Source organism: Streptomyces sp. NPDC057877 (genome assembly GCF_042796855.1).
Taxonomy (GTDB): Bacteria; Actinomycetota; Actinomycetes; order Streptomycetales; family Streptomycetaceae; genus Streptomyces.
The window spans coordinates 733,474-842,212 of the sequence record NZ_JBHVMS010000002.1; the positions used below are offsets into that span (position 1 = coordinate 733,474).

General features: G+C 71.6%; 87 protein-coding genes, 1 tRNA gene and 1 pseudogene (1 of these 89 cut by a window edge). 64 read left to right on the forward strand and 25 right to left on the reverse strand.

Annotated features, from left to right (window positions below; all coding sequences use genetic code 11):
* The 6 genes from ACFVQG_RS07175 to ACFVQG_RS07200 form a co-directional block, all read left to right on the forward strand.
* Positions 1-394: the 3' portion of a GntR family transcriptional regulator gene (locus tag ACFVQG_RS07175; RefSeq protein ID WP_383377745.1), read on the forward strand. Its footprint begins 260 nt before the window's first position; only the last 394 of its 654 coding nucleotides appear in the window; its start codon lies beyond the left edge, outside the window; the stop codon is at positions 392-394.
* A 61-nt stretch (positions 395-455) separates the two neighbouring features.
* Complete coding sequence (locus tag ACFVQG_RS07180; RefSeq protein ID WP_383377747.1) at positions 456-1,208, forward strand: PIG-L deacetylase family protein; 753 nt, start codon at positions 456-458, stop codon at positions 1,206-1,208.
* On the forward strand, positions 1,205-1,912 hold the full coding sequence (locus ACFVQG_RS07185; protein ID WP_383377749.1) for a 4-carboxy-4-hydroxy-2-oxoadipate aldolase/oxaloacetate decarboxylase: 708 nt from the start codon (positions 1,205-1,207) through the stop codon (positions 1,910-1,912). Before ACFVQG_RS07180 ends, ACFVQG_RS07185 begins: the two co-directional genes overlap by 4 nt.
* Positions 1,909-3,021 (forward strand): 4-oxalomesaconate tautomerase, encoded by a 1,113-nt coding sequence (locus ACFVQG_RS07190; protein WP_383377751.1) that lies wholly within the window; start codon positions 1,909-1,911, stop codon positions 3,019-3,021. The genes ACFVQG_RS07185 and ACFVQG_RS07190 overlap by 4 nt, the downstream gene beginning before the upstream one ends.
* Positions 3,018-3,968 (forward strand): VOC family protein, encoded by a 951-nt coding sequence (locus ACFVQG_RS07195; RefSeq protein WP_383377753.1) that lies wholly within the window; start codon positions 3,018-3,020, stop codon positions 3,966-3,968. The genes ACFVQG_RS07190 and ACFVQG_RS07195 overlap by 4 nt, the downstream gene beginning before the upstream one ends.
* Before the next feature lie 163 nt (positions 3,969-4,131).
* Positions 4,132-5,457 carry an MFS transporter gene (locus ACFVQG_RS07200; RefSeq protein WP_383377755.1) on the forward strand — a complete coding sequence of 442 codons (1,326 nt, stop codon included), beginning with the start codon at positions 4,132-4,134 and terminating at the stop codon, positions 5,455-5,457.
* 72 nt (positions 5,458-5,529) lie between these two features.
* Here the strand turns inward: ACFVQG_RS07200 and ACFVQG_RS07205 are convergent, their stop codons facing one another.
* Positions 5,530-5,934 carry a cupin domain-containing protein gene (locus ACFVQG_RS07205; RefSeq protein WP_383377757.1) on the reverse strand — a complete coding sequence of 135 codons (405 nt, stop codon included), beginning with the start codon at positions 5,932-5,934 and terminating at the stop codon, positions 5,530-5,532.
* Between the two features lie 228 nt (positions 5,935-6,162).
* Between ACFVQG_RS07205 and ACFVQG_RS07210 the strand changes: the two genes are divergently transcribed.
* The 12 genes from ACFVQG_RS07210 to ACFVQG_RS07265 all read left to right on the forward strand — a co-directional run bounded on the left by ACFVQG_RS07210 (position 6,163) and on the right by ACFVQG_RS07265 (position 17,343).
* The gene (locus tag ACFVQG_RS07210; RefSeq protein WP_383377759.1) at positions 6,163-6,711 is read left to right on the forward strand and encodes a carboxymuconolactone decarboxylase family protein; all 549 of its coding nucleotides are present in this window, start codon (positions 6,163-6,165) and stop codon (positions 6,709-6,711) included.
* Positions 6,708-8,246 (forward strand): sugar ABC transporter ATP-binding protein, encoded by a 1,539-nt coding sequence (locus tag ACFVQG_RS07215; protein WP_383377761.1) that lies wholly within the window; start codon positions 6,708-6,710, stop codon positions 8,244-8,246. Before ACFVQG_RS07210 ends, ACFVQG_RS07215 begins: the two co-directional genes overlap by 4 nt.
* A complete protein-coding gene (locus tag ACFVQG_RS07220) occupies positions 8,243-9,271 on the forward strand; it encodes an ABC transporter permease (protein WP_383377763.1) in 1,029 nt (342 codons plus the stop codon). The genes ACFVQG_RS07215 and ACFVQG_RS07220 overlap by 4 nt, the downstream gene beginning before the upstream one ends.
* A 108-nt stretch (positions 9,272-9,379) precedes the next feature.
* A complete protein-coding gene (locus ACFVQG_RS07225) occupies positions 9,380-10,345 on the forward strand; it encodes a sugar ABC transporter substrate-binding protein (protein ID WP_383377765.1) in 966 nt (321 codons plus the stop codon).
* Between the two features lie 158 nt (positions 10,346-10,503).
* Positions 10,504-11,415, forward strand: a complete 912-nt coding sequence (locus ACFVQG_RS07230) for a LysR family transcriptional regulator (protein ID WP_383377767.1) — start codon at positions 10,504-10,506, stop codon at positions 11,413-11,415.
* 113 nt (positions 11,416-11,528) lie between these two features.
* Positions 11,529-12,446: a VOC family protein gene (locus ACFVQG_RS07235; RefSeq protein WP_383377768.1), complete on the forward strand. Its 918-nt coding sequence runs from the start codon at positions 11,529-11,531 to the stop codon at positions 12,444-12,446.
* A 23-nt stretch (positions 12,447-12,469) separates the two neighbouring features.
* Positions 12,470-13,918: an NAD-dependent succinate-semialdehyde dehydrogenase gene (locus ACFVQG_RS07240; protein ID WP_383377770.1), complete on the forward strand. Its 1,449-nt coding sequence runs from the start codon at positions 12,470-12,472 to the stop codon at positions 13,916-13,918.
* Complete coding sequence (locus ACFVQG_RS07245; protein WP_383377772.1) at positions 13,918-14,691, forward strand: fumarylacetoacetate hydrolase family protein; 774 nt, start codon at positions 13,918-13,920, stop codon at positions 14,689-14,691. The genes ACFVQG_RS07240 and ACFVQG_RS07245 overlap by 1 nt, the downstream gene beginning before the upstream one ends.
* Positions 14,688-15,059 carry a VOC family protein gene (locus tag ACFVQG_RS07250; protein ID WP_383377774.1) on the forward strand — a complete coding sequence of 124 codons (372 nt, stop codon included), beginning with the start codon at positions 14,688-14,690 and terminating at the stop codon, positions 15,057-15,059. The genes ACFVQG_RS07245 and ACFVQG_RS07250 overlap by 4 nt, the downstream gene beginning before the upstream one ends.
* 26 nt (positions 15,060-15,085) lie before the next feature.
* On the forward strand, positions 15,086-15,874 hold the full coding sequence (locus ACFVQG_RS07255; RefSeq protein ID WP_383377776.1) for an alpha/beta fold hydrolase: 789 nt from the start codon (positions 15,086-15,088) through the stop codon (positions 15,872-15,874).
* The gene (locus ACFVQG_RS07260) at positions 15,871-16,350 is read left to right on the forward strand and encodes a heme-binding protein (protein WP_383377777.1); all 480 of its coding nucleotides are present in this window, start codon (positions 15,871-15,873) and stop codon (positions 16,348-16,350) included. Before ACFVQG_RS07255 ends, ACFVQG_RS07260 begins: the two co-directional genes overlap by 4 nt.
* Before the next feature lie 3 nt (positions 16,351-16,353).
* Positions 16,354-17,343 (forward strand): methionine synthase II (cobalamin-independent)-like protein, encoded by a 990-nt coding sequence (locus ACFVQG_RS07265; protein WP_383377779.1) that lies wholly within the window; start codon positions 16,354-16,356, stop codon positions 17,341-17,343.
* Between the two features lie 85 nt (positions 17,344-17,428).
* On the opposite strand, the gene ACFVQG_RS07270 is transcribed toward ACFVQG_RS07265, so the two are convergent.
* Complete coding sequence (locus ACFVQG_RS07270; protein WP_383377781.1) at positions 17,429-17,716, reverse strand: putative quinol monooxygenase; 288 nt, start codon at positions 17,714-17,716, stop codon at positions 17,429-17,431.
* A 158-nt stretch (positions 17,717-17,874) separates the two neighbouring features.
* On the opposite strand from ACFVQG_RS07270, the gene ACFVQG_RS07275 reads away from it, so the two are divergent.
* The 5 genes from ACFVQG_RS07275 to ACFVQG_RS07295 all read left to right on the forward strand — a co-directional run bounded on the left by ACFVQG_RS07275 (position 17,875) and on the right by ACFVQG_RS07295 (position 24,396).
* The gene (locus tag ACFVQG_RS07275) at positions 17,875-19,323 is read left to right on the forward strand and encodes an aldehyde dehydrogenase family protein (RefSeq protein ID WP_383377783.1); all 1,449 of its coding nucleotides are present in this window, start codon (positions 17,875-17,877) and stop codon (positions 19,321-19,323) included.
* Between the two features lie 26 nt (positions 19,324-19,349).
* Positions 19,350-20,549, forward strand: a complete 1,200-nt coding sequence (gene lhgO / locus ACFVQG_RS07280; protein WP_383377785.1) for an L-2-hydroxyglutarate oxidase — start codon at positions 19,350-19,352, stop codon at positions 20,547-20,549.
* A gap of 145 nt (positions 20,550-20,694) precedes the next feature.
* Positions 20,695-21,555 carry an amidohydrolase family protein gene (locus ACFVQG_RS07285; RefSeq protein ID WP_383377787.1) on the forward strand — a complete coding sequence of 287 codons (861 nt, stop codon included), beginning with the start codon at positions 20,695-20,697 and terminating at the stop codon, positions 21,553-21,555.
* Between the two features lie 13 nt (positions 21,556-21,568).
* A complete protein-coding gene (locus tag ACFVQG_RS07290) occupies positions 21,569-23,293 on the forward strand; it encodes a thiamine pyrophosphate-dependent enzyme (RefSeq protein ID WP_383377789.1) in 1,725 nt (574 codons plus the stop codon).
* A 20-nt stretch (positions 23,294-23,313) separates the two neighbouring features.
* On the forward strand, positions 23,314-24,396 hold the full coding sequence (locus tag ACFVQG_RS07295; protein ID WP_383377791.1) for an Ldh family oxidoreductase: 1,083 nt from the start codon (positions 23,314-23,316) through the stop codon (positions 24,394-24,396).
* Between the two features lie 45 nt (positions 24,397-24,441).
* Here ACFVQG_RS07295 and ACFVQG_RS07300 read toward each other — a convergent pair whose 3' ends face one another.
* Entirely contained in the window at positions 24,442-25,023 is a 582-nt protein-coding gene (locus ACFVQG_RS07300; RefSeq protein WP_383377793.1) for a DM13 domain-containing protein, read from the reverse strand.
* 143 nt (positions 25,024-25,166) lie between these two features.
* Between ACFVQG_RS07300 and ACFVQG_RS07305 the strand changes: the two genes are divergently transcribed.
* From ACFVQG_RS07305 to ACFVQG_RS07315, 3 genes are all read left to right on the forward strand, one after another.
* The gene (locus ACFVQG_RS07305; protein WP_383377795.1) at positions 25,167-25,532 is read left to right on the forward strand and encodes an ArsR/SmtB family transcription factor; all 366 of its coding nucleotides are present in this window, start codon (positions 25,167-25,169) and stop codon (positions 25,530-25,532) included.
* Positions 25,529-26,179: an SRPBCC family protein gene (locus ACFVQG_RS07310; RefSeq protein WP_383377797.1), complete on the forward strand. Its 651-nt coding sequence runs from the start codon at positions 25,529-25,531 to the stop codon at positions 26,177-26,179. Before ACFVQG_RS07305 ends, ACFVQG_RS07310 begins: the two co-directional genes overlap by 4 nt.
* Before the next feature lie 91 nt (positions 26,180-26,270).
* A tRNA-Pro gene (locus ACFVQG_RS07315) sits at positions 26,271-26,344 on the forward strand.
* A 228-nt stretch (positions 26,345-26,572) separates the two neighbouring features.
* On the opposite strand, the gene ACFVQG_RS07320 is transcribed toward ACFVQG_RS07315, so the two are convergent.
* Positions 26,573-27,085: a hypothetical protein gene (locus ACFVQG_RS07320; protein WP_383377799.1), complete on the reverse strand. Its 513-nt coding sequence runs from the start codon at positions 27,083-27,085 to the stop codon at positions 26,573-26,575.
* Between ACFVQG_RS07320 and ACFVQG_RS07325 the strand changes: the two are divergent.
* The 5 genes and pseudogenes from ACFVQG_RS07325 (at position 27,073) to ACFVQG_RS07345 (ending at position 34,747) form a co-directional block, all read left to right on the forward strand.
* Positions 27,073-27,993, forward strand: a pseudogene (locus ACFVQG_RS07325) (transposase). The gene ACFVQG_RS07320 and the pseudogene ACFVQG_RS07325 sit on opposite strands and share 13 nt — an antisense overlap.
* 186 nt (positions 27,994-28,179) lie before the next feature.
* On the forward strand, positions 28,180-28,593 hold the full coding sequence (locus ACFVQG_RS07330) for an SseB family protein (protein WP_383377801.1): 414 nt from the start codon (positions 28,180-28,182) through the stop codon (positions 28,591-28,593).
* Entirely contained in the window at positions 28,586-29,224 is a 639-nt protein-coding gene (locus ACFVQG_RS07335) for a hypothetical protein (RefSeq protein ID WP_383377803.1), read from the forward strand. Before ACFVQG_RS07330 ends, ACFVQG_RS07335 begins: the two co-directional genes overlap by 8 nt.
* A gap of 2 nt (positions 29,225-29,226) precedes the next feature.
* Positions 29,227-33,981: a putative T7SS-secreted protein gene (locus ACFVQG_RS07340; RefSeq protein WP_383377805.1), complete on the forward strand. Its 4,755-nt coding sequence runs from the start codon at positions 29,227-29,229 to the stop codon at positions 33,979-33,981.
* Between the two features lie 13 nt (positions 33,982-33,994).
* Positions 33,995-34,747, forward strand: a complete 753-nt coding sequence (locus ACFVQG_RS07345; RefSeq protein ID WP_383377807.1) for a hypothetical protein — start codon at positions 33,995-33,997, stop codon at positions 34,745-34,747.
* A gap of 717 nt (positions 34,748-35,464) precedes the next feature.
* Here the strand turns inward: ACFVQG_RS07345 and ACFVQG_RS07350 are convergent.
* From ACFVQG_RS07350 to ACFVQG_RS07365, 4 genes are all read right to left on the reverse strand, one after another.
* Positions 35,465-35,851: a hypothetical protein gene (locus ACFVQG_RS07350; RefSeq protein ID WP_383377809.1), complete on the reverse strand. Its 387-nt coding sequence runs from the start codon at positions 35,849-35,851 to the stop codon at positions 35,465-35,467.
* 205 nt (positions 35,852-36,056) lie between these two features.
* On the reverse strand, positions 36,057-36,377 hold the full coding sequence (locus tag ACFVQG_RS07355; RefSeq protein ID WP_383377811.1) for a hypothetical protein: 321 nt from the start codon (positions 36,375-36,377) through the stop codon (positions 36,057-36,059).
* A 241-nt stretch (positions 36,378-36,618) separates the two neighbouring features.
* A complete protein-coding gene (locus ACFVQG_RS07360; protein ID WP_383377813.1) occupies positions 36,619-37,404 on the reverse strand; it encodes an SGNH/GDSL hydrolase family protein in 786 nt (261 codons plus the stop codon).
* Positions 37,401-38,822 (reverse strand): DHA2 family efflux MFS transporter permease subunit, encoded by a 1,422-nt coding sequence (locus tag ACFVQG_RS07365; RefSeq protein WP_383377815.1) that lies wholly within the window; start codon positions 38,820-38,822, stop codon positions 37,401-37,403. Before ACFVQG_RS07365 ends, ACFVQG_RS07360 begins: the two co-directional genes overlap by 4 nt.
* A gap of 67 nt (positions 38,823-38,889) precedes the next feature.
* On the opposite strand from ACFVQG_RS07365, the gene ACFVQG_RS07370 reads away from it, so the two are divergent.
* The 6 genes from ACFVQG_RS07370 to katG all read left to right on the forward strand — a co-directional run bounded on the left by ACFVQG_RS07370 (position 38,890) and on the right by katG (position 44,880).
* Entirely contained in the window at positions 38,890-39,501 is a 612-nt protein-coding gene (locus ACFVQG_RS07370; protein ID WP_383377817.1) for a TetR/AcrR family transcriptional regulator, read from the forward strand.
* A gap of 496 nt (positions 39,502-39,997) precedes the next feature.
* Positions 39,998-40,882, forward strand: coding sequence for a lysozyme (locus ACFVQG_RS07375; protein WP_383377819.1), 885 nt, complete (start codon positions 39,998-40,000; stop codon positions 40,880-40,882).
* Between the two features lie 65 nt (positions 40,883-40,947).
* Complete coding sequence (locus ACFVQG_RS07380) at positions 40,948-41,613, forward strand: peptidoglycan recognition family protein (RefSeq protein ID WP_383377821.1); 666 nt, start codon at positions 40,948-40,950, stop codon at positions 41,611-41,613.
* A 217-nt stretch (positions 41,614-41,830) separates the two neighbouring features.
* Entirely contained in the window at positions 41,831-42,109 is a 279-nt protein-coding gene (locus ACFVQG_RS07385; protein WP_383377991.1) for an AraC family transcriptional regulator, read from the forward strand.
* Between the two features lie 78 nt (positions 42,110-42,187).
* Positions 42,188-42,625 carry a Fur family transcriptional regulator gene (locus ACFVQG_RS07390; RefSeq protein ID WP_383377822.1) on the forward strand — a complete coding sequence of 146 codons (438 nt, stop codon included), beginning with the start codon at positions 42,188-42,190 and terminating at the stop codon, positions 42,623-42,625.
* Between the two features lie 38 nt (positions 42,626-42,663).
* Positions 42,664-44,880: a catalase/peroxidase HPI gene (gene katG / locus ACFVQG_RS07395; protein ID WP_383377824.1), complete on the forward strand. Its 2,217-nt coding sequence runs from the start codon at positions 42,664-42,666 to the stop codon at positions 44,878-44,880.
* Positions 44,881-44,997: 117 nt separating this feature from the next.
* Here the strand turns inward: katG and ACFVQG_RS07400 are convergent, their stop codons facing one another.
* Positions 44,998-46,083 carry a M12 family metallopeptidase gene (locus ACFVQG_RS07400; RefSeq protein WP_383377826.1) on the reverse strand — a complete coding sequence of 362 codons (1,086 nt, stop codon included), beginning with the start codon at positions 46,081-46,083 and terminating at the stop codon, positions 44,998-45,000.
* A gap of 98 nt (positions 46,084-46,181) precedes the next feature.
* On the opposite strand from ACFVQG_RS07400, the gene ACFVQG_RS07405 reads away from it, so the two are divergent.
* Positions 46,182-48,053: a LuxR C-terminal-related transcriptional regulator gene (locus ACFVQG_RS07405; RefSeq protein ID WP_383377828.1), complete on the forward strand. Its 1,872-nt coding sequence runs from the start codon at positions 46,182-46,184 to the stop codon at positions 48,051-48,053.
* Between the two features lie 344 nt (positions 48,054-48,397).
* Here ACFVQG_RS07405 and ACFVQG_RS07410 read toward each other — a convergent pair whose 3' ends face one another.
* The gene (locus ACFVQG_RS07410; protein WP_383377830.1) at positions 48,398-51,001 is read right to left on the reverse strand and encodes a CHAT domain-containing protein; all 2,604 of its coding nucleotides are present in this window, start codon (positions 50,999-51,001) and stop codon (positions 48,398-48,400) included.
* Between the two features lie 108 nt (positions 51,002-51,109).
* On the opposite strand from ACFVQG_RS07410, the gene ACFVQG_RS07415 reads away from it, so the two are divergent.
* From ACFVQG_RS07415 to ACFVQG_RS07425, 3 genes are read left to right on the forward strand one after another with little or no spacing between them, the layout of a single operon-like run.
* A complete protein-coding gene (locus ACFVQG_RS07415; protein ID WP_383377832.1) occupies positions 51,110-52,546 on the forward strand; it encodes a S8/S53 family peptidase in 1,437 nt (478 codons plus the stop codon).
* A gap of 7 nt (positions 52,547-52,553) precedes the next feature.
* A complete protein-coding gene (locus ACFVQG_RS07420) occupies positions 52,554-53,192 on the forward strand; it encodes an RNA polymerase sigma factor (RefSeq protein ID WP_383377834.1) in 639 nt (212 codons plus the stop codon).
* Entirely contained in the window at positions 53,189-53,665 is a 477-nt protein-coding gene (locus ACFVQG_RS07425) for a hypothetical protein (RefSeq protein WP_383377835.1), read from the forward strand. The genes ACFVQG_RS07420 and ACFVQG_RS07425 overlap by 4 nt, the downstream gene beginning before the upstream one ends.
* Before the next feature lie 53 nt (positions 53,666-53,718).
* On the opposite strand, the gene ACFVQG_RS07430 is transcribed toward ACFVQG_RS07425, so the two are convergent.
* Positions 53,719-54,945: a cytochrome P450 gene (locus ACFVQG_RS07430; protein ID WP_383377837.1), complete on the reverse strand. Its 1,227-nt coding sequence runs from the start codon at positions 54,943-54,945 to the stop codon at positions 53,719-53,721.
* A gap of 56 nt (positions 54,946-55,001) precedes the next feature.
* The gene (locus ACFVQG_RS07435) at positions 55,002-55,799 is read right to left on the reverse strand and encodes an N-formylglutamate amidohydrolase (RefSeq protein WP_383377839.1); all 798 of its coding nucleotides are present in this window, start codon (positions 55,797-55,799) and stop codon (positions 55,002-55,004) included.
* A gap of 86 nt (positions 55,800-55,885) precedes the next feature.
* Between ACFVQG_RS07435 and ACFVQG_RS07440 the strand changes: the two genes are divergently transcribed.
* A complete protein-coding gene (locus ACFVQG_RS07440; RefSeq protein WP_383377841.1) occupies positions 55,886-56,227 on the forward strand; it encodes a DUF5713 family protein in 342 nt (113 codons plus the stop codon).
* Between the two features lie 79 nt (positions 56,228-56,306).
* On the opposite strand, the gene ACFVQG_RS07445 is transcribed toward ACFVQG_RS07440, so the two are convergent.
* Entirely contained in the window at positions 56,307-58,526 is a 2,220-nt protein-coding gene (locus ACFVQG_RS07445) for an NADP-dependent isocitrate dehydrogenase (protein ID WP_383377843.1), read from the reverse strand.
* A 346-nt stretch (positions 58,527-58,872) separates the two neighbouring features.
* Positions 58,873-59,979, reverse strand: coding sequence for a mechanosensitive ion channel family protein (locus tag ACFVQG_RS07450; protein ID WP_383377845.1), 1,107 nt, complete (start codon positions 59,977-59,979; stop codon positions 58,873-58,875).
* A 342-nt stretch (positions 59,980-60,321) separates the two neighbouring features.
* Between ACFVQG_RS07450 and ACFVQG_RS07455 the strand changes: the two genes are divergently transcribed.
* Positions 60,322-61,044 carry an SDR family oxidoreductase gene (locus ACFVQG_RS07455; RefSeq protein WP_383377847.1) on the forward strand — a complete coding sequence of 241 codons (723 nt, stop codon included), beginning with the start codon at positions 60,322-60,324 and terminating at the stop codon, positions 61,042-61,044.
* Positions 61,045-61,056: 12 nt separating this feature from the next.
* On the opposite strand, the gene ACFVQG_RS07460 is transcribed toward ACFVQG_RS07455, so the two are convergent.
* Complete coding sequence (locus tag ACFVQG_RS07460; RefSeq protein WP_383377848.1) at positions 61,057-62,037, reverse strand: YbhN family protein; 981 nt, start codon at positions 62,035-62,037, stop codon at positions 61,057-61,059.
* A 145-nt stretch (positions 62,038-62,182) separates the two neighbouring features.
* Between ACFVQG_RS07460 and ACFVQG_RS07465 the strand changes: the two genes are divergently transcribed.
* The 17 genes from ACFVQG_RS07465 to ACFVQG_RS07545 all read left to right on the forward strand — a co-directional run bounded on the left by ACFVQG_RS07465 (position 62,183) and on the right by ACFVQG_RS07545 (position 85,636).
* Positions 62,183-64,069, forward strand: a complete 1,887-nt coding sequence (locus ACFVQG_RS07465) for an ABC transporter ATP-binding protein (protein WP_383377993.1) — start codon at positions 62,183-62,185, stop codon at positions 64,067-64,069.
* A 137-nt stretch (positions 64,070-64,206) separates the two neighbouring features.
* The gene (locus ACFVQG_RS07470; RefSeq protein ID WP_383377850.1) at positions 64,207-65,031 is read left to right on the forward strand and encodes an SAM-dependent methyltransferase; all 825 of its coding nucleotides are present in this window, start codon (positions 64,207-64,209) and stop codon (positions 65,029-65,031) included.
* 99 nt (positions 65,032-65,130) lie between these two features.
* On the forward strand, positions 65,131-65,376 hold the full coding sequence (locus tag ACFVQG_RS07475; protein WP_383377852.1) for a hypothetical protein: 246 nt from the start codon (positions 65,131-65,133) through the stop codon (positions 65,374-65,376).
* Between the two features lie 93 nt (positions 65,377-65,469).
* Positions 65,470-66,606 (forward strand): hypothetical protein, encoded by a 1,137-nt coding sequence (locus ACFVQG_RS07480; protein ID WP_383377853.1) that lies wholly within the window; start codon positions 65,470-65,472, stop codon positions 66,604-66,606.
* Between the two features lie 128 nt (positions 66,607-66,734).
* Positions 66,735-68,249 carry a Y4yA family PLP-dependent enzyme gene (locus tag ACFVQG_RS07485; RefSeq protein ID WP_383377855.1) on the forward strand — a complete coding sequence of 505 codons (1,515 nt, stop codon included), beginning with the start codon at positions 66,735-66,737 and terminating at the stop codon, positions 68,247-68,249.
* Positions 68,246-69,577, forward strand: coding sequence for a pyridoxal-phosphate dependent enzyme (locus ACFVQG_RS07490; RefSeq protein WP_383377857.1), 1,332 nt, complete (start codon positions 68,246-68,248; stop codon positions 69,575-69,577). Before ACFVQG_RS07485 ends, ACFVQG_RS07490 begins: the two co-directional genes overlap by 4 nt.
* Positions 69,578-69,597: 20 nt before the next feature.
* A complete protein-coding gene (locus ACFVQG_RS07495; RefSeq protein ID WP_383377859.1) occupies positions 69,598-70,791 on the forward strand; it encodes an aminotransferase class V-fold PLP-dependent enzyme in 1,194 nt (397 codons plus the stop codon).
* 94 nt (positions 70,792-70,885) lie between these two features.
* A complete protein-coding gene (locus ACFVQG_RS07500) occupies positions 70,886-71,656 on the forward strand; it encodes a class I SAM-dependent methyltransferase (protein WP_383377861.1) in 771 nt (256 codons plus the stop codon).
* 520 nt (positions 71,657-72,176) lie between these two features.
* A complete protein-coding gene (locus ACFVQG_RS07505) occupies positions 72,177-74,549 on the forward strand; it encodes an esterase/lipase family protein (protein ID WP_383377863.1) in 2,373 nt (790 codons plus the stop codon).
* Positions 74,550-74,559: 10 nt separating this feature from the next.
* On the forward strand, positions 74,560-75,354 hold the full coding sequence (locus ACFVQG_RS07510; protein WP_383377865.1) for a class I SAM-dependent methyltransferase: 795 nt from the start codon (positions 74,560-74,562) through the stop codon (positions 75,352-75,354).
* Between the two features lie 774 nt (positions 75,355-76,128).
* Complete coding sequence (locus ACFVQG_RS07515; protein ID WP_383377866.1) at positions 76,129-77,199, forward strand: glycoside hydrolase family 43 protein; 1,071 nt, start codon at positions 76,129-76,131, stop codon at positions 77,197-77,199.
* A 113-nt stretch (positions 77,200-77,312) separates the two neighbouring features.
* A complete protein-coding gene (locus tag ACFVQG_RS07520; RefSeq protein WP_383377868.1) occupies positions 77,313-78,326 on the forward strand; it encodes a LacI family DNA-binding transcriptional regulator in 1,014 nt (337 codons plus the stop codon).
* 220 nt (positions 78,327-78,546) lie between these two features.
* Entirely contained in the window at positions 78,547-79,647 is a 1,101-nt protein-coding gene (locus ACFVQG_RS07525) for an ABC transporter substrate-binding protein (protein WP_383377870.1), read from the forward strand.
* 39 nt (positions 79,648-79,686) lie between these two features.
* Entirely contained in the window at positions 79,687-81,243 is a 1,557-nt protein-coding gene (locus tag ACFVQG_RS07530) for a sugar ABC transporter ATP-binding protein (RefSeq protein WP_383377872.1), read from the forward strand.
* Positions 81,236-82,198, forward strand: coding sequence for an ABC transporter permease (locus tag ACFVQG_RS07535; protein ID WP_383377874.1), 963 nt, complete (start codon positions 81,236-81,238; stop codon positions 82,196-82,198). The genes ACFVQG_RS07530 and ACFVQG_RS07535 overlap by 8 nt, the downstream gene beginning before the upstream one ends.
* Positions 82,195-83,226, forward strand: a complete 1,032-nt coding sequence (locus ACFVQG_RS07540; protein WP_383377876.1) for an ABC transporter permease — start codon at positions 82,195-82,197, stop codon at positions 83,224-83,226. Before ACFVQG_RS07535 ends, ACFVQG_RS07540 begins: the two co-directional genes overlap by 4 nt.
* 52 nt (positions 83,227-83,278) lie before the next feature.
* Positions 83,279-85,636 carry an AbfB domain-containing protein gene (locus ACFVQG_RS07545; protein WP_383377878.1) on the forward strand — a complete coding sequence of 786 codons (2,358 nt, stop codon included), beginning with the start codon at positions 83,279-83,281 and terminating at the stop codon, positions 85,634-85,636.
* Positions 85,637-85,694: 58 nt separating this feature from the next.
* On the opposite strand, the gene ACFVQG_RS07550 is transcribed toward ACFVQG_RS07545, so the two are convergent.
* The gene (locus tag ACFVQG_RS07550) at positions 85,695-88,997 is read right to left on the reverse strand and encodes a LamG-like jellyroll fold domain-containing protein (protein WP_383377880.1); all 3,303 of its coding nucleotides are present in this window, start codon (positions 88,995-88,997) and stop codon (positions 85,695-85,697) included.
* 185 nt (positions 88,998-89,182) lie between these two features.
* On the opposite strand from ACFVQG_RS07550, the gene ACFVQG_RS07555 reads away from it, so the two are divergent.
* A complete protein-coding gene (locus ACFVQG_RS07555) occupies positions 89,183-90,727 on the forward strand; it encodes an NAD(P)-binding domain-containing protein (RefSeq protein ID WP_383377882.1) in 1,545 nt (514 codons plus the stop codon).
* Positions 90,720-92,177: a class I adenylate-forming enzyme family protein gene (locus ACFVQG_RS07560; protein WP_383377884.1), complete on the forward strand. Its 1,458-nt coding sequence runs from the start codon at positions 90,720-90,722 to the stop codon at positions 92,175-92,177. Before ACFVQG_RS07555 ends, ACFVQG_RS07560 begins: the two co-directional genes overlap by 8 nt.
* On the opposite strand, the gene ACFVQG_RS07565 is transcribed toward ACFVQG_RS07560, so the two are convergent.
* From ACFVQG_RS07565 to ACFVQG_RS07580, 4 genes are read right to left on the reverse strand one after another with little or no spacing between them, the layout of a single operon-like run.
* Positions 92,174-93,451 (reverse strand): cation:proton antiporter, encoded by a 1,278-nt coding sequence (locus ACFVQG_RS07565; RefSeq protein WP_383377885.1) that lies wholly within the window; start codon positions 93,449-93,451, stop codon positions 92,174-92,176. The two genes, ACFVQG_RS07560 and ACFVQG_RS07565, sit on opposite strands and share 4 nt — an antisense overlap.
* Positions 93,448-94,815 (reverse strand): cytochrome P450, encoded by a 1,368-nt coding sequence (locus ACFVQG_RS07570; protein ID WP_383377887.1) that lies wholly within the window; start codon positions 94,813-94,815, stop codon positions 93,448-93,450. Before ACFVQG_RS07570 ends, ACFVQG_RS07565 begins: the two co-directional genes overlap by 4 nt.
* Positions 94,809-95,879 carry an alpha-hydroxy acid oxidase gene (locus ACFVQG_RS07575; protein ID WP_383377889.1) on the reverse strand — a complete coding sequence of 357 codons (1,071 nt, stop codon included), beginning with the start codon at positions 95,877-95,879 and terminating at the stop codon, positions 94,809-94,811. The genes ACFVQG_RS07570 and ACFVQG_RS07575 overlap by 7 nt, the downstream gene beginning before the upstream one ends.
* Positions 95,876-97,450, reverse strand: a complete 1,575-nt coding sequence (locus ACFVQG_RS07580) for an NAD(P)-binding domain-containing protein (protein WP_383377891.1) — start codon at positions 97,448-97,450, stop codon at positions 95,876-95,878. Before ACFVQG_RS07580 ends, ACFVQG_RS07575 begins: the two co-directional genes overlap by 4 nt.
* Positions 97,451-97,512: 62 nt before the next feature.
* On the opposite strand from ACFVQG_RS07580, the gene hutH reads away from it, so the two are divergent.
* Positions 97,513-99,033, forward strand: coding sequence for a histidine ammonia-lyase (gene hutH, locus ACFVQG_RS07585; RefSeq protein ID WP_383377894.1), 1,521 nt, complete (start codon positions 97,513-97,515; stop codon positions 99,031-99,033).
* Here hutH and ACFVQG_RS07590 read toward each other — a convergent pair.
* Positions 98,939-100,264: a sensor histidine kinase gene (locus tag ACFVQG_RS07590; protein ID WP_383377896.1), complete on the reverse strand. Its 1,326-nt coding sequence runs from the start codon at positions 100,262-100,264 to the stop codon at positions 98,939-98,941. The genes hutH and ACFVQG_RS07590 overlap by 95 nt on opposite strands.
* 137 nt (positions 100,265-100,401) lie before the next feature.
* Positions 100,402-101,079 (reverse strand): response regulator transcription factor, encoded by a 678-nt coding sequence (locus ACFVQG_RS07595; RefSeq protein ID WP_383377898.1) that lies wholly within the window; start codon positions 101,077-101,079, stop codon positions 100,402-100,404.
* Between the two features lie 306 nt (positions 101,080-101,385).
* On the opposite strand from ACFVQG_RS07595, the gene ACFVQG_RS07600 reads away from it, so the two are divergent.
* The gene (locus ACFVQG_RS07600) at positions 101,386-104,370 is read left to right on the forward strand and encodes a carbohydrate binding domain-containing protein (RefSeq protein ID WP_383377900.1); all 2,985 of its coding nucleotides are present in this window, start codon (positions 101,386-101,388) and stop codon (positions 104,368-104,370) included.
* 19 nt (positions 104,371-104,389) lie between these two features.
* Here ACFVQG_RS07600 and ACFVQG_RS07605 read toward each other — a convergent pair whose 3' ends face one another.
* The 3 genes from ACFVQG_RS07605 to ACFVQG_RS07615 all read right to left on the reverse strand — a co-directional run.
* Entirely contained in the window at positions 104,390-105,241 is an 852-nt protein-coding gene (locus ACFVQG_RS07605) for a PRD domain-containing protein (RefSeq protein ID WP_383377902.1), read from the reverse strand.
* Positions 105,242-105,343: 102 nt separating this feature from the next.
* Complete coding sequence (locus ACFVQG_RS07610; protein ID WP_383377905.1) at positions 105,344-107,473, reverse strand: glucose PTS transporter subunit IIA; 2,130 nt, start codon at positions 107,471-107,473, stop codon at positions 105,344-105,346.
* Between the two features lie 786 nt (positions 107,474-108,259).
* Positions 108,260-108,739: transposase (locus ACFVQG_RS07615; protein WP_383377907.1), on the reverse strand; the 480-nt coding region annotated here is incomplete at its 5' end.

The following is a 108,739-nucleotide window of genomic DNA, read 5'->3' on the forward strand; positions in this document are numbered from 1 at the left end:
CACCGAGTGCCGGATGGCCCTGGAAGGGCTGTGCGCCGCGAAGGCCGCCGTCGCCGCCAGCGACGGGCAACTGGCCGAACTCACCGAGCTGGGCACGGCGATGAGCAAGGCGGTGGCCGACGGTGAACCGTTGACCTACTCCGACCTCAACCACCGGCTGCACACCCGGATCCGGGAGATCTCCGGCCAGCACACGGCCCTGGAACTCCTGGAGCGGCTCAACGCCCAACTGGTGCGCCACCGCTTCCAGCTGGCGCTGCGGCCGGGACGCCCCCAGCAATCCCTGAACGAGCACCTGACCATGATCGAGACGATCCGGGCCAGGGACCCGCAGGCGGCCGAGGCGGCCGTCCGCGCCCATCTCACCAGCGTGATCGAGGCGCTGCGCGACTGACACCGGTCCGCGGCGGCCTGGGTGAGGCGGGCGGCACCCCTGTCCACCAAGGAGACTGAGCATGACGCACGGCAATCCGCCCGCCACCCCACCCCGGTCCACCCTGGTCGTCACCGCGCACGCGGGCGACTTCGTGTGGCGGGCGGGCGGCGCGATCGCCCTGGCCGCCGCCCGCGGGGAGAAGGTCACCATCGCCTGCCTGACCTTCGGCGAGCGCGGCGAGTCCGCGAAGGCGTGGCGCGAAGGGAGGAAGCTCGACGAGATCAAGGCGATCCGCCGCGACGAGGCCGAGCGCGCCGCCGCCACCCTCGGCGCCGAGGTCCGCTTCTTCGACGCCGGTGACTACCCGCTGCTCGCCACCCCCGAGCTGACGGACAGGCTCGTCGAGGTCTACCGCGACACCCAGCCGGACGTCGTCCTCACCCACCCCGCCGAGGACCCCTACAACGGCGACCACCCGGCCGCCCACCGCATGGCGCTGGAGGCCCGGGTGCTCGCCCAGGCCATCGGCTACCCGGGCCCCGGCGAGATCATCGGCGCCCCGCCCGTCTTCTACTTCGAACCGCACCAGCCCGAGATGAGCGGCTTCCGGCCCGAGGTGCTGCTCGACATCACCGAGGTCTGGGAGACCAAGCGCACGGCCATGGAGTGCCTGGGTGCCCAGCGGCACCTGTGGGACTACTACACCGACCTCGCCGTCCGCCGCGGCGTCCAGCTCAAGCGCAACGCGGGCCCGAACCTCGGACTGCCGCACAGGACCCTGGCCGAGGCCTACATGCGCCCCTACCCGCAGATCGCGAAGGAGCTGGCATGAGCGGCGTGATCGTCACCAACCCGCCCAAGGCGGCGGCCGAGGACGTCGAGGCGCTGGCCGCCTTCGGGGTCGCCACGGTCAGCGAGGCGATGGGGCGCACCGGACTGCTCGGCCCCGGCGTCCGCCCCGTCCAGCAGGGCGTACGGATCGCGGGCACCGCCGTCACCGTGCTCAGCTGGCCCGGCGACAACCTCATGATCCACGCCGCCGTCGAGCAGTGCGGTGAGGGGGACGTCCTGGTCGTCACCACCACCTCCCCGTCCACCGACGGCATGTTCGGTGAACTGTTCGCCACCGCCCTGAAGCGGCGCGGCGTGCGCGGTCTGGTGATCAACGCCGGGATCCGCGACACCCAGGAGCTGCGCGAGATGGGCTTCCCGGCGTGGTCCCGTGCCGTGTCCGCGCAGGGCACGGTGAAGGCGACCGGTGGCTCGGTCAATGTGCCGGTCGCCGTCGACGGACAGGTGATCAGGCCCGGCGACGTCATCCTCGCCGACGACGACGGCGTGGTGGTCGTACCGCGCGAACGCGCCCGGGAGACGGCCGAGCGGTCCGAGGCCCGGGAGGCCAAGGAGGCCGGGGCGCGGGCCGCCTTCCTGGACGGCGAACTGGGCCTGGACCGCTACGGCCTGCGCGGCACGCTCAAGCGGCTCGGCGTCGAGTACCGCACGTACGACGAGTACAGCGCGGGGGAGCGGCCGTGAACGGGCAGCCCGGAGGTGTGCCCTGTCTGCTGATGCGCGGCGGCACCTCCAAGGGGGCCTACTTCCTCGCGGGCGACCTGCCCGCCGACCCGGCCGCCCGGGACGAGCTGCTGCTGCGGATCATGGGCAGCCCGGACGCCCGGCAGATCGACGGCCTCGGCGGCGCGCACCCGCTCACCAGCAAGGTGGCCGTGGTGTCACCGTCCACCGATCCGCGCGCCGACGTCGACTACCTGTTCCTCCAGGTCGCCGTCGACCGGGCCGAGGTGACAGACCGTCAGAACTGCGGCAACCTCCTCGCGGGCGTCGGCCCCTTCGCGGTGGAGCGCGGACTCGTCCCCGCGGACGACGAGCTGACCTCCGTACGCGTCCGGATGGTCAACTCCGGTGACCTGGCCACCGCGACCTTCCCCACCCCCGGCGGCCGGGTCGACTACACCGGGGACGCCGAGATCTCCGGGGTGCCGGGCACGGCGGCGCCCGTGGTGATCGAGTTCCCGCCCGGCACCGGACCCCTGCTGCCCACCGGCAACGCCCGCGACGACCTGCACGGCACCCCCGTGACCTGCGTCGACAACGGCATGCCCACCGTGCTGATCGCCGCGTCCGACCTCGCGGTCACCGGCTACGAGACGCCACGGGACCTGGAGGAGGACCGCTCCCTCGCCGCACGGCTGCGGGAGATACGGCTGCTGGCCGGACGCCGGATGGGCCTGGGCGACGTGACGGACACGACCGTCCCCAAGCTCACCCTCCTCGCCCCGCCCCGCGACGGCGGCGCGGTCACCACCCGCACCTTCATCCCGGTCCGCTGCCACACCTCCATCGGCGTGCTCGGCGCCGCGAGCGTGGCCGCGGGGCTGCGGATCGACGGCGGTGTGGGCGCGGGGATCGCCCGGGTCACCCCCGGCGACGACCGCGTCCGCATCGAACATCCCACGGGATTCCTGGACATCGTCAGCGGCGTCGGCACCGGCGCCGACGGCCTCCCGTCCGCCCGCCGTACCGCCGTGGTCCGTACGGCCCGCAAGATCTTCGACGGCACCGTCTTCCCCCGGTCCGCCGAGACGGCACCCCCGCCCGCACCCTCCCCCGGAGGTCACCGATGACCCCTCCGCTCGGCGACATCGCCCACCTCGGGCACGCCCAGCTGTTCACCCCGGACCTGGACGCCAGCGTCGCCTTCTGCACCGACTACCTGGGCCTCACCGTCAACGGCCAGGACGGCGACACCGTCTACCTGCGCACCTTCGACGACTACGAGCACCACAGCCTGGTCCTCACCGCCCGCGACACCCCCGGCCTCGGCCGCCTCGCCCTGCGCACCTCCAGCGAGGAGGCCCTCCGGCGCCGTGTCAAGGCGATCGAGGCGGCGGGCGGCACCGGCCACTGGACGGAGGACGAACCGGGCCTCGGCAGGCTGTACGTCACCACCGACCCCGACGGCCACGAGCACGCCCTGTACTGGGAGAGCGAACACTACGAGGCCCCCGAGGAGTTGCGGCCCGCGCTGAAGAACCAGCCCCAGGCCAAGCCCAACCGGGGCGTCGGCGTCCGGCGCCTCGACCACGTCAACTTCCTCGCCTCCGACGTCGTCGCCAACGCCGAGTTCCAGCAACGGGTGCTGGGCGCCCGGCCCACCGAGCAGATCCGGCTCGACACCGGCCGGATCGCGGCCCGCTGGCTGACCTTCACCGACAAGTCGTACGACGTCGTCTACACCTCGGACTGGACCGGCGCCTCCGGCAGGCTGCACCACATCGCCTTCGCCACCGACACCCGCGAGGACATCCTGCGCGCCGCCGACCTCGCCATCGACACCGGCGTGTTCATCGAGACGGGCCCGCACAAGCACGCCATCCAGCAGACGTTCTTCCTCTACGTCTACGAACCGGGCGGCAACCGCGTCGAGCTGTGCAACCCGCTCACCCGGCTGGTGCTGGCCCCGGACTGGCCGCTGATCACCTGGACCGAGGCCGAGCGGGCCAAGGGCCAGGCGTGGGGGCTGAAGACCATCGAGTCCTTCCACACGCACGGGACGCCACCGGTGGCCTGACCAGGGGAGTCGCTCCCGGATGAGATTGTTGACAAAAACGTTGACACTCAGCCGGGTGCTCCTTAGCGTCGTGCGCACCACCGGGCCAGGCCGCGCGAGCCGCGCGGGGCCCGCATCTCACGTCCCCTCCAGGTGACTCCTCCTGGACGAGAGGAAAACGACGATGTCCTCCTCCCCCTCCCTGTCCGCACGCGGCGGCAGACTCGGTCTGCTCGTCGTGGGCCTGTGCTGGCTCGCCGTGCTCTTCGACGGCCTCGACATGTTCATCTACGGCTCGGTGCTGCCCCACATGCTGGCCGAGAAGGCCCTCGGCATCACCCCGGACCAGGCCGGTGACCTCGGCAGCTACGCCACCTTCGGCATGCTGGTCGGTGCCCTCACCGCGGGCACCGTCGCCGACCGCGTAGGCCGCAAGAAGCTGATGGTCGCCTGCGTGGCGCTGTTCTCGCTCGCCTCCGCGCTGTGCGCGGTCGCCGGGAGCGTCGAGGTGTTCGGAACGGGCCGCACCCTCGCCGGTGTCGGTCTCGGCGGACTGCTGCCGACCGCGATCAGCATGGTCTCCGACTACGCCCCGCGCGGCCGGGGCGCCCTCACCATCGGCATGCTGATGACCGCCCACCACGCGGGCGGCATCCTCTCCGCCTACATCGCCCTGTGGGTCGTGGAACCGCTCGGCTGGCGCGCCGCCTTCTGGATCTGCGTGCTGCCGCTGCTGTTCGCGGGCGTCCTGCTGAAGTTCCTGCCCGAGTCGCTGAGCTTCCTCGCCGCCCAGGGCCGCACCACCGAAGCCGCCGAACTCGCCAGCCGCTACGGCGTCCAGGCGCCCCCCGCCCCCACCGGCAAGCCCGCCACCGACCGCTGGGCCGCCCTCGCCAGCCTCTTCCGCGGCGGCCAGTGGACGCAGACCCTGCTCTACTGGATCGCCTCCTTCGGCGGCCTGCTCCTCGTCTACGGCGTCGCCACCTGGCTGCCCACCCTGATGCGCGGCGAGGGCTACGAACTGGGCTCCGCGCTCACCTTCGTGGTGCTGTTCAACCTCGGCGGCATCGTCGGCATGCTGGTCGCCGGACGCGCCTCCGACCGCTTCGGCGCCCCGCGCGTCTCCTCGCTCTGGTTCGCGCTGACCGCCGCCGGGGTCTTCCTGCTCAGCGTCCACATGCCGCTGGCACTGACCTTCGTGGTCGTCTTCCTCACCGGCGTCTTCCTCAACAGCGCCCAGACCATGATCTACGCGACCGTCTCCATCGCCACGCCGCCCGCCAACCGGGCCACCGCGGTCGGCTGGACCTCCGGCATGGGACGCTTCGGCGCCGTCTTCGGGCCCTGGCTGGGCGGCCAGTTGCTCGCCGCGGACAAGGGCGACTGGGGCTTCACGGCCTTCGCCCTCGCCGGTGTGGTCTCCATGGTCTTCATCGGCATCGCCGCACTGCGCGCCTCCCGGCAGCAGGCCCGTCAGGACGCGGGCCGGGAACTGGTCGACGCCCACTGAGGTGTCGTACCTGACACGACTCGGGCCACCGCGGGGACGCGGTGGCCCGAGTCGTGTCGCGACCGGGGGCGTTCAGCCCATCTGGTCCTGCGCCGACAGGTGTTCCACCGTCTTCCCGGTCGCGGTGAAGGTGCGGGTGACATGGCCCGACGAGTACACCCACAGGATCCGCAGCGGAGTGTCGCCGACGTTGCGGAACAGGTGCGGGACCGGCGACGGGATGTAGGTGGTGTCGTAGCGCTCCAGCTTCGTCACCTCCCCGTCGACCCAGACCTCCGCCTCGCCGTCCAGGACCGTGACGTGCTCGTCGCAGTTGTGCGAGTGCAGCGGGGCACCGGAGCCCACCGGATACACGCTCATGCCGCTGGTGACCAGGTTCTCCCCGCCCGCCGACGGCGTGGTGATCAGCGGCGTGGTCACGACGGCGCCGCCACGGTCGAGCAGCGGCACCGACGCGGCCTTGATGATCGTGGTCATCCGGGACTTCCTCTCCTGGGGTTGCGTCGAACGACGGTAGGTCGGTGCCGGGGGAACGGGTGCCCTCCGGCATGCAGGTTTACCTTGCGCTCCGGGAGGGGTGAGCATCCTTCCGGCCGGTTGTACCGTCACCTGGCATCGCACGGCGTCTGTTCCGTGACTGAGATGCGCCGGAAAGAAAAGGCAGGTATCGGCCAGATGAGGCTCCCCGTTCTCCACGATGAGGAAATGGATCCACGGCAGCAGGAGCTGGCCGCTCGGATCGCCGGTCGCCGCGGTGCCGTCCGCGGGCCGTTCCGGGTCTGGCTGCACAGCCCGGAGATGTGCGAACGCGCCGAGTCCCTCGGTGCCTTCGCCCGCTTCGACTGCAGCCTCCCCAGGCACCTGCGCGAACTGACGCTGCTGATGGCCGCCCGGAACTGGGACGCGCAGTACTCCTGGAACGCACACGTGCGCCAGGCGATCGAGGCGGGCATCCCGGAGGCGGCCGTGCGGGCCATCGCCGAGAAGCGCGAGGCCGTCTTCGACGAGGAGGCGGACCAGGTCTTCTACCAGTTCTGCCGGGAGGTCCTGGAGGAGCACTTCGTCACCGACGAGACCTTCGCCCGCGCCCACGCCCACTTCGGCGCCAAGGGCCTGGTCGACACCATCGGCGCGCTCGGCAACTTCACCATGCTCGGCATGTGCCTGAACACCTTCCAGGTGGACCTCCAGGCCGACAAGGAGCCGCCCTTTCCCGACATCCGCGGCTACGGGCGCGTGGGGGAGCGGGCGTGACCGCGCTCACCGACAGCGGCGTCGGCGAGGAGGACCGCGCCGGGGCCGCCGAGCCCGTGGTCCGGCTGCGCGGTGTCGCCAAGAGCTTCGGCGGGGCCGCCGCCCTCAAGGGCGTCGACCTCGATCTGCGCCCCGGCGAGATCCACGCGCTGATGGGCATGAACGGCGCCGGGAAGTCGACCCTCGTCCATGTCCTCGCCGGGGTCCACCAGCCCGACCGCGGCACCCTCGGCATCGACGGCCACGCCCACTCCTCGCTGACCATGCGACAGGCCCGCAGGCTCGGCATCTCCTTCGTGCCGCAGCGCCGCGAACTGGTCATGGGCCTCACCGTCGCCGAGAACATCCTGCTCGGTGACCTGCCCGTCAGAGGCGGCCGGGTCAGCTGGCAGCGGATGCGGGACGAGGCCCGCCGCGCCCTCGACGACCTGGGCATATCCCTCGACGTGGCGCAGCGGGCCGGGACGCTCACCGTGGCCGAGCAGACCATGGTCGAGGTGGCCCGCGAGGTGCGGCGCGGCGGCCGGGTCCTCATCCTCGACGAGCCCACCGCCTGCCTCGGCGCGGAGGCCGCACGGCAGGTGAAGACCCTGGTGCGCAGGCTGTGCGAGGAGGGCATCGCCATCGTCTACATCTCGCACTACATCGACGAGGTGCTGGAGGTCGCCGACCGGGTCACCGTGATGCGCGACGGCCGGGTCACCCACAGCGCCCCCGCCGCGGAGCTGACCGGCGCCACCCTGGTCCGGCACATGGTCGGCCGGGACGTGGTCTCCCGGCGGCCCGCCCGGCCCGCGCCCAAGGACGAGGTCGGCCTCAAGGTCGGCGGGCTCAGCCGCGGCCGGTTCATCCGGGACTTCCAGGTCGAGGTCCGCAAGGGCGAGGTCGTCGGCGTGCTCGGCGCCGCGGGCGACGCGCAGTCCTTCCTGTTCGACCTGCTCTCCGGCCGGGTCCGCCCGGACGCCGGGGAACTCCACGTCGAGGGCAGGCCGGTGCCGCTCGGCAAGGTGCGCCACTCGCTGCGCAGCGGGCTGCGCTGTGTCACCGGCGACCGCCGCAACCTCGGCGTCATCCCCGGCCTCACGGTCGACGAGAACCTGATGCTGGCCAGCGACCGCTTCACCGGTCGCCGACTGCACCGCGAGGGCGAACTGGCCCGCCGCGCCGCCCCCCGCCGGGACGCCTACGGCGTGATCACCCTGTCCCGCAACCCGGCGATCAGCACCCTGTCCGGCGGCAACCAGCAGAAGGTGCTGCTCGCCAAGTGGCTGGAGACCGCGCCGACGGCGGTGTTCCTCGAGGACCCCACCAACGGCGTCGACATCGCCGCGATCGCCGACATCCACACCATCATCGACGAGCTGGCGAGCCGGGGCGTGGCGGTGCTGCTCGCCTCCTCCTCCGCCGAGGAGGTCATGCGCCTCGCCGACCGCGCGGTGGTCGTCCGCTCCGGCCGGGTGGTCGCCGAACACGACATCGCCCGCATCACCCGTGACGAACTGGTCGCCACCGCCCTGGGAGGGAACCACTCATGAGCCTCAAGACCGCCCCCGAGGCGGCCGTCCCCACCGGCGACAAGCCGTCGCCGCGGCCGGAGCACCGGCAGGGCGGCCCGCTGGCGATCCTGCACCGCGTCCCGCACCTGGGCCTGCTCGTCGTACTGGTGGCCGTGGCCGTCGTCGCCGGAACGCAGAGCGACGCGTTCTTCACCGACGCCAACCTGCTGAACGTACTGCGCCAGGTCAGCGTGACCGCCGTGATCGCCGCCGCGCTGACGCTGGTGATGACGGCGGGCGGCATGGACTTCTCCATGGGCAGCAACGTCTACGTCATCACCGCCTTCGCCGCCCAGCTCATCCACGCGGGCACCTCGGTCACCGTCACCGTCCTCGCCTCGATCGCCCTCGCCATGGGCATGGGCCTGGTCAACGGACTCGTCGTCACCTACACCGCGGTGGCGCCGTTCGTGGTGACCCTGGCGACCGCCACCATCCTGGACGGCGTCTCGCTGATCATCCTCGACGGCAAGACCGTCTCCATCGGCGACTCGCTGTCCGGCCTCGGCACCGGGGAGACCGCCGGACTGCCCAACCTCACCCTGGTCGCGCTGGTCGTGCTGGTGCTGACCGCGCTGCTGATGAAGTACACGACCTTCGGCCGCGACCTGTTCGCGATCGGCGGCAACGAGCACGTGGCGCGGCTCAGCGGCATCAGCGTCAACCGCGACAAGCTGGTCCTGTACGCCGCCGCGGGCGCCCTGTCCGGCCTCGCCGGGATCATGCTGCTGTCCCGGCTCGCCTCCTCCAGCCCCACACCGGGCGCCGGTCTGATGCTCCAGCTCAGCGCCGTGGCCGCGGTCGTGATCGGCGGCACCTCGCTGGCGGGCGGCCACGGCACCGTCGTGGGCACCGTCCTCGGTGTGGTGTTGCTCGGTGTCGTCGCCAACTCCCTGAACCTGCTCCAGATCTCCTCCTTCTACCAGCCGGTCTCGGTCGGCACGGTGCTGGTCCTGGCGGCGATCGCCAACCAGATGCAGAAGTCCCGGCACGGGGCCCACTGACGCCCGTACGTCCGTGGTGACGCCACCACCTGTGCCGCACGTCCTCACCCTGTTACCGCCAGTAAGCGCTGTGTGCTTCCGCGCGCCCCACCCGAAAGGCACCGCACCATGAGACTCGGCCCCCGCACACCCCGCACCGCCCTGCTCGCCGCCGCCCTTTCCACCGGGCTGGTCCTCACCGGCTGCGGCGACGGCGACGGCGCCTCGACCGCCGCGGGCGGCGACGCCACGTACACGATCGGCTTCGTCAACGGCAACAACACCGAGTTCCACACCTGCCTCCAGGGCGCCATCGAGCGGGAGGCCGAGAAGCTCGACGTCGAACTCCTCACCGCCAACTCCACCCAGGACGCGGGCAAGGAGCTGAACAACATCGAGGACATGATCTCGCGCGGCGTGGACGCGGTCATCGTGCAGACGGTGAACGTCGACGCCCTGGAAGCCGATGTCGCCAAGGCCAAGGCGGCGGGCGTGCCGATCTTCCTCACCTCCGTCCTCCTGGAGGACATGGACGACGTCCTCGGCGCCTCCGTGGTGCCGCTCGCCGAGGTCGGCAAGATGGACGCCGAACTCGTCGCGAGGGACGCGGGCGGCGAGGACGTGCAGGTCGGTGTGATCGCGGGGGCACCCGGCGCCGCCTCCGACGTCATGGTGGGGGGCTTCACCGACAACCTCCCCGAGAACGCCGAGGTCGTCGCCAACCAGCCGGGCATGTTCAACCCCGCCAAGGCCCAGGAGGTCGCGGAGAACATGATCCAGTCCCACCCCGGCCTCGACTACGTCTTCGTCGCCAACGAGGAGATGGCCTTCGGCGCCCTCAACGCCTTCCAGGCCGCCAAGGCGGACGTCAAGATCGTCACCAGCAACGGCACCGAACGCGGCGTCGAGGCCGTCGGGGACGGCACCTTCCTCGGCACCGTCTCCAACCCGGCCGCCCTCACCGGCGCCAACGCCCTCGCCACCACCGTGAAGCTGCTCGACGGCGACGAGAGCGCCGAGAAGATCGCCCGCACCCCGCTGGCCATGGTCACCAGGGAGACCGCGGCCGACGCACCGGAGTACTGCCACGAGTAGGGATTGTTGACGAAATTGAAAACCGGCAGGTCGGAGACCTTTTGCCAGCCGCATCCCTGACCTAGGCTGCGGCACACCACCCCCGGCCGGGCGGGACCATCCGTGCGACTCGTACCACCGGCGTCGGCACGCCCTGCCGCCGCGGCCCTGGAGGATCTGTGGACCGTCTTCTCCTCATGCACAGCTTCGTCACCGTCGCCCAGGTGGGCAGTTTCAGCGGTGCCGCCAAGAAGCTGGGCTCGTCGGGCTCCCTGGTGTCCCGGCACGTCGCGGAACTCGAACGGCAGGTGGGCGTCCGCCTGGTGAACCGTACGGCCCGGTCGGTGAGCCTCACCGAACCGGGCCAGCGGTACGCCGACTTCGCCGCCCGCATCCTGGACGAGATCGAGGCCGAGGACGCCTCCATCTCCCAGTTGCACGACCGCGCCGAGGGCACCCTCAGCATCATCTGCCCGAAATGGATAGGCAGCCTGGACCTCGGCGACGCCATCGCCGCCTTTTCCGCCGAACACCCCAAAATCCAGGTCAGGTTCGAACTCGGCGGTATGTCGGACCGTACCTACGACTTCCTCGACAGTGGTTTCGACATCGCCTTCCACACCCGCGACCTCCGCGATTCCAGCGTCCGGCTGAAGAAGATCGCCTCCCTGCCGTTCGTGCTGTGCGCCGCCGAGGAGTACATCGAACGCCGCGGCGGCGTCGACCACCCCAACGACATCGCCGCCCACGACTGCCTGGTCCACGTCAACGACCCGGTCTGGCGCATCGGTCACGGACACGCCAGCACCCTGCACAAGATCCGCAACATCGCCTTCTCGTCGAACTCCTACATCGCCCTCCAGAAGGCCGCCGTACACGGCCGTGGCCTGGCCCTGCTGCCGCAACGCCCCGCCTACGACGACCTGGTGTCCGGCGCCCTGAAGGTGCTGCTGCCCGAACTCGCCGTCCCTGACCGGCCGCTGTTCGCGATCTACGGCCCCGGCCAGGACACCCCCCGCAAGGTGAGCGTGTTCCTGGACTTCCTGGCCCGGTGGTTCTCGCAGAATCCCATTCCGGCCATGCGGCCGTGACATCGCCCGCCATTCGCCGCAAGAAACGATTGCGTATTCCGTCGGGCTCGGGCCATTGAGGGCCGTCACCGCGGAAATCTACGCTCACCCGGCGACCCGCGAAACGAGGAACCATGGGAATCCAGAGAATCGAATCGGTCACCTACGGCATCGACGACCTCGACAAATGCGTCCGGTTCTTCGACGACTTCGGGCTGTTCCTGGTGGAACGCACGGACGAACACGCCGTCTTCGAAACACTCACCGGACAGACCCTCACCCTGGACACCGCGCCCGGCGAGGCGCTGCCACCGCCCGTGGAGGACGGACCCACCCTGCGCGAGGTCGTCTGGGGCGTCGACACGGCGGCCGAACTCGACCGGCTGGTGGCCGAGGTGACCCGCTTCCGCCCCGTCCGGCCCGGTGCCGACGGTGTCCACCACACCGTCGACGAGACCGGCTTCGGCGTCGGCCTCACCCTGGCCCGCCCCAGGCCCGCCCCCGTCACCCCCCGCCCGGCCAACGCGCTCGGCAACGTCAACCGCTGGAACACCGCCCTGGCGGAGATCACCCGGGTCCGCCCCCTGCGCATGTGCCATGTCGCCCTCAACATCCCCAAGGCGGGCAAGGACGAGGCGGTCGCCTTCTACACCGACCGGCTCGGCTTCCGCGCCACCGACGTGGTCGAGCCCATGGGCGTCTTCATGCGGGCCCCCGGCGACGACGACCAGCACACCGCCCTGCTGTGCCACCGCCCCGACCGGGCGGGCGTCAACCACATCGCCTACGAGGTCCCCGGCTTCGACGACGTCATCGAGGGCGGCAACCACATGATCGAACGCGGCTGGCGGGAGGCCCGCAGGCTGGGCCGCCACACCATCGGCTCCAACGTCTTCCGCTTCCTGCACGCCCCGTGCGGCGGGCGCGTCGAGTACGCCGCCGACATGGACCGCGTCGACGACAGCTACCAGACCCGGGTGCACGAGACCACGCCCCCGCACCACATCTGGGCCCTGCGCACCAACCGCGACCAGGACGCCCCCGCCTCCTGACCTCCTGGAGAGGGCACTCACCCATGACCACCGACCACGGCTACCCCGCCGTCCGTATGCACATCGCGGGCGAGTGGTGCCAGGGCGGCACCGGCCGCACCGCCCCCGTCGTCAACCCGGCCACCGAGGAGGTGATCGGCGAGGTACCGCTCGCCACCCCCGCCGACCTGGACCGCGCCCTCGCCGCCGCCGCCGACGGCTTCCAGGCCTGGCGCGACACTCCCGTAGCCACCCGTACGGCGATCCTGCACCGGGCCGCCGACCTGCTCACCGAACGCGCCGCCGCCATCGGCCGGACCATGACCCTGGAACAGGGCAAGCCGCTCGCCGAGGCCACCGGGGAGGCCCGCCGGGTCGCGGACACCCTGCGCTGGCACGCCGACGACGCCCGCCGCGCGTACGGCCGTATCGTCCCCTCCGCACCCGGCACCATCCTCACCGTCCGCCGCGAACCGGTCGGCCCCGTCGCCGCGTTCGTGCCGTGGAACTTCCCCGCGGGCGGCCCGATGCGCAAGATGTCCGCCGCGCTGGCGTCCGGCTGCTCCCTCGTCATCAAGGCCTCCGAGGAGACCCCCGCCACCGCCATGGAACTGGTGCGCTGCCTCACCGACGCGGGCCTCCCGGCCGGTGCGCTGAACCTGGTCTTCGGGGAGCCCGCCGAGGTCTCCGCCCATCTGATCGCCTCCCCGGTGATCCGCCTGGTCGCCTTCACCGGCTCGGTCCCGGTCGGCAAGCTGCTCGCCGCGGCGGCCGGTCAGGCCATGAAGCCCTCCCTGATGGAGCTGGGCGGCCACGCCCCGGTCCTCGTGTGCGCCGACGCCGACCCGGCGAAGGCCGCCCGCCGCGCCGCCCGGGCCAAGTTCGCCAACGCCGGACAGGTGTGCACCTCGCCCAGCCGGTTCCTGGTCCACGAGTCGCTGGTCGAGGACTTCACCGCCGAGTTCGTGAAGGCGGCCGAGGCGGTCGTCGTCGGCGACGGCCTGGCCGACGGCACCATCATGGGCCCGCTGGCCAACGAGCGCCGTCTGAAGGCGATGGAACGCCTGGTCGCCGACGCGGTCGGCCGCGGCGCCGAGGTGCGCACCGGCGGCGAACGACCGGACCGCGCCGGGTACTTCTTCGCACCGACGGTCCTGACCGACGTACCGGCCGACGCGGAGCTGATGCACGAGGAACCGTTCGGCCCGCTCGCACCGATCACGCCCTTCACCGGCCTGGACGAGGCGCTGGCGACCGCCAACGCGCTGCCCTACGGGCTGGCCGCCTACGGCTTCACCGACTCCGCCGCCACCGCCGAGAGACTGTCCGCCGAGCTGGAGGCCGGAATCCTCTCCCTCAACCACTGCGGCGGCTCCGTCCACGAGGCACCGTCCGGCGGCGTGAAGGACAGCGGCTACGGCCGTGAGGGCGGCCCCGAGGCGCTCGACGCCTACCTGGTCACCAAGCGCGTCTCCCACCTGCTGGTGCCCTGATGCGGTACGCGAGGGTGTCGGTCGGCGGCCGGGCGGTCTGGGGCCGGGTGGGGGAGGCGACCGTCGAACTGCTGTCCGGCTCCCCGATCGGGGGCGAGCCGGACGTCATCGGCACGGTGGAGCGCGCCACCGCCGTGTGGCTGCCCCCGGTGATCCCGCCGGTCTTCTACGCCGTGGGCCTGAACTACCCCCGCCACATCGAACACGCCGGTGCCGCCGTCCCCGACCGCCCCGAGGTCGGCTACCGCGCCAACAACGCGCTGACCGGCCACCGCACGCCCATCGTGAAACCCCGTGCGGCCGAGGGCCGCTTCGAGGCCGAACCGGAACTGGTCGCGGTCATCGGCCGCACCCTCAGACACGCCACCCGCGAAGAGGCCCGCACGTCCGTCTTCGGCTGGACCATCGGCAACGACGTCAGCGCCCGCACCTGGCAGCACCAGGACCGCACGTTCTGGCGCAGCAAGAACAGCGACACCTTCAAACCCATGGGCCCCTGGATCGACACGGACGTGGACGCCCTGGCACAGACCACCACCCTGCGCGTCAACGGGACGGTCAAGGCCTCCTTCGCGACCGGCGACATGGTGTTCGACCCCTACGACTACCTCGTCGAGATGACCCGGCATCTGACCCTGCACCCCGGTGACGTGCTGTGGATGGGCGCCGAGGCCACGTGCCGGATCGAGCCGGGCGACACCGTGGACGTCGAGATCAGCGGCATCGGCGTGCTGTCCAACCCCGTACACCTGGAAGGAAACGAACCCGCATGAGCGCGGAACCCCGCTACATCCACCACGTCAACTTCCCCACCACCGACCCCGACCGCACCGCGGAGTGGTACGCCAGGGTCTTCGGCATGAAGCGGATCACGCCCAGGTCCAACACCCGTGTGGTGCTGATGACCCGGGGCACCTTCGACCTGCACTTCACCCCGGTCGAGGAGATGGAGCGCATGGCGCCCTACCACTTCGCGGTCGAGGTCGACGACTGGGACGACTTCCTCGCCCACCTCAAGGAGCTGGGCATCCGGCACACCCGCCCCATCCAGCGCCCGGAGAACCAGTCCAAGTTCTGCTACATCCACGACCCCGACCACACCATGATCGAACTGGTCCACCACGCCAAGCGCCCCAACTGACCCGCCCCGCTGAGGAGTTCCTCCCCATGCCCTACGTCGACTCCGACGGCACCTCCCTCTACTACGAGCGTCACGGCGGCGGCCCGGCGATCATGTTCGTGCACGGCAGCGGCGGCCACCACGCCGCCTGGTGGCAGCAGGTCGCGGCACTGCGCGACGAGTTCACGGTCGTCACCGTCGACCTGCGCGGCTTCGGCAGGTCGGACTCGTCCATGCCCGAGTTCGACGGCCAGGACTTCCCCGGCGACGTCCTCGCCGTCCTCGACCACGAGGACCTGACCGACGTCATGCTCGTCGGCCAGTCCATCGGCTCCGTCGCCGCCCTGCGCGCCGCCCTGCTGCGCCCCGAGCGGGTCTCCTCCGTCGTCCTCGGCCACTCCCTGGGCGGCATCAGCCACCCCGAGCTGCGCGAACTGGCCGCCGCCGACCGCGCCGAGGCCGTCAAGCTGCCGGTGATCGACCGGCTGCTGACCAGGTCGTTCCAGACCGAGCACGCCGATCTGACGTTCCTGTTCCAGCAGATGGGCACGTTCAACGCGGCGAAGATGCAGGACCTGCGCAACCTGGACACCAACGGCCCGAGCCTGGACGAGATCCAGTCCTCCGGCGTCAGGCTCGCGTTCCTGGCGGGAGAACGGGACGCCGTACTCACCGTCAGGACGGTCACCCGCGCCCACGCGCTCCTGCCCGGCTCCCACCTGGAGGTCGTCCCCGGCGCCCCGCACTCCATGTACTGGGAGACGCCCGAGCTGTACAACGCGGCGGTCGCCCGGCTGCGCCGCACCCTCACCACCCCCAAGGAAGCGGCAGCATGAGCGACATCAGCCTCGACGCGGCCGAGGAGATCATCGCCGCGGCCCACCAGCGCGCGCGGGCCCTCGGCAAGGCGGTCAGCGTCGCCGTCGTGGACGCGGGCGGCTTCCCCGTCGCGATCCGCCGCCCCGACGGCGCCCGCCCGCTCACCCCGGACATCGCCCGCGCCAAGGCCTACACCGCGGCCGTCATGCAACGCCCCGGCAGGATGCTGAGGAAATGGCAGGAGAGCCAGCCGGTCTTCTTCTCCCAGCTCTCCCAACTCCCCGGCGCCGCGATGCCGATCATGGCCACCGAAGGCAGCGTCACCATCAAAAGGCACGGCGAGATCATCGGCGGCCTCGGCATCGCCGGAGGGACCGCAGAGGAGGACCAGCAGATCGCCGACGAGGTCCTCACCGCCCTCGGGTACGAACTGGAGTTCGCCGCCTGGGGAGTGGCGGGCACGCCCACGGCTGACACCGACAAGGGAGCCTGACCCATGGCGGACACGTTCAACTACCGCATCGACCACCACGGCAGCCTGGTCCGCCCGGCGGGCCTCTCGCTCGACGACCCGGAGACGGTGCTGTCGGCGGTCCAGGAAGCGGTGACCTACCAGCGCACACTCCGCTCCACCGTCGTCACCGACGGCGACTACCCCCGCGAGGACTTCCGCGGCGCGGTCCTCGACTCGCTCACCGGCTTCCGCCGCACGGCCGGGACGGGCCCCGACGGCCTGCCCCGCTGGATCGCCGAGACCCTCCCCAAGCCGGACGGCCCCCTGACCGCCGACTGGCCGTCCCGCCTCACCGAGGCCACCGTCATCGCCACCAAGGTCTCCCTGCCCTCCCCGGCGTACCTGGCCGCCACGACCTTCGAACCGGGCCTCGGCCCCGCCTCCGCCCGCGAACTCGCCGAAGCCCTGGCCGGGATCATCCACACCGAGATCCAGGTCCTGGTCTCCCAGGGCGTCCGCCTCGTCCAGCTCAACAACCCCTTCCTCCTCAACTGGCCCACCGACCTTCCGCTCTCCTACGCCGACGCCCTCGCCGCCGACGCCCAGGCGGCCCGCCTGGACGACCGTCCCGAAGGCGTCCGCGTCGGCGTCTGCCCCGGCTGGACGGCCCCCACGACGGTCGACCGCGCCCGTGTCGAGGCCCTGTACGCCGCCATCCCGGCCGACCGCTGGATCCTCCCCTTCGACCAGGGCACCGAAGCCGAACTCGACCTGGTCCGCTGCCTCCCCGAGGACCGGGACGTCTGCCTCGGCGTCGTGGACGCCACCACACCCGCCCTGGAGGACATCGACACGGTGATGGCCCGCATCGACGCGGCGGCCGAACTGAAGGACATCGAGGACATGGCCGTATCCCCGTCAAGGGGTTTCGCGGACGCGGCGGACCACCCCCTCCTGACCGCCGAGCGACAACGCCGCAAGCTGGTCCTGGTCGAGACGATCGCGCGGTACTGCTGGGGCAACGAGTTCTGAACCGACCCTTCCGGGGCGCGGGGGACCGCGCGACAAGCCACGCACCCACCCGCGCCCCAGAAGGCACGCACAAGTCCCGCAGACGCTAAAGCACCTCGGCGAACGTAACCGTCCGCTCTACCAGCAACGGCCGCACCACCCCCACGATCAACGCCTCGAAGTACCCGGCCGCGGCATGCGCGTCGAACCCCGCGCGGTCCGCGTACACCTCGTACAACACGAACCCGCCCGCCCGCTCCGCCTCCGCGTGCACCTCGTACACGAGGTTGGCGGGCTCCGCGCGGGTGTGCTCCCGCATCTTCAGCAGCGCGCCCCGCACGGTCGCCGCGTCGGCGGGTGCGCAGCGGTAGTGGGCGAAGACGGCGTAGGGCATGGCTTCCTCCAAGTGGTCGTCCGGCGGCCGATTCCAGCACGGACCGCGGACGCGCCGACCCGCGTACGGCGCAAGCAATGCCTGCTCACGCGGGGCTGGCGGCGTCCGCACGCGGTGGTGTGTGGTCGCATCCGGCCCGCACGAAGGAAGTGATCTCCATGCGCACCCTGGAAACCCTGTCCGGCGGGGAGTGGGTGACGTCCGGCGACTGGATCGACGTCCATGACCCGGCCGACGTCCGTACCCCGGTCGCCCGTGTGCCCGCGCTCACCGCCAAGGACGTGACCCGGGCGTACGACCACGCGGAGCGCGGGTTCGCGCTCTGGAAGCGGACCAGCCCCTTCGAGAGGGCCCGGGTCATGAGTGAGGCGGCGCGGCTGATCCGGGAGCGGCTGGACGAGATCGCGGCGGACGTGACCGCCGAGAACGGCAAGACCCTGGCGGAGGCCCGCGGTGAGACCGGCAAGGCCGCCGACTTCCTGGACTACTACGCGGGTCTGGCCCGCCAGGGCTACGGCACCCTCCTGTACGACGTCCGCCCGGACACCCGTACCCACACCCAGCGCGAACCCATCGGCGTGATCCTGGTGATCAGCCCGTGGAACGACCCGCTGATCACCCCGGCCCGCAAGCTCGCCCCGCTGCTCGCGGCGGGCAACGCGGCCGTGTTCAAGCCCGCCACCGAAACCCCGCTGTCCGGACTGCGCTTCGCCCGCGCCCTGCACGAGGCCGGGCTGCCCGCCGGGGTGCTGAACGTCGTCACGGGGCGTACGGCGGTCATCGAGGAGGCCCTCCTCGACGACCCGCGGATCTCCGGCATCACCTTCACCGGCTCCAACGACGTCGGCAACCGCATCCGCCGCCGTCTCGCCGACCGCAACGTCCGCTTCCAGGGCGAACTCGGCGGCAAGAACGCCTCGGTCGTCCTCGCCGACGCCGACCTCCCGGCCGCCGCGCGGGCCGTCGTCGCCGCGTCCTTCGGGCAGGCCGGGCAGCGCTGCACCGCCACCAGCCGGGTGATCGTCGAGCGGCCGGTGTACGAGGAGTTCACCCGGCTGCTGGTCGCCGAGGTCGCGGCGCTGACCGTCGGCCCCGGCACCGACCCGGCGACCACCCTGTGCCCGCTGTCCAGCCCCCGGCACCGGGACGGTGTCCTCGCCGACCTGGAGCGGGCCGTCGAGCAGGGCGCCACCGTCCTCACCGGCGGCGCGACGGACGTCGAGGGGGAGCGGGTGCACGGCTGCTACGTCCAGCCGACCGTGCTGGTCGATGTCACGCCGGAGGCGGCCATCTGGCGGGAGGAGGTCTTCGGGCCGGTCCTCGCCGTGCGCGCGGTGGACGGCTTCGGACAGGCTGTCCAAGCCGTCAACGACTCCGGCTTCGGGCTCGCCGCCGCCGTGTTCACCCGCTCCCTGGAGCGGGCCCACCGGTTCGTGGACGAGGCCGAATGCGGGCAGGTCGCGGTGAACACCACGACCACCGGATGGGACGTCCACCTGCCCTTCGGCGGCTTCCGCGACTCCGGCACCGCCTACAAGGAGCAGGGCGAGGAAGTCCTGCGCTTCTCTACCCGGGTCAAGACAGTCGCGATTCACTTCGGGGCATGACCAGGTGATCAGAGAGGAGTCCACCGATGGCTGACGAGACGATCGGCATCGTAGGCGCCGGAATCGTGGGTCTCGCGACCGGCCGTGAGATCGCCCTGCGCCGCCCCGGCACCCGGGTCGTGGTGCTGGAGAAGGAGACCGAGGTCGCCGTCCACCAGACCGGCCACAACTCCGGTGTCGTGCACGCCGGGATCTACTACACACCGGGCAGCCTCAAGGCCGACCTGTGCGTACGGGGCGTGTCCCTGCTGAAGGAGTACTGCCAGGAACGGCGGCTGCCGTACCGGGAGATCGGCAAGCTCGTCATGGCGGTCCGCGAGGACGAGCTGGGCCGGATGGAGAACCTCTACGAGCGGGCCCGCAACAACCACGTCCCCGACCTGCGCAGGGTCTCCCGCGAGGAGATCAGGGAACTGGAGCCGCACGCCGGGGGCATCGCCGCCCTGCACTCGCCGCGCACCGCGATCACCGACTACCGGGCCATTGCCCGCGAGTTCGCGCGGGACATCGAGGCGTCCGGCGGCGAGGTCCGGCTCGGGTTCCCCGTCACCGGCATCACCAGCGTGCCCGGCGGTATCGAGGTGGCGGCCGGGCAGCGGCGCGTCACGGTGGACCGGCTGGTGCTGTGCGCGGGGCTGCACTCCGACGCCGTCGCCCGGCTCGCGCAGGACCGGGCGGAGCCGCGGATCATGCCGTTCCGCGGTGAGTACATGCTCCTCAGGCCGGACCGCACGCACCTGGTCAACGGCCTGATCTATCCGGTGCCCGACCCCCGCTACCCCTTCCTCGGCGTGCACTTCACCCCGCGCGTCGACGGCTCGGTGGAGGTCGGCCCGAACGCCGTACTGGCCCTGGCCAGGGAGGGCTACCGGCTCGGCAAGGTCTCCCCTGGGGACCTGCTGGGCCTCGCCGCCTACCCCGGCTCCTGGCGGATGGCCGCCCAGCACTGGCGTACCGGCATCAAGGAGTACCGCGGCTCGCTGTCCCGCAAGGCCTTCATGAAGGACGCCGCGCTCTACGTCCCCGGCGTCGGCGTCGCCGACGTGGTCCGCGGCGGCGCGGGCGTACGCGCCCAGGCACTGGACCGCGACGGCACCCTCGTGGACGACTTCCGCATCCACCAGTCGGGCCGCGTCACCGCCGTACGCAACGCCCCGTCCCCGGCCGCGACGGCGTCGATGGCCATCGCCGAGCACATCGTCAAGGCCGTCCACGACGGCGTCTGAGGCTGCCCGCGCACACCCCGCGATCTGCGTGTTTTCGTGCAACTACTGCTTGCGTCCCGGGCTCTTAGCAAGGCCGCGGCAGCCGCCTAGCGTTCCCCTCGCACCACCCCACGTACGAGAAGAACCCGAGAGAAAGAGCCACAGCATGTTCGTCGTCGACACGCAGATCCACATCTGGCTGGAGGAGACCCCGGACCGCCCCTGGGTCCCGGGCGCCCGGGAGCGGATCCGCCTCAACGGCCACCGCGAGGACCCCTTCTCCTACGAGGAGGCCCTGCAGCTGATGGACGAGGCAGGCGTCAACCGGGCGCTGATCCTGCCACCGTCCTGGGAGGGCAACCGCATCGACTACGCGCTGGAGGCCTGCGAGGCGCACCCCGACCGGTTCGGCATCATGGCCCGCGTCCCGCAGGACGACGAGGTCGAGGGCACCGCGATGCTCAAGGACTTCGCCCAGAACCCGCACATCAAGGGCACCCGGCTCACCTTCCACCGCCCCCAGGACCGCAACTGGATGATCGACGGCACCAACGACTGGTACTGGCCGATCGCCGAACAGCTCGGCATCCCCACCATGGTCCACGCCCCCATCTGGAAGCGTGAGCTGGGCGAGATCGCCGCCAAGCACCCCGAGCTGAAGATCATCATCGACCACATGGGCATCATGGCCCGCTGCGTGGACGACGCGATCGGCTACTGGGTCCAGGAGACCGCCGACCTCGCCGTCCACCCCAACATCCATGTGAAGGTCTCGGCGCTGCCGGGCTACTCGACGCAGCCCTTCCCCCACAAGAACATCGAGAAGTACGTGCGCGAGATGGTCGACAAGATGGGCGCGCGCCGCTGCTTCTACGGCACCGACATCACGCGGCTGCTCGGCCACGGCATCACCTACACCGACACGATCGAGCAGTTCACCAAGCACTGGGACTTCACGCCCGAGGAGCTCGAATGGATCATGGGCCGCGGTATCTCCGAGGTCCTGAACTGGCCGATCGAGGGCTGAGGAACCGACGGAGATGACGGACACTCAGAACCAGGGCGGGGGCGGTGACAGCCGGGACGGCGGGGACGCGTTCGTGTCCGCCTTCCACGCCGTCGGCGCCGACTACCTCTTCTGCTCGTCGGGGTCCGAATGGGCCCCGGTGTGGGAGTCGCTGGCCCGCCGTCACCGCGACGGCGAGCCCGCGCCCGAGTACCTGGACCTGACCCACGAGACGGTGGCGGTCGGCATGGCCACCGGCTACGGCCTCCTCGAGCGCCGACCCCAGGGGGTGCTGCTGCACGCGGCCCCCGGTCTGCTCCAGGGCTCGATGGCGGTGCACGGCGCGCTGCTCGCGGGCGTGCCGATGGTGGTCGCCTCCTCGGAGTCCACCACCTACGGCGACGGCCCCGGCCAGGACCCGGGCGGCCAGTGGTACCGCAACCTGTCCATCGTGGGCGGCCCGCACCACGTGGCGCAGCCGTTCACCAAGTGGGCCAACGAGGCCGCCAGCATCCACACCCTGCCCACGATGATCACCCGCGCGGCGGAGCTGTCCTGGCGGGCTCCCGCCGGACCCGCCTACCTCAACATCCCGCTAGAGATCCTCCTCCAGGAGTGGGACGGCCGCGAGGCCAAGCCGATCGTCGCGCCGGGCTCCACGCACAGCTCCCCCGAAGAGGTCGACCCCGTCGCGCGGTCGCTGCGCGAGGCGACGAACCCCGTGATCGTCACCGAGACGGCCGGGCGGGAGGCGGGCGGCTTCGCGGCCCTGGTCGCCTTCGCCGAGGCCTGGGGCATCCCGGTCGTCGAGCCCGACTCGGCCGTGTGCGGCAACTTCCCGCGCACCCACCCGCTGCACGCGGGCAGCGACGTCGGCCCGTGGCTGGACGAGGCGGACCTGATCCTCCTCGTCAACTGCCGCGCCCCCTTCTACCCGCCGAGCCGCAGGCCCGCGAAGGCGAAGGTCGTCGTCATCGACCAGGTGCCGCAGCGCCCGCACGTCGTCTACCAGGCGCTGTTCGCGGACACGTACCTGGAGGGCGATGTCGCCCACACCCTGCGCCAACTCGCCAAGCGCGCCGGGGACCTCGACGAGACGTCCGTGGCCGCCCGCCGGGCCGCGCAGGAGCAGCGGCACGCCGCCGAGCAGGCCGCGATCGCCGCCGCCGAGACCAGGGCGGCCGAGACCACCGACGGCATCGACCCGGTGCTGGTCGCGGCCACCCTGCGACGGCTGCTCGACGGCCGGGACGGCATCGTCGTCGACGAGACCATCACCCACAGCCGGGTCGTCAAGCGCCACCTCAGGACCGCCGACCCCGACGCGTACTTCTACGTCCAGGGCGGCCTCGGCCAGGGCATCGCCGTCGCGCTCGGCGTGAAACTCGCCGCCCGGGACCGCCCCGTGGTGCTCACCATCGGCGACGGCGCCTTCGCCTACAACCCGGTCATCCCGTCGTACGACGCGGCCAGGGCGTACGACCTGCCGCTGCTGATCGTGGTGTTCAACAACCGTGTCTACAAGTCGATGAATCTCAACCACCGCCGCTTCTACCCCGAGGGCGCGGCGGCCGAGACCGGCGAGTGGCTCGGCACCGACCTGCACCGCCTGCCCCGCCTCGCGGCCTTCGCCGAACCGTTCGGGATGCACACCGAGACCGTCGACACGCCGGACGCGCTCGCGCCCGCGCTGGAGCGCGCCCTCAAGGCCGTGACCGAGGGCACCACCGCCGTCGTCGACGTCCTAGTCACCCGCTGACCCAGGAGAACCCCGCCACCATGACCGACACCCCAACGCCCGCGCCGGGCAGGGTCCTCGTCCCCGCCGACGCCCTGCGCGACTTCTCCGCCGCCCTGCTGGAGAAGGGCGGCCTGAGCGCCGAGCACGCCCGCACCACCGCCGACGTCTTCGTCTGGGCGGCCCTGCGCGGCGTCGAGTCGCACGGCATCGCCCGCGTCCCCGCCTACCTGGACCTGCTCGCCAAGGGCGTGGCCAACGCGACCCCGGACCTCGCGCTCGAGTCCACCACCCCGGCCGCCGCCGTCCTCGACGCCGACCGCGCCCCCGGCCCGGTCGCCCTGAGCGCCGCCGCCGAGGAGGCCGTGACCCGGGCCCGGACGACCGGTGTCGCCGCGGTGGGGGTACGCCGGACCGTGCACACCGGCGCCATCGGCTACTACGTCTCGAAGATCGCCGAACGGGGCCTGGTCGGCCTCGGCTTCGTGGCCGGGATGCCGAACATGGGCTACACCGGCGTCAGGGGCGCCGCCGTCGCGACCAGCCCGCTCGCCATCGCCGTACCCACCGCGCAGGGCTCGGCGCACGCCCCGCTCCTCCTCGACATGGCCACCGCCACCATCGCCCTCGGCAAGATCCGCCAGGCCAGGACCACCGGCACCCCGCTCCCGGAGGGCGCCGCCGCCACGGAGGACGGCACCCCCACCACCGACCCCGCCCTGGCGGTCATGCCGCTCCCGCTGGGCGGCGCCAAGGGGTCGGGCATGTCCCTCGCCTTCGAGATGCTGACCAGCGTGCTCGTCGGCGCGCCGATCTTCGCGGCCTTCCACTCCGACGACCCGGCGGGCCGCAAGCACCGCCAGAACGCCCTGCTCATCGCCCTGGACCCGGCGGCCTTCGGCGGCGCGCAGGCCTTCGCCGCGGCCGTCGACTCGACCCTGACCACCCTCAAGGGGCTGCCCACGGCCGATGAGGCGGCCGGAGTGTACTACCCCGGCGAGCGCAGCGCCGCCGTCGCGCAGGGCCGCGCCGCGCGGGGCGTGCCGGTGGCGCCCAAGGTGTGGGGGGAGCTGACCTCGCGGGCGCGGAGGCTGGGGGTGGCGTTGCCGGAGACCGCGGGCTGAACCGCCCGGCCCCGTGCGGCCGGGCACGGCTCGGTGCCGCGGTGGTCAGGCGCGGGCCAGCTCCGCCGCGCCGAAGGACACGTCGAACCGGTCGCACCAGATGCTCACGCTGGTGAAGGCGGCCGGGTCGACGTCGGCGGGCAGCGGGTAGTTCTGGCTGCCCTTGTTGCCCTTGAGCTTGCCGAGGCTTTCGTACGCGCCGTCATCGAAGACGTGCCAGCCGTCCTGCCCCTCCTTCACGGGCGCGTCGGTCAGCCACACCCGCAGGTCCGGGCCGTTGCTGGTGTCGAGGTCCTCCAGCCGTACGACATGCGAGCCGTCGGTGAGCCGCAGCAGCTTCACGGTGCCGGACGTGGCGTGCTCATGGCTGATCAGCTCACCGCTGGCCACGGTCACCGGCCCGGCGGGCTCGGAGGGCTCGGCGGACGGGGAGGCCTCGGCCTGAGGTGTCGCGGGAGCCGACGCGGCGGAGGACGTCGTCACCTCCGGCAGCGCCTCCTCGACCGTCTCGTCCTGCCACAGCTTCCACGGCTGGAACCAGTACAGCCCCACGCCCACCAGGGCCACGGCCACCACCAGCACCCCCACGACCACCGGCCGGGTCACCATCCCGCGCACGCGCCCCATCCCCGTCTCCTTCACTTGCCTGCCTCGGAAGATCCATTCAAGCGGGTGGGAGACCCCGGCGGCGACGGTTCCGGGGTGACGGAAGTCTTACGAAGCGACTATCGGCACTCACTTATATAAGCGAGTGCTGATACTCTCTCCCCATGCACGCCTTCGATGTGCTGGGCGACCCCGTGCGCCGCCGGATCCTGGAGCTGTTGGCCGACGGCGAGATGACGTCCGGGGCGGTCAGCGAGGTCATACGCGAGGAGTTCGGGATATCGCAGCCCGGGGTCTCACAGCATCTGAAGGTGCTGCGGGAGAACGGATTCGCGACGGTACGCCCGGAGGGCACCCGGCGCCTGTACGCGGTCAACTCGGAACCGCTGCGGGACGTGGACGCCTGGCTCGACCGCTTCCGCCGCTACTGGACCCCCCACCTGGACGCCCTGGCCACCGAACTGGCCCGCGGCAGACGAGAGCGCCGACTGCGCGCCGCCGCCGACGACCCCCCGAGGAGCACCCCGTGATCGACGTCACCCATCAGATCAGCGCCGTACGCCGCAAGGTCGGCAAGCGCGTCCTGGAAGCGGGCGAGGCCCGCGTGATCACCATCGGCCAGACCTACGACGCCCCGCTCGACGACGTCTGGGACGCCTGCACCAACGCCGAGCGCATCCCGCGCTGGTTCCTGCCGGTCTCCGGCGAGCTGCGGCTCGGCGGCCACTACCAGCTGGAGGGCAACGCGAGCGGCACCATCGAGCGCTGCGACCCGCCCAAGAGCTTCGCCGCGACCTGGGAGTACGCCGGTGACGTCAGCTGGATCGAGCTGCGCCTGACGCCCGAGAGCGACGAGCGCACCCGCTTCGAGCTGGAGCACGTCGCCCATGTCGACGACGAGCGGTGGACCGAGTTCGGCCCCGGCGCGGTCGGCGTGGGCTGGGACTCGGCGGTCATGGGCCTCGCCCGGCACCTGGCCACCGGCGAGTCCGTCTCGCCCGCCGACGCCATGGCCTGGGTGGCCTCCGAGGAGGGCCGCCGCTTCATGTCCGAGAGCAGCGAGGCGTGGTGCGCGGCCAGCATCGCCGGCGGCGAGGACGAGAACACCGCCCGCGAGGCCGCCGCCCGCACCACCGCCGCCTACACGGCGACGGAGGAGGGCGACCAGACCCCGTAGCCCCGGTCCCCGCACCGGCGTCCTGGCCCGTCCCGCACATGGGGTAGGGTTGACCTGCACGATCACGCGGTTCACCGCGCGACGGGCACACCGGGACGTGGCGCAGCTTGGTAGCGCACTTGACTGGGGGTCAAGGGGTCGCAGGTTCAAATCCTGTCGTCCCGACTCGTATGAGTCGCAGGTCAGGGCCGGGTTCGGAGGCATCCGAACCCGGCCCTTGATCATTTTTGGGGACCAGTTGGGGACCAGTGTCCCTTGACTGGGGTCAGCGGGTGAGGACAGTCGTTGCGGGGAGCGTGCGCGGGGCACGTAGCACGCTGAGGGGTGTGGAGAGTGCCGACCCGGCGGCCGTGATCTTGTGGGTGTCCGGGGGCAGGTAGCGCTGTGTGGTGGTCAGCGAGCCGTGGCCGGTGATCCTGCGCAGGACGTGGAGCGGGACCCCGGCGTCGGCGAGCCAGGTGAGTCCGCGCGGTCGACGACACCGTTGGTGATCATCCGAACGGCGAGGTGGCCTAGTGCGGGGACCACGCGTGTGCGCCATCCCGCGAGATCCGGGTCGAGGGTTTTCGCCTCCAGCCCGCGCAGGGCGAGTTCCCTGTTCGCGTCGCCGTGTTCGGCGAGCTTCATGGTGGCGAGCGACGGGGACAGTCTGGCCTGCGCGGCTTCGATGATGTCCGCGAGCCACTCCTGTGCTTCGTCCTCGTCCGCCTTGCCCTCCGCCAGGGACAGGCGCCGCTTCGTAACCGGATCGGTCCAGCGGACACGTGCTCGGTAGGGATGGGGGCGATCGGGCCGGTATTCGATGTCGGTGGAAAGCCGGATGAGCTGACCCCGGACTCGTGGAGTCCCTGAAGCCAGGCTTATGATCCTGGCCCGAAGGAGAACCACGAGCAGTGCCCGCACCACGCAAATACCCGGACGAGCTCCGCGAGCGGGCCGTCCGTGAGGTCCGCACCACCAGCCGGCCGATCGCGCACGTCGCCAAAGACCTGGGCATCCACAAGGAAGCCCTGCGCGGCTGGGTCCGCCAGGCCGAGGCGGACGCCGGCGAACGCGACGACCGGCTGACCACCGCCGAGCACAAGGAACTGAGGCAACTCCGCAAAGAAGTAGCGGAGTTGAGGCGGGCGAATGAGATCCTCAAAGCCGCGAGCGCATTTTTGCGGCCGAACTCGACCGTCCCCGGACGAGGCCAACCAGGTGATCGAGCACCTCAAGGACAAGGGTCTCGAGGTCCAGTTCGCCTGCCGGTGGTGTCCGCCGGATCACGCGGCGCTCAGGCGCAAGGGCGTTCTCGTGGCACTCTGCGCCGTCGAGCGGCTGATGCGTGAGCTGGGCCTGGAGGGTGTGATCCGTGGGCAGCGTCGCCGCACCACGGCGCCGGAGCCGTCGGCACCCAGGCCGCCCGACCTGGTCGACCGCCACTTCACTGCCTCGCGGCCGGATCAGCTGTGGGTGGCGGACGTGACGATGTGCGCACCTGGTCCGGCTGGGCGTACGTGGCGTTCGTCCTGGACGTGTACTCGCGGCGGCATACCGAGAGGCTGTCCGAGAGCGGGGCTTCAGCCTCGGTCGGCTCGGTCGCGGACAGCTACGACAACGCGATGGCCGAGGCGCTGAACTGCACCTTCAAGGCCGAGCTGATCGAGATGCAAGGACCGTGGCGGCACGTCGACCAGGTCGAGCGGGCGATCTTCCAATGGGTCACCTGGTACAACGAGGAACGGCTTCACTCCGCCCTCGACTACGTACCGCCCGCCGAGTACGAACGCGAGTGGTGGCGACAACAGGAAGCCACCCGGCAGTCCGCCTGAAGCAAGATCACCGGTCTCTACGAAACTTGGGGCAGCTCACGCATCGGTCGGCCCGGGGCCCGGTCTCACCTCCGCAGGCTGGGAAAACCCGCTCAACAGGGCCGTATGGACGAGGAGAACCGACTACGTCTTCCGGAGCGTCTTGTATCTACGGTGCCACGAGAGACTGAGGGTGTGGGAGGGGCCGTGGAGCGGGCGGGGTCGGTGCTGGCCGAGCGGATCGCGGAGCGCAGAGCGGGTGTTGGCGATCCGCGTGCCCTGGTGGGTGAGATGCGGCGTTCGGTGTTGCTGGTGCCGGTGGTTGGTGGGGGGTTGTGGTCGGCGCACTCGGGTGGGGTGCGGTGGATCTGTGCGTTCACGGATGAGGCGGCGCTGGCCCGCTTCGCGGTGCAGCACGGGCCGGGTGATCAGTCCATGGAGTACGCCGCGTTGCTGGGTGCCCGCCTCATGGACGAGATCGTGCCGTCGTTGGGTGAGCCCGCCGGTCTGGCGGTCGACATCGCCAGTGAGGGCGCTTCGATGTTCTTCCCGCCGGTGACCGGGATCGTGCCCGAGGCTGTGGCCGTCGATGCCGGGGAGGAGGTGGCTGGTCGTGGGTGAGGACGGGGTGGACGTCAAGCTCGGCCGGGAGGCGGTGGCGAAGTTCACGCAGGGCGTGGGCGCGGTCATCGACCAGCTCGGGGACCTGGGCGGCGCGACCGGTTCGGTGATGGGCAAGGGCTTCTCGGAGTTGTCGATGACGGGGATGGAGGCCGGGCATCACGGTCTGTCGGTGGACTTCGAGGACTTCTGCGAGCGCTGGGAGTGGGGCGTACGAGCCCTGGTCGCGGACGCGAGCGCGCTCTCCAACCGGCTGAGTCTTGCGGCGGGTACGCAGTGGGAGCACGACCAGTACGTGGCGGGCGCCCTGAAGGTCGGGGTGAACTCGGTGATGGGCGGCAACCCGCACGCCTCGGAGGAGGAGATCACTCAGCAGGACTGGGGCGACGTCTTCACCCCCGACTACCTGAGCCCCGACTACAGCCGCGAGTCGTTCGAGCAGGCGGGCGAGGACATCGAGCAGACCTGGAAGGACACCGGCCGCACGGTGCTCACCGAGGGGCAGGGCGGGCAGCGCTCGGACCTGCTCAACGACGCGCTCGGCATCTCCGACGACCAGTGGAACCAAGCCCTGGACGACACCTTCGGCCCGTCCCCCGGGGAACGCGCCCAGCAGCGGGAGAGTAACTAGCAGTGGGTGTCGGTGACTTCATCAGCGACATCACCCCGGACTCGGTGGAGAACGTCGTCGAGGACGGGGTGGAGTGGGTCGGCAACCGGGTCGAGGACGCCGGGAACTGGACCGCCGACCGCCTCGACGACGTGGGCTGGGAGTCCGGCGCGGACTGGGTGCGTGAGCAGTCCCGCTCGGTCGCCAACCGGATGGGCGCTGAGGTCGACGAGATGGACCTCGGCCAGACGGAAGACAAGACCAAACTCGTCTACGGCAGCCCCGACAAGATCCGTGGCACCGCCAGCAAACTGCGCGCCTTCCAGTCCGCGTTCGACAGCGCGGGCGAGGGTCTGAAGGGCATGGACTCCTCCCGCCTGAAGGGCGAGACCGCCGAAGCCCTGCGCACCGCGGTGCGCACCCAGCCACCGAAGTGGTTCACCGGCGCGGACGCCTGCGAGGACGCCGCCGCCGCGCTGGAGGCGTTCGCGTCCACGGTCACCTGGGCGCAGGGCCAGGCCCAGACCGCGATCGACAAGTGGCAGGACGGCGTCAAAGCCTCCGAGGACGCCGCGAACGCGCACCGCAAGAAGGTCGACGACTACAACAGCGCCGTCGACCGCTACAACGCCCAGCCCGCCGACAAACGCGACCCCTCCACCCTGCCGCCCAAGCCCGCCGCGACCTTCGAGGACCCGGGCAAGAAGCTGATGCAGGACGCGCAGGACATCCTCGCCGAGGCCCGCAAACAGCGGAACACCGCCGCCGAAACAGCACGTACGGCGGTCCGGGCGGCCCGCGACAAGGCCCCCGCCAAACCCTCCTACGCCGAGCAGTTGCGCGACGGCCTCGGCGAGGCCCAGATCATGGGCGACCACGTCGGCGGCGGCATCATCAAGGGCACCGCCGGGCTGCTGAACTTCGTACGCAGCGTCAACCCGATGGACCCCTACAACCTCACCCACCCCGCCGAGTACGCCACCAGCCTCAACAGCCTGGCCGCCGGACTCGTCGTCGCCGCCAACGACCCCGTCGGCACCGGCCGCCAGATGGTCAGCGACTTCATGAAGGACCCGTACGAGGGCTTCGGCCGCCTCATCCCCGACCTCGCGCTGACCGCGGCCACCGGAGGCGGCGGCGCGGCGGTCAAGGGCGTACGCGTAGCAGCGGACGCGGCGGATGCGGCGAGGGCCCGCAACCTCCTCGACAACGCCCCCGACGGCACCCACAACCGCCCCGACACCACCCGCACCACCGACGGCACCGACCCCGTCGACCTCGCCTCGGGCCGCATGTTCCTGCCCCAGACCGACGTGGCGATCCCCGGCATCCTCCCCCTGACCTTCACCCGCCGCACCGAGTCCGGCTGCACGATGGGCCGCTTCCTGGGCCCGTCCTGGACCACCACCGTCGACGAACGCCTGACCATCGACGCGATCGGCGTCATCCACGTCACCCCCGACGGCCTCCTCATCCCGTACCCGCACCCCGCCCCCGGCGCCCCCACGGCTCATGGCCGCACGCTGCTGTCCCGCGACCCGGACGGCGACTACACCCTCACCGACGAAGACACCGGCGTATCCCGCCACTTCACCACCCCACCCGGCACCGAACCCGGCGCCGACGGCACCGCCTGCCTGACGTCGATCACGGACCGCAACCACCACACCATCACCATCGACCGCACCGACGACGGCACCCCGCAGACCCTGACCCACTCCGCGGGCACCCAGCTCAAACTCACCACCACCGACGGCCTCATCACCGCCGTCTCCCTGACCGGCGCGGGCGAGGACGGCACCGGCCTCCCCCTGATGTCGTACGGCTACGAGGGCGGTGCCCTCACCACCGTCACGAAACCCTCCGGCGCCACCACCCGCTTCACCTACGACGACCGCCACCGCGTCACCTCCTGGACCGACTCCAACCACAGCCGCTACGACTACGTCTACGACGACCACGACCGCGTCATCGCCGAAGGCGGCCAAGCGGGCCACGTCCAGATCACCCTCACCTACACCGACCCCCACCCCGACACCGGCCACCGCACCACCACCCTCACCACCCCCCAAGGCCACACCACCCAACACCTCATCGATCACCACAGCCGAGTCATCGCCACCACCGACCCCCTCGGCCACACCACCCGCACCACCTACGACACCCACGGCAACCTCACCACCCACACCGACCCCCTCGGCCGCACCACCACCTACACCCACGACGACGAGGGGCGACTCGTCTCCGCCACGCGGCCCGACGGGAGTGTGCTGCGCATCGAGCGCGGCCCGTTCAGCCTGCCAGCAGCCGTCAAAGGATGGGACGGCACTCGCACGAGCTACGAGTACGACGAGCGGGGCAATCGCACGGCGGTCACCGACCCTGCCGGGAAGACGACCCGATCCGCCTACGACGACTCCGGCCGTCTCACATCGGTCACCGACGCCCTCGGGAACACGACCCATGTGCTGTGCGACGCGGCCGGGCTGGTCGTGGAGGTGACCGGCCCGTCCGGCGCCACCACGCGCACCCGGCGCGACGTCCTGGGCCGCCCGATCCACGTCACCGACCCGACGAGCGGTGTCACCCGCCTCCAGTGGCATGCCGACGGGCAACTCGCCCGCCGCACGGGCCCCGACGGCGCCACCGAATCATGGACGTACGACGGCGAGGGCAACTGCCTCACCCACACCGACGCGGCAGGCGGGGTCTCCCGCTTCGAGTACACCCACTTCGACCTCCCGCTCGCCAGCACCCGCCCCGACGGCACCCGTTACGCCTTCGAGCACGACGGGAACCTGCGCCTGACCCGGGTGACCGACCCACAGGGTCTGACCTGGACGTACGAGTACGACGCGGTCGGCAACATCGTGTCCGAGACCGACTTCGACGGGCGTACGGTCGCCTACCGTATGGACGCCGCGGGTCAGCTCGCCGAGCGGGTCGACGCCCTCGGCGGGACGATCTCGTTCGAGCGCGACCAACTCGGGCAGGTGGTGCGCAAGAACGTCGACGGCCAGGTGACGACCTACGCGTACGACCAGGCGGGCCACCTCCTGGAGGCGCTCGGACCGGAGAGCGATCTCCGCTACCAGTACGACAGGCGCGGGCAGGTCAAGACGGAGCTGGTCGACGGCCGTCCGCTCGTCTACTCCTACGACGACCTGGGCCGTCGTATCCGCCGTACGACGCCCACCGGCCATGTCACGTCCTACGCCTATGACGCGGCCGGGCTGCACTCCCTGCTGACCACGGGTGGCCGACGGGTCGGCTTCACCCATGACGCCGCCGGCCGCGAGCTGGCCCGCGCCTTCGGGGACGCCCTCACCGTGACGTCGGCCTGGGACGGAGCCGGACGGCTCACCGAGCAGCACGTCACCGCCGCGACACGGCACGTCAACAGCCGCGCCTACACCTACCGCGCCGACGGCCACCTGGCCTCCGTCACCGACCAGTTGTCGGGCACGCGCACCTTCGACCTCGACCCGCTCGGCCGGGTCACCGCCGTACACGCGCGGGGCTGGACCGAGCGGTACGCCTACGACGTGGCCGGTAACCAGACGGAGGCGTCCTGGCCCGCCTCCCACCCCGGGGAGAAGGCGACCGGACCGCGGACGTACTCCGGCACGGCGATCACCCGCGCCGGAGCCGTTCGCTTCGAACACGACGCCCTCGGCCGGGTCACCCTGCGCCAGAAGACCCGCCTTTCCCGCAAGCCCGACACCTGGCGGTACGAGTGGGACACGGAGAACCGTCTCACCTCCGTCACCACACCGGACGGGACCCGATGGCGGTACCGCTACGACCCGTTGGGCCGCCGTACCGCCAAGCAGCGCCTCGCGGCCGACGGGGAGAGCGTGGCGGAGGAGGTCCGTTTCACCTGGGACGGCCTCACTCTGTGTGAACAGACCAGCCACCGGCCGGGCGATGCGAACATGGTCGCCCTCACCTGGGACCACCGGGACGTCGTGCCGCTGGCCCAGACCGAACGCATCCTCACCGCAGACGAGCGGCAGCGGGAGATCGACCGGCGGTTCTTCGCCATCGCCACCGACCTCGTCGGCACCCCCACCGAACTGATCGACGAGACGGGCGACATCGCCTGGCGCACCCGGAGCACGCTCTGGGGCACCACCGCCTGGGCCCGGGACAGCAGCACGTACACGCCCCTCCGCTTCCCGGGCCAGTACTACGACCCCGAGACCGGCCTCCATTACAACCTCTTCCGCCACTACGATCCCGAGACCGGCCGTTACACCTCCCCGGACCCGCTCGGCCTCGCTCCCGCGCCGAACCCCCTCGGCTACGTGGACAACCCGTACGCGGGGTGTGACCCACTCGGCCTCACGCCCAAGTGCACCAGGGAGGAGAAGAACAGGCAGCGGGCCGTCAAGGCCGCAGAGGGTGTCATCGAAAAGGCGCAGGAGGGCCGTTTCCGGAAGCACCCCGACTACCACGGCGACTCGATGCACCAGATGAGTGACGAACGGGTGCTGGAGATCCTCAAGAACCCCGACGCCGTGTACCAGTCGACGGGCGGGTCGGGGAATCTCACGTTCCGGCAGGGTGACGACGTGGTCGTGACCAAGGGGGTCGGCTCCCAGGCGGGTCAGGCCATCACGGCGTACGGTCCGTCCGGGGTGTTGGGCGAATCCGGAGCGACGGCGGTCGGCGGCAAGGCCACGGACCCCGGTCGGCCGATTACCCACGAGGACATCGTGGAGGGCAGGATCCCAGGCAAGAACGGATTCATGCCCCCGGCAGTGCAGATCAAGTGAGGTGGTCCCGCTCATGAAAGTGACGCTCGACGACGGGTGGACCGCGACGGTCACGGATGATCCGCTGACTCTCGCCCCCCGTTTCGAGGGAACCTCCCTGCGCGTCATGCCCTATACCGACAAGCCGGACAGGGAACGCCTTCTCCTGGCGACGTTCGGCAGTGGGGCATGGCTGTGGGACACGCCCGACGAGGTCCGGTTCAGCCCTGCCGACCGGAGGCTGGTGGGCGTCGAGTTCCAACTGCCGTACGAGTCCGCTTCGGCCGAGGAGTCCTCCCGCGTCCCCGACACGCCGCCGGTCCGCCCGGGCGGGCTGCGCGCGGACCAGGAGGAGAACTTCCGGCTGGAGATGTGCGCGGTGCTCTGTCGCGCTCCCGGGGACACCGTGCTGACCGCACTGCGCGACCTGGACGTCCTCAACGAGCCTTTGGATGCCCGCGTCGGCATCGCCCCCGACACGGCACTCCTCGTCCAGCACGGCACCGTCGTCGGCTGGAGCCTCATGGATCCCGCCCAGCACCTGACCCTGCCGTACTCCCCGCCCAGCGACACTCCCCCGTGCGACACCACCCGACGGCTCCTCACCGAGTGCCTGGACCTGATCACCCAGCCGCTGATCTACGACGTGGAAGACCGCCAGCCGACCGCCCTGGCCCGGCTCCGCGCCACTCACGAAGCCCTGCACGCCCAGCACGAGGACCGGCACCGGGCCGACGCTCTGCACGCGCTCATCGCCACCATGGTCGACGACTACACGAATCAGTGAACCGACGAGCAGGGGCAAGCAGTTCGCACCGGAACACCGTGCTCCATCCGAAGAAACAGGTTACGGCTCTGCTTGGAGCGCATAGCGCCGCCTAGCCCTTCCGCAACCTGGAGGATCGGAGCGCCGCGTCGACACCCGGATGTACGGCAGCCACGGCGCCGGCACCTGGGGCCCGCCCCAAGCGTCACGGCCGCACCCCTCTTGACGCGGGGTCGAAGAGGGTCGCTCGCAGCGCCAGGGGAGGCTTCCGCATCGAGCGTCATCCGCCCACGAATCCGCAGGTCAGCAAGCTACACAGACCGATCCGCCCGCCCGTACGGGACTGCGAGGATGTCAAGAGTCAGACACCCGTACGGGACGGCATCGCGCAGGTTCGGGCGAAGCCATCCGGTGTGGTCGGGACGTGCTGATGCGCCGGGATCGATGGGACGGTCCGCCCACTCGTGACCGGCAAGGACGCACAGCCGTCTGGCCCGCGCCACACGGTCGTCCCTCCATCGGCCAGCGCACGAAAAGCGTCGAGTCGTCTTTCCAGTACACGTAGCGGGCGCCGGCGGCCCGCGATGCGACAAACTCGGCGCGCTCGGCGTTCCCCCTCCCGGCGTATCTGGGCTTGGGCTATCTACCGCAGTACGCGGGCTTCGACGGCTGCAAGGTCCTTCTCGACGAGCTGCTAGGGTGCAGAACGAACCATGACATCAAAGCCGACTTGCCGGCTCAGGCACCTGCTCGCAGATACCGGTACGTGTCACTGTCGGGTTGCGTGCAGAACCTGGCCAGCTCATCCAATTCTTCGGCGCGTCCGAGCAGTTCCGCTGGGGCGATCCGTTCCACCTGGGACTCGTACGCCGACTTGCGCGGGTCTGCGGCATGCGTCGCGGACAGGGCTGGCACGGCTTGTAGGCGTGCCGGACCGTCGACCGCGCCGAGCCGCCGCCACCACGCCGCCGGATCGGGGACACCCGGCCCCCAGCGGGGCCGGTCCGGGTCCGCTTCCAACGCGGTCAGCGGCAGCACGGTGACGGTCGAGGACCCGTCGGCGAGCGCATGCTCGACGACCAAGCCCAGCAGCCGTTCGCCGGCGACGACAGGGCCGCCGGACATCCCTGACCAGGGCGACTCCCCTGACCGGCCGACGCCGACTGCGGACTCAGCGTTGCCGGTTCGAGGGGGACCACCATGCTCAACAGACCACGGGAGAGCTTGGACAGGGGTGCGATCACGCCGACCGCGTGGACGCTGTCCCGAGCCGGCCGCGGTACCGAGATCTCGGCGAACCCCGGGTAACCAAACGCGTGGCAGCGTTCGATCACCACGGTGTCTGGCTGTCCCTCACCGCCCGTCTGAGGGCCAGCGGCGGATACTCGTCGCCTGGAAGGTCGTCGACCTGCGGTAGCGCGAGGTCCGGGGCGGGACCTTCGGGTGAACCTACGAACTCGGCGTCGAACTTGGCCGGGTAGGACCGCTTATGGGTGCCGCGGATCGTGACGCCCACCGCGTCGAAGATGACATGGGCGGCGGTGAGCACGGTCTCTCCGGTCACTACGCAGCCGGAACCGTAACGGAAGCCGGCCGGGCCGAGGTCGGCGATCACCTCGAGCAGACGCTCCGACCACGGGACACCGGTCAATGCGTCAGTCCTTCAACTCACCGCCACCGCAGGCGACTTTGACGGGCCTGCCCTGTGCGTCCACCGGGCTCCCGAAGCTGACCGGTGTCGTCGCCGTTGTCGTGGGGACCACTTGGGGACCGCACGGGGCTCGTGACCTCGAACGGCATGCGCGCGGTCACACGCCCCGCACCCTAGTTCTGCCTGATATGTGCAGGTGGTTCCTATGGCCCTTACTCCTGGGGGTCAAGGGGTCGCAGATTCAGATCCTGTCGTCCCGACTCGTGAGAGTCGCAGATGAGGGCCGGTTTCGGAGACATCCGAGACCGGCCCTTGATCGTTCATGGGGACCATCTGCTGCCGACGCCGCGTACGCGATGGCGGCGAAGGCGACCGCGTGGCCGCGGGCGTTGGCGTGGACGCGGTCGGCGGCGTAGATGCCGGGGTCGGCGGCGAGCGGGCGGTGGTGGGTGTCGACGTGGATGCCGCCGAGGTCGTGTGTCAGGCCGCTGGTGATGCGGTCGAGGTCGTCGAAGCGGCGGGCCATGCCGTCGGCGTGTTCCGGCGGGACGAGGCCCGACCGGGCGAGGTCGAAGAGGCCGATGGTGAGGACGAGGGCGCCGCTGTCGGCGAGGGGGGTCAGGAGCGAGGCCAGTTCGGCCCGCAGTGCCTCCGGATCGAAACCGCGGAAGGCGTCGTTGCCGCCCGCGCTCACCATCACCACGTCCGGCTCGAACTCCAGGGCCGGGCCGAGCTGTTGGTCCCGGATCTCGGCGAGGAGCAGATGGGGCTTGGCCAGGCTGACCGCGGCGAAGCCGGGGCGGGTGGCGGCGAGGGCGTCGGTGAAGCGGTCGGCGAAGGACCGGTGGCGGTAGCCGGGGAGGGGGTCCATCACCCCGGCGGTGACACTGTCGCCCAGCACGGCCAGCCGGTTCCACGGGAGATCGCGCAGTAGTTCGGCGGCGGCGTCCGGGGCCAGGCAGTGCGGGTCGGACAACTCGGCGGCGGTGTCGGCCTGGACGGGGGGCTGGTCGGGCTGGGAGGTCATCGCTGGTCTCCTTGGAGGGTGCGGGCGGCGGCCGGGGTCGGGGACGGCGGCCGGGGTGGGGCCGTGATGCGCAGGGCGAGCCCGCCGACGGCGGCGGCCAGGTTGACGCCGGTGGCGAACCAGTACACGGCGGCGTACGGCTGCGCCCCCGTGCCCGAGACCTCCGCGATGATCACGGCCGTGGCGGCGATGCCGAGGCCGCCGCCGACCTGGCGGGCCGCCAAGACCATGCCTGTCGAGGCCGCGAAGTGCTGGGGCGCGACGGAGAAGGCGGCGGCGCTGGAGATGCCGACCGTGGTCATGCCGACGCCGATGCCCATCGCCGTTCCGGCCGGGAACCACAGCGTCCAGAACTGTGGCTCGGTGTCGATCAGCAGCGCCAGGGCGGCCGTTGAGGCGGCGATGACGGCCGAGCCCGCCGTCACCAGCGTGCGCGGGGTGAGGGCGACGGGGAGCCGTCCGACGCCGATGCCGACCACGGCGGTGGCGAGTGCCGCCGGGGTCATCGCGAACCCGGCCGCCAGGGCGGAGTAGTTCCAGGCGTCGGTCAGGAAGAGCACGCCGAGCAGCATCGTGGTGAACAGCGCGGTGCCGTACGCGAAGGAGACGCCACTCGCGACGGCGAAGGGCCGACTGCGCAGGAGGTCGAGTCGCAGCGCCGGTCGCGGATGCCTCAGCGCCCGCACCACGGTCGCCGCACCTGAGAGCCCGGTGATCCCGGCGGCGACCGTCACATGCGCCGAGGACCAGCCGTGGTCGGGGCCCTGCGTCAGGCCGTACACCGCCGAGCCGACAAAGAGGGCGAGCAGCAGGGCGCCTGCCAGGTCGGGCCGCTTGCCGGTGCGGGGCTCGCCGGTCAGCAGCCTCCGTCCGGCGATCAGCACCCAGATGCCCACCGGCAGGTTGAGGCAGAACAGCGCGCGCCAGTCGAGTACGTCGACCAGGACGCCGCCGATGGCCGGTCCCGCGGCGGCGGCCAGGGCGCCCGCGGCGCTCCACGCGCCGATCGCGGCGCGCCTGCGCTCGGCCGGAACCTCCCCGAGCACCAGCCCCAGCGAGGCGGGGACCAGCAGAGCCGCCGCCAGCCCCTGGACGGCGCGGGCGCCGAGCAGCACGGGCAGCGTCGGGGCCACGGCGATCAGCAGCGACGACGCCGTGAAGACGGCGACACCGATGAGGAACAGACGGGCCCGTCCGACCGCGTCGGCCAGCGGCCCGGCCGGGGCCAGCAGGGCGGCGAAGGGGATCACATAGGCGGTGGCGACCCACGAGACGGTGGTCAGCGAGACATCGAAGTCGCTGGCGATCGGCGGCACCGCCAGGTTGGTCACGGTGGCGTCGAGGAAGCTGAGGAAGGTGCCCGCGCAGGCCAGTAACAGGGCGACGGAGGCGCGCCGGGTGGAGGCGGAAGGCGTCATGGCGAGGATTTAAGAATACGATCGTTCGTACGTCAATGGCGTACGGTCGTTTGCTAAACTGCGCCGTATGGCAGGCCGTGCATCAGCTCAGACAGCGCTCGAAACCCGGCGATCGGTCCTGCGCGCCGCCGCCGAACTCGCCTCCGTGGAGGGCCTGGACAGCATCACCATCGGCCGTCTCGCGGACCGGCTGGGGATGAGCAAGGCGGGTGTGATCGGCCAGTTCCGCAGCAAGGAGAGGCTGCAACTGGAGACGGTGGACCTGATCCTGGAGGGCTTCCGCACCCGGGTCTGGCAACCGGTGCGCCACCTCGACGCGGGGCTGCCACGGCTGTTGGCCCTCTGCGCGTCCTGGGTGCGCTACGCCGCGGACCCCGGCTATCCCGGGGGCTGTGTGCTCACCCAGGTCACCTACGACTACGACGGTCGCACCGGCGCCGTCCACGACCGGATCGCCGAGGGCCGCACCCGCTGGCGGGAGACCCTGCGCCGCGACATCGACGCCGCCATCGCCGCCGGGGACCTCCCACCCGGGACGGACGCGCCCCAGGTCGTCTACGGACTGGAGGCCCTGGCTGGCGGCATCACCCCGGCCAGGCTCCTGCATGGCGACGGCCGGACGGACGACTGGGCCCTGCGCGGCATGCACGCCATCCTGGGCGTCCCCGCGGCTGCCTGATATCCGCACAGGTAAGCAGGTCACTCGAGGAGCGGGTGTCTCGCCTCCTTCGGGCAGGCGACCTCCATCGCCACCCCAGAGACGGTGGGCCCACCGGCCGTCCGCCTGGGTGTCGTGGTCGGTGAGGGTGCTGTCCGGCCGGTCGGAGGCATGCGTGAGCCAGGACTTCTCCCCGGTGTGGCGACGCGTGTTCAGCGGCGCGAAGACATGACCGGTCCGGACGCCGCGTTCCACTACGCCCTGCCCTGCCCGGCCGGGTCGGAGGGATCGGGCATCCGGGTCCGGTGACAAAGCCGAGCGCGGCTCATCTTTCACGCGGGGAAAGTTTCCGTCCGCTGGTCGCCGAGTTTCCTGGCCCCGCGCTTCTCCAGTGGACCAGACCATCAGAGGGGTAGGGCGGCCCTTTACGCGCGTGGAATCTACGTGCGTAACTAATGACGCGCGCACGTCAAGTTCGACGTCACCTCCTTCCCCCCGTATGTGCCAGGAGGCAGCCATGTACTCGTTCAGACGTCCCGCGAGACCCCTCCGCGGACGGTTCGTCACGGCGTTCGCCGTGCTCGGCGCCGTACTCGCGTTGACCGCGGCCAGCACCTCGGGCGCCTTCGCCGCCCCCGACCCCGGCCAGGGCCGCCCGGAGATCCGCGAGGGCGAGGCCTACATGGGCGTGGGCATCCGGATCCACCGGGGCGACCGCGCCGGTGAGGCCTCGGCAGGCGCCATGAGCCAGACCGACGGCGTCCAGGGCATCGACGTCTCGCACTGGCAGGGGGCCATCAACTGGACGTCCGTACGCGGCGCGGGCATCCAGTTCGCCTGGATCAAGGCGACCGAGGGGACCAGCTACAAGGACGACCGGTTCAACTCGAACTACACCAACGCCTACTACGCGGGCGTCATCCGCGGCGCGTACCACTTCGCCCGGCCCAACATCTCCAGCGGCGCCGTCCAGGCGAACTACTTCGCCTCGAACGGCGGTGCCTGGTCGCGCGACAACCTGACCCTGCCCGGCGTGCTGGACATCGAGCACAACCCCTACGGGGCGATGTGCTACGGCCTGTCCACCACGCAGATGCGCAGCTGGATCAACGACTTCCACACCGCCTACAAGTCGCGCACCAGCCGTGACGTGGTGATCTACACGACGGCGAGCTGGTGGAACACCTGCACCGGCAACTGGACCGGCATGTACGGCAAGAGCCCGCTGTGGGTGGCGCACTGGACCACCGCGTCGTCCCCGACGATCCCGAGCGGCTTCCCGACCTGGACGGTGTGGCAGTACACCAGCACCGGCTCGGTCAGCGGCGTCTCCGGCAACGTGGACCGGAACAAGTTCAACGGCACCCGCGACCGGCTCCTGGCACTCGCCAACAACACCTGACGCGGACACCGGCGCGGCGTCCCCCTCGCGCCCCTGCCCTTCCCCCCTCCTCCGAGGAGTTGATCGTGAAGGCCGAGAACGACCTGCGCCGCCGCCTGCTGCTCGCCGCGACCGCCGGACTGGTCACCGGCACCGTCGGCCTGGGCACCGCCCACACCGCCCGGGCCCGCGGCGCCGAAGCGCTGGAGCCGGACATCGACTCCACCGCGACCTGGGGCGCGCGCCCGCCCCGCGGGACGATCAGCACCCTCCAGTACCGGCCGTCCAGGATCGTCGTCCATCACACGGTGAGCGCCAACACGTCCGACACCTCCCGCGCCCAGGCGCATTCCCACGCGCACTGGGTGCAGGACCTGCACATGGACAAGAACGGCTGGGTGGACACCGGTTACCACTTCCTGGTCAGCCGGGGCGGCTGGATCACCGAGGGCCGACACGGCAGCCTGCGCACCCTCACCGGCGGGTCGGCCTTCGTCCAGGGCGCACACACCTCGGGCCAGAACAACCAGGCCATCGGCATCGCCAACGAGGGCTCCTACCACGCGGGCGCGGTACCTCCCACGGCCCAGTGGGACGTCCTGGTCCTGCTGTGCGCCTACGTGTGCGCCCAGTACCGCGTCCCCGCCACGCAGATCTACGGCCACAAGGTCTTCGGCGACACCCTGTGCCCCGGCGTCATCCAGGACATGCTCCCGCGCCTGCGCGACGAGGTCGCCGGTCGCATGGGATAGGGGCATAAGGGCCGGTTTCCCTCGCTCCGGTGGCGGGTGCGGGGGCACGCCCCGGGACCGCCGGAGCCGGACCGGTTCCGGCACCCTGGACGACGGCGCCGACGAGGTGGAAGCCCGGGTGCGGACGCGGCGGGAGGATGCGGCGGGCTGCGCGCGGAACCCGGGCCGTGTCCTTCCGCAGGTGCGTACCGAGGACACGGCCCGGGACGTGGACCTGATGTGGCACGTGCTGGGCGGGGAACCGCTCGTACCTGTACGCGGTCCTGGCGCGCGAGGGCGTCGGCTTCGGCGACCGGGTGCGCACCCAGCGGCTGGACGCGTGCCGCCGCGAGCCGTCCCGGGTGCGCCCAGCTCCGGGACCATCGCGGCACTGTCCCGTCGCCCAGGCTTCAGGTCACCGTCGCACTTCAGCCGGGCGTTCAAGGCAGCGTACGGAATCCCCCCGCGGGCGTGGCGCGAGCTGAGGCACAAGGGCACGTCCGTGCCCGGACTCTGACGCGTCCCTGACCAACCCCAGATTTGGACCCATTCTCTTTCTTGAATCATTCGTGTTTGGAGCGGTAGGTTTTGTGGCATGACCGCACCTCGGACTCCGGCCGCCGCCGACGCCCTGCGCGGCGCGGGCCTGCGGGTCACGTCCGCGCGCGTCGCCCTGCTGGAGACCGTCCGCGGCGGTGACCACCTCGGAGTGGAGGCCATAGCCACCGGTGTGCGCGAGCGCGTCGGCCAGGTCTCCCTCCAGGCCGTGTACGACGCCCTGCACGCGCTCACCGCGGCCGGGCTGGTGCGCCGTATCGAACCGCCCGGTGGCCCGGCCCGCTACGAGGGACGCGTCGGGGACAACCACCACCACCTGGTGTGCCGGTCGTGCGGGACCGTCGCCGACGTCGACTGCGCGACCGGCGAGGCGCCCTGCCTGACCGCGTCCGACGACCACGGCTTCACGGTCGACGAGGCCGAGGTCATCTACTGGGGTCTGTGCCCCGGCTGTTCCACCACCCGCAGTGCCTGAGCACCGTATGTTCAGTCCAATCCGGAAGGATTCACCCCATGGCCGAGAACCCTGATGCCATCGTCACCGACCCCAAGGCGGAGGGCGCAGGCGGCTGCCCGGTCGCGCACGGGCGCGCCCTGCACCCGACTCAGGGCGGCGGAAACCGTCAGTGGTGGCCTGAGCGGCTCAATCTGAAGATCCTGGCCAAGAACCCCGCCGAGACCAACCCGCTCGGCGAGGACTTCGACTACGCCGAGGCGTTCCAGTCCCTCGACCTGGCCGCCGTGAAGCGGGACCTCGCCGAGGTGCTGACCACCTCGCAGGACTGGTGGCCCGCCGACTTCGGGCACTACGGCCCGCTGATCATCCGGATGGCCTGGCACAGCGCGGGCACCTACCGCATCAGCGACGGCCGCGGCGGCGCCGGTGCCGGTCAGCAGCGGTTCGCCCCGCTGAACAGCTGGCCGGACAACGCCAACCTCGACAAGGCCCGCCGCCTGCTGTGGCCGGTCAAGAAGAAGTACGGCCAGAACATCTCCTGGGCCGACCTCATGATCCTCGCGGGCAATGTCGCCCTGGAGACCATGGGCTTCGAGACCTTCGGCTTCGCCGGTGGCCGCGCCGACGTCTGGGAGGCCGAGGAGGACGTCTACTGGGGTCCCGAGACCACCTGGCTGGACGACCAGCGCTACTCCGGCGACCGCGAGCTGGAGAACCCGCTCGGCGCCGTCCAGATGGGCCTCATCTACGTCAACCCCGAGGGTCCCAACGGCAACCCCGACCCGATCGCCGCCGCCCGTGACATCCGCGAGACGTTCCGCCGCATGGCGATGAACGACGAGGAGACCGTCGCGCTGATCGCCGGTGGCCACACCTTCGGCAAGACCCACGGCGCGGGCCCCGCCGACCACGTCGGCGACGACCCCGAGGCCGCCTCCATGGCGGAGCAGGGCCTGGGCTGGAAGAACACCTTCGGCACCGGCAAGGGCGCCGACACCATCACCTCCGGCCTGGAGGTCACCTGGACCGCCACGCCCACCCAGTGGAGCAACGGGTTCTTCAAGAACCTCTTCGAGTACGAGTACGAGCTGACCGAGTCCCCGGCGGGCGCCAAGCAGTGGATCGCCAAGGACGCCCCGGAGATCGTCCCCGACGCGCACGACCCGTCGAAGAAGCACCGCCCGACGATGCTCACCACCGACCTGGCGCTGCGCTTCGACCCGGTCTACGAGCCGATCTCGCGCCGCTTCCACGAGAACCCCGACCAGTTCGCGGACGCCTTCGCCCGCGCCTGGTACAAGCTGACCCACCGCGACATGGGCCCGAAGTCGCAGTACCTCGGCGCCGAGGTGCCCGAGGAGACCCTGCTCTGGCAGGACCCGCTGCCCGCCGCCGAGGGCGAGGTCATCGACGCCGCGGACATCGCGGCCCTCAAGGCCAGGCTCCTCGACTCGGGCCTGACCGTCTCCCAGCTGGTCACCACCGCCTGGGCGTCCGCCTCCACCTTCCGCGGCAGCGACAAGCGCGGCGGCGCCAACGGCGCCCGCATCCGCCTGGAGCCGCAGCGCGGCTGGGAGGTCAACAACCCCGACGAGCTGGCCACGGTGCTGCGCACCCTGGAGAGCGTCCAGCGGGAGTTCAACTCCGGCGCCAGGAAGGTCTCCCTGGCCGACCTGATCGTCCTCGGCGGCTGCGCCGGTGTCGAGAAGGCCGCCAAGGACGCCGGGCACGACATCGAGGTGCCGTTCACCCCGGGCCGCGTCGACGCCACGCAGGAGCACACCGACGCCGAGTCCTTCGCGGCGCTGGAGCCCATCGCGGACGGCTTCCGCAACTACTACGGCAAGGGCAACCGCCTCCCGGCCGAGTTCCTGCTGGTCGACCGGGCGAACCTGCTCACCCTGACCGCCCCGGAGATGACCGTCCTGGTCGGCGGCCTGCGCGTGCTGGGCGCAGGCCACGACGGCTCCAAGGCCGGAGTCCTCACCGAGACCCCGGGCAGGCTGACGAACGACTTCTTCGTCAACCTGCTCGACCTGGGCACGGAGTGGAAGGGCACCTCCGAGGACCAGACCTCCTTCGAGGGCCGCGACGCGGCCACCGGCGAGGTCAAGTGGACCGGCACCCGTGCCGACCTGGTCTTCGGCTCCAACTCCGAACTGCGCGCGCTCGCCGAGGTCTACGCGAGCGACGACGCCAGGGAGAAGTTCGTGACCGACTTCGTCGCCGCGTGGGACAAGGTCATGAACCTGGACCGGTTCGACCTCATCTGACCGTCCGCCGTATGGCGTGGCCGAGACTCGTCTCCCTCCCCCGAAGGAGACGAGTCTCGGCCGCTCCCCCGGTGCCGGACCATGGTCCAAGCGCCCGTGCGGTGCGGCGCCGTGCTGTCACCAGCACATGACCGCCGTCTCGCCCGAACCCCAGCTGGAGTACAGGCGCACACGGACGAAGTAGCGGCGGCCCTTGACGAGCCTGGCCCTGACGGTGGCGTTGCGCTCGGTGCCGCCGTCGTCCTGTCCGGCGAGATAGCGGGGTTCGCCGTCCCGCACCTCGAAGATCACCACGACCGCGTCGCCGTCGCCGAACGCGCCCACCGTGTACTCCCGCGTCTGCGGCGGCTCCACGGTGAAGTCGGCCTGCTCACCCGGTCCGAGGCGCAGCGGCGCCGAACGGAACGGCACCAGCGCGGGCGGCTCCGGCGCGGCGAGCGGCGGATACCAGCGCAGGGCGAACTCCTTGTCGAGCGGCGAGAGCGTGCCGGGCGGGTTCAGCCCCGCGCGGTACTGCTCCGGCTCCAGGATCAGCCCCGGCGGGAACGCGTACTCCATGATCGACTGCGGGTCCCAGGCCGAGCCGTTGACCTCGTCGCCGTCCAGCTTGCGCAGGATGTTGAAGAACGTCCGCTCCCGGTCCCAGAAGTTCGGCGGGCCCGCCAGTTCGGCGAACACGGCCTCGTCGTCCCAGTGGATCCCGGCGAACGGGCTCTGGTGCTCGTGCAGCATCCCCAGCGCGTGCCCGATCTCGTGCAGGGCCGTGCCGCGCTCACCGGGCGCCGTCAGGTCCCAGCCGAAGTTCATGGTGCGCTCACCGGTGCCGACCCGCAGGGCGTCCTTGCCGACGGTCGACCAGGACCCGTCGCCGTACTGGAAGCCGATGCGCAGCTCGGCCTCCGACCGGTCGCCGACCTCGACGAAGGACAGGCCGATACCGAGGCCCTGCCACTCCTCGAAGCACTCCCGCACCACGTCCTGCTGCTCCTTGGCACCCACCCACGACACCCGCCGGGTCTCCGCGGTGCCGGGGACGGCGATCACCGAGGCGTCGCCGTCACGGTCGAGGAAGCAGTAGTGCAGGACCGTGCCGTTGACCCACATCCGGTGCCCGCGGACGAGCGCACTGAGCCGCTCGGCGGTCAGCCCCGGGGCGAACGCGGGGGCCGACGCCTGCACGAGGGAGCAGTAGCGTCCGGGCATGCGCCAAGACTGGCGGGACGGGCACCCCGTGCGCCTGAGTCGAGGGCTACTCAAGTCGCCCTGTATCAGGAGTGAGTAGCCCGGCTCTTGCTGTCGTGATGACTTTCGCACGGGACCTGACGTCCGCACGGGACACGACGTCCGCACGCACCGCGACGACCACCGGCACCGCCAACACCCTGGACCTGCCCTGGCCGTTCACCGGCCGGGAGGACGAACTCGAGGCCGTCCGCCGCTCCCTCACCGGGGGACGGCCCGGCATCGTGATCACCGGCCCCGCGGGCTGCGGCAAGACCCGGCTGGTCACCGAGGCCGTACGGGGCACCGACTGGGCGCGGGCCGCCGGAACCCCCGAGACCCGGCAGATCCCGTACGCCGCGTTCGCCCATCTGCTGCCGGAGCGGGCCACCCTGCACCGCGCGGTGCAACTGCTCTCCGGCCGCAGGCTGCTGGTGGTCGACGACGCCCATCTGCTCGACGACGCCTCCGCCGCCCTGGTGCACCAGCTCGCCGTACAGGGCCGCACCCGCCTGCTGATCGTCGCCACGGACGGCGACCCGGTCCCCGGCGCGATCTCCAGGCTGTGGACCGGCGAACTGCTGCCCCGCCTCGCCCTGGAGCCGCTGCCCCGCGAGGACACGGTCCACCTGGCGGCGGCGGGCGCGGGCGGCCCCCTGGAGCCGCTCACCGGAAACCGGCTGCACCGGCTGGCCCGGGGCGATCTGCGGCTGCTGCGCGACCTGGTGGGCGCGGTGCGCGAACGCGGACTGTTCACCCGCGTCCCGGACACCGGCGACCGGGTGTGGCGCGGTCCCGTCCCGGTCACGGCCGCCCTTCGCGAACGCACCGCGCCGGTCCTGGACCGCACCGACCCCGACGAGCGCGAGACCCTCGACCGCCTCGCCTTCGCCGAGCCCCTGCCGGTCCCGCTCGACAGCCTCGACCTGCGCGTCCTCGAACGCCTCGAGGCCGACCGGCTGATCCGCGTCGACGACCTCCCCGAGGGCGTGCCCGACTCGGCCGTACGCCTGGCCCACCCCCTGCACGGCCCCGTGCTGCGCGCCTGCGCGGGCACCCTGCGGGCCCGCCGCCTCACCGGCGCCCCCGGCCGCTGCGGCCCCGCCCTCGCCGCCGAGGCGGCCACCCTGATCCGGCACATCGAACTGGCCGACGTACGCGCCCTGCCGACACCGGTGGGGGAGTGGCTCGCGGACGAGGGCGTCGCGATACCCACCGGATACGCCGCCGTGCGCGCCCGGTTCGCGCGGCTGCGCGGGGAACTGCGGGAGGCCGCCGCCTGGGCGCGCCAGGGGCTGCGGTACGCCCCCGACGACCGGGACTGCCGTGTCGAACTCGCCCTGGCCGCGGCGCAGGTCGGCGATCTGGCCACCGCGGAGCGTGCCGTCGCCGACCGGCGGTCCGCGGCCTGGGTGGCGGCGGCGCGGGGCGACCTCGACGCCGCGGTGGCGGCCCTCGTGCCCGAGGGCGCCTTCATCCGCTACGACGCCGTACGCCTCGGCGCTCCCGAGCGGGCCGGGGATCTGCCCGTCGGGGTGCTCGCCGACCACGCGTTCGCACTGGAACGGCGCGACGGCGGCGCGCTCGACCGGGTCGCGCGGGCGCTGGAGGAGCGGGGGTTCCTGCTGTTCGCGGCGGAGGCGTACGCGCAGGCCGCGGGGGTGCACCGGGAGCCGCGGGCGGCGCGTACCGCGCGGACGCGCGCGGTGGCGCTGGCGCGCCGGTGCCAGGGGGCGCGGACGCCCGCGCTGTCCGGGCTGGTGCTGGGGGAACTGACGGCACGTCAGCGGCAGATCGTGACGTTGGCCGCGGCGGGACTGAGCAACCGGCAGATCGCGGAGCGGCTCACCCTGTCCGTGCGGACCGTGGGGAATCACCTGTACAGCGCTTACGCGCGGTTGGGGGCGAGTGATCGAGGGGCGTTGCCCTGTGCTGTGGGGCTGGGCGCGTGAGCGTCCGCCCTCCTTCTCACACGTATGCCGGAACGGCACGTCCTGGACGAAGCGCGCCCAGGCCGGTGGGGTGGGTTCGCCGCAGAGGGCGCAGGCGAGACCGAGGGGGTCGGTGACCGCGTCGCGCAGGCGGCGAGTACGGCGGCAGCGTCCCGATCGTCGGCACGGCCTCCGACGGCTCCACCTGCCACCCGGGCACCATCGGCGACTCCGCCGCGCCACCCCGGGTCAGCGTTGCCGTCCGGTGCTACAACGCGGTCGGCCCACGGTCCGACGCGCCGTTCGCCGCCGGATACCTGCGCCGCCCGTAGCGACGGCCCACGGCGCGGCCCGGGCGCTCCCGCTCAGGCCGCGCCGAACGCCGTGAACGCCCACCCCGTCGCCTGGTGCACCGAGTCGCCCGGCAGGGCGGCGCGGGCGTCGCGCAGGGCCTCCGCCACGGACAGACCGGCGCTGAGGCCCTTGTGGAGGGTGAGCATCAGGGGGACCACCGCGGCGTCGTTCACCGGGGCGCTGGCCGCCACCACGCCCGCCGTGCCCAGCGGCAGCAACGCGGTGACCAGGCCGAGGAGTTCGTCGGCACCGACCGAGGCCAGCCGGGCGGTGTCGCAGCTGGAGAGGATGATGCGGTACGGGCTGCGGTCGAGCCGCTCGAAGTCGTGCACGATCAGCGGGCCGTCCGCCATCCGCAGGGAGGAGAACAGCGGGGCGTCGGCGCGGAACGTGCCGTGCGCGGCGATGTGCGCGAGCGCCGCGCCGTCCAGTTCCTCAAGGACCCGCGGGACCCGCGCCTCGTCGTGCTCCAGGACCGTCGGCCTGCCGTAGCGGTCCGCGAGGTCCGGCACCTCCGCGCCGCCGGACGCCAGACCGGGCCCGCGGACCAGCACATGGCGGCCACCCGGCGGCGGCTCGGTCTCCCGGGCGCGCAGCCAGCTGCTCGCCGACGGCGACACGCTCAGCACCCGCTCCCGCAGCGAGGGCAGCAGCGCCCACGGCACCCGGTGCAGCCGCGCGGGCGGCACCACGACGACGGGCCCGCCGCCCAGCCGTTCGGCGGCCCGCCCGAGCAACAGCTCCTCCAGGCGGCGCCCCATCGCCTCCACCACCGGCATCCGGTGCTCCGCGCCGGGGTGGGCCAGCCGCCGCAGCGCGGCCTGGACGTGCTCGGCCTCCGTCACCGCCGCGGCCAGTTGCCCGGCCTCGAACCGCCGCACCCGCCCCTGCCCGCACAGCAGCACGTGCACCACCCCGTCGAGGACGGCGAGTTCCACCAGCTGGGTGTCGCCGAGCCGGGCCAGCAGCCGGTCCACGTCGAACCGGTCCCCGCCCCCGGGCGCGTCACCCCGCATGTGCAGGGTGCGGGAGCGGATCTCCCGCTCCAGCCGCCGCTGTTCGCGCTCCAGCGCCGGAACGGGCCGCCCGTCCATCCGGGCCTCCTCCGCGCGGGCGGCGATGGTCCGGAACGCGGTCAGCGAACTGAGCAGCGCCGGATCGGCCGGGGGGCGGGCGGGGGGCGCGGACAGCACGGTCGCGCGCCAGCGTTCGCTCCACACCAGCAGCCGCCGTGGCCCGCCCCGCTCCCGGCTCGCCTCCTGCGCCAGCGCCGCAAGCTCCGCGCCCTGCTGGGTGGCGCGGGCCCGCAACTCCGAGGCGCCCAGCGTCATTTGGTGGTCATCCAGTACGTCCAGACCGCGACGGCACGCCTCCAGCACCCCCCGGCGCGAGCCCTGCGCCTGGGCCTGCAGCGCCTGCGCCGCCCAACCCGTCAGCCGCGCCAGCGGCGGCCCGCTGTGCCTGCTGCGGGCGGCCACCGCCAGATGCCGCTCGGCGTCCGCCGTCCAGCCCAGGCGCAGCGCGATCCGGCCCGCGAGCAGCGAGGCCCTCGGCGCGGCCGGGGCGCCGAACGCGGCCAGCTCCTCGGCCACCGCCGCCGCGTCCGCGACCAGCCGCCCCGATGTGCGCCCGGCGGCCACCCGCGCCTCGATCAGCACCAGCCGCGCGTGCGTCTCCCACCAGGTGCGCCGCTGCGCCGCGAACAGCCGCACGGCCAGCGCCGCGCGGGCTATGGCCGTGTGCGGATCGCCCACCAGCCCCGCCGCGCGGGCGGCGGCCAGGAGCAGTTCCGCCTTGCGGGTGGACTGCCCGCCGATGTCGTCCAGGACCGCGATCGCCGCGTCCGCCTCCGCCAGCGCCTCCGGCGCCAGCCCGGCCGCCATCAGCACCTCACAGCGCCGGATGCTCAGCATGAACGTCGGCGTGCCCAGCTCGGCGTACCGCGCCTCGGCCTCGTCGAGCAGCCGGAGCGCCACCGGGATGTCCCCGGAGCGGAACGCGGCGAGTCCCCGGCTCTCCACGGCGTCCGCCTTGTCGTGTTCCTGGCCGGTGGTGTCCCACAGCGCCTCGGCGGCGGTGAAGTCGGCGTCCGCCCGGTCCACCGCGCCCAGCGCCAGGTGCACGGTCGCCCGCAGGGTCAGCGCCCGCGCGGTCCAGATGGTGTCGTTCACCTGCCGCAGTACGGGAATCGCCCGTCGTACGTCCTCCAGCGCCTGCGGATGATGGCCGAGCACCCACCAGACGTACGCCCTGCGGTACAGCACGCGCGCGCGGGTGTGCCCGGCGCCGCGCCGCACGCCCCGCTCGAACGCCGCCAGGCCCTGCCGGGTGCGGCCCGCGTGGACGAGGGCCACACCGAGGGTGCCGAGGACGTCCGCCTCGCGTTCGGCCAGATCCGCGCGGGCGGCCAGGTCCCGGGCCCGGCGCAGATGGTGCAGGGCGATCCGCAGATCGCCGAAGTCCCGCTGCCAGATACCGATCACCTGATGGGCGACGGAGGCGTGCAGGGGCGGCGGATCCGCGCCGAGCAGGTGTTCCGCCTCCGCCAATGCCTCGTTCGGGGCGGCGAACACCCTCGGCAGCAGTCCGAGTACCGAGTCGCTTCCCGCTGTCACCCTCCGGATGGTAGTGGCCCCGCAACCGCGTCACACAGGTTTGGGTCTGTATCAAACGGGCCGCACCCGGCTCTGATAGACGACCGCCGCCTCAGTGGGAGGACACCCATGGCACCACAGCGATTCCGCGAGCAGTTCGACCACATCCAGCGCTCGATGCCCGATGTCCCCCTGGCGATGGGGCCCGACGACTCCGCCCAGTTCCTCTACGAGAAGGGCGTCGTGCTGGTCCGGGACGGCGAGGACGCCCGGCTGGTCGAGGACACCGTGCGGACGTTCTTCACCGAGGCCCCGGATCTCGACCCGGAGCAGGTGCGCCGGGTCAGCCCGCGGACCAACCGCACCGGCGTCACCCGTATCCAGGTCGGCGACCCCGGCCAGGGCGGCGCCCAGGGCGACCCGATGGTGGCGCACGCGCTGCGGGCCGTACGCGAGCGCGAGGGCCGGGCCCGGCGGCGCCTGGTCAGTCGCAACCACGTCATCCACATCGCGCCGGTCAACGCCTGCCCCGGCGACGAGCCGGTGCCCGCCCCGCGCGCGGACGGCACCAACCCGGCGCCCGCCCCGGGCCCGGCGTACGACCCCGAGAGCGCGGTCGGCGTGCTCGTCATCGACACCGGCCTGCTGCACGACTACCACTCCTGGGCCCCGCTGGCCCATGTCACCGGGGACATGGCGGTCCAGGAGACCGACGGCAACGGCATGCTCAAGCAGTACGTCGGCCACGGCACGTTCATCGCCGGGGTCGTCACCGCCGTCGCGCCCAACACCGACGTCACCGTGCTGGGCACCCTCAGCGACGTCGGCGCCATGCTGGAGTCCGAGTTCGGCGGCGCGCTCTTCGAGAGCGTCGACCGGCACGGCTGGCCCGACATCATCAGCCTCTCCGCGGGCACCACCAACGGCGGCCTGGACGGACTGCTCGGCATGGACGCCTTCATGGCGGAACTGCGCGAGCAGCGCACCCTGCTGGTCGCCGCCGCGGGCAACAACGGCAGCGCCACGCCCTTCTGGCCCGCCGCCTATGCCACCCACCCCGACCACGCCGACAGCGTGCTCTCCGTCGGCGCGCTGCGCAGCGACGGCGAGTACGGCGCCTGCTTCACCAACCACGGACCCTGGGTGAAGGTCTTCGCCCCGGGCGAGCGCCTCACCAGCGCCCTCACCGGCTTCGACACCCCGGTCCCGTACGTCTACCAGCACTCCACCTACGACGCCTGCCGCTACGGCTTCGGCTACGCCTGCACCTGCCAGGAGCCCGGCCACTCCGGGGTGCTGAGCGACGAGGCCGCGGCGGCCAAGCCCGACCAGGTGATGTTCGAGGGTCTGGCGCAGTGGAGCGGCACGTCCTTCGCGACGCCTGTGGTGGCCGGGCTGGTCGCCGAGCTGATGGCCACCAGCGGTCAGCGCGACCCGCGGGCCGCCGCCCGTCAACTGCTCGCGCAGGTCACCGACTTCGCGCAGGTGCAGGGGGCGCACGTACCGGCGCTCAGGCCCCCGACCTGGAGCTCGGTGTCCGTCGAGGCGCTCGCTCCCTCCGTATGAGGCCGGTATGAGGTCCGAAGCATGCCCCGCCACGGCGTACGATGACTTGCCGTACTCGAGGGGTGGGGCCGTGGACCGTGCAGATGTCGGCGCGCTCGTCCAGTCCGCCGTCGATGGTGACGCGGCGGCCTGGAAAGCGCTGGTGGAGGGGCTCAGCCCCCTGGTGTGGTCGGTGGTGCGAGCGCACCGGCTCTCGGACGCCGACGCGCACGAGGTCTATCAGACCGTCTGGTTCCGTTTCGCCCAGCACCTGGGGCGGATCCGGGAACCGGAGAAGACCGGATCCTGGCTGGCGAGCACCGCGCGGCACGAGAGCCTGAAGGTGATCAGGAGTTCGCGGCGGCTGACGCCGACGGACGATCCGCAGCTGCTCGACCGGGTCAGCGAGGACCGGACGCCGGAGCAGTCGCTGCTCGACTCGGAGGAGGCGGCCGCCCAGTCCGAGCGGATCCGGCGGATGTGGCAGGAGTTCGAGGAACTCGGCGAACGCTGCCGTCAGTTGCTGCGGGTGCTGATGTCCTCGCCGCCGCCCAGCTACCAGGAGGTGTCCGCCGCACTGGGCATCGCCGTAGGCAGCATCGGTCCGCTGCGGCAGCGCTGTCTGCGCCGCCTGCGGGCCCGACTCGACGCACGGGGAGTGCTGTGAACCGCCACAACGACCACGGATTCGACGAGGAGGAGTTCGGCGCCGGTCTGCTGGAGGAGGAGTTGCGCCGCGCCGCCGCCATCCTCGACCCGGTACCGCCCGAGCTGCGGCGGACCGCCGTCGAGGCGTACACCCTGCACGACCTCGACGCCCGGCTCGCCGAGCTGACCTTCGACTCGCTCGTCGACGCGATCCCGGTACGGGGGGTGACCGACCCGCCGCGGATGCTGACCTTCCGCACCGGTGAGCTGACCGTGGACGTGGAGGTGACCTCCGAGGGCCTGATGGGCCAGGTGCTGCCGCCGCAGCCCGCCCGCATCGAGGTGCTCGGCGGCGCCCGGGTGGCGGCGCCGCCCGCCCTCACCGCCGACGACATGGGCCGCTTCACCAGCGACATCCCGCCCGCCGGGCCCTTCGCGCTGCGACTGCGCACCGGCGCGGAGGTGGTCGTCACGGAGTGGCTACGGGCCTGATCGCCGGACGGGGGCTGACCACCGCGGGTCACGATCTGCGGGCGGGGAGCAGGTCACCAGGCGCAGGGCAGGGTCTGGGGGCCGCGGATCATCGTCCTGCGCCGCCAGGTGACCTCCTCCGCGGGCACCGCGAGCCGCAGTCCCGGCAACCGGTCGAGGAGGGTGTCGAGGAGGAGTTCGGTCTGCATCCGGGCCAGTACGGCGCCGGTGCAGTAGTGCGGCCCGTTGCCGAACGCCAGATGGGGGCAGGAGGCCCGGTCCGGGTCGACGCGGTCGGGGTCGGGGAACACCTCCGGGTCGCGGTTGGCGGCGAGGTAGGAGACGTACACCGGCTCGCCCGCCCGGATGCGCAGGCCGTGCAGGTCGACGTCCTCCAGGGCGATCCGGGCCAGGCCCACCGAGCTGCGGTGCGGGATGTAGCGCAGCAGCTCGTCGATCAGGGGGCCCCGGTCCGCCGGGCGCTCCCGCATCCGTGCCAGCAACTCCGGGCGGGTGAGCAGCAGGTACAGCATCTGGCCGCAGTTGTGGGTGACGGCCTCGCCGCCGATCTGGAGCGGCCCGGCGAGCCCGACCGCTTCCTCCTCGCTCATCTCGCCCCGCCCGACCGCGGCGCCGAGCAGCGCGTACACATCGGTGCCGGTGCTGTCGCGGCGGGCCCGGACCGTCTCGGTGATCCAGGCGTACATGCCGTCCTTGGCCCGCCCGGCGGCCTCCGCGCCACCGGAGGTGGAGATGATCTGCCGGGTCCAGGAGTGCACCTTCTCCCGCTCGTCGGCGGGCACCCCCATCACCTCGCTGACCACGGCGATCGGGAACGGCTCCAGGACCCGCTCGACCAGATCGGCGGGCGGCCCGTCCCGTACGACACCGTCCACCAGCTCGTCCAGCATCGTCTGTGCCCGGGGCCGCAGCCTCCTCACCGCCGCCACCGTGAAGGCGCCCGCGACCGGCTTGCGCAGCCGGTTGTGGTCGGGCTGGTCGGCGAAGGCGAGCGAACCCGGCCGGGGCTTGAAGTGCGGGGCCATCCGGGTCACCTGACGGTCCGGCACCTCGGCCCGGCCGAACCGCGGATCGTTGGTGATCAGCTTCACGTCGTCGTAGCGGGTGGCCAGCCAGGCCCAGCCCTCGCCGTACGGCAGCCGGATCCGGGTCAGCGGGCCCTCGCGCATCAGCTCGGCGAGGACCGGGTCGAACTCCGTCCCCTCCAGGTCGGGCGTGGGCCAGTCCCGCACCGGGGGAGGGGCCTGGCCGGTCAGCGTGCTGGTCTCCTCGGTCGTCATGCCCCCACCCTCACCGCGTCCCACCCGCCTGTCGCGCGGGAGTGCTCCAGCCGGGCTCAGCCCACCGCGTCCACCAGCCGCGCCAGCGCCGCCCCCAGCCGGGTGAGCCCGTCGGGTTGGGCGGCCCCGCCGGGTTCGGTCATGTACACATCCCGGCGGATCTCCACCATCAGGGCCGACACGCGCGCGTCGGCCCCGTAGAACCCCAGCGGTACGTACGTCCCCGCGAACGGGCTGTCCAGCCCCACCTCCCCGCACTCCGCGAACGCCTCCCGGGCCGCGGCGAGCAGCTCCGGCGGCGTGTGGAAGGCGTCGGTGCCCAGGCAGACCGGCGGGCGCGGGCCCTCGCCGTGCAGCTCGTAGGGCAGCGGGGCGGTCGGATAGGAGTGCACGTCGATGATCACGGCCCGCCCGGTCGCCGCGAGCCGCTCCGCGACCGCCTCCGACATGGCCCGCGCGTAGGGCCGGAAGTACCGCTCGACGAGCGGCCCGGCGTCGAAGCCGTCCGGCCGCAGCACGTCCTTGTGCGTGGTCCGCGTGTATACGGCGCCCATGCCGACGGCGAGCATCTCCTCCCGCTCGTCCGGGAACCGCTCCGGGTCGACGACCAGCCGCGACAGCCGGTTCACGAACCGCCAGGGCGTGACCCGGGCCGCGGTGGCCGCGCGGGCCGCGATCTCGGCGGTGTGCGCGTCGGTGATGTGGTCCAGCTCCCGCTCCAGCTCCGTGTCCCCGAGCACGATGCCCGCGCGGGCCTGAGGTGAGATGTCCCGCGAGGAGTGCGGCACATGCAGGATCAGCGACGACTCGGCGGCGCCGGGCAGCAGCGAGAAGGTGGGGGACACGGAAGGCACGGGGGGCACGGGGCGGCTCCGGGGGGCGTTGTCAGTGGGGTGCGGCAGGATCGGGGTGTCGGATCACACGCGAGCACGGGGGCATCATGCCGATCAGCAACGAACAGGTGGCCGGACACCGCTTCCTCCGGGTCCTGTACGAGGACGACTACTACCCCGACCAGGTGCTGGACCGGGGCGCGGCCGTCCTGCTGCGGCTGTGCGAGCGCATCGAGACGGAGCGGCCCGCCGACCTCGCCGCCCTGTACGCGCTGACGCACGCGGCGACGCGTGCGTTCAACGACCTGGACGCCGAGTTCATCGCGGCGGGCAGCGAGATCGAGACCGTGGCCCGGGACGGGATAGCCGAGGAGTTCGGGTTCATCGCCGATGCCTACGGCTTCACCGACGCGGACCTGGAGGAGCTGGTCGCGCCCCGGGACTGGTGAGCGGACCGGCGGCCGGTACGGCTCCGCCCCGGCCGGAGGGGTACGCCGGTCGGGGCGGAGGGCTGGTGCGGGCCGGGCGTCAGCTCAGGGACGCGAGGGCCTCGTTCCAGGTGGCCGACGGCCGCATCACCGCGGCGGCCTTGGCCGGGTCGGGCTGGTAGTAGCCGCCGATGTCGGCGGGCTTGCCCTGGACGGCGAGCAGCTCCTGGACGATCTTCTGCTCGTTGGCGGCGAGCGTCTCGGCGAGCGGGGCGAAGGCCTTGGCCAGCTCCGCGTCGTCGGTCTGCCGGGCCAGCTCCTGCGCCCAGTACAGGGACAGGTAGAAGTGGCTGCCGCGGTTGTCGATGCCGCCGACGCGACGGGTCGGGGACTTGTCCTCGTTGAGGAAGGTCGCCGTGGCGCGGTCGAGGGCGTCGGCGAGGACCTTGGCGCGGGTGTTGCCGGTGGCCTCGGCGTACTGCTCGAGGGACGGCACCAGGGCGAAGAACTCACCGAGGGAGTCCCAGCGCAGGTAGTTCTCCTTGACCAGCTGCTGGACGTGCTTCGGGGCGGAGCCGCCCGCGCCCGTCTCGAACAGGCCGCCGCCCGCCATCAGCGGGACCACCGACAGCATCTTGGCGCTGGTGCCCAGTTCCATGATGGGGAAGAGGTCGGTGAGGTAGTCGCGCAGCACGTTGCCGGTGACGGAGATGGTGTTCTCGCCGCGGCGGATGCGCTCCACGGACAGCTTGGTGGCCTCGACGGGGTTGAGGATCCGGATGTCCAGGCCCTCGGTGTCGTGCTCCGGCAGGTATTGCTCGACCTTGGCGATCAGGTTGGCGTCGTGGGCGCGGGTGGCGTCCAGCCAGAACACCGCCGGGTCGCCGGTGGCGCGGGCGCGGGTGACGGCCAGCTTGACCCAGTCCTTGATCGGGGCGTCCTTGGTCTGGCAGGCGCGGAAGATGTCACCGGCCTCGACGGGCTGCTCGATCACGACGTTGCCCGCGGCGTCGACCAGGCGGACGGTGCCCGCGGCCGGGATCTCGAAGGTCTTGTCGTGGGAGCCGTACTCCTCGGCCTTCTGCGCCATCAGGCCGACGTTCGGGACGGAGCCCATCGTCGACGGGTCGTAGGCGCCGTTGGCGCGGCAGTCCTCGATGACGGCCTGGTAGACACCGGCGTAGCTGGAGTCCGGGATGACCGCGAGGGCGTCGTGCTCCTGGCCGTCCGGGCCCCACATGTGGCCGGAGGTGCGGATCATGGCGGGCATGGAGGCGTCGATGATGACGTCCGAGGGGACGTGCAGGTTGGTGATGCCCTTGTCGGAGTCGACCATCGCCAGCGCCGGGCCCTCGGCGATCTCGGCCTCGAAGGACGCCTTGATCCCGGCGCCCTCGGGCAGGGCGTCCAGGCCCTTGAGGATGCCGCCCAGACCGTCGTTCGGGCTCAGTCCGGCGGCGGCGAGGGCGGCGCCGTAGCGCTCGAAGGTCTTCGGGAAGAAGGCGCGTACCACGTGGCCGAAGATGATCGGGTCGGAGACCTTCATCATCGTGGCCTTCAGGTGCACGGAGAACAGGATGTCCTCGGCCTTGGCCTGCGCGACCTGCGTGGTGAGGAACTCGCGCAGCTTGGCGACCCGCATCACGGAGGCGTCGACGACCTCACCGGCGAGCACGGGGACGGACTCGCGCAGGACGGTGGTGGTGCCGTCGGCGCCGACCAGCTCGATGCGGAGGGTGCCGTCCGCGTCGACGACCACGGACTTCTCGGTGGAGCGGAAGTCGTTCTCGCCCATGGTGACGACGTTGGTCCTGGACTCGGGGGACCAGGCGCCCATGCGGTGCGGGTGGGTCTTGGCGTAGTTCTTCACCGAGGCGGGGGCGCGGCGGTCGGAGTTGCCCTCGCGCAGCACCGGGTTCACCGCGGAGCCCTTGACCTTGTCGTAGCGGGCGCGGATGTCGCGCTCCTCGTCGGTCTTCGGCTCGTCCGGGTAGTTCGGCAGCGCGTAGCCCTGGGCCTGCAGCTCGGCGACGGCGGCCTTGAGCTGCGGGATGGACGCCGAGATGTTCGGCAGCTTGATGATGTTGGCGGCGGGCGTCTTGGCCAGCTCGCCCAGCTCGCCGAGGGCGTCCGGGATGCGCTGGTCCTCGGTGAGGTACTCCGGGAACACCGCGATGATGCGGCCGGCCAGCGAGATGTCCCGCGTCGTCACGGCGACACCCGCCTGCGAGGCGTACGCCTGGACCACCGGCAGGAAGGAATACGTCGCCAGGGCCGGGGCCTCGTCAGTGTGCGTATAGATGATGGTCGAGTCAGTCACCGGGTGCTCCGCTCCACGTCTGCAACATTGCTCGACATCAAGATATCTCGTGCCGGGGGATCCCGGGGCATGGGGCTGGCACGGGGTGCCGGGATCTTGGGGCGTGGGGAGTTCTGGGGTGCTCGGGGCTTGTGTGCGTGGTGCGGGCGCGGGTGGCCGTGTGGCTGGTCGCGCAGTTCCCCGCGCCCCTGGCCGGGCGGCCCGGGGCCGGGGCCGGGGCGTCGCACCCCGACCAGGCGGCCGGGCCCCGGCCGTCGAGCCGTCGTCCGGGATCCCGGCGACGAGCAGGGGTGCCCGGTGCCGAAGCGGCGGGTGGGGACCGGCCGGCGCCGGGTTCGATGGTGGGCTACTGCCGCGGCACCCGTTCCTCCCGCTGGTGCGGGATCAGCGTCTCCTGTGCCTGGAGGACCTGGGGCAGGCCCGAGCCGTCCTGGTGGAGGGCCACCGTGCGGGTGGGGGCCGGGATGCGGATGCCCTCCTGGCGGAAGCGCTTGTGGAGGCGCTTGATGAACTCGTGCTTGATCCGGTACTGGTCGCTGAACTCACCGACGCCCAGGATCACCGTGAACCCGATCCGGGAGTCACCGAAGGTGTGGAAGCGGATCGCGGGCTCGTGGTCCGGCACCGCGCCGGTGATCTCGGTCATGACCTCGGTGACGACCTCGGTGGTCACCCGCTCCACCTGCTCCAGGTCGCTGTCGTAGCCGACCCCGACCTGCACCAGGATGGTCAGCTGCTGCTCGGGACGCATGTAGTTGGTCATGTTCGTCTTGGCGAGCTGCCCGTTGGGGATCACGACCAGGTTGTTGGAGAGGTTGCGGACGGTGGTCTGCCGCCAGTTGATGTCCTCGACGTAGCCCTCCTCCCCACTGCTCAGCCGGATGTAGTCACCGGGCTGCACGGTCTTGGACGCCAGGATGTGGATGCCCGCGAAGAGGTTGGCGAGCGTGTCCTGAAGGGCCAGCGCGACCGCGAGACCGCCGACGCCGAGGGCGGTCAGCATCGGCGCTATGGAGACGCCGAGGGTCTGCAGGACGACCAGGAAGCCGATGGCCAGCACCAGGATGCGGGTGATGTTGACGAAGATCGTCACGGACCCGGCGACCCCGGAGCGGGACTGCGTCACCGTCTGCACCAGACCGGCGACGATCCGGGCCGCCGTCACCGTAGCGACGAAGATCAGCAGCACGGTCAGCACCTGGTTGGTGTGGTGCTGGACGGTCCTGGTCAGCGGCAGCACCGCCGCCGCGGACGCCGCCCCGCCCGCGATCGCCGCCCACGGCAGCAGCGTGCGCAGGGCGCCCACGAGGACGTCGTCGCCCTCCCAGCGGGTGCGCTTGGCGTGTCTGGCCAGCCAGCGCATCAGCGTCCGCGCCAGGAACGCCGCCAGCAGGCCCGCCGCCAGCGCGATCCCGGCGACGACCAGGTCATGCATGGTGACCGCTCGGTTCACCGGGCACCTCCGGGCGCACAGCTTGCGGCGAAGTCGTTCGCCGACGGCCGGATGTGAAGTCTCGTCACGTCGTCACCTGCTCGATACTGCGGGATTTCCGGGGGTGTGCGCCGTAGGGGGCCCGATGGCGATCCGAGGGAGCCCGACCGGAGCCCGCTACCGGCGCAACCGCTCATCCTGCCGTATCCAGCAGGTCTGTTCGTACCAGCCGGTCACCCCCCGCCGCCCGCCGGACTTCCCACAGAACAGCGGGAACGCGCCCGGCGGCCGGTGCGCGGCCCCGAGCCGTGCGACCCTGGCCGCAGACGGTGAACGATCATGTCCCGAGCCAAGGAGCCCGACATGGCAGTGCAACCCGGCGACCGCGCACAGGAGTTGCCCGTCGCGGTGGTGACCGGCGCCAACCGCGGCATCGGCCTGGAGGTCGCCCGGCAGCTCGCACGGCGTGACCACCACGTCGTCCTCGGCTCCCGCGACCTGGCCAAGGGCGAGGCGGCAGCCGCCCGGATCGACCCGCGCGGCACCCGCGTCACCGCCGTCCAGCTCGACGTCGCCGACGACGCCAGCGTGGCCGCCATGGCCGACCGGGTCACCCGCGAGCTGGGCCGCGCCGACGTGCTGGTGAACAACGCCGCGATCATGTACGACACCTGGGCGCAGGCCCGCTCCGCCGACCTGGACGAGGTGCAACGCGCCCTGGACACCAACCTGTTCGGTGCCTGGCGGGTCACCCAGGCCCTGCTGCCGCTGCTGCGCAGCAGCCCGCACCCGCGGGTGGTCAACGTCAGCAGCGAGGCCGGGGCCCTGCACTGGATGAGCGGTGGCACGCCCGCGTACAGCGTCTCCAAGGCCGCCCTGAACGCGCTCACCCGCCTGCTCTCCGGCGAACTGCGCCGCCACCGCGTCCTCGTCAACTCCGTCTGCCCCGGCTGGACCGCCACCGACATGGGCGGCGGCGGCCGTCCCGTGCCCGAGGGCGCCGCCGGGGTGGTCTGGGCGGCCACCCTGCCCGACGACGGCCCGACGGGCGGCTTCTTCCGCGACGGCAAGCCCGTCGCCTGGTGATGTCCGGGCCCCTCAGATCACCTTCAGCCGCACCAGCGCCCCCAGCGTCAGCGCCCCCGGCAGCAGCGGCAGCCACACGGTGATGACCCGGTAGGCGAGGACCACGGCCGTCGCCACGGTCACCGGCGCGCCCGCCGCGACCAGGGCCACGATCAGCGCGGCCTCCACCGAGCCCAGGCCGCCCGGGGTCGGTATCAGCGCGACGGCCACCGTGGCGGCGAGATACGCCACGATCATGTGGGTGACCGGCAGATCGAGGCCCAGCGACAACCCCACGGCGACCAGTCCGGCCGCCTGGAGCGTGGGAAAGGCCAGCGAGCCGCCCCACAGCAGCAGCGCGCGGGAGGGCAGGGTGTGCACCGAGCGGGCCTCGCTCAGCGCGGTGCGCAGGAACGACGTCACGGCGGTCCGCACCCGGCGGATCAGCAGCAGCACCACGGCCGTGACGGCGAGCGCGCCGGTCACCGCCGCCAGCAGCGGTCCGAACGTCCCCTCGGGCAGCAGCTCGCCCACGCTCAGCGCGCCCGGGAAGGCGAGCAGCAGACCCAGCAGCAGGCCGACCCGGGCCACCGACTCGGCCAGCAGATACAGCGCGAGCGCCGCCGACGAGCGGGCCAGCGGCACCCCGCACACCGTCATGAACCGCAGGTTGACCGCCCCGGCGCCCAGCCCCGTCGGCAGCAGATGGTTGGCCGCGCCCGCCGCGAACTGCGTGGCCAGCAGCCGGAGCGCGGGCAGCCGCTCGACGAGCGCGCCCTGCCGGGTGACGGCGGCGGCGACCCAGGTCAGACAGGTCGCGCAGACCGCGGCCAGCAGCCACGGCCACCGCGCCGTCCCCAACTGCGCGAAGCCCTCGGCGAGTACGGAGCGATGGCGTACGGCGACCACCGCGACCAGGGCGAGCGGCAGCAGGCCGAGGATCCGGCGTACGGGGAGCCGTCGGAGCAGTTCCCGCGAGGGCCGGGGCGGCCGGGTGAGTCGTAGCGCTGTCACAGCCGAGGAGCGTTTCCGCGCCGCCTGACCCCCGGGTTGCGGGCACGGGGCCGTGGGCTTACGGGTCGGGAGCGGTATGGGCTTGCGGGACTGGTACGGCCTTGACCTCAAGCTTGGTCGAGGTCGTAGGTTGCTCGGCATGAGCATGGAGACCACCGCCTGGACGCAGCTGTACAGCGTCATGAACGCCGAGCGGGAACGCCGCCCCTTCGACCGCGCCACCCTCCGCCGGATCGCCGGGTTCGCGCGCCCGCACCGCCGCCGTATCGCCCTGTTCGTGCTGCTCGGGGTGGCCACCGCGCTGCTCGCCGTCGCCACCCCGGTGCTGGCCGGAAGCGTCGTCGACGTGATCGTGTCGCACGGCGAGGCCGCCACCGTCGTACGCCTCGCCCTGCTGATCGCGGCCATCGCCGTCGCCGAGGCGGCCCTCGGCATCCTCGGGCGGCGGCTGTCCGCGCGGCTCGGCGAGGGGCTCATCCTCGATCTGCGGACGGCCGTGTTCGACCACGTCCAGCGGATGCCGGTCGCGTTCTTCACCCGCACCCGCACGGGGGCGCTCGTCAGCCGACTCAACAACGACGTCATCGGCGCCCAGCGCGCCTTCAGCAACACCCTGTCCGGGGTGGTCAGCAACCTCGTCACGCTGCTGCTCACCCTCGCCGTGATGCTCACCCTGTCCTGGCAGATCACCCTGCTCGCGCTGGTCCTGCTGCCCGTGTTCGTCATTCCGGCCCGGTGGGTGGGCCGCCGGATGGCCCGGATGCAGCGGGAGGCCGCCACGCTCAACGCGGCGATGGGCACCCGGATGACCGAGCGCTTCTCGGCGCCCGGCGCCACCCTGGTCAAGCTGTTCGGGCGGCCCGAGGAGGAGTCCGGGGAGTTCGCCGCCCGCGCCCGCCGGGTCGCCGAGATCGGGGTGCGCACGGCGACCGCGCAGTCCGCGTTCATCACCGCCCTCACCCTGGTCTCCGCGCTCGCGCTGGCCCTGGTCTACGGACTCGGCGGCTGGTTCGCCCTGCGCGGCACCCTGGAGGCGGGCGCCGTGGTCTCCCTCGCGCTGCTGCTGACCCGGCTGTACGCCCCGCTGACCGCGCTCGCCGGGGCGCGCGTGGAGGTGATGAGCGCCCTCGTCAGCTTCGAGCGCGTCTTCGAGGTGCTCGACCTGGAACCGCTCATCAAGGAGAGCCCGGACGCCCGGCAGATCCCCGAGGGCCCCGTGGCGGTCGAGTTCGACGACGTCAGCTTCGGCTACCCGTCCGCCGACAAGGTCTCCCTCGCCTCCCTCGAAGAGGTCGCCTCCCTCGACACCAGGGGCGGCACCGAGGTCCTGCACGGCGTCTCCTTCCGCGCCGAACCCGGCCGGACCGTCGCCCTCGTCGGCTCCTCCGGCGCGGGCAAGTCCACCATCGCGCAACTGCTGCCACGGCTGTACGACGTGGACGCGGGCGCCGTCCGCGTCGGCGGCGTCGACGTGCGCGACCTGAGCGCCGAGTCCCTGCGCGGCACGGTCGGCATGGTCACCCAGGACGGCCACCTCTTCCACGACACCGTCCGCGCGAACCTGCTCCTCGCCCGGCCCGACGCCACCGAGGACGACCTGTGGGACGTTTTGCGCCGGGCCCGCCTGGACGACCTCGTGCGCGCCCTGCCCGACGGCCTGGACACGGTCGTCGGCGAACGCGGCTACCGCTTCTCCGGCGGCGAACGCCAGCGCCTGACCATCGCCCGGCTGCTCCTCGCCCGCCAGCGCGTCGTCATCCTCGACGAGGCCACCGCCCACCTCGACAACACCTCGGAGGCGGCCGTCCAGGAGGCCCTCACCGAGGCCCTGAGGGGCCGTACCGCCCTCGTCATCGCCCACCGGCTGTCCACCGTCCGCGCCGCGGACCTCATCCTCGTCCTGGAATCCGGCCGGATCGTCGAACGCGGCACCCACGAGGAACTGTTGGCCGAGGAAGGCCGTTACGCCGAGCTGTACCGCACCCAGTTCGCCCGTCCCACCGGCGAACTGACGGGAATCGAGGTGGCGTAGCGCACGAGAACACCGGACGGCGAGTGGCTGAAAACATGCGGTACGGGCACGGGTTGTCCGGCAACGGACCCGTGCCCCCGGCAACTTGGCTTAGGTTGACCCTGATCACTGACGCTGAGCCGTGGGAGGCGCTTGCCGTGTCGGACTCCAACCCCCAGATCATCGCTGCCGCGGACATACGCGCCCGCATCGACACGTCCAAGCCGCACTCGGCCCGCTTCTGGAACTACTTCGTCGGCGGCAAGGACAACTACGAGGTCGACCGCGAGATCGGCGAACAGATCAAGGAGATCTTCCCCGGTCTGGTCGACGTGGCGGTGGCCAGCCGGGCCTTCCTCGGCCGTGCCGTGCGCCACCTCGCGGGCGAGGTCGGCCTGCGCCAGTTCCTGGACATCGGCACCGGCCTGCCGACCGCCGACAACACCCACCAGGTCGCCCAGCGGGTCGCCCCGGACGCCCGGATCGTCTACGTCGACAACGACCCCATCGTCCTGGCCCACGCCAACGCCCTGCTGACCAGCACACCGGAGGGCAAGACCGCCTACCTCGACGCCGACCTGTACGACCCGGACTCCGTCCTGGAGGCCGCCGCGGGCACGCTGGACCTCAGCCAGCCGGTCGGCCTGATGATCCTCAACACCCTCGGCCACGTCGCCGACTACGACCGCGCCCGCGGCCTGGTCGACCAGCTGCTGGCGGGCCTCCCGTCCGGCAGCCACCTCGTGATCAGCGACAGCACCGCCACCAGCGAGGGCATGATCGCCGCGTCCGAGGCCTACAACTCCAGCGGCGCCGTCCCGTACTACGTCCGCAGCGTCGACGAGATCGCCGGGTTCTTCGAGGCCCTCGACCTCGTCGAGCCCGGCGTCGTCCAGGTCCCCGCCTGGCGCCCCGAGCCCGGCGATTCGGCCAACCCCTCGCTCGCGGTGGACGCGTACTGCGGAGTGGGCCGCAAGCGCTGAGCCCCGTACGCGCGGTCCCGTCACCGTGGACACCGGCTCCACGGTGACGCCGACCGGCCCGGAGCGCGAACGCCGGGGACACCCTCACCGCGCACGTCGGTGAGGGGACTCCTTCGACTGCTGGCGCACCGCCCAGGCCCCCGCGACCACGATCAGCGCCAGGGCGAGCAGCTGGCGGAGCGTGAGCTGCTCGCCCAGCGCGGCGAAGCCGACGAGCGCGCCCACGGCCGGGTTCGCACCACGGACAGGGCGGTCAAGGACGGCTACTGGCGGTGGCGCTTCACCGGCACCCACACCACCGGCACGGCCAAGGCCACCGGCGACTACGTCGACGTGCGTCCCTGATCCGGCCGCTCCTCCCCACCCGGGCACGGCGGTAAGGATCTCGTAAGGACTCATGATCTTCCGGCGCCGAGCGTTCCGCACCAGGGTGAACCCATGCGAAAGGGATTTCACGCACGCACCTCGACACGCCTCCTGCTGACCCTCGTCACGGCCGCACCCGCCCTCGCCCTGACCACCCCGGCACAAGCGACCGAAACCGCGACGACCTACTCCTACGTCGATCTCGGCGTCCTCGGCACCAACCGCTACGGCGTGGCCATCAGCGTAGGCGTCGGCCTCAACAACGCCCGCCAGGCCGTGGGCCACTCCACCACCACCGGACCCGCCCGGCACGGCTACCTCTGGAGCAACGGGATGCTGCGGGACCTGGCCCCGATCGACCCGGACCCGTTCGCGGGCAGTTCGGCCAACGGCATCAACGACGCCGGGGACGTGGTCGGGCACACATCCGTCACCTCCACGGAGCCCTCCCACGCCTTCGTCTACCGCAACGGCACGATGACCGACCTGGGGACCGGACACGGCCCCGGCAGCGTGAGCAGCGCCAACGACATCAACACCGCCGGGCAGGTCGTCGGCTACCGCGCCGCGACCGTCACGGCACCCGATCGCGCCACGCTGTGGGAGAACGGCACCCTCCGCGACCTGGGCGCGCTGGACCCCGGCACGCCGGACGCCGCCGACCGGGAGAGCGTCGCCCACGCCGTCAACGAGCGCGGCCAGGTGGTCGGTTCCGCGATGCCCGCCTCCGGCGCGCCGCCGCACGGGTTCCTCTGGGAGAACGGCGCGATGCGCGACCTCGGCACCCTCGGCGGCAACGGCGAGGCGACCCAGGCACATGACATCAACGACCTCGGCCAGGTCGTCGGCGTCTCCCCGACCGCCCAGGAACGCCTGCACGCCTTCCTGTGGGACCAGGGCACGATGCGCGACCTCGGCGCCCTCGGGGGGAAGCAGAACTCCAGCCACGCCTACGGCGTCAACGACAGCGGCCAGGTCGTCGGCCTCTCCGGCCTCACCAGCACCACACCGGCGCGGGCGTTCCTCTGGGAACAGGGCAGGATGACCGACCTCAACACCCGGGTGACCGGCCTGCCCGCCGACGTCCTGCTCAGCAGCGCGCGGGCGATCAGTGACGACGGCACGATCCTCGGCACCACCTGCGACTTCAACTGCCCCGCCGACAAGCGCGCTCCGGCACGCGCCTACCTGCTCGTGCCCCACTCCTGATCCCGCCACGCTCGGCCGCGCCGTCGTCGGTCACCGCCCGCTGAGGCTTAGCGGCGCGTGTACCGGGAAACGACTACCTTCGAAACGGTTGTCGCGCGACGGTCGGCCGACGCGGGGAGGGGGCCTCGGTGGACGTGCCCTTGTACCTGAGGCCGCGAGTGGATCCGCCGCTCGCCGAACTGCTGGGCGCCGCACCCTTTCTGCACTCCCTGGTCGACGCGCTCGGATCACCTCTCAACGTGCTGCTCCCCGGCACCGCCGCCGAGAACGCGGCACGCTTCCGCGCCGTCTACCGCCGCCACCACCTCGCCGGGCGGGTGTACTTCGCGCACAAGGCCAACCGCTCCGCCGCCCTGCTGCGCCGCCTCGCCGTGGAGGACCCGGCCGCCGTCGGCGTCGACGTCGCCTCCCTGGAGGAGCTGCGGCACGCCCTGGGCAGCGGCTTCACCGGGGACCGCATCATGGCCACCGGCCCCAAGGACCCGGAGTTCCTGTGGCTGGCCGCCCGCGTCGGAGCGACCGTCAACCTCGACTCGCCCGGCGAGCTGGACCAACTGGCCCTGCTGGTACGCAAGTACGGGCTCGGCCGGGTCCAGGTGCTGGCCCGCCTGTCCGGGTTCGAGTCCGCCGACGCCCACGGCGGCGCGGGCACCCGGCTGCTCTCCCGCCGCAGCCGCTTCGGCACCCCGCTGCGGGACGCCGAGGCGCTGCTGTCCACCGTGGAACGGCACCTGGACGCCGTAGAACTGGCCGGTGTCGCCTATCACCTGGACACCACCGGAGTGGAGGAGAAGGTCCGTGCGCTCGAGCGGTGCGTGCTGTTCATGGACGAGTGCCGGGGCCGGGGGCTGAGCCCGCGAGCCGTCGACATCGGTGGCGGGTTCGGGGTCGGATACGTCGCCGACGCGGGGGAGTGGGAGCGCTGGACCACCGCGCTCAGCGAGGCGGTGCTCGGCTCCCGCCCGCCCCTGACCTGGCGCGGCCACGGCTACGGCCTGCGCAACGAGGGCGGCACCGTGCGCGGGACCGCCGCGCTCTACCCCGGCCACCGGCCCACCGCGGGCCCCGGCTACCTCGACGAACTCCTCGCCACACCCGCCCCGGTCCTGGGCCGCCCGCCCGCCACCCTCCTCCTGGAGCACCTCCACGACCTGCACATAGAACCCGGCCGCGCCCTGGCCGACCAGTGCGGGCTGTCCCTGGCCCGGGTCCTGGACGTACGGCCCACGGACGAGGGCCACCTCGTGCGCCTCGGCATGAACTCCGGGGACATGACCCTGGAGCAGCACGGCGTCCTCGTGGACCCCGTCCTGCTGCCGCGCGCCGCAGCGGACCCTCTGCCGCCGCCTGACGCACCGGGGGACGGCGAGGAAGGACCGGTCGGTGTCTTCCTCGCCGGGAACCTCTGCCTGGAGGCCGATCTGATCACCCGCCGCATGGTCTTCCTGCCCCGGCTGCCCCGCACGGGAGATCTGCTGGCCTTCGTCAACACCGCCGGTTACGCGATGGACTTCCACGCCCACCACGCGCAGCGGCAGCCGGTCGCGCGGACGGTGGCCGTGGAGAGGGAGGGCGGATCCTGGCGCTGGTGCCTGGACGAGGAGTACTGGCCGATCACTCACCCGGGGGGAACGCCCGCATGAGGTACGACAGCATCACCGAGGCCATCGGCAACACACCGCTGGTGCGCATCGACCCCGCCGTGCACGGGCTGCGCGGCATCGACCTCTACGCGAAGCTGGAGATGCTCAACCCGTTCGGGTCCGTCAAGGACCGCCCCGCCTGGCACATGGCCCGCCCGCATCTGGAGGCCGGAGGTGACGGGACGGTCGTGGAACTGTCCAGCGGCAACACCGCCAAGGCCCTCGCCCTGCTGGCCGGGCTGCACGGGCGGACGTTCAAGAGCGTCACCAACCGGATGCGCGTACCCGAGATCAAGGACCTGCTGCTGCTTCTCGGCGCCGAGATCGAGGAGCTGCCGGGCCGCAGCGAGTGCCTCGACCCGACCGACACCGACGATCCGCTCACCCACTTCCACCGGGCGCTGACCCGGCCCGACAGCACCCATCTGCACACCGACCAGTACTTCAACCCGCGCAACGTCGAGGCGCACGCGGTGGGCACCGGGCCCGAGATCCTCAAGGACCTCGACGGACGGGCCCCGGACTGGTTCATCGCCTGTGTGGGCACGGCCGGTTCGTCGACCGGGGTCGCCCGCGTGCTGCGCGAGCACGACCCCCAGACGCGCGTCGTCGGCCTGGTCGCCGACAAGTCGGACTTCATCCCGGGCATCCGCACCCTCGACGAGGTCCACCAGGTGGGCCTGTTCGACCCGGCGACCTACGACACCATCGCGCCGGTGACCTCCGGCGAGGCCATCGACGGGATGATCACCCTCATCCGCCGCTGCGGACTGCTGTCGGGCCCGACGGGCGGCGCCGCCTACCACGGGGCCGTCCGCCACCTGCGGGCCGTCGACGCGGACCTGGCGGACTCCGGGCGCCGCCAGACCGCCGTGTTCATCGTCTGCGACCGGGCCGAGAGCTATCTGAGCTATGTCCGCGCCCGCCGCCCCGAACTCCTCGGCCGGACCGGCCGAACGCCCACCACCACGGCCCTCACCGACGCCGAGGCGCGCGCCGGGGCCCGCGTCATCGGCGCCGACGACGCCCGCCGCTGGACCACCACGGGCGATCCCCGCCCCCTCGTCGTCGACCTGCGCAGCCCGCACGCCTACGCCGCCCTGCACATCGAGGGCTCGGTCAACATCGTCGACGAACTCTTCGAGGAACTGCTCCGCGGCGGACTCCCCTTCAGCAAGCGCACCCCGGTCCTGCTGGCCTGCCCCGTCGGCGAGAAGTCACTGCGCTACGCCGCCCTGCTGACCCGGATGGGACACCCCGACGTGCGCAGCCTGGCGGGCGGCATCGTCGGCTGGCGGGACGCGGGCGCCCCGCTGGTGCGTGAATGAGCACCCGGCCGGGGACCGACGTGAGTGAAGGAGCGCTCGGGCGGGGCGAGCTACGGGACCAGTTCCCGATCCTCACCGCCCACCCGGAGCTGGCCTACCTCGACAGCGCGGCGACCGCCCAGAAGCCGCGCGCCGTCCTGGACGCCGTACAGACCTACCTCACCACCACCAACGCCAACGCGGGCCGCGGCACCTACCCCTGGGCCAACCGCACCACGGAGCTGGTCGAGGCGGTCCGGCAGCGGGTCAGGGAGTTCCTCCACGACCCCGAACCCGCCCGCTCCACCGTCCACTTCACCGGCGGCACCACCGAGGGCCTGCGCGCCGTCGCCCGCGACTGGCTCGTCCCCCTCCTCCGCGACGGCGACGAGATCCTCGTACCCTTCACCGACCACCGGGCCAACCTCGACCCCTGGCAGGAGGCCCAGCGCCTGCTGGCCGAGCGCGGCACCAGCGTCAGGGTGCGCGCACTGCCGTACCAGCCGTCCTCGGGCGACTACGACCACCGCGCCCTGGGCGACGTCATCGGCCCCCGGACCCGTTTCGTGGCCGCCACCCACGTCCACCACGTCTACGGCGGCGACATGAACGTGCACCGCATCCGCGCCGCGGTCGGACCGGACGTACCGATCTGCCTGGACGCGGCGCAGAGCGTGGGCCACCAGCCGGTCCGCCTCGACGACCCGGACCTGGACGTGGACTTCGTGGTCTTCTCGGGCCACAAGGCGATGGCCCTGCCCGGCACGGGAGCGGTCTGGGCGCGCAACGCCCGCGGGCCCGCGTTCGAGCCGACCGGCTGGCAGGGCACGCCCAACACGGTCGGCATCGTGTCCCTGGGTGCCGCGCTGGACTGGCTCGACGCGGTCGGCCCCGACCGCATCGCGCGCTGGACGACCGCTCTCACCACCCGGCTCACCGACCGGCTGCGCCACCTCGCCCCGTACGAGATCCTGGGCTGCCCGACGAGCCTCGCCGCGGACGCGCCGCTGCCCCCGGCCCAGCGCCGCCACGGCATCGTCACCTTCCGGCACCGCGAGATCCCCTCCGACGACCTCGGGTTCATCCTCTACAGCCACGGCTTCATGGTGCGCGCCGACAGCCTCTGCCAGGCGGGCGCGGACGAGCGGGACGGATCGGTGCGGGTGAGTCTGCACGTGTACAACACGGTGGAGGAGATCGACCGTCTCTCGGCCGTACTGACCTCGCTCGTGTGACGCAGCCTCACCACAGGGCAAGTGATAACCGTTTCCACCTGTAGATTCGGACGCGTCCCGACAAGGTGAGAGACGAAAGAGGTGGCGCGACCAGATGGGCCTGAGCATGGCGGCGGCCAGGACGTGGGTGGAGCGCTGGGAGCGGCAGCAGCAGCGGTACGCGGTCGACCGCGAGGAGAGGTTCACCGTGATCGCCGATGTCGTCGAGCACGGCACGGCGGGACGCGCCCGGCCCCTCCTGCTCGACCTGGGCTGCGGCCCGGGCTCCCTGGCCGCCAGACTCGCCGCGCGCCTGCCGCACGCGGAGATCGTCGCCGTCGACATGGACCCCCTGCTCCTGGAGCTGGGCCGCACCCACCACGCCAACGCCGCCCGCTACGTCGACACCGTGATCGGCGCCGACGGCTGGACCGACGCCCTCGGCCTGCGCCGCCCCCTGGACGCCGCCGTGTCGACGACGGCCCTGCACTACCTCCCCGAGCCGGTCCTCCAACGCACCTACCACGCCCTCGCGACCCTCCTGCGTCCCGGCGGCGTCCTCGTCAACGGCGACCACTTCCCCCCGGACGCGGCGCCCTGCGCGGCCATCACCGCCCACGTGGGCCACCGCCACGCCGAGCGAACCGGCGGCCACGCCCACGAGGACTGGCGTTCCTGGTGGACCGCGGCGTCCCAGGACCCCGAACTCGCCGACCTGTTCACCGAACGCGAGCAGCGCCTGAGGGCCTACGACGGCGGGGGCGGGGACCAGCTCTCGGTGGAACGTCATGCGCGGTTGCTGCGGGGGGCGGGGTTCAGTCAGGTGGTGCCGGTGTGGCGGTTCGGGGACAGCGCGGTTCTGGTGGCGGTGCGGGGGGACCTGTGAGCAACAAGTCCTTCGCGCCAGCCAGTTGAGACACCGGACACCTCTCTCAACAGGGAGCCTTGGCCGTTGCGGACGACTGCCTCAGCCCCCGATCAGTGGCAGACTGAAAGGCCTCGCTGACACCGACGCAGCGAAGCGACCTGGTCGCCGGAACTCGACGGCCAGCTCGGCGACCGGGATCCGCACTTCCCGCCCGCGGGTGAGCACGTCTTTGACCGACCATGCTCTGAGCCTGTGTTACGAGGCGACACCGGTCGCGCCATGTCCTTGCTACGATGAATCAGGCTTCCCCTTGGAGTGGATCTTGGTTGAAGTTCGTCGCGTCGGAGACAGTCAATCCACTTCGTTAGATGTTGTGCTGCTTCATGGTCTCGGCGGCGATTGGCACGGGACATGGACATCCAAAGGGCCAAAAGGCGCGCAGTTGTCCTGGCCTGTCTGGCTCGCGCAAAACGATTCCCGATTCGCCGTATGGTGCGTGAACTACCCGGCCGCGGTCACCCGGTGGCAAGGGGAGAGCATGCCCATACGGGACCGGGCCACCAGTGTTCTCGCCGCCCTTCGAGACGGACACGACATCGGCAGTCGGCCGTTCATTCTTGTCGGTCACAGCCTCGGCGGACTGGTGATCAAGCAGATCGTCAGGCACAGCGACACCATGGGCGATCAGTTTTCGGGTTTCGCCGACCACCTCGCGGGGGTCGTCTTCTTCTCAACCCCTCATACAGGATCCGGACTCGCCACCCTGCTGAGCTACCTGAAGGCCGTGCGGTCGACGCCGCTGGTCAGGGAACTGGCCACTGATCAGGCGTATCTCCGCGAGCTGGACGACTGGTACCGAAACTACGCAGCGCGCAGAGGACTTGCCCATCTGAGTTTTTACGAAACCCAAGACACCAAGGGGTTGCGGGTGGTGGGTGAGTCTTCGGGAGATCCTCATCTTCCCGGATCCACAGCCATTCCGGTGGACGCTGACCACCGCACCGTCTGCAAATTCTCCGACAGTTCCGATGTCACCTACGCTCAGGTGCGACGCTTCCTCGTGCGTCGCGTCGAGGAGACGGCTCCTCCCGTGGTGGTCGCGCCCGTACGGTCCACGAGGGGCGACGAATGGACGGACGCTGACGCCGTGGCCGACAAGGTCCTGCTGGGACTGTTGTCGGAGCAGTTGCCGAGTGGGGGCTGGGCCCGATCCCTTGCCCGCTGGATGACGGCATACGCAAGCGCCTCGGAGATGCAGGCCCCCGCCAGACCACCCATGCGTCTCCACGGAGGCATCGATGTCACTTGCGCTGCGCTCAACGGACTTGTCTCGACGAGCGACGGCAGCACGGAGCGTCTGCGCACTGCCCTGCAGGAATCACTGTGGGCTGGCACCAACTTCCTGAGAGAGCGCACGTCGAGTGGAGGTGCAGTCGGCGCCACCATCCAGACCCGCACTGCTCCCACGGAGGTGCGTATACGGCACACGGCCATCACTCTGGCCACCCTGCTGAGGTTACAGCGCGGATTCGGTGAGACGCGTCCCTATCCTGAGGTCGTGCGCAGTGCCAAGTACCTGGTGGAACATCTGGGTCACTGGCGACTCGACACATCGGGAACATTCGGGATGATGGCCGGGGCATGGGCCCTGTATGAGTTCTTGACGAACGAGGACCGGATTCTGGGTCCGCATCTCTCGGAAGATCTACAGAACACTCTGGCGACCACCGTCGACGAAATGGCCCAGGAGGTGGAGAAGCGGGTATCGGCGGCGTCCGCAGGGACTTCAACGCACTCCGCCTGCGCCCGCTTCGGAGCTTACGGGAATATGTCGGCACTGGCCCAGTCGAGCTTCCTTTTCAGTGCCAAGCAGGTCACCTCTCTCCAACTGGGGCGCAGATCGCTTGGACTGGCTCAGCGGTACATGCATGAACAGATCATCGCGACATGCCAGAGGATCGCGCTGGCCGTAGTGGAGGGGGATGTCTCGCGTGACGGGCTCCTCACGGTCCCCACCCCGAACGGTCCTCAGCCCGACATCGGCCTGAGTGTCCAGGCGCTGTCGGTCTTCGACGACCTCCGCGTCGCCGACCACGCGGATGACACGACAGCCATGGCAAGCAGCATTCTGCGGCTTGGTCTGGACCGAGCGTTCCGGTCGACCGACGAAGTGGATATCCAGGCAAAGCTCAAGTACACCCATGGTGTCCAATTCGTTGGGCTTCTGCAGGACCCGGCCGTTGCGAACGCCCTCCGAACTGATCGAGCACTGTACCTGACGGTCGCTCGGACGAGTCGAAGAACTCTCAGTCAACGTGACATCGTCGCCGTACAGAACGGTGGAGTCTGGGCAAGAGCGTGGTCGCGGACACTGGAGAACGGCTACTTCGTGCAGCAGGAGGTGAGCCCGGCGGTCACTACCGCATGGCGTCCGCAGCGGTCCACGGTGGAGGCGGTTCTCCGGTTGCTTCCCGCGAATACCGAGTCGAGGATTCTCTGGTTCACGGGTGAAGCGGAGGCTGCGGTTGGCCTGGTGCCGGTACCGCGGCCGAACCTGGTCAGGTCGGATTTTCCTGAACGAACGGAATCGGCTTGCCCGGCGACTCGCGGCGGTGCTGATCTGGTCTACCTGCCGACCGCCGCCACCTCTTCCACCATCCGTGCACTCCGCTCGGCGTTGAGTTTCGCCAGGAACCGCATGGCTGATGCCAACTCGCAGGCGGTTTTATGTATTCGCTTCGGTGATCACCGATTGACCTCCGAGAGCAACGAGGGAATCCTGTTCCTGGAGAACAGTGCACAGTTGGAGCGTCTTCTCCACGACTGCCGACTCAGACTGCTCGGCATCGACAACACAGGTGAATCCCTGGACGGGACCGAATCGGTCATCAGATTCTCCGCAACCACCTGAGGGTCCGATCATGGGGGTGACGATGAAGTCCGGGGAGTACAAGACCATGGATCGCCTTGCCGTGCGGCAGCGCGTCCACCTGCTCTACAGCGAACCACCCGACGACATCGAGAAGACCACCCTTTCATTCGTCCCAGTGGGGGAAGACGCGTCGGTGCTGGACGTCGGCTGTGGAACGGGCACCTTCCTCGCCCGGCTCTCGCATCCGCACGTGACTGGACGAGTTCTCGGGCTCGACATATCGGAGGCCGCTGTGGCAAGTGTGGCCACTCGCGGGATCCCGGCCGTGCGCGGTGACATCTACCGCCTTCCGTTCCAGGACGGTGAGTTCGACTTCGTCTTTGCCCGGCATATGTTGGACCACATCCAGAGGGTCCCCGATGCCCTTCGGGAGTGCCATCGGGTCCTCAAGCGATCCGGGGTGTTCGTTGCCGTGATCAACGACGCTTCGCAGGCTCCACTGCTGAGCGATCTCATCGCACGGACCGTGAAATCACATGGAGTCGAGGTCCCCGCGAGTGCCCGACCGGATGTTGACTCCGGAAACCTTCCGACGATGGTGCAGCAGGTGTTCGGAAATGTTCGAGTCGAAAAAGTGTCAGGCTTCCTCGTATTCCCCGAGCCGTACCCTCTTGTGGAGTTCGCGATATCGCTTCTCCATTTCTACGGTGTTTCCGTTGAAAGCATGGAATATCCTGCGGTGTGCGCCTCGATCTCGCATGAGATAAATAACCGATTCCTGCAGACAGGCGCCTCGTGGCGCGACAGGAAAGGCTATTCCGTCAGCGTGGGGATTAAGGGCTGACATACGCCGGTGACGCGGCTGCTGTACTTCTTCGCCGCGCCTTGCCCGTTCTGTCTGCAGGCACCGAGGTGTTTCGGTGTAGGCACGACACTCGCCCGTAGCCCGTAGCCCGTAGCCCGTAGCCCGTAGCCCGTAGCCCGTAGCCCGTAGCCCGTAGCCCGTAGCCCGTAGCCTGTAGCCCGTAGCCCGTAGCCCGTAGCCCACAACTCGCAACTGGCTTCGGCTTCTCCGTCGGTCGTGCCCGCCGTCGTGGTGCAGCCATGGTGCGTCGCCTCCGCTTCGGAGGTCTCCGGCAGGTGCCGCTGCTGGCCGTCGTGGGAGCGCCGCTGGTCTCGGCCCGGCGAGCCTCAAAGGGCCTCCCGCGTCCGTCGTTCGGGCCGCGGCCTGCGGATTCCGTCAGCTTGATCGGCTACACCACTCGGCGGGGACGCCCTCTCCGCGTCGGCACCGCCCACGCCTACACGGCCGCGGTGATCCGTCTGCTCACCGATCACGAGCCCGGCCTCCCGCGCGCGCTGCCCGAAGCCGACCCCGAGCGGGAAGACGGAAAGAGGCCAGTGAATCCGTAGCGGATTGTTGACATGTTCAGGGCCGGTCAGGATGCTGAGTGCCAGTCACTTCTCCATCGATGTAAACCCGTACGCGTGAACCTCCCGGCGTGACCCGGCCACGTCGCCCCCCACGGCGCCATCATGACCGCACGTCGTCTCCTCTCCTCACCCGCGTTCCGCCGTCGGCACGCCGACGGTGGAGACCCCACCACGGAACGGGACCATGAAGCTCTCCCGACTGATCCACGGCGTGCTCGCCGTTGCCCTGGCAGGCGTGCTCGCCGCCGTGTTGTCCCTGACGTCCGCCGAGCCCGCACGCGCGGACCAGACCTCGTTGCGGGCCGCCGATCCGAGTGTGATCCGGGTCGGCTCCACCTATGTCGCCGTGCGGTCGACCGGTGACGGTGTCGCCGTGCGGCAGGCCCCGTCGACGGCCCAGCTGGCCACGGCGCCCGACCGGCGGGTGTGGACCAACCCCGGCAACCTGCCGGAGGTCTGGGCCCCGGAGATCGTGCTGGAGGGCGGCCGTTACCACATCTACTTCGCGGCCGGGGCCGGGGCGTCCCGCCGGATGTACGCGATCAGCTCGACCAGTCCGGACGGCGGCTACACGGCCGCGACCAAGGTGGCCCTGCCGGACGACAAGTGGGCCATCGACGGCGTCCTGTTCACCTTCAACGGCCAGCGCTGGTTCGTCTGGTCCGGGTGGGCCGGGGACACCAACGTCGAGCAGAACATCTACGTCGCCCGGATGAGCAGCCCGACCACGGCCACCGGCGCGCGGCACATCATCTCGCAGCCGAGGGAGGGCTGGGAGCGGGTGGTCGGCAACCCGTACATCAACGAGGCTCCCCAGCCGATCAGGGATCCGAACGGGCAACTGCACATCGTGTACTCGGCCAACGGGAGCTGGAGCGAGCAGTACTGTCTGGCCGACCTGCGGCTGCGGGCGGGGGGCGACCCGACGTACGTATGGGACTGGTACAAGTCCAACGGCTGTCTGTTCGGCTCCAACCGTGCCACGATGATGCCCGGCTGGGACCCGACGCTGCACGTCAACGGCCCCGGCCACCACAGCTTCGTCCTGCTGAACGGCGACATCGGCACCAGCCCGCCCGCCGGTCCGACGTTCCCCATGATGTTCCACGCGGTGCCGAAGGGGACGCCGTACTCCTGGGAGAACCGGTACTGGTACACCGGTACCTTCTGCTGGTGGGGCAACACCACCTACAGCCGCGCCCATGTGCCGGGGCCGAACACGGACACCGGCTGGGGGCTGAAGTTCTTCGAGTGAGGTCGGCTGCCGGGCGTTGGCTTGTCAATGGGGTCGCGCGAATGTATAACACCGGGGGTATCGTGCGTATAACGTTGTAAATGGCGCGTGCCAGAGGTCAGGAAGGGATTGACGTGCGAGTCAGCCTCAAGGACGTCGCCGCCCATGCGGGGGTCTCCATCAAGACCGTCTCCAACGTGGTGAACAACTACCAGCACGTCACCCCCGCGATGCGCGAGCGCGTCCAGCGCTCCATCGACGCGCTCGGCTACCGGCCCAACCTGGCCGCCCGGCACCTGCGCAAGGGGCGCACCGGCATCATCGCCCTCGCCCTGCCCGAGCTGGGCAACCCCTACTTCGCCGAACTCGCCGCCGCCGTCATCGACACGGCCGCCGAGCACGACTACATCGTGCTGCTCGACCACACCGGCGGCCGACGGGAGCAGGAGATCCTGGTCAGCCAGGGTTTCCGGGCCCGGGTCATCGACGGGCTGATCCTCAGCCCCATCGAGCTGGAGACCGAGGACCTGCGCGACCGCGCGGACGTCCCCCTGGTGCTGATCGGCGAGCGCGACTACGACCTGCCCTACGACCACATCGCCATCGACAACGTCGCCGCCGCCCGCGCCGCCGTCCGGCATCTGATCGACCTCGGGCGCCGCGAGGTGGCGTTCATCGGCGCCCGGGGCGGGCGCAGCGAGCCCGCCCAGCTCCGGGTGCGCGGCTGGCGCGAGGAACTGACCGCCGCCGGACTGCCCGCCGACGCCGGGCTGGTGGCGGCCACCGACGGCTGGGGGCACGCCGACGGCGCGGCGGCCATGTCCCGCCTGCTGGACGCCGGGCGGCGTCCCGACGCGGTGTTCGCCTACAACGACCCGATGGCCATCGGCGCGATGCGCGTGCTCCACGAGCGCGGCCTGCGGGTGCCGGAGGACATCGCGGTGGTCGGCTTCGACGATGTGATCGAGGGCCGGTTCGGCGCCGTGACGCTGACGTCCGTGTCGCCGGACAAGGAGGCCATCGGGCGGCTCGCGGTGGAGTCGGTGCTGGCCAGGCTGGGCGGCGCGGCCCCCGAACCCCGCCGTATCCGGGCGGACTACCGGCTGGTGGAGCGGGAGAGCACGCTGGGCCGTCGCTCCGGCGGCTGACCCGACGCCGTTTCCTTCGGCGCGTATCGCCCCTTTTCACCCCCCGGTTCTTTCGACATCCCGAACACACCTCGTGCGCAAGGGGTTTACAGCATCCTTCCAACGATGTAAAAACCTGATGCGGCGGACCTGACAACGTTCGCACCCGGGGGGGGGGACCGCCTCCGCGTCCCTCCGCCTCCCCAGTTCCCTGCCAGCGTCACCCGGATCGGGGTCACCAATGCAGCGCTTCCCTCACCGTCCTCAGCTCCTCGCCCGCCCCGCGGCGGTGGCCCTCGCCGCCGCCCTGGCCCTGACCGCCACCGCCTGCGCCAAGTCGGAGGACGACGCCTCCGGGGACACGCGGCAGTCCTCCACGGCCACCGCCGACACCCAGCAGAAGGTCGTCAAGCCCAAGCCCGGCAGCAAGAACTGCACCGTCGACGCCTACGGCGGCGAGAAGATCGACCTCGCCAACGCCACCGTCGGCTTCTCCCAGTCGGAGAAGGAAGCCAACCCCTTCCGCATCGCCGAGACCCAGTCGATCAAGGACGAGGCGAAGAAGAGAGGGGTCAAACTACTGACGGCCAACGCCCAGTCGCAGTTCTCCAAGCAGATCAGCGACGTCCAGGACCTGCTCGCCAAGGGTGCCGACCTGCTGGTCATCGCCCCGCTCAACTCCGATGGCTGGGACCCCGTGCTGCAGGCCGCCGCCGCCAAGAAGGTCCCGATCGTCACCATCGACCGCAAGATCAACGCCGAGGCCTGCAAGGACTACGTCTCCTTCATCGCCTCGGACTTCGTCGAGCAGGGCCGCCGCGCCGCGGACCAGATGATCGAGGCGACCGGCGGCAAGGGCGAGGTCGCGATCCTGCTCGGCTCGGCCGGGAACAACGTCACCACCGAGCGCACCCAGGGCTTCAAGGAGCGCATCGCCGAGAAGGCCCCGGACCTGAAGGTCGTCTTCGAGCAGACCGGCGACTTCGCCCGCGAGAAGGGCCAGCAGGTCACCGAGCAGCTCATCCAGTCCGAGCCCGGCATCAAGGGCATCTACGCCGAGAACGACGAGATGGGCCTCGGCGCGGTCGCCGCCCTCAAGGGCGCGGGCAAGAAGGCCGGTGACGTCAAGATCATCACCGTCGACGGCACCCGCAACGCCGTCCAGGGCATCGTCGACGGCTGGATCAGCGGCGTCATCGAGTCCAACCCGCGCTTCGGCCCGCTGGCCTTCCAGACGCTGGACACCTTCACCCAGGGCGAGGCAGTCCCCCAGGACGTCATCATCGAGGACGGCGCCTACGACGCGGACAACGCCGAGCAGGACCTCGGCAAGGCCTACTGAGCCGCGTACCCCCGTCACATCCCCCTCCAGGAGGCACAGTTGGCTCCGACGGCCGCAGTCCTCGCCGTCCGCGGACTGAGCAAGACCTTCCCCGGCGTCCGGGCCCTGGACGACGTGGACCTCACCCTGCACCCGGGTGAGGTCCACGCCCTGATCGGCGAGAACGGCGCGGGCAAGTCCACCCTCATCAAGCTCCTCACCGGCGTCTACCGGCCCGACGCGGGCGAGATCACCTTCCAGGACCGCCCCGTCTCCTTCAGCACCCCGCTGGAGGCCCAGAAGGCCGGGATCTCCACCATCTACCAGGAGGTCAACCTCATCCCGCTGCTGAGCGTGGCCCGCAACCTCTTCCTGGGCCGCGAACCCCGCACCCGGCTCGGCCTGCTGGACTTCGCCCGGATGCACCGCGAGGCCGACCGGACCCTGCGGACCTACGGCGTCCAGGTGGACGTCCGGCAGCCGCTGCGCACCCTCGGCGTCGGCGCCCAGCAGATGGTCGCCCTGGCCCGCGCGGTGGCCACGCGGGCCCGGATCGTCGTCATGGACGAACCGACCTCCTCCCTCGAACCCCGCGAGGTGGAGACCCTGTTCTCGGTCATCCGCCGACTGCGGGACGACGGCATCGCCGTCATCTACGTCAGCCACCGCCTCGACGAGCTGTACGCGGTGTGCGACACGGTCACCGTGCTGCGCGACGGCCGCCGCGTCCACCACGGCCGCCTCGCCGAACTCGACCGGCTCGCCCTGGTGTCGACCATGCTGGGCCGGGAACTGGGCGAGGTCCGCCGCGAGGGCCTGACCAAGTTCAGCGGCGGCCACCACGACACCGACGACCAACCCGTTCTCGACGCGGACGCGTTGACGGTCCCGCACAGACTGCACGACGTCTCCCTGCGGATCCGCCCCGGCGAGGTCGTCGGACTCGGCGGCCTCCTCGGCTCCGGACGCACCGAGACCGCGAAGGCCATCTCCGGCGCCCTGCCCGTCCGTTCGGGCCGGGTCACGGTCGCCGGTGTCCCGCTGCGCGGCGGCTCCACCCCCGCCGCCATCCGGGCGGGCATCAGCCTGCTGCCCGAGGACCGCAAGAGCGAGGGCATCGTCCCGGGCCTGTCGGTCCGCGAGAACATCGCGCTGGCCGTCCTGCCCCGGCTGTCGCGCTTCGGCCTGGTCTCCGAGGCCCGCGTCGACAGCATCGTGGACACCTTCGTCGAACGGCTGCGCATCAAGGCGTCCTCGCCCCACCAGAAGGTCGGCGAACTCTCCGGCGGCAACCAGCAGAAGGTGCTGCTCGCCCGCTGGCTGGCCATGAACCCCAAGGTCCTGCTGCTCGACGAGCCCACCCGCGGCATCGACGTCGGCGCCAAGGCCGAGGTGCAAAAGCTCGTGGACGAACTCGCCGCCGACGGCCTGGGCGTCCTGCTCATCTCCTCCGACCTGGAGGAACTGATCGAAGGATCGGACCGCGTGGTCGTACTGAAGGACGGCGCCGTCGTCGGCGAACTCACCGGCGACGACGTCACCGAGGACAAGCTGATGCGGACCATCGCCGGGGACGCCCCGGCGGACCCCGTCAAGGAGGTGGCGAGCGATGGCTGAGGCCACCCTGCGCACCGCCCCCCTGGACAAGGCCCGCGTCCTGACCTGGCTCCAGGCCTACGGCGTCTACGCGGGCGTAGCCGTCCTGCTGATCGTCAACACCGTCATCACCCCGCACTTCCTGACCGCCGAGAACTTCCGCACCCAGGCCGTCCAGGTCGCCCCCGTCATGATCGTCGCGCTCGGTATGGCCCTGGTCATCGGCACCGAGGGCGTCGACCTGTCGGTAGGCGCGGTGATGGCGCTGGCGGCCTCCGTCACCGCGCTCTACCTCGGCTACGGACTGCTGCCCGCCCTGCTGGTCGTGGCGCTGTTCGCGGCCGGGGTCGGGCTGGCCAACGGGGCGCTGGTCGCGTTCGTCGGCGTCCAGCCGATCGTCGCCACCCTCGCCCTCATGGTCGGCGGCCGGGGCCTCGCCCTGGTGCTGCTGCCCCAGCTGGAGGACCTGCACAACCCGACGCTGGCCTCGCTGGGCTCCGGCGACCTCCTCGGCATCCCCTACCTCATCCTGATCGCCACCGCCCTCGCCCTGCTGGTGGCCTTCGTGGTGCGCCGCACCACCTTCGGCCGCCAGCTCCTCGCCATCGGCGACAGCCGCCCCGCCGCCCAGCTCGCGGGCCTGCCGGTGCGCCGGGTGCTGATCATCGTCTACGTCGTCTGCGCCCTGCTCGCCGCCGTCGCCGGGGTGCTGGCCACCGCCCGGCTCCAGGCCAGCGACCCGACCTCGCTCGGCAACCTCATGGAGCTGTCCGCGATCACCGCCGTCGTGGTCGGTGGCACCCCGCTGACCGGCGGCCGGGTCAACATCGCGGGCACGGTGGCCGGAGCCGTCCTCATCCAGCTGCTCACCGCCACCCTCATCAAGCACGATCTGCCGCCGTCATGGACCCAGATCGCCCAGGCCATAGTGATCGTCGCCGCGGTCTACGCGGCACGGGGACGGGGGAAGCGATGACCGTGACCGAGCCGGACACCCCCGTGACCGCCGCGAGCGAGTCGGCCGAGGACATCGCGCCGGTCGGCTCCGCCCGCTCCGAGCGGATCAGCGCGCTCGTCCAGCAGCACGGCGCGCTGGCCGTGCTGGTGATCGTCTCGATCATCGCCTCGTTCAGCTTCGACTCCTTCGCCACCGGCGACAACGTCACCAACATGGCGACGAGTTCGGCGTTCCTCGCGATCGTCGCCCTCGGCATGACCTTCGTGATCATCACCGGTGGCATCGACCTGTCCGTGGGCTCCCTGTTCGCCCTGGGCGGCGTCCTGGCGGCCTGGGGCTCCCGGCACGGCACCCTGGTCGCGCTGCTGCTGCCGCTCGCCGTGTGCGGACTGGTCGGCGTCGTCAACGGGCTGCTCGTCGCCCGCTCCCGCCTCGCGCCCTTCATCGTCACGCTCGCCGCGATGCTGGGGGCGCGCGGACTGATGCTGGCCATCACCGACGAGGGCGCCGACACCTACCTCATCGCCAAGGGTTCCTTCCTCGCCGAACTCGGCCAGGGCACCACCCTCGGCCTCGGCAACCCGGTGTGGATCACGCTGGCCCTGTTCGCCGCGGGCGCCGTCGTGCTGCGCCGCACCCGCTTCGGCCAGCACGTGTACGCGGTCGGCGGCAACGAGGACGCGGCGGCGCTGATGGGCGCCCCCGTGGCCCGTACCAAGATCCTCGTCTACACCCTCTCCGGTGTACTGGCCGGACTGGCCGGGGCGCTCAACGCCGCCTGGCTGGCCTCCGGCGTCACGATCCTCGGCAACGGCATGGAACTGGAGGCCATCTCCGCCGTCGTCATCGGCGGCACCCTGCTCACCGGCGGGCTCGGCTTCGTCAGCGGCTCGCTGGTCGGCGTCCTGCTGCTGAAGGTGATCCAGAACGTCATCAACCAGATCGGCTCCCTGGACTCCTCCTACCAGCAGGTCGTCAGCGGCGCCTTCCTCGCTCTCGTCGTCATCGCCCAGACGTGGCTGGGGCGCAGACGGCAGCTCATGTAACCCGGGCGAGGGCCCGGGGCGCCTCCCACCCCCACCCCGTCAAGGAGGCACGATGCGCGGCTCACCCGCACGGCGACGCCTACGGATTCCCTCGCCGAGAAGACGGCTCACCCGCGGTCTGGCCGTACTGGCGCTCCTCGCCGGTACGGCCCTCACCGCGTCCGGCACCGCGAGCGCCGCACCGCAGGCCTGGACCCCCAAGCCCGCGCCCATGACCACCCCGTGGACGAACCAGGTCCCCGTCGACAACCCGCTCCCCGAGTACCCGCGCCCCCAGCTCACCCGCCCCGACTGGGCCAACCTCAACGGCGTCTGGGACTTCGCGGTCACCTCGGCCGACGCCGGTCAGCCCGCGTCGTTCACCGAGCAGATCCGGGTGCCGTTCCCCGCCGAGTCCGCGCTCTCCGGCATCCAGCGCCGCATCACCCAGAACGACAAGCTCTGGTACAAGCGCACCTTCACGGTGCCGTCGAACTGGAACGGCCGCCGCGTCCAGCTCAACTTCGGCGCCAGTGACTGGCGTACGACGGTGTGGGTCAACGGCCGTCAGGCCGGGGCCACCCACTCCGGCGGCTACGACGCCTTCTCCCACGACATCACCGACCTGCTGACCAGCGGCACGAACACCGTCGTCGCCTCGGTCTGGGACCCCACGGAGACCGGCAGCCAGGCGGTCGGCAAGCAGCGCGTCCGCGAGGTCACCCCACAGCCGGGCGGCGGCATCTTCTACACCGCCTCCTCCGGCATCTGGCAGACCGTCTGGCTCGAACCGGTCAACGCCGCGCACATCACACGCCTCGACATGGTGCCCGACCTCGCCAACAACCGCCTCAGGGTCACCGTCCGCGGCGCCGGGACGAGCGGCCACCAGGCCCGCGTCACCGTCTCCACCGGCTCCACCACGGTCGGCACCGCCACGGGCCCGGTCGGCACCGAGTTCACCGTCCCCGTACCCAACGCGCGCCGCTGGACCCCCGACGACCCCTTCCTGTACGACGTCAGGGCCGACCTGCTCTCCGGCGCGGCCACCGTCGACTCCGTCGGCAGCTACACCGGCATGCGCACCGTCGGCCTCGCCCGTGTCGACGGGGTCCTGCGCCCGGTCCTCAACGGGCAGTTCGTCTTCCAGACCGGCACCCTCGACCAGGGCTACTGGCCCGACGGCCTCTACACCGCCCCCACCGACGCCGCCCTGCGCCACGACCTCCAGAAGCACAAGGACCTCGGCTTCAACATGGTCCGCAAGCACATCAAGGTCGAGCCGCAGCGCTGGTTCTACTGGGCTGACCGGCTCGGCCTGCTGGTCTGGCAGGACATGCCGTCGATGGACCTGCGCACCCCGGACGCCGCCGCCCGCACCCAGTGGGAGGCCGAGTACGACCGGATCATCGACCAGCACCGCAGCTCACCGTCGCTGGTCATGTGGGTCAACCAGAACGAGGGCTGGGGCCAGTACGACCAGGCCCGCATCGCCAACGAGGTCAAGGCCTACGACCCCTCCCGGCTCGTCAACAACATGAGCGGCGTCAACTGCTGCGGCGCCGTCGACGGCGGCAACGGCGACGTCGTCGACCACCATGTCTACGTGGGCCCCGGCACCACCGTGCCCAGCGCCACCCGCGCCGCCGTCCTCGGTGAGTACGGCGGGCTCGGCTACGAGGTCCCCGGCCACGAGTGGTACCCCGGCGGCGGCTTCAGCTACGAGGACCAGCCCACCCTCGCCCACCTCAACAACCGTTTCGTCGGCCTGCTCGACGGCATCCGCGAGGTCCGGATGCCCAGGGGCCTGTCCGCCGCCGTCTACACCGAGATCACCGACCTCGAGAACGAGGCCAACGGCCTGCTCACCTACGACCGCCAGGTGGTCAAGGTCGACGAGGCCCGGGTCCGCGCCGCCAACCGCGCCCTCATCGACGCCTCCCGCTCCCCGCAGGCGCCCGTCACCCTGCCCACCGGGCAGTACCGCTCCCTGCGCGTCACGACACCCGGTCTCACCGACCGGTACCTGCGGCACCGGGACGGGGCGGTCTTCACGGACGTCGTCACCGGTGGCAGCCCGGAGTTGCTGAAGAACGACGCCACCTGGCGCGTGGTTCCCGGTCTGGCCGACAGTTCCTGCTACTCCTTCGAGTCGCGCAACTACCCCGGCCAGTACCTGCGCCACCGCGACTACCGCGTCCACAAGGAGGCGGGCACCGGCGACCTGTTCCGGGCCGACGCCACGTTCTGTCCCGTCCGGGGCGCCAGCGGCGGGGTGCGGCTGTCGGCGTACAACTTCCCCGAGCAGTACCTGCGCCACTACAACGCCGAGCTGTGGCTGGCCACCCCGGGCGGCACGCACGCCTGGGACAACCCCGCCCTCTTCACCGAGGACACCACCTGGGCGGTGGAGGCGCCCTGGGCGCCGTGATCTGAACGGCCGTGGCGGGCGGCGCGTACACGCCGCCCGCCACGCACCGCGGGGAGACCTACGGGCGTTCCCCGGCGTGCAGGGTGCTCACCTCCTCGGCGGTGAGCACCTTGTCGTAGGCGTGCACCTGGTCCACCGCGCCGTTCCAGAAGTCGGCGTCACTGCCGTCCCACTGGGCGCGGCCGACGGCCAGCGGGCCGGTGCTCACATAGGCGGGGCCACTGGTGGTGGTCGCCGCGAGCTTCCCGTCGACGTACAGCCTGATCTGGTTGCTGGACGCGTCCCGGACGCCGACGAGGTGGTACCAGCGGCCCGTCTCCGGTGTGGTCACCAGCCGGGCCCGCTGTCCGCCGGGCAGGCTGAAGGCGAAGGCGCCCTGGCCGTACTGGAGGTAGAACGGGCTCGCCTGGCGGCGGCCGTCCTGGCTGACCGCGGTGGCGTAGTTGCCGGGGAGCGCGTCCAGCCGTACCCACGCGGCCACCGAGTAGCTGCCGGTGGTGTCGAGCACCGGCCCGTCGGTCGCGGCGTACTGCCCCCGCCCGTCGAACTCCAGCGCGCTGCCGCTGACTCCGGGGGTCCAGGTGGTGCCCTCGGAGAGCGTCAGGGGCTTGTCGTTGGGCCCGTCGTCCTTCGTGGTGCCGCCCGTGCCCTCGTCGAGGGTCCAGTGCCCGCCGCCCGTCAACGGCTCCCGCTCACCCGCGGCGGCACCGGCGGCGAGCACCTTGAGGTTGATCTCCCGGACCTTGGCCGGGTCGACCTTGATCTCCCTGCGGTCGTAGGTGTACAGCCCGTTGAGTTCGTTCTCCAGGTCGGTGATCTGGGTGTAGACCGAACCGGACAGCTCGGCACCGGCCTGGTCGAGGTAGTACCGCTCGGTGTTCTCGACGTATCGGCGGGTCAGCTCCTCCTTGGTGTTGACCCCGCTGTAGATCACCGTCGGGGCGCCCGGCCACATGTGGCCCGGGGTGCGCAGCGTGAAGCCGCCGTGCTCGCCGTCCATCGCGGCGCGGTTGGCGTCCGGGAAGGGCGGGTCGACGTTGTTGTAGTCGTGGTGGTCGATGATGTCGCCCTTGCCCGAATCGCCCTTGGAGTTGCAGCAGTTGACCCCGCTGTGGGCGTTGACGACACGGGACGGGTCGGCCGCCTTCACGGACTCGGCGATCCGGCCGGTCTCCTCGCGGTTCCACTCGCCCCAGCCCTCGTTGAAGACGACCCAGCCGATCACCGAGGGGGAGTTGCGGTGCTGCCGCACGACCTCCATGCCCTGGTCGACGAAGGCCTTGCGGCCGGTGTCGGTCTGCAGGTCACCGGAGACGAAGTCCTGCCAGACCAGCAGGCCGAGCCGGTCCGCGTGGTAGAACCAGCGGTCGGGCTCCACCTTGATGTGCTTGCGCACGGCGTTGAAGCCGAGTTCCTTGTGCGCCTCCAGATCGAAGGCGAGGGCCGCGTCGCTGGGCGCGGTGTAGAGCCCGTCCGGCCAGAAGCCCTGGTCGAGCGTGGCGAGGGAGAACACCGGCTTACCGTTGAGGACGAGCTTCTGGTAGCCGCCGACCTTCTCGATGCCGATCTCCCGCATACCGAAGTAGCTGCCGACCTTGTCGACGGACTTGCCGTCGGTGAGGCGGACGTCGAGGTCGTAGAGGTAGGGGTCGTCCGGTGTCCACAGGTGCTGCCTGGCCACGGGCAGCCGCAACTCCCGGTTGGCCGGTCCGCTGACCCGGCCGACGACCCGGCCGCGGGTGTCGCGGGCGACGGCCTCGACGCGGGCGCGGGAGGAGGCGGCGTCCGACTCGACGGTGACCGCGAGGCTGCTGGAGTCGATGTCGGGCGTCATGACGACGTTGTCAATGGACCGGTCGGCGACGGGCTCCATCCACACCGTCTGCCAGATGCCCGAGGACTGGGTGTAGAAGATGCCGCTCGGGTGGGTGGACTGCTTGCCCGTCGGGTAGTCGGGACCGCCGGTGTCGGTGACCGCGACCACGACCTCCTGTCGGCTGCCGCGCCTGAGGGCGTCGGTGATGTCGACGCTGAAGGCGTCGTAGCCGCCGGTGTGTTCGGCGACCTTCCGGCCGTTGACGTAGACGCGCGACTGGTAGTCCACCGCGCCGAAGTTGAGCTTCAGCCGGTTGCCCTGGCCGACGTCCCAGCTCCTCGGTACGTCGATGAGCTTCCGGTAGAACATGTGGTCCTCGTGGCGCTCGAGGCCCGACAGCTGCGACTCGACCGGGAACGGCACGATGATCTTCTCGTCCAGGTCCTTGCCGAAGACCGGCTGCTCACCGGCCTCGGCGCCGCTGAACTGCCAGGGCCCGTTGAGGTTCTTCCACTGGTCGCGCACCTGCTGCGGGCGCGGGTACTCCGGCAGGGGGCTCCTCGGGTCGACCTTGTCGCCCCACGGGGTGGTGAGCCGGTGGGCGGAGGCGTTCTGCGCCCAGCGGACGATCTTCGGCACGGCCTCGCCACCGGAGGTGAGCCCGCCCTCGCCGTCGTAGCCGAACCGGACCTGCTGGCCCTTCTGGACCGGCTTGCCGAGCGTGACGAGCAGGGTGTCGGCCGCGGTGGGGTCGACGACGGCCGACTCGACGGGCATCGCGGTGGTGTCGGCCTCGACCTTCAGGTGCTCCCGGGCCGCCTGGACGTCACCGACCGGGCCCTCGAAGCGGGCCCGCACCCGACGGCCGTCCTCGGCGACGGACAGCTCCACCGGGTAGACCTCGAACCCGGCGGGCGGGGTGAACGCGGACATCGGCACCAGCTGCTTGGGCAGGGTGGGGGTCGACCAGCGCAGGTACATGTTCGACCCGCCGAAGTCCTGGAACATCTCCAGCCGGAAGTCGTACGTCTCACCGGCGGTCAGGGTGACGGGCGCGCTGGTCTGCTCCCGGTCCCAGTCCGGCTCCCAGTGGTCGATGACCGGCTCGCCGTCGATGAACAGCCGGAAGCCGTTGTCGCCGATGGCGTAGAACGTGTAGTCGCCGGTGGCCGGTGCCTGGATCTGGCCCGTCCAGCGGGCGGTCGTGTGCTCGGTCTGTCCGGTCAGCTCCTGGAACGTGCTGGTGAGTCCGGAGAAGTTGATCTGCGGGTCGAGCAGGGTGCCGCCGAGTGCGGCGAAGTCCCGGGCGCCCGGCGCCGACATCGTGAAGTACTCGCCCTTCAGGCCGTTCACCTGGACGGGCGCCCGCTCGGCCGCGACCGCGGACGCACCGGCGGCCGTCGTCTCCGCGGCCGAGGCGGCGGGCAGCAGGGCGGTGGTGGGCAACACCAGCGCCGCCGCCGTCAGCAGGGCCCACAGCCTGCCGTGGGAGCGGCGGTGCGGTCTGTGCGGTCTGTTCCTCGTGCTGCTTCTACTGCGTGTCATGGAACCCTTCCTCGCGCCGAAGGCGTGTTCTTCCAACGTTGGAAAACCGGGTCAGCGGCATGACAACACGCGTCCCGGGGGCTGTCCAGACCTTGCGCACAGGTGAGTTGGTCCGGGGCGTGCGGAGCGGGGGTGCCCGCCGCAATCTCAGAGTCCTCTGATCCGGGCCCGCTAGCGTCCGCCCCATGGTGCGCGACTACCTCATCATCGGGGCCGGACCGGCCGGACTACAGCTCGCCGCTCTGCTGGAACGCGAGGGACGCGACTACGTCGTCCTGGAACGGGGGAGCGGACCCGGGACGTTCTTCACCCGCTTCCCCCGGCATCGGCAGCTCATCTCGATCAACAAGGTCCACACCGGGTACACCGACCCGGAACTCGACCTCCGCATGGACTGGAACTCCCTGCTCACCGACGACCCCGAGCTGCGGTTCACCCGGTACAGCGAGCGCTACTTCCCGGCCGCCGACGACCTGGTGCGCTACCTGGGCGACTTCGCCCGGCGCAGTGGTGTCCGCGTCGAGTACGGCGTGCGGGCCACCCACGTCTCCCGCGACGGCGACGGCTTCCTGGTGCGCGACGCCACGGACCGGACCTTCCGGGCCCGGCGCCTCGTGGTCGCCACCGGCGTCTTCCTCCCCAACGTCCCGGACATCCCCGGCATCGAAGGCGCCGAACGCTACGACGACTTCGACACCGACCCGGCCTCCTTCACCAACCAGCGGGTGCTCGTCCTCGGCAAGGGGAACTCCGCCTTCGAGACCGCGGACGCCCTCATGGAGAAGGCCGCCGTCATCCACGTCGCCGGACCACACTCGCTGAAGATGGCCTGGAAGACCCACTTCGTGGGCCATCTGCGCGCGGTGAACAACAACTTCCTCGACAGCTACCAGCTCAAATCGCAGAACGCCGTCCTGGACGGCACCGTCGAGCGGATCGACCGGCGGGCCGACGGCGGCTACCGGGTGGCGTTCCGGTACGCCCGGACCACCGAGCGGCTCCGCGAACTCCACTACGACCGCATCGTGGTCTGCACCGGCTTCCGCTTCGACGTCTCACCGTTCGACGCCAGCTGCCGCCCGGCCCTCGCCATCGACGACCGGTTCCCCGCCCAGACCTCCGCCTACGAGTCGGTGAACGTCCCCGGCCTGTACTTCGCCGGTACGCTCACCCAGCAGCGCGACTTCAAGCGGTCCACGAACGGCTTCATCCACGGCTTCCGCTACGGCACCCGCGCCCTGCACCGCGTCCTCGGCGCCCGCCACCACGCGACGCCCTGGCCGTCCCGCACCCTGCCCGCCGCGCCGGACGCCGTCGCCGACGCCCTCGTGGAGCGCGTCAACCGCTCCTCCGCCCTGTGGCAGCAGTTCGGCTTCCTCGGCGACGTCGTCACCGTCCACGACGACCACGCCCTGTACCAGGAAGAGGTCCCGCTCGCCTACGTCACCGACGGCGGACTCGGCCCCGCCGGACACCGGTTCGTCATCGACCTGGAGTACGGACCCGACCACGACCACGTCGACCCCTTCGACGTCACCGTGCCCCGCGTGTGCGAGAACGACCCCGAACACGCCATGGACTCCACCTACCTCCATCCCGTGGTGCGCCACTACCGCGACGGCGACCTCGCCGGGACCCACCACCTGGCGGAGAACCTGGAGAACGACTGGGACATCCCCGCCGTCCACCGGCAGCCGCTCGCCGCGTTCGTGAAGTCCTGCCTTGGCTGAGCAGTTCCCCGGCGCCGTCCTCGACCTCCTCGACGCGGCGGGTGACCGCCCCGTCTTCGAGCACGGCGACCGGGCCGTCACCGGATCCCAACTCCTCGCCCTGGTACGGCGGGTGACCAACGGCCTGCGCGCCCGGGGCGTCCGTCCCGGCGACGGCGTCGCCCTGCTGCTCGGCGTCGGCCCCGAGGCGTTCGCCGCCGTCCTCGCCGCACACACCGTGGGCGCCCGCGTCGTCGGCGTACGGCCGGGACTCACCGCACGCCAACGACACCACCTGCTCACCGGCACCGCCTTCCGCGTCACCGACCGCCCGGACGGCACGACCGAGGGTCCACCCGGCACCCTCCTCGCCCTGGACGACCTGCTCGCCGCCGAGGACGACGGCCGCCGCCCGCGGATCTCGGCCCGCCCGCAGGACGTCGCCCGGCTCCTCCACACCAGCGGCAGCACCGGCCTCCCCAAGGCATGCGCCCAGACCTACGCCTCGATGACCGCGGCCTGGGCGCCACACCCCGACCGCTGGCCCCCCGCCATCCGCGAACTCGCCCCGCGCCTGCGGCGGTTCCTCGTCTTCGGCACCCTGGCCAGCCAGGTCATGATGGAGTACGGGCTGCTCGCCCTGGCCGCGGGCGGCACCCTCGTCACCGCTGACGCCCCCGCGTTCCCCGACAGCCTGGTGCGCCACCGGGCCACCGGCAGCGTCATCACCGTGGCCCGGCTGACGAAGCTCGTCGCGAGCGTCCGGGCCCGGCCCGTGGACCTCGGCGCGCTGCGCGCCCTGATGGTCTCCGGCTCCCCCCTGGACCCCGCCCGGCTGCGCGAGGCCGCCGACGTGCTCGGGCCGGTCGTCTTCCACGGCTACGGCCAGACGGAGACCGGCATGATCTCCATGGCCACGCCGTACGACGAACCGGGCTCGCTGGGCGTCCCCCCGGTCGAACTGGAAGTGCGGGACGCCGGGGGGCGGCCCCTGCCGCCCGGCACCGACGGCGAACTCTTCGTCCGTACGCCGTCCCAGGGCTGCCGCTACTGGGAGGAACCCGACCTGAGCGCCGAGGTGTTCACCGACGGCTGGGTCCGCACCCGCGACATCGGCCACCTCGACGGCGAGGGCCGCCTCTGGCTGACCGGGCGCGCCCGTGACGTGATCATCGTCAACGCCAACCTGTACTACGCCGGACCCGTCGAGCGGGTGCTCGCCACCCATCCGGCCGTGCGGGAGGCGTACGTCGTCGCCGTCCCCGACGACAGCACCGGCGAGGCCGTCCACGCCTTCGTGGTGCCCGCGCCGGGCCGGGTCCCCCTGCTCGGGGAACTGCGCGACCTGGTGGCGGCCGAACTGGGCGAGGCCACCGCCCCGACCCGGCTCACCCTGCTCGACGAGGTACCCCTCACCTCCGCCGGGAAGCCGGACAAACGAGCCCTGGCGGCCCGAGGGCAGATCCCCTAGTGGCTCAGCGAACTCGGCGGCGCCACCTCCGTCGGCTGGTACGGGCCGTCGCTCCGGGCCCGCTCCCGCCGGTCGACCCACGTCAGCAGCGGCGTCGCCATCACCGTGGTGACGACGGCGACCACCACCAGCGCGCTGAACAGCGCCTGCGTCACGATGCCCGCAGCCAGTCCCAGGTTGAGCGCGATGAGCTGCATCAGCCCCCGCGCGTTCATCAGGGCCCCCACCCGCAGCGCCACCGACCCCGGCTCCCCGGCCAGCCGCGCCGCCAGCCAGCACGCGCCGAACTTCCCCGCCACCGCCACCAGGACGCACCCCAGGGTGAGCAGCAGCACCGGCCCGGAGGCCAGCAGCGTGAAGTCCGTGTTCAGCCCCGAGTAGGTGAAGAACAGCGGCAGGAACACGGTGCCCACCGGTTTCACCGTCCCGACCGTGTGGTCCAGTCGCTCCGACCGCGGGAAGACCAGCCCGAGGCTGAACGCGCCGAACACCGCGTACAGCCCGATCTCGTCGGTGTACCAGGCCACCAGGAACAGCGCGCCGACCAGCCCCGGCAGCAGGCTCTCGGACGTCGCCCGCTCCGTGAGCCGCACGGTGCGGCCGTGCAGACGCGTCACCACCGCCAGCACCACGACGAGCCCGAGGGTGCCGACGACGGTCAACGACACCGGCCCCGCGCTGCCCCCGGAGATGCTGAAGACACCCGCGAGCAGCACCCACGCGAGCGCGTCGTCCACGGCGCCCGCGGCGAGCGACAGCGACCCGAACCGGGTCCCGGCCAGGCCCCGTTCGGAGATGATCCGCGCCAGCATCGGGAACGCCGTCACCGCCAGCGCCACCCCCACGAACAGCGCCGACACCACCAGCGGCACATCCGGCGCCAGGGTGCCGGTCCGCTCGCCGACGGCGGCGATCAGCGCCGCCCCGAGCAGTACCGGCACCACCACCCCGGCCGCGGAGACCAGCCCGGCCGACCGGGCGACACCGCGCAGCCGGTCCACCCGGAAGTCCCAGCCGACGTGGAACATGAACACCACGAGGCCGATCTGCCCCACCACGTACAGGACCGGCCGCAACTCCTCGGGAAAGAGGCCCGCTTCCACACCCGGGAGGAGAGCGCCGAGCACCGACGGCCCCAGCATCACACCCGCGATCATCTCCCCGACCACGGGCGGCTGCCCCACCCGTTGCAGCAGCGCCCCCACGAGTCGGCAGACGGCCAGGATCACCACGACGGCGAGGAAGAACGCGGGGGCGAGTTCCGAGGGCGTCATGCGCTGTCTCCCGTGGAGTGGACGACCGGGCACCGGCCGGGCGGAAGCCGTTCGAAGTACCGTGCGGCGGGCCGCTGTCGGCGGGCGTGCAGCACCATCACCGTGCCGAGCACGAGCTGCCGCACCCCCCGGGTGACGTCCTCCACACCGTCGCGCACCCGCAGGAAGCCCCGCAGCGCCGCCAGGCGGGCCCGAGGGTCCGGCCCGCGCGGGATCAGCAGGCACGGTGCCCGGTGGGGGATGGACCGGGTGTGCGAGACCGACGAGTCCAGCCGGAAGCGGCGCAGCACCTCCCGCACGGCGGCCCGCAGCACCAGCGGCGACAACCGCCACGCCGGGCACGGGCGGTTGGCCGCCACCCCGAACGGGATGTGGTGGACGTCCCGGGCGGACAACGACGCCCAGCGGTCCGGATCGAAGACGTCCGGCCGCTCGTAGCCCGTGGCGTGGTAGTCCGGGTAGCTGAAGCACACCACCGAGCCGGTCGGCAGTGTGGTGCGCTCGTCGAGCGCGATCTCGTCCGTGGTGATGCGGTGCGCGATCCCGAACAGCGGGTACAGCCGCATCGTCTCGTCGAGTACGTGCGTCAGGTACCGCTCGTCGTCCGGGTCGTCCGCGAGCCGCCGCTGCACCCGCGGGTGGCGGGCCAGCGCCAGCAGCAGATGCGCGGTCGCCTCCGAGAGCTGCACGACGGCCGTGTTGAAGAACGTGCCCTGGAGGTAGAAGACCTGCTCCTCGGCCGACAGCGAGCCCGGCATCCGGTGCGGCACGTCACCGGCCGCCAGCCGCTCGCGCAGATACGCCGTCAGCCGCGCCCTGCGCCGCGGATGGCGCAGCCCCGTGCACTTCAGGGCGCTGATCACGTCCTGCGCGTGCGCCGTGATCAGCTTCCGGGCGTGCGGCGGGCACGGCTCGCGGAACACCAGCTCGTAGCAGAACTCCGCCCAGGCGGGCATCATCAGGTCGCGCAGCCGCACCAGGCTGATCCGGTCCGCGGGCAGCGCGTCCAGGACGACCGCGACCGCGCGGGTCGCCGCCGCCGTCAGGTCCGCCGAGCCACCGGCGAGAATCCGCCGGGTGGTGGCGGCCACGTCCTCGTAGCGCTCACCGGGTTCCAGGTGCTCCTGGTGCACCTCGGGCCCCGGCGACAGCCAGTACCAGAACAGGTCGGACAGCCCCGCCCCGGCGCTGCGGCCGTTCGCGGCCGGATGGGCGTAGACCCGCTCGAACACCTCCGGCCCGTACGCCGCGCTGGGCAGTGTCAGCGCCCGGTCGCCGTTCACCTTCTCGAAGATGCGCACCCGCAGCGCCACCACACCGCGCGGCAGCCACCACGTGTCCGGTCGCCGCCCGCCGCTCACCACGTCCCGCCCCCGCGGACCACCATGTCCCGCGTCAGATCGGCGTTCCGGCCGCCCCCGCACAGCGCCAGCGTGTGGTCGTAGCCGTCGCGCAGCTCCGCGAGGACCCGCCGCACCCCCGCCTCGCCGTCGGCGGCCAGCCCCCACAGCACCGGACGGCCGACCCCGACCGCCGCCGCGCCCAGCGCGAGCGCGACGGCCACGTCCCCGCCCCGGCGCACCCCGCCGTCGAGCAGCACCGGCACCCGGCCCGCGACCGCGTCGGCGACCGGCGGCAGGCAGTCCACGGCGGCCGGGACGGTGTCGCACTGACGGCCGCCGTGGTTGGAGACGACGACCCCGGCCGCCCCGTGCGCGACGGCCAGCAGCGCGTCCGCCGGATGCAGGACCCCCTTCACCAGCACGGGCAGCGCCGTCACGGCCAGCAGCGCGTCGAAGTCCCGCCAGGACGGCGCCGGGGACATGGGGATGTCGGTGAGGGCGCCCGGCGGGGCGCCGGGCAGGTCCCGCATGTTCTCGGCGGCGTAGCCGGGCGGCAGGTCCGTGAACCCGTTGCGCAGGTCCCGGGTGCGGCGGCCGAACACCGGCGCGTCGACGGTGACCACCAGCGCCGTGCAGCCCGCCTCCTCCGCCCGCCGCACCAGCGCCTCGGTGACCTCACGGCGCGGGTGCAGGGAGAGCTGGAACCACACGGCCGCGTCGGCCGCCGCCTCCCGGGCCGCCGCGGCCACCGCCCCGACCGCGACGGTCGCGGCCGTGCCCGTCACCAGGACGGCGCCCTCGGCCGCCGCGGCCCGGGCCGTGGCCCGCTCGCCGTCCGGGTGCATCAGCCGGTGGAAGGCGGTCGGCGCGACCAGCACCGGACCCGTCCGGCGGGCGCCCGGCAGATCGACGGAGGTGTCCCGCCGTTCGTTGCCGCGCAGCACCCGGGGCAACAGCGCGTACCGGTCGAACGCCCGCTCGTTGTCGGCCAGGACGCGCTCCTCGTCCGCGCCGCCCGCCGCGTAGTCGTAGCGCACCGGGTCCAGGGCCCGGCGGGCCCGCTCCTGGAGCGCGCGCAGCGTCATGGCGCCACCGGGGCTGCCGGGTCGCACCGGGCGGCGAGGAACGCGCGCAGCGGGGCCCGGTGCACGTCCTCGCTGTCCCACTCGTTCTCCAGGTTCTCCGTCAGGTGGTGCTCGGCGACGTACTCCCCGTCGCGGTACCAGCGCAGCACCGGATGCAGATAGCGCCCGTCGAGACCCGACGCGTCCCGCTGCGAGGGGCGGCCCGTCGACACGTCGAAGGGGTCCACCTGGTCGTGGTCGGCCCCGTACTCCAGGGTGATCACCGCATGGGCGGCCACCTCCCCGAAGTCACCGGCGCGCACCGCCCCCGGCACATGGCCGACCGGGACCTCCTCGGCGTAGCGCAGCGTGCCGTCCGGGGCGAGCAGCAGCAGGTCGCCGAGGACGGCGAACTGCTGCCACAGCGCGGAGGACCGGTTGACCCGCTCGATGATCCGGCGGACCGCCGACTCGGTGTCCCCGCCCAGCTCGGCCACCGGCCAGGGCTCGCCGTGGTGGCGGCGGCGCAGCTCCCGGTGCAGGGCGCGGACCGAGTAGCGGAAGCCGTGGATGAAACCGGTGGTGGACTTCTTGAAGTCGCGGCCCTGCGTCAGGGTCCCGGCGAAGTACAGCTCCGGCACGTTCACCGACTCGCCGACGGGCGTCAGGGCGGGGAACCGGCCGTCGATCACCGTCTCGGGCACGCAACCGGCGCCGAACACCGACCCGTCGAACCGGAACCCGGTCGCGACGATCACCCGGTCGTAGCGCAGGTCCTTCACCACCTCGTCGACCCGTTCGAAGGCCACCGGCACCCGGAAGCCGTCCCCGTCCCGCCGGATCTCCAGCACCCGCCCGTCCAGCAGGGCGTTCTGCGACTTGAGCTGGTAGCTGTCCAGGAAGTTGTTGTTCACCGCCCGCAGATGGCCCACGTAGTGCGACCGCCAGGCCATGCGCAGCGAGCCGGAGCCGACCAGGTGGATGACGGCCGCGGTCTCCATCAGGCTGTCGGCCGTCTCGAAGGCGGAGTTGCCCCGCCCGATCACCAGCACCCGCTGGTCGGTGAAGGACTCCGGGTCGGGGTCGAACGTGTCGTAGCGTTCGGCCAGTTCGATGCCGGGGACCGGCGGCAGGTACGGCAGCGGCACCCCGGTGGCCACCACCACGCGCCGGGCCCGCCAGGTCCCCCCGGCGGCGTCGGTCACGGCGAACCCGTCGGCGTCGCGGGAGACACGCTCCACGGCGGTGCCGTACCGCACCCGGACGCCGGTGCGGTCCGCGAAGTCCGCCAGGTAGCGGACCATGTCGTCGGCCGCCGGGAAGTAGCGTCGGCTGTACCGGGTGAACAGCAGCTCGGGATCGTCGCTCAGCAGGGAGTTCCAGTCCATCCGCAGCCGCAGTTCCGGATCCTCGTATCCGGTGTGCACCTTGTTGATCGAGATGAGGGTGCGGTGTCGGGGGAAGCGTGTGAAGAACGTGCCCGGACCGCCGCCGCGCTCCAGCACCACGTAGTCCGCACCGTCGCGCTCCAGGAGGGCGGCGAGCTGAAGTCCCGCCGGCCCCGCTCCGATGATCAAGTAGTCGTGCGCCATGGCCCGGAAGCTATCCAGCGGAATTCAGAGCGCTCTGAGATTCCCCGCCTACCGTCACGGACGTGCTGACCACCACGGACACCGTCTCCCTCACCGGCCCCCTCGATCCCGCCGCCCTGCGCCGCGCGGCGGATCCGCTGACCGTCACGGTGGACGCCGCGGCCCGCGCCCGGCTGGACCGCGGACGCCGCCTCTTCCGCGCCCTGCGCGACGGCGACGGCGGACGGCCGATCTACGGCACCACCACCGGGTTCGGTGCCCTCGTCGGCTTCGCCGGGCGCGCCGACGAGGCCGACCAGTGCGACAACACCCTCGCCCACCTCGGCGCGGGCCAGGGCCCGGACCTGCCGCACGGCGTCGTCCGCGCCGCCCTGCTGGTACGCACCCGGTCCCTCGCCCAGGGCCTGTCCGGGGTGTCCACCGAGGTCGTCGAACGGCTGGCGGAGATGTTCGCCACCACGTTCTCGCCCGCCGTGCCCCGCTACGGCTCCGTCGGCGCCAGCGGCGACCTCATCCCGCTCGCCTACGCCACCCAGGCGCTGCGCGGCCGGGGGCACGCCTACGTGGACGGTCACCGCAGGCCCGCCGCCGAGGCGCTCGCCGCCACCGGACTGCGTCCCCTCGCCCTGGACGGCCGCGACGCCCTCGCCCTCGTCAACGGCACCTCCGTCACCACCGCGGCCCTGGCCCTGGCCCACGACGCCGTCCGCGCCGCCCAGCACGCCCTCACCGCCCTGACCTGCCTGCTGGCCGACCTGCTCGGCTGCGACCCCGGCTTCGTCGACGCCGACCTGCTGCGCGTCTACGGCCACCCCGGCGCGGCCGACACCGGCGCCCGCATGCGGGGCCACCTGGCCGGTACGGTGCCGTCCGGTGCGCGTCCGCTCCAGGAGCCGTACAGCATCCGCTGCTCCCCGCAGGTGCTCGGGGCCGCCGAGGACGCGCTGCGGTACATCGACGCGGTGGTCGCCGCGGACCTGGCCGGAGTCAGCGACAACCCGCTGTTCTTCCCCGGCGCGGAGGACGCCGTGGAGCCGGGGGAGGGGCGGGCGGTGCACGGCGGGAACTTCTTCGGGCAGCCCGCGGCGTTCGCCGCCGACCTGCTCGCCTCCGTCACCGCGCAACTCGGCAACCTCGCCGAACGCCAGCTCGACCTGCTGGTGGACCCGGCCCGCAACGGCGGCCTGCCGCCCATGCTCGCCACCGAACCCGGCGCCCAGCACGGCCTCCAGGGCGTGCAGTTGGCGACCACCGCCATCGTCGCGGAGATCCGCCGCTGCGCGACCCCCGCCGCCATGCAGAGCCTGCCGACGAACCTGCACAACCAGGACATCGTCCCGTTCGGCACCCAGGCCGCCCTGCGCGCCCACGACATGGCCGAACTGCTCGGCCTGCTGTGCGGCTCCCTCGCCCTCGGCCTGCGCCAGGCTGCCCACGTCGGCGCCCGGCGGCCCACCGCGCCCCGGTGCGCCGCCCTCCTCGACGTCCTCAGCGCCGCGATCGATCCGGTCGACCCGGACCGGCCACTGGACGCGGACGTCCGGACAGCGGCACGGATGCTCGCCACCCACGCCATGTCCTGACCGCGCCGTCCGGGACCGCCGGGGGCGACGGCGCGCTCAGCGGCAGCCGGAGGGTGAACCGCGCACCGCGCCCCGGCCCGCCCGCCGCCACGACCGTGCCCCCGTGGCTCGTGACGACCTCCCGCAGCAGGGCGAGGCCCAGCCCGTACCGGCCGCCGCCGCCCCGGTGGAACCGACGGAACAGCCGCTCGGCCTCAGCGGTGTCGAAGCCGGTCCCGGTGTCCGTGACCGTCAGCACGACCGTCGTGTCCGTACCGGACAGCGCCACCTCGATCCGGCCGCCCGGCGGGGTGTGGGCGATGGCGTTGGCCAGCAGCTCCCCGACCGCCCGGCGCAGGGCGGACGCCACCCCGTCGACCCACAGCGGCTGCGCCGGGCCGTCCACGCGGACGGTCAGCCCGCGCTCCCGGACGTGCTCCGCCTCCTCGGCGGCGGCCGAACGGGCCAGCGCCACCAGGTCCACCGGCCGCGTCTCCCGCCATGGCTGCCCGGCTGTGAGAGCGGCCGACGACAGCAGATCGTCCAGCACCTCGCCGAGCCGCCCGAGGGAGGTGACCAGCAGTCCCAGGCCCTCCCGGTGCGCCGTCGGCAGCCCGTCCGCCGCCGCCCGGCGCGCCAGCACCTGCGCCCGCGTGTGCACACGGGTGACCGGTGTACGCAGCTCATGGCTGGCGTCGGCGACGAACCGCCGCTGCCGGGCCAGCGCCTCGGCCAGCGGCGCCACCGCCCGGCGCCCCAGGACCATGCCGGTGACGGCCGCGGCGGCCAGCCCCACCGCCTCGGCCACGGTCAGCGCGAACCACAGATGGCTGCGGTCGGCGAGCTGGAAACGCAGATCCAGCACGGCCTGCACCACCTCACCGTTGTCCCGGACCTGCGTCCGCACCAGATAGGCGGTGCCCGCGCGCCGCACCGTGCGCTCGACCGGCGCGCGGGTCAGCCGCACCCGGTCCAGGTCGGCGCGCAACGGGAACCCGGCCGGTGCGTTCGGCATCCTGGCCGCACCCGGGCCGTACAGCCACATGCACCCCGGAGGCCGTGCCAGGTCGCCGTGCGCGGCGCCGTAGCGCACCTCACGGCGCACCTGGTCGTCCTGCGCGTGCGTCATCACGGTGTACGCGACCCCGCCGACAACCATGATCAGCAGGGTGATGATGGCACCGGTGGTCCAGAAGATCCGCCGCCGCGCCCGGCGCACCGCCGCGTCCCCGGGCTGGTCCGGCTTCCTCATGACGAGCCCGGCCGGTAGCCGAATGACCCGCCACCCGGCCGCACGCACCGCCGCGTCCCCCGGCTGCCCCATCAACACCCCACCCGGTAGCCGACTGCTGCGCCACCGGGCCCGTCGCACGGTCCGCCCCGGCTCCCTCACAGCGACCCCAGCCGGTAGCCGACTCCGCGGACCGTGCGCACCGCGCCACGGCCGAGCTTGCGGCGCAGGTAGTACACGTAGGTGTCGACGATGGACGGCGCGTGCGCCTCCTCGAAGACGATCCGGCGCAGTTCGGCCCGCGAGTACACCGCGTCCGGGCGGGTGGCCAGTGCCCACAGCAGCGCGAACTCCCGCGCGGCCAGGGCGATCCGCTCACCGTCCGCGAGCACGACCTCCCGGTGCCCGACGTACAGCCGCCCGGAGCCGATCCGCAGCACGTCGGTCGCGTCCCGGGACCGTCGGCACAACGCCCGTAATCGGGAGGTGAGTTCGTCCAGGTCGAACGGTTTGGCCAGATAGTCGTCGGCACCGGCGTCCAGCCCGTCCACCCGGTCCGGCACGCTGCCCATCCCGGTCAGCAGCAGCACCGGCGAACGCACCGGACGGGACCGCAGCCGACGCAGCAGATCGAGGCCGTCCAGCACCGGCAGCCGCCGGTCGATGACGAGCACGTCGTACGTGCGGGTGAGGCCGAGGTGCAGGCCACGCTGCCCGTCGGTCGCGACGTCCACCGCGTACCCCTCGTCCCGCAGTACTCCGGTGAGCAGGTCGACCAGTTCCCGGTCGTCGTCGACCAGCAGCAGTCGCCAGGGATCCCGCATGTGTTCCCGCATCACTGTGCCCTCCCTCGCCGCAGTCTCGGGCCTGTCAACGCCTTTGTGACACACGGGAGTTCCGCCTCCCGGGGCACGGGAAGGAAGGCCGCCGCCGCACCGCCCGCCGACCGTCGGGATCGCGCCATCGCACACCTGTCCGCAAATCCCCGCAAGGCGGACCCGGAGTCCAACCGCCCCTGCGTCACACCCCTTTACGCCCCTGCCACGCACCGGTAACTTCCCGGCGAAAGCTGTTGCAGCAAGATTCCGGCAGAGCTTTCAGAACTCCCCGTCGCGGCTCCACCCCCACCCCCGGAGACACGCATGACACGACGCACCCCGCACCGGCTGCTCAGACGCCCCCTGGCAGCGGCCACGGCGGCGGCAGGGACACTCGGCCTGCTCACGGCGCTGCCGGTCACCACCGCCCCGGACCCGACCGCCGAGCCCGTCGCCGCCGTCGAGTCCACGGCGACCGTCTTCTACTACACGAAGACCAAGAACTGGACCGCCTACCACCTGCACTACGCCCCGGACGGCGGATCCTGGACCACCGTGCCCGGCGTCCGGATGGAGGCGGCCTGTACGGACTGGGTCAAGGCGACCGTGTCCCTCGGGACGGCGGCCGGTCTGCAGGCCACGTTCAACGACGGCGGCGGCACCTGGGACAACAACGGCGGCCGGAACTACGACCTGGGCACCGGCGACATCACCGTCAAGGACGGAGTCGTGTCGCACAGCGACCCGTGCGCGGGCGGCACCGACCCGGGCGGCAACAGCGCCACCGTCTACTACTCCACCGCGACCGTCGGCTGGACCACCACCAACCTGCACTACAGGCCGGACGGCGGCGCCTGGACACCGGTACCCGGAGTCGGCATGGAGCCCGCCTGCACGGGCTGGACGAAGCGGACCGTCGACCTCGGTGCCGGAACGGCGATGCGGGCGGCGTTCAACAACGGCAACGGCGTGTGGGACAACAACAACGGCGCCGACTACACCCTCACGACCGGAGTGAGCACCGTGCAGGACCGGGTGGTCGTGCAGAACGCCGCCGACCCCTGCGCGGCCGAGGTCCCGGACACCGAGGCGCCGACCGTGCCCACGGAGGTGACCGCCCGGGCCGACGGCGTGTCCGTCGTCCTGACCTGGGAGCCGTCCACCGACAACAAGCAGGTCACCAAGTACCAGGTCACCCGCACCGGTGGAACCGAAGGCACGGTGGTCACCGATGTGACCTCCACGGTGCTGTCCGTGGCGGACCTGGAGGAGCGGACCCCCTACACCTTCACCGTCAGGGCGGCCGACGCGGCCGGAAACCTCTCCGCCGCGTCGGCGGCGGCCACCGCGACCACCGGCGACGAGCCGCCCGCCCCCGCGCAGGGCAAGCCCTTGGGCACCGACCCGCGCAAGGACCCCATCTACTTCGTCCTGACCGCCCGCTTCAACGACGGCGACAGCTCCAACAACAGGGGCGGCAGCCAGCACGGGAAGTCCGGCAACGCCGCCAACGACGACCCCATGTTCCGCGGCGACTTCAAGGGCCTGATCAACAAGCTCGACTACATCAAGGCCCTCGGCATGTCGGCCGTCTGGATCACCCCGGTGGTCCTCAACCGGTCCGACTACGACTACCACGGCTACCACGGCTACGACTTCTACCGCGTCGACCGGCGCCTGGAATCGGCCGGTGCCTCCTACCAGGACCTCATCAACGCCGCCCACGCCAAGGGCATGAAGATCTACCAGGACGTCGTCTACAACCACTCCTCGCGCTGGGGAGCCAGGAACCTGTTCACGCCGAAGCACTACGGCGTGCGGGACGCGCAGTGGAGCTGGTTCTACGACGAGCCGAACGCCTCCTTCGAGTACGACGGCCTGTCCGTCGAGCCGAAGTCCGGCAAGTCCTACTACAACGGCGACCTGTGGTCCACCGCCGAGCCCACCGGCAACACCTGCCTGAACTGGGGCCAGCCCACCCAGCACACGTCACCCGAGGGATACCGCATCTACAACTGCCAGTGGCCAAGCCCCACTTCGGGCATGTGGCCCAAGGACACCTACCACACCTGCTGGCTGGGCAACTGGGAAGGCGAGGACTCCCGTTCCTGCTGGCTGCACGACGACCTGGCCGACCTCAACACCGAGAGCCCCAAGGTCCAGAACTACCTGATCGGCGCCTACGACAAGTACATCGGCATGGGCGTCGACGGCTTCCGCGTCGACACGGCCGTCCACATCCCGCGGACCACCTGGAACCGCCGCTTCCTGCCCGCCATCCAGGAACGCGTCACCCAGCGGCACGGCGCCGAGGCCGCGAAGAACTTCTTCGTCTTCGGCGAGGTCGGCGCCTTCGTCAACGACAAGTGGAACCGCGGGTCGGTCAACCACTCCGCACAGTTCTTCACCTGGAAGGAACGCAGGGAGTACAGCGCCGACGACGCCAAGGCCGCGCTGGAGATGTACGAGTTCGAGAACACCGCGGGCACCGCCGCCCAGCCGACGTCCACCAACGCCTTCCTGGAGGGCAACACCTACCACGCCCCCGATCACAGCCGGTTCTCCGGCATGAACATCATCGACATGCGCATGCACATGAACTTCGCGGACGCCTCCAACGCCTTCCACAACGGCAAGGACTCCGACGACAGCGTCAACGACGCCACCTACAACGTCGTCTACGTCGACAGCCACGACTACGGCCCCAACAAGAGCGGCGAACGCTACACCGGCGGCACCGACGCCTGGGCCGAGAACATGTCCCTGATGTGGACCTTCCGCGGCATCCCCGCCCTCTACTACGGCTCCGAGATAGAGTTCCAGAAGGGCAAGAAGATCGACTGCGGCCCCACCTGCCCCCTGGCGACCACCGGCCGCGCCTACTTCGGCGACCACCTCCAGGGCGATGTGCGGGCGGCGGACTTCGGCAAGGTCGACGCCGCCACCGGCAAGGTCGCCGACACCCTCTCCCAGCCCCTGGTCAAGCACGTCCAGCGGCTCAACGAGATCCGCCGCGCGGTCCCCGCCCTCCAGACGGGCCAGTACTCCACCGAGGGCATCAGCGGCGACATGGCCTTCAAACGCCGCTACACCGCGGGCGGCACCGACAGCTTCGCCCTGGTCACCGTCACCCACGGGGCCACCTACACCGGCATCCCCAACGGCACCTACAAGGACGCCGTCACCGGTGACACCAAGGTCGTCACCGACGGCGCGCTCACCGTCACCGCCCCCGGCAAGGGCAACCTCCGCGTCTACGTCCTCGACGGCCCCGGCAGGATCGGCACCCCCGGCACCTACCTGAAGTGACCCACGGGGCCGCCCGGCGCTACTGGGCGGCCCCGATGGCGTCCATGGTCATACGGGCCACGTGGAGCGCCAGATAGGAGACCTCGTCGTCGCTCAGCTGCTGTCCCAGCCGCAGCTCGACGATCGTCGCCAGTTGCTGCGCGGTGCGGGTCGCCTCCGGGTAGTGCTGCCGGATGCCCTTGCCGATCGTGGACTCCTGGCCCTTGAGCTGCCGGTGCTGCTGGATTCGTACGAAGAGGTAGCGCACATGGGTGATGAACCGCGCCGCGCTCATCGACGCGTCGGAGACGTCCAGGCCGTAACGCTCGCGCACCACGGCGAGCATCTGCTGGATGACGCCGGTCATCGTGTACGTGAAGGACAGGTCCCCGGAGACGAATCCCGCGTTGACCAGGTGCAGCGCGAGAGCCGTCGCCTCGGAAGCGTCCAGTTTCGGGCTCACGCGCTCGTTGACGGCCCGCAGCAGGCGCTGCGCCTGGGCGTACTCGGTGGCGTACAGGGTCTGGACCTCGGCGCGCAGCGGGTACTCGATGACGATGCCCCGCGCGGCCCGCTCCAGCGCGCCCGCGATGTGGTCGGCCACGGCGATGGCGAGGGTGGGGCGGGTGGACTCGCGCCCCTCGATGCCGACCTCGCTGAGCGCGGTCACGACGGCTTGCAGGACCTCCTCGCTGATGAGGGCGAGGGCCTCGGCCAGGTGGTCGGGGTCACGGCCGTCGACCGGGACGAAGACCCGCTTGATCAGCGCGGGGTCCACGTGCTTGCCCTGACCGGAGCTGAAGCCGATGCCACGTCCGGTGAGGATGACCTCCTGGCCCTTCTCGTCCCGTGCGAGGACCACATTGTTGTTGAGGACCCGCAGCACCTTCACCGCTGTCCCCCCTTCTGTCCGTGCCCCCATCCTCTCCCGCTCTCCCGGTCCGGCGCGGCACATCATCGTAAGCGGCGTGCGCGCCGGACCGGGAGCGGGCCGTTACCGCCGTACGGTCACCACGAGAGCACCGGCGGTGACGTCCTGACCGGTGTGCGGCTCGACCGCGGCGAGATCGGCGGTGTTCAGGACCGTCATCAGGGTGACGGTCGGGTGGTTCGCCGCGCGTACGGCGTCCAGGTCGACCTCGGCGAGGAGGTCACCGGTACGGACCTGCTGGCCGGGCGTCACGTGCACCTCGAAGCCCTCGCCCTGCATCTGCACCGTGTCGATGCCGATGTGGGTGAGCACCTCGACGCCGTCCGCGGTCCGGATGCCGAAGGCGTGGCCGGTGTCCGCGACGGTGACCAGCTCGCCGTCGACCGGGGCGACGACACGGCCGTCGGCGGGCTCGATGCCCACGCCCTCGCCGAGCGCGCGGGAGGCGAAGACCGGGTCCCCGACCTCGTCGAGGCCGACCACACGGCCCGCGACCGGCGCCGCGAGGCGGGTACTGGTCCCGCCGGTGCCGGACGTGACGGCGGTGCCGGAGCCCGCGGTGGCGGCGGAACCGGCGGCAGCGGCGGCTCCTACGGTGACCAGTTCGCGGTCGTCGGCCGCCGCGGTCTCGTCGTGGGTCTGCGTCGCCGCGGCCTCGGCGGCGTCCCGCTCGGCGGCGTCCCGCTCGGCGTTGGCCTGGGCGCGCTCCTCGGGGGTGCGGTAGTCGGAGACGTAGACGAGCACCATCGCGGTGACGAAGGCCGCCGTGATCGCGATGAGGTAGACGCCCATCGGGGAGAAGACCGGGATGGTCAGTACGGAGGTGAAGGCGAAGGCCTCGGTGTCCACGCCGCCCAGGACGCCCACGATCAGACCGCCGACGAGGCAGCCCACGAGCATGCGCGGGTAGATCCGCTTGAAGCGCAGGTGGATGCCGTACAGCGACGGCTCGGAGATGCCGCCGAGCATGCCCGCGGCCAGGGCGCCGGTGGCGGTCTGGCGCATCATCGGCTCACGGTGGCGGATGGAGAGCAGCAGCACGCCCGCGGTGGCGCCGAAGCAGGCGAAGTTCCAGGCGCCCATCGGGCCCTGGATGAAGTCGTAGCCGATGGTGTTGATGTTCTGGAGCATCAGCGCGTTCAGCGGCCAGTGCAGGCCCAGCGGCACCAGGAACGGGTACAGCAGCGGAATGAAGATCGCGAAGACGATCGGGGCGTTGTCGTTCAGCCAGGCCAGTCCCTCGCCGATGCCGTTGCCCGCCCAGACGCCCAGCGGGCCGATGAGGAAGGCGGTCACCGGGATCATGATCAGCATGCTGAAGAACGGCACGAAGACCAGCTGGATGTTCTCGGGGAACAGGCGCCGCAGGCCCTTGTAGACCAGGGCGAGCAGGGCGACCATCAGCAGCGGTACGAACACCTGGCCGCCGTAGTCGTTGAGCTGGAGCGGCAGGCCGAAGACCTCCGCCACGCACTGCTGGGTGCCCAGCGTGGAGTTGGTGGTGCAGGTGACGCCGGGGATCCCCGAGTCGGGGTTGAGCATCCCCGTGAAGTTCGGGGTCATCACCGCGGCCATCACCGTGGCGCCCACCCACGGGTCGATCTGCAGCTTCTTGGCCGCGTTGTAGGCGACCATGATCGGCAGGAAGTACAGCACCGAGCGCCACATCGCGTCGACGAAGACCCAGGTGGCCGACTTGTCCGCGGCGCGGAAGTCGACCACGCCCAGGGCGTCCAGGACGGAGGTGATCGCGATGATCAGCGAGGCGCCCAGCAGCACGCCGAGGAGCGGGCGGAAGGAGTCGGAGAGGTACTCGAAGAAGTTGTCGAGCCAGGCGAAGCGGCCCCGGCCCTTGGCCCGGACCGCGGCCTTGACGTCCGCGTCGGACTGCGCGCGCGGCGCCCCGGAGCGGCTCATCGACGGCAAGTTGATGATCTTGGAGTGGACGTTCGCGACGGCGCCGCCGATCACGATCTGGAAGCGGTCACCGGACTGCGGCACCGTGCCCATGACGCCGTCGAGCGCGTCGAGCGCGGCCTGGTCGACCTTGCTGCCGTCATGGAGCTGGAAGCGCAGCCGCGTCGCGCAGTGCGTGAGGCTCTCGATGTTCTCCGGTCCGCCGACGCCTCGGAGGATCTCCTCCGCCAGCCCGTCGATCCCCGGTGCGGGTGTGTTGTTGATGCGTCCCTGCATCTCTGGTTCCTGCCGTCCTGCGTAGGTCCGCGCTCTCTCCCGCCGGATCGAGGCCCGGATTCGGGCAACAAAAAAGGCCCGGGTCGCGCACGAGGCGCTCCCCAGGCCTTGCCTCTCCTCAAGCGGTACACCAGCCGTGGCATCGCGCGGGGCGATGACGATGGCGACCTCGGAGAGTAACAATCCTGCGATCGAGATCGATCGGGACGACTATAGCACCGGACGGGGGCGCGGTGGCGCGAACAAGGGCTGTACCGTCCTCCGCCCCCTCCCGGCACCGTGCGCGCCTACCTCGCGGGGCGGACTCCTCTCGCGGTGCAGCGGCACGTCCCCGAGGGAACGGTGGACACGGCGCGGCCCCCGAGGGTGCGCCGCAACTCCGCGCCGTACGGCGCCTGGTAGCTGCCTTCGACATGGGTGAGGCCGCCGACGGCCCTCGGCTCGATGACGTCCACCGACGGGGTTCCGGAGTGACGTGAGGCGGTGGCGGCCCGGACCGCGTCCAGCCGTCGGTGTGACCACGGTCACGGTCACGGTCGCCGGGCGGCAGGTGCGGCGTAGGCCCAATGCCGTTGCGTTTAGGGGTCGGCGGGTTGGGGTCGTTGGATGCGGACTGCTTGAGTGCCGGTGTGGGTGGGCTGGGGCCAGGTGTGGTGTTCGGCCCGTTTGAGCCGGTAGTTGGACATCTTGCGTTTGACGACGCGGGGCTGGCTGCGCAGCCGTCTGGCGGGCAGGAGGCGTTCGAGGAGGTCGTGCTGGAGCCAGACGAGGGCTGTGACCAGCAGCTCAGGGGGAAAAGCTGCCCGGCGTGAGGGTCACGCTGCGCCGGGCGGAGCGCAGGGTTTCGGTGAAGGAGACCCGGTCGGGATCCAGGCCGCGGGTGGCGGCGGTTCTGACCACCAGCTCGCGCAGCGCGTGGTGGACCAGCAGATGGGCCCAGATCTGCTGTAGGACGCCGTCGGGCGTCTTGCTGCTCAGCACGATGCGGGCGCCGCGCTGATGGGTCTTGAGCTCGGCGAAGACAGCCTCCGCCTCCCAGCGTTCCTGGTAGAGCGCGGCCAGCTGGCGGGCGGGGTAGCGGCAGGCGTCGAGCAGGGTGGTCACCAGTCGGTAGTCCTGATCCTCACGGCCGGTGCCGTGCAGCTGATAGGCGAGCACCCGCACCGTAATTGGATCGGTGTGCGCGGGATCGGTATGGGCGTGGATGCGGGAGATCCAGGACCCGTCCCGTAACTGCCGCTCCACGGGCAGGACGCGGTTGGCGGG

Bases quoted from the DNA above. Each gene is read 5' to 3' on its own strand.
- ACFVQG_RS07270 (WP_383377781.1), bottom strand. From the start codon at position 17,716: ATGCCCTACGCCGTCTTCGCCCACTACCGCTGCGCACCCGCCGACGCG.
- ACFVQG_RS07515 (WP_383377866.1), top strand. From the start codon at position 76,129: ATGAAGCTCTCCCGACTGATCCACGGCGTGCTCGCCGTTGCCCTGGCA.
- ACFVQG_RS07600 (WP_383377900.1), top strand. From the start codon at position 101,386: ATGACACGACGCACCCCGCACCGGCTGCTCAGACGCCCCCTGGCAGCG.
- ACFVQG_RS07350 (WP_383377809.1), bottom strand. From the start codon at position 35,851: ATGTCCGGCGGCCCTGTCGTCGCCGGCGAACGGCTGCTGGGCTTGGTC.
- ACFVQG_RS07550 (WP_383377880.1), bottom strand. From the start codon at position 88,997: ATGACACGCAGTAGAAGCAGCACGAGGAACAGACCGCACAGACCGCAC.
- ACFVQG_RS07610 (WP_383377905.1), bottom strand. From the start codon at position 107,473: ATGCAGGGACGCATCAACAACACACCCGCACCGGGGATCGACGGGCTG.
- ACFVQG_RS07225 (WP_383377765.1), top strand. From the start codon at position 9,380: ATGAGACTCGGCCCCCGCACACCCCGCACCGCCCTGCTCGCCGCCGCC.
- ACFVQG_RS07275 (WP_383377783.1), top strand. From the start codon at position 17,875: ATGCGCACCCTGGAAACCCTGTCCGGCGGGGAGTGGGTGACGTCCGGC.
- ACFVQG_RS07235 (WP_383377768.1), top strand. From the start codon at position 11,529: ATGGGAATCCAGAGAATCGAATCGGTCACCTACGGCATCGACGACCTC.
- ACFVQG_RS07565 (WP_383377885.1), bottom strand. From the start codon at position 93,451: ATGACGCCCTCGGAACTCGCCCCCGCGTTCTTCCTCGCCGTCGTGGTG.
- ACFVQG_RS07500 (WP_383377861.1), top strand. From the start codon at position 70,886: ATGGGCCTGAGCATGGCGGCGGCCAGGACGTGGGTGGAGCGCTGGGAG.
- ACFVQG_RS07555 (WP_383377882.1), top strand. From the start codon at position 89,183: ATGGTGCGCGACTACCTCATCATCGGGGCCGGACCGGCCGGACTACAG.
- ACFVQG_RS07440 (WP_383377841.1), top strand. From the start codon at position 55,886: ATGCCGATCAGCAACGAACAGGTGGCCGGACACCGCTTCCTCCGGGTC.
- katG (WP_383377824.1), top strand. From the start codon at position 42,664: ATGGCCGAGAACCCTGATGCCATCGTCACCGACCCCAAGGCGGAGGGC.
- lhgO (WP_383377785.1), top strand. From the start codon at position 19,350: ATGGCTGACGAGACGATCGGCATCGTAGGCGCCGGAATCGTGGGTCTC.
- ACFVQG_RS07580 (WP_383377891.1), bottom strand. From the start codon at position 97,450: ATGGCGCACGACTACTTGATCATCGGAGCGGGGCCGGCGGGACTTCAG.
- ACFVQG_RS07300 (WP_383377793.1), bottom strand. From the start codon at position 25,023: ATGGGGCGCGTGCGCGGGATGGTGACCCGGCCGGTGGTCGTGGGGGTG.
- ACFVQG_RS07590 (WP_383377896.1), bottom strand. From the start codon at position 100,264: ATGAGGAAGCCGGACCAGCCCGGGGACGCGGCGGTGCGCCGGGCGCGG.
- ACFVQG_RS07455 (WP_383377847.1), top strand. From the start codon at position 60,322: ATGGCAGTGCAACCCGGCGACCGCGCACAGGAGTTGCCCGTCGCGGTG.
- ACFVQG_RS07185 (WP_383377749.1), top strand. From the start codon at position 1,205: ATGAGCGGCGTGATCGTCACCAACCCGCCCAAGGCGGCGGCCGAGGAC.
- ACFVQG_RS07415 (WP_383377832.1), top strand. From the start codon at position 51,110: ATGGCACCACAGCGATTCCGCGAGCAGTTCGACCACATCCAGCGCTCG.
- ACFVQG_RS07400 (WP_383377826.1), bottom strand. From the start codon at position 46,083: ATGCCCGGACGCTACTGCTCCCTCGTGCAGGCGTCGGCCCCCGCGTTC.
- ACFVQG_RS07305 (WP_383377795.1), top strand. From the start codon at position 25,167: ATGCACGCCTTCGATGTGCTGGGCGACCCCGTGCGCCGCCGGATCCTG.
- ACFVQG_RS07220 (WP_383377763.1), top strand. From the start codon at position 8,243: ATGAGCCTCAAGACCGCCCCCGAGGCGGCCGTCCCCACCGGCGACAAG.
- ACFVQG_RS07545 (WP_383377878.1), top strand. From the start codon at position 83,279: ATGCGCGGCTCACCCGCACGGCGACGCCTACGGATTCCCTCGCCGAGA.
- ACFVQG_RS07360 (WP_383377813.1), bottom strand. From the start codon at position 37,404: ATGACCTCCCAGCCCGACCAGCCCCCCGTCCAGGCCGACACCGCCGCC.
- ACFVQG_RS07540 (WP_383377876.1), top strand. From the start codon at position 82,195: ATGACCGTGACCGAGCCGGACACCCCCGTGACCGCCGCGAGCGAGTCG.
- ACFVQG_RS07490 (WP_383377857.1), top strand. From the start codon at position 68,246: ATGAGGTACGACAGCATCACCGAGGCCATCGGCAACACACCGCTGGTG.
- ACFVQG_RS07205 (WP_383377757.1), bottom strand. From the start codon at position 5,934: ATGACCACGATCATCAAGGCCGCGTCGGTGCCGCTGCTCGACCGTGGC.
- ACFVQG_RS07290 (WP_383377789.1), top strand. From the start codon at position 21,569: ATGACGGACACTCAGAACCAGGGCGGGGGCGGTGACAGCCGGGACGGC.
- ACFVQG_RS07480 (WP_383377853.1), top strand. From the start codon at position 65,470: ATGCGAAAGGGATTTCACGCACGCACCTCGACACGCCTCCTGCTGACC.
- ACFVQG_RS07255 (WP_383377776.1), top strand. From the start codon at position 15,086: ATGCCCTACGTCGACTCCGACGGCACCTCCCTCTACTACGAGCGTCAC.
- ACFVQG_RS07405 (WP_383377828.1), top strand. From the start codon at position 46,182: ATGACTTTCGCACGGGACCTGACGTCCGCACGGGACACGACGTCCGCA.
- ACFVQG_RS07180 (WP_383377747.1), top strand. From the start codon at position 456: ATGACGCACGGCAATCCGCCCGCCACCCCACCCCGGTCCACCCTGGTC.
- ACFVQG_RS07265 (WP_383377779.1), top strand. From the start codon at position 16,354: ATGGCGGACACGTTCAACTACCGCATCGACCACCACGGCAGCCTGGTC.
- ACFVQG_RS07210 (WP_383377759.1), top strand. From the start codon at position 6,163: ATGGATCCACGGCAGCAGGAGCTGGCCGCTCGGATCGCCGGTCGCCGC.
- ACFVQG_RS07595 (WP_383377898.1), bottom strand. From the start codon at position 101,079: ATGCGGGAACACATGCGGGATCCCTGGCGACTGCTGCTGGTCGACGAC.
- ACFVQG_RS07525 (WP_383377870.1), top strand. From the start codon at position 78,547: ATGCAGCGCTTCCCTCACCGTCCTCAGCTCCTCGCCCGCCCCGCGGCG.
- ACFVQG_RS07385 (WP_383377991.1), top strand. From the start codon at position 41,831: ATGTGGCACGTGCTGGGCGGGGAACCGCTCGTACCTGTACGCGGTCCT.
- ACFVQG_RS07510 (WP_383377865.1), top strand. From the start codon at position 74,560: ATGGGGGTGACGATGAAGTCCGGGGAGTACAAGACCATGGATCGCCTT.
- ACFVQG_RS07240 (WP_383377770.1), top strand. From the start codon at position 12,470: ATGACCACCGACCACGGCTACCCCGCCGTCCGTATGCACATCGCGGGC.
- ACFVQG_RS07420 (WP_383377834.1), top strand. From the start codon at position 52,554: ATGAGGTCCGAAGCATGCCCCGCCACGGCGTACGATGACTTGCCGTAC.
- ACFVQG_RS07575 (WP_383377889.1), bottom strand. From the start codon at position 95,879: ATGACGCTGCGCGCGCTCCAGGAGCGGGCCCGCCGGGCCCTGGACCCG.
- ACFVQG_RS07200 (WP_383377755.1), top strand. From the start codon at position 4,132: ATGTCCTCCTCCCCCTCCCTGTCCGCACGCGGCGGCAGACTCGGTCTG.
- ACFVQG_RS07295 (WP_383377791.1), top strand. From the start codon at position 23,314: ATGACCGACACCCCAACGCCCGCGCCGGGCAGGGTCCTCGTCCCCGCC.
- ACFVQG_RS07260 (WP_383377777.1), top strand. From the start codon at position 15,871: ATGAGCGACATCAGCCTCGACGCGGCCGAGGAGATCATCGCCGCGGCC.
- ACFVQG_RS07535 (WP_383377874.1), top strand. From the start codon at position 81,236: ATGGCTGAGGCCACCCTGCGCACCGCCCCCCTGGACAAGGCCCGCGTC.
- ACFVQG_RS07505 (WP_383377863.1), top strand. From the start codon at position 72,177: ATGCCCATACGGGACCGGGCCACCAGTGTTCTCGCCGCCCTTCGAGAC.
- ACFVQG_RS07390 (WP_383377822.1), top strand. From the start codon at position 42,188: ATGACCGCACCTCGGACTCCGGCCGCCGCCGACGCCCTGCGCGGCGCG.
- ACFVQG_RS07285 (WP_383377787.1), top strand. From the start codon at position 20,695: ATGTTCGTCGTCGACACGCAGATCCACATCTGGCTGGAGGAGACCCCG.
- ACFVQG_RS07430 (WP_383377837.1), bottom strand. From the start codon at position 54,945: ATGACGACCGAGGAGACCAGCACGCTGACCGGCCAGGCCCCTCCCCCG.
- ACFVQG_RS07375 (WP_383377819.1), top strand. From the start codon at position 39,998: ATGTACTCGTTCAGACGTCCCGCGAGACCCCTCCGCGGACGGTTCGTC.
- ACFVQG_RS07370 (WP_383377817.1), top strand. From the start codon at position 38,890: ATGGCAGGCCGTGCATCAGCTCAGACAGCGCTCGAAACCCGGCGATCG.
- ACFVQG_RS07195 (WP_383377753.1), top strand. From the start codon at position 3,018: ATGACCCCTCCGCTCGGCGACATCGCCCACCTCGGGCACGCCCAGCTG.
- ACFVQG_RS07465 (WP_383377993.1), top strand. From the start codon at position 62,183: ATGGAGACCACCGCCTGGACGCAGCTGTACAGCGTCATGAACGCCGAG.
- ACFVQG_RS07365 (WP_383377815.1), bottom strand. From the start codon at position 38,822: ATGACGCCTTCCGCCTCCACCCGGCGCGCCTCCGTCGCCCTGTTACTG.
- ACFVQG_RS07250 (WP_383377774.1), top strand. From the start codon at position 14,688: ATGAGCGCGGAACCCCGCTACATCCACCACGTCAACTTCCCCACCACC.
- ACFVQG_RS07345 (WP_383377807.1), top strand. From the start codon at position 33,995: ATGAAAGTGACGCTCGACGACGGGTGGACCGCGACGGTCACGGATGAT.
- ACFVQG_RS07245 (WP_383377772.1), top strand. From the start codon at position 13,918: ATGCGGTACGCGAGGGTGTCGGTCGGCGGCCGGGCGGTCTGGGGCCGG.